92 protein-coding genes, 1 pseudogene and 2 riboswitches (1 of these 95 running past the window's edge) are annotated in these 115,343 nt (G+C 71.4%); of the genes and pseudogenes, 44 read left to right on the top strand and 49 right to left on the bottom strand.

Annotation, left to right across the window (positions count from 1 at the left end):
• From ACIP89_RS34530 to ACIP89_RS34510, 5 genes are all read right to left on the bottom strand, one after another.
• Positions 1-3,028, bottom strand: partial view of a NaeI family type II restriction endonuclease gene (locus ACIP89_RS34530; protein WP_402118310.1) — the 5' portion only. The gene continues 1,661 nt to the left of window position 1, outside the view; only the first 3,028 of its 4,689 coding nucleotides appear in the window; its start codon is at positions 3,026-3,028; its stop codon lies beyond the left edge, outside the window.
• Positions 3,021-3,950, bottom strand: coding sequence for an AAA family ATPase (locus ACIP89_RS34525; protein WP_401928909.1), 930 nt, complete (start codon positions 3,948-3,950; stop codon positions 3,021-3,023). The genes ACIP89_RS34530 and ACIP89_RS34525 overlap by 8 nt, the downstream gene beginning before the upstream one ends.
• Positions 3,947-6,028, bottom strand: a complete 2,082-nt coding sequence (locus tag ACIP89_RS34520) for a hypothetical protein (protein WP_402118309.1) — start codon at positions 6,026-6,028, stop codon at positions 3,947-3,949. Before ACIP89_RS34520 ends, ACIP89_RS34525 begins: the two co-directional genes overlap by 4 nt.
• On the bottom strand, positions 6,025-6,984 hold the full coding sequence (locus ACIP89_RS34515; RefSeq protein WP_402118307.1) for an alpha/beta hydrolase: 960 nt from the start codon (positions 6,982-6,984) through the stop codon (positions 6,025-6,027). Before ACIP89_RS34515 ends, ACIP89_RS34520 begins: the two co-directional genes overlap by 4 nt.
• A gap of 126 nt (positions 6,985-7,110) precedes the next feature.
• On the bottom strand, positions 7,111-7,527 hold the full coding sequence (locus ACIP89_RS34510) for a Fur family transcriptional regulator (protein ID WP_402118306.1): 417 nt from the start codon (positions 7,525-7,527) through the stop codon (positions 7,111-7,113).
• A 394-nt stretch (positions 7,528-7,921) separates the two neighbouring features.
• On the opposite strand from ACIP89_RS34510, the gene katG reads away from it, so the two are divergent.
• Complete coding sequence (gene katG, locus ACIP89_RS34505) at positions 7,922-10,150, top strand: catalase/peroxidase HPI (RefSeq protein WP_401928917.1); 2,229 nt, start codon at positions 7,922-7,924, stop codon at positions 10,148-10,150.
• A 64-nt stretch (positions 10,151-10,214) separates the two neighbouring features.
• Here the strand turns inward: katG and ACIP89_RS34500 are convergent, their stop codons facing one another.
• The 4 genes from ACIP89_RS34500 to ACIP89_RS34485 form a co-directional block, all read right to left on the bottom strand.
• The gene (locus tag ACIP89_RS34500) at positions 10,215-13,496 is read right to left on the bottom strand and encodes a GH92 family glycosyl hydrolase (protein WP_402118320.1); all 3,282 of its coding nucleotides are present in this window, start codon (positions 13,494-13,496) and stop codon (positions 10,215-10,217) included.
• A 281-nt stretch (positions 13,497-13,777) separates the two neighbouring features.
• A complete protein-coding gene (locus tag ACIP89_RS34495; RefSeq protein WP_401928919.1) occupies positions 13,778-14,233 on the bottom strand; it encodes a tellurite resistance TerB family protein in 456 nt (151 codons plus the stop codon).
• A gap of 77 nt (positions 14,234-14,310) precedes the next feature.
• Positions 14,311-14,892 (bottom strand): TerD family protein, encoded by a 582-nt coding sequence (locus tag ACIP89_RS34490; protein ID WP_401928921.1) that lies wholly within the window; start codon positions 14,890-14,892, stop codon positions 14,311-14,313.
• A gap of 49 nt (positions 14,893-14,941) precedes the next feature.
• Positions 14,942-15,517: a TerD family protein gene (locus tag ACIP89_RS34485; RefSeq protein WP_402118304.1), complete on the bottom strand. Its 576-nt coding sequence runs from the start codon at positions 15,515-15,517 to the stop codon at positions 14,942-14,944.
• A gap of 265 nt (positions 15,518-15,782) precedes the next feature.
• On the opposite strand from ACIP89_RS34485, the gene ACIP89_RS34480 reads away from it, so the two are divergent.
• On the top strand, positions 15,783-16,205 hold the full coding sequence (locus ACIP89_RS34480; protein WP_401932717.1) for a BlaI/MecI/CopY family transcriptional regulator: 423 nt from the start codon (positions 15,783-15,785) through the stop codon (positions 16,203-16,205).
• A gap of 3 nt (positions 16,206-16,208) precedes the next feature.
• On the top strand, positions 16,209-17,141 hold the full coding sequence (locus ACIP89_RS34475; protein ID WP_401928927.1) for a M56 family metallopeptidase: 933 nt from the start codon (positions 16,209-16,211) through the stop codon (positions 17,139-17,141).
• Positions 17,142-17,165: 24 nt separating this feature from the next.
• Here the strand turns inward: ACIP89_RS34475 and ACIP89_RS34470 are convergent, their stop codons facing one another.
• The 4 genes from ACIP89_RS34470 to ACIP89_RS34455 form a co-directional block, all read right to left on the bottom strand.
• Positions 17,166-17,309, bottom strand: coding sequence for a hypothetical protein (locus tag ACIP89_RS34470; protein WP_402118302.1), 144 nt, complete (start codon positions 17,307-17,309; stop codon positions 17,166-17,168).
• A complete protein-coding gene (locus ACIP89_RS34465; protein WP_402118300.1) occupies positions 17,306-17,539 on the bottom strand; it encodes a hypothetical protein in 234 nt (77 codons plus the stop codon). The genes ACIP89_RS34470 and ACIP89_RS34465 overlap by 4 nt, the downstream gene beginning before the upstream one ends.
• Positions 17,540-17,628: 89 nt before the next feature.
• Entirely contained in the window at positions 17,629-19,839 is a 2,211-nt protein-coding gene (locus ACIP89_RS34460) for a HelD family protein (protein ID WP_402118319.1), read from the bottom strand.
• Between the two features lie 226 nt (positions 19,840-20,065).
• Positions 20,066-20,641 carry a CGNR zinc finger domain-containing protein gene (locus ACIP89_RS34455; protein WP_402118299.1) on the bottom strand — a complete coding sequence of 192 codons (576 nt, stop codon included), beginning with the start codon at positions 20,639-20,641 and terminating at the stop codon, positions 20,066-20,068.
• A gap of 103 nt (positions 20,642-20,744) precedes the next feature.
• On the opposite strand from ACIP89_RS34455, the gene ACIP89_RS34450 reads away from it, so the two are divergent.
• A complete protein-coding gene (locus tag ACIP89_RS34450) occupies positions 20,745-21,917 on the top strand; it encodes an epoxide hydrolase family protein (RefSeq protein ID WP_402118298.1) in 1,173 nt (390 codons plus the stop codon).
• Between the two features lie 46 nt (positions 21,918-21,963).
• Here ACIP89_RS34450 and ACIP89_RS34445 read toward each other — a convergent pair whose 3' ends face one another.
• Positions 21,964-22,992, bottom strand: coding sequence for an LLM class flavin-dependent oxidoreductase (locus ACIP89_RS34445; RefSeq protein ID WP_401932706.1), 1,029 nt, complete (start codon positions 22,990-22,992; stop codon positions 21,964-21,966).
• 85 nt (positions 22,993-23,077) lie between these two features.
• On the opposite strand from ACIP89_RS34445, the gene ACIP89_RS34440 reads away from it, so the two are divergent.
• Both ACIP89_RS34440 and ACIP89_RS34435 read left to right on the top strand, forming a co-directional pair.
• A complete protein-coding gene (locus tag ACIP89_RS34440; protein WP_402118296.1) occupies positions 23,078-23,848 on the top strand; it encodes a helix-turn-helix domain-containing protein in 771 nt (256 codons plus the stop codon).
• A gap of 111 nt (positions 23,849-23,959) precedes the next feature.
• The gene (locus ACIP89_RS34435) at positions 23,960-24,517 is read left to right on the top strand and encodes an FABP family protein (RefSeq protein ID WP_401932700.1); all 558 of its coding nucleotides are present in this window, start codon (positions 23,960-23,962) and stop codon (positions 24,515-24,517) included.
• A 65-nt stretch (positions 24,518-24,582) separates the two neighbouring features.
• Here ACIP89_RS34435 and ACIP89_RS34430 read toward each other — a convergent pair whose 3' ends face one another.
• Positions 24,583-25,398, bottom strand: coding sequence for an alpha/beta fold hydrolase (locus ACIP89_RS34430; RefSeq protein ID WP_402118317.1), 816 nt, complete (start codon positions 25,396-25,398; stop codon positions 24,583-24,585).
• A gap of 458 nt (positions 25,399-25,856) precedes the next feature.
• Positions 25,857-26,043, top strand: a riboswitch (cyclic di-AMP (ydaO/yuaA leader).
• Between the two features lie 5 nt (positions 26,044-26,048).
• On the opposite strand from ACIP89_RS34430, the gene ACIP89_RS34425 reads away from it, so the two are divergent.
• The 3 genes from ACIP89_RS34425 to ACIP89_RS34415 all read left to right on the top strand — a co-directional run bounded on the left by ACIP89_RS34425 (position 26,049) and on the right by ACIP89_RS34415 (position 28,978).
• Positions 26,049-26,954 (top strand): transglycosylase SLT domain-containing protein, encoded by a 906-nt coding sequence (locus ACIP89_RS34425; RefSeq protein ID WP_402118294.1) that lies wholly within the window; start codon positions 26,049-26,051, stop codon positions 26,952-26,954.
• A 468-nt stretch (positions 26,955-27,422) separates the two neighbouring features.
• Positions 27,423-28,502: a dihydrodipicolinate reductase gene (locus ACIP89_RS34420; RefSeq protein ID WP_402118293.1), complete on the top strand. Its 1,080-nt coding sequence runs from the start codon at positions 27,423-27,425 to the stop codon at positions 28,500-28,502.
• Positions 28,499-28,978, top strand: a complete 480-nt coding sequence (locus ACIP89_RS34415; protein WP_401928943.1) for a carboxymuconolactone decarboxylase family protein — start codon at positions 28,499-28,501, stop codon at positions 28,976-28,978. Before ACIP89_RS34420 ends, ACIP89_RS34415 begins: the two co-directional genes overlap by 4 nt.
• Before the next feature lie 107 nt (positions 28,979-29,085).
• On the opposite strand, the gene ACIP89_RS34410 is transcribed toward ACIP89_RS34415, so the two are convergent.
• A complete protein-coding gene (locus tag ACIP89_RS34410; protein WP_401928945.1) occupies positions 29,086-30,729 on the bottom strand; it encodes a GMC oxidoreductase in 1,644 nt (547 codons plus the stop codon).
• Between the two features lie 192 nt (positions 30,730-30,921).
• Between ACIP89_RS34410 and ACIP89_RS34405 the strand changes: the two genes are divergently transcribed.
• Complete coding sequence (locus tag ACIP89_RS34405; protein ID WP_401928947.1) at positions 30,922-31,110, top strand: antitoxin; 189 nt, start codon at positions 30,922-30,924, stop codon at positions 31,108-31,110.
• A gap of 158 nt (positions 31,111-31,268) precedes the next feature.
• Here the strand turns inward: ACIP89_RS34405 and ACIP89_RS34400 are convergent, their stop codons facing one another.
• Positions 31,269-31,439, bottom strand: coding sequence for a hypothetical protein (locus tag ACIP89_RS34400; protein WP_199884421.1), 171 nt, complete (start codon positions 31,437-31,439; stop codon positions 31,269-31,271).
• Between the two features lie 153 nt (positions 31,440-31,592).
• Here ACIP89_RS34400 and ACIP89_RS34395 point away from each other — a divergent pair, with 153 nt between their 5' ends.
• Positions 31,593-34,148 carry a SpoIIE family protein phosphatase gene (locus tag ACIP89_RS34395; protein ID WP_402118291.1) on the top strand — a complete coding sequence of 852 codons (2,556 nt, stop codon included), beginning with the start codon at positions 31,593-31,595 and terminating at the stop codon, positions 34,146-34,148.
• Positions 34,149-34,155: 7 nt separating this feature from the next.
• On the opposite strand, the gene ACIP89_RS34390 is transcribed toward ACIP89_RS34395, so the two are convergent.
• A complete protein-coding gene (locus ACIP89_RS34390; RefSeq protein ID WP_402118290.1) occupies positions 34,156-34,509 on the bottom strand; it encodes a hypothetical protein in 354 nt (117 codons plus the stop codon).
• A 252-nt stretch (positions 34,510-34,761) separates the two neighbouring features.
• Between ACIP89_RS34390 and ACIP89_RS34385 the strand changes: the two genes are divergently transcribed.
• Positions 34,762-35,568: a GNAT family N-acetyltransferase gene (locus tag ACIP89_RS34385; protein WP_402118288.1), complete on the top strand. Its 807-nt coding sequence runs from the start codon at positions 34,762-34,764 to the stop codon at positions 35,566-35,568.
• A gap of 7 nt (positions 35,569-35,575) precedes the next feature.
• On the opposite strand, the gene ACIP89_RS34380 is transcribed toward ACIP89_RS34385, so the two are convergent.
• Together ACIP89_RS34380 and ACIP89_RS34375 are read right to left on the bottom strand one after the other, a co-directional pair.
• Entirely contained in the window at positions 35,576-36,898 is a 1,323-nt protein-coding gene (locus ACIP89_RS34380) for a geranylgeranyl reductase family protein (RefSeq protein ID WP_401928953.1), read from the bottom strand.
• A gap of 411 nt (positions 36,899-37,309) precedes the next feature.
• A complete protein-coding gene (locus ACIP89_RS34375) occupies positions 37,310-37,798 on the bottom strand; it encodes a potassium channel family protein (RefSeq protein ID WP_402118286.1) in 489 nt (162 codons plus the stop codon).
• Positions 37,799-38,151: 353 nt separating this feature from the next.
• On the opposite strand from ACIP89_RS34375, the gene ACIP89_RS34370 reads away from it, so the two are divergent.
• Positions 38,152-40,761, top strand: coding sequence for a SpoIIE family protein phosphatase (locus tag ACIP89_RS34370; protein WP_402118284.1), 2,610 nt, complete (start codon positions 38,152-38,154; stop codon positions 40,759-40,761).
• A gap of 81 nt (positions 40,762-40,842) precedes the next feature.
• Here ACIP89_RS34370 and ACIP89_RS34365 read toward each other — a convergent pair whose 3' ends face one another.
• Positions 40,843-43,026: a discoidin domain-containing protein gene (locus tag ACIP89_RS34365; RefSeq protein ID WP_402118283.1), complete on the bottom strand. Its 2,184-nt coding sequence runs from the start codon at positions 43,024-43,026 to the stop codon at positions 40,843-40,845.
• A gap of 473 nt (positions 43,027-43,499) precedes the next feature.
• On the opposite strand from ACIP89_RS34365, the gene ACIP89_RS34360 reads away from it, so the two are divergent.
• Positions 43,500-44,945 carry a helix-turn-helix domain-containing protein gene (locus tag ACIP89_RS34360; RefSeq protein ID WP_401928961.1) on the top strand — a complete coding sequence of 482 codons (1,446 nt, stop codon included), beginning with the start codon at positions 43,500-43,502 and terminating at the stop codon, positions 44,943-44,945.
• A gap of 131 nt (positions 44,946-45,076) precedes the next feature.
• Here the strand turns inward: ACIP89_RS34360 and ACIP89_RS34355 are convergent, their stop codons facing one another.
• Positions 45,077-48,559 (bottom strand): M28 family peptidase, encoded by a 3,483-nt coding sequence (locus ACIP89_RS34355; protein WP_402118315.1) that lies wholly within the window; start codon positions 48,557-48,559, stop codon positions 45,077-45,079.
• A 488-nt stretch (positions 48,560-49,047) separates the two neighbouring features.
• Between ACIP89_RS34355 and ACIP89_RS34350 the strand changes: the two genes are divergently transcribed.
• The gene (locus ACIP89_RS34350; RefSeq protein ID WP_401932672.1) at positions 49,048-49,962 is read left to right on the top strand and encodes an aldo/keto reductase; all 915 of its coding nucleotides are present in this window, start codon (positions 49,048-49,050) and stop codon (positions 49,960-49,962) included.
• A 72-nt stretch (positions 49,963-50,034) separates the two neighbouring features.
• Positions 50,035-51,027, top strand: coding sequence for an aldo/keto reductase (locus ACIP89_RS34345; RefSeq protein ID WP_402118282.1), 993 nt, complete (start codon positions 50,035-50,037; stop codon positions 51,025-51,027).
• Positions 51,028-51,036: 9 nt separating this feature from the next.
• On the opposite strand, the gene ACIP89_RS34340 is transcribed toward ACIP89_RS34345, so the two are convergent.
• The 5 genes from ACIP89_RS34340 to metE all read right to left on the bottom strand — a co-directional run bounded on the left by ACIP89_RS34340 (position 51,037) and on the right by metE (position 57,296).
• Positions 51,037-52,215: a serine/threonine-protein kinase gene (locus ACIP89_RS34340; RefSeq protein ID WP_402118281.1), complete on the bottom strand. Its 1,179-nt coding sequence runs from the start codon at positions 52,213-52,215 to the stop codon at positions 51,037-51,039.
• A gap of 202 nt (positions 52,216-52,417) precedes the next feature.
• Positions 52,418-53,104 (bottom strand): HAD family hydrolase, encoded by a 687-nt coding sequence (locus tag ACIP89_RS34335; protein WP_402118279.1) that lies wholly within the window; start codon positions 53,102-53,104, stop codon positions 52,418-52,420.
• A gap of 24 nt (positions 53,105-53,128) precedes the next feature.
• Positions 53,129-53,614, bottom strand: coding sequence for an Lrp/AsnC family transcriptional regulator (locus tag ACIP89_RS34330; protein ID WP_401928971.1), 486 nt, complete (start codon positions 53,612-53,614; stop codon positions 53,129-53,131).
• A 137-nt stretch (positions 53,615-53,751) separates the two neighbouring features.
• On the bottom strand, positions 53,752-54,342 hold the full coding sequence (locus tag ACIP89_RS34325) for a lytic polysaccharide monooxygenase (protein ID WP_389213483.1): 591 nt from the start codon (positions 54,340-54,342) through the stop codon (positions 53,752-53,754).
• A gap of 635 nt (positions 54,343-54,977) precedes the next feature.
• Positions 54,978-57,296 (bottom strand): 5-methyltetrahydropteroyltriglutamate--homocysteine S-methyltransferase, encoded by a 2,319-nt coding sequence (gene metE / locus ACIP89_RS34320; protein WP_402118277.1) that lies wholly within the window; start codon positions 57,294-57,296, stop codon positions 54,978-54,980.
• A 163-nt stretch (positions 57,297-57,459) separates the two neighbouring features.
• Positions 57,460-57,659: riboswitch (cobalamin riboswitch) on the bottom strand.
• Positions 57,660-57,988: 329 nt separating this feature from the next.
• Here metE and ACIP89_RS34315 point away from each other — a divergent pair.
• Positions 57,989-59,500: an FUSC family protein gene (locus tag ACIP89_RS34315; protein WP_402118276.1), complete on the top strand. Its 1,512-nt coding sequence runs from the start codon at positions 57,989-57,991 to the stop codon at positions 59,498-59,500.
• A 105-nt stretch (positions 59,501-59,605) separates the two neighbouring features.
• Entirely contained in the window at positions 59,606-60,676 is a 1,071-nt protein-coding gene (locus ACIP89_RS34310) for a lactonase family protein (protein ID WP_402118274.1), read from the top strand.
• A gap of 85 nt (positions 60,677-60,761) precedes the next feature.
• On the opposite strand, the gene ACIP89_RS34305 is transcribed toward ACIP89_RS34310, so the two are convergent.
• The 5 genes from ACIP89_RS34305 to ACIP89_RS34285 all read right to left on the bottom strand — a co-directional run bounded on the left by ACIP89_RS34305 (position 60,762) and on the right by ACIP89_RS34285 (position 65,868).
• Positions 60,762-61,685, bottom strand: a complete 924-nt coding sequence (locus ACIP89_RS34305) for a sirohydrochlorin chelatase (protein WP_401928979.1) — start codon at positions 61,683-61,685, stop codon at positions 60,762-60,764.
• 95 nt (positions 61,686-61,780) lie between these two features.
• Positions 61,781-62,845 carry an N-acetylglucosamine kinase gene (locus ACIP89_RS34300; RefSeq protein WP_402118273.1) on the bottom strand — a complete coding sequence of 355 codons (1,065 nt, stop codon included), beginning with the start codon at positions 62,843-62,845 and terminating at the stop codon, positions 61,781-61,783.
• Positions 62,842-63,519: a uracil-DNA glycosylase gene (locus ACIP89_RS34295; RefSeq protein ID WP_401932655.1), complete on the bottom strand. Its 678-nt coding sequence runs from the start codon at positions 63,517-63,519 to the stop codon at positions 62,842-62,844. The genes ACIP89_RS34300 and ACIP89_RS34295 overlap by 4 nt, the downstream gene beginning before the upstream one ends.
• Positions 63,520-63,553: 34 nt before the next feature.
• The gene (locus tag ACIP89_RS34290; RefSeq protein WP_402118271.1) at positions 63,554-64,642 is read right to left on the bottom strand and encodes a WD40/YVTN/BNR-like repeat-containing protein; all 1,089 of its coding nucleotides are present in this window, start codon (positions 64,640-64,642) and stop codon (positions 63,554-63,556) included.
• Between the two features lie 167 nt (positions 64,643-64,809).
• The gene (locus ACIP89_RS34285) at positions 64,810-65,868 is read right to left on the bottom strand and encodes a LacI family DNA-binding transcriptional regulator (protein ID WP_401928987.1); all 1,059 of its coding nucleotides are present in this window, start codon (positions 65,866-65,868) and stop codon (positions 64,810-64,812) included.
• A gap of 214 nt (positions 65,869-66,082) precedes the next feature.
• On the opposite strand from ACIP89_RS34285, the gene ACIP89_RS34280 reads away from it, so the two are divergent.
• The 4 genes from ACIP89_RS34280 to ACIP89_RS34265 are packed head-to-tail and all read left to right on the top strand — an operon-like array spanning position 66,083 to position 71,618.
• A complete protein-coding gene (locus ACIP89_RS34280) occupies positions 66,083-67,330 on the top strand; it encodes an extracellular solute-binding protein (protein WP_401929038.1) in 1,248 nt (415 codons plus the stop codon).
• Positions 67,331-67,332: 2 nt separating this feature from the next.
• A complete protein-coding gene (locus ACIP89_RS34275) occupies positions 67,333-68,259 on the top strand; it encodes a carbohydrate ABC transporter permease (protein WP_402118269.1) in 927 nt (308 codons plus the stop codon).
• Between the two features lie 4 nt (positions 68,260-68,263).
• A complete protein-coding gene (locus tag ACIP89_RS34270) occupies positions 68,264-69,157 on the top strand; it encodes a carbohydrate ABC transporter permease (RefSeq protein WP_401928991.1) in 894 nt (297 codons plus the stop codon).
• A gap of 52 nt (positions 69,158-69,209) precedes the next feature.
• The gene (locus tag ACIP89_RS34265; protein WP_402118268.1) at positions 69,210-71,618 is read left to right on the top strand and encodes a glycoside hydrolase family 3 N-terminal domain-containing protein; all 2,409 of its coding nucleotides are present in this window, start codon (positions 69,210-69,212) and stop codon (positions 71,616-71,618) included.
• A gap of 396 nt (positions 71,619-72,014) precedes the next feature.
• On the opposite strand, the gene ACIP89_RS34260 is transcribed toward ACIP89_RS34265, so the two are convergent.
• Positions 72,015-72,419, bottom strand: coding sequence for a hypothetical protein (locus tag ACIP89_RS34260; RefSeq protein ID WP_402118266.1), 405 nt, complete (start codon positions 72,417-72,419; stop codon positions 72,015-72,017).
• 72 nt (positions 72,420-72,491) lie between these two features.
• Here ACIP89_RS34260 and ACIP89_RS34255 point away from each other — a divergent pair, with 72 nt between their 5' ends.
• From ACIP89_RS34255 to ACIP89_RS34230, 6 genes are all read left to right on the top strand, one after another.
• Positions 72,492-72,875, top strand: coding sequence for a hypothetical protein (locus ACIP89_RS34255; protein ID WP_402118265.1), 384 nt, complete (start codon positions 72,492-72,494; stop codon positions 72,873-72,875).
• An 83-nt stretch (positions 72,876-72,958) separates the two neighbouring features.
• A complete protein-coding gene (locus tag ACIP89_RS34250) occupies positions 72,959-73,231 on the top strand; it encodes a DUF1876 domain-containing protein (RefSeq protein WP_401928999.1) in 273 nt (90 codons plus the stop codon).
• 132 nt (positions 73,232-73,363) lie between these two features.
• Positions 73,364-74,461: an NADH:flavin oxidoreductase/NADH oxidase gene (locus ACIP89_RS34245; RefSeq protein ID WP_402118264.1), complete on the top strand. Its 1,098-nt coding sequence runs from the start codon at positions 73,364-73,366 to the stop codon at positions 74,459-74,461.
• 248 nt (positions 74,462-74,709) lie between these two features.
• Positions 74,710-77,148: a GH92 family glycosyl hydrolase gene (locus ACIP89_RS34240; protein WP_402118262.1), complete on the top strand. Its 2,439-nt coding sequence runs from the start codon at positions 74,710-74,712 to the stop codon at positions 77,146-77,148.
• Between the two features lie 197 nt (positions 77,149-77,345).
• On the top strand, positions 77,346-80,639 hold the full coding sequence (locus ACIP89_RS34235; RefSeq protein ID WP_402118260.1) for a LamG-like jellyroll fold domain-containing protein: 3,294 nt from the start codon (positions 77,346-77,348) through the stop codon (positions 80,637-80,639).
• 100 nt (positions 80,640-80,739) lie between these two features.
• Positions 80,740-81,252: a GNAT family N-acetyltransferase gene (locus ACIP89_RS34230; RefSeq protein WP_402118259.1), complete on the top strand. Its 513-nt coding sequence runs from the start codon at positions 80,740-80,742 to the stop codon at positions 81,250-81,252.
• A 93-nt stretch (positions 81,253-81,345) separates the two neighbouring features.
• On the opposite strand, the gene ACIP89_RS34225 is transcribed toward ACIP89_RS34230, so the two are convergent.
• Positions 81,346-83,616 carry an AbfB domain-containing protein gene (locus ACIP89_RS34225; RefSeq protein ID WP_402118314.1) on the bottom strand — a complete coding sequence of 757 codons (2,271 nt, stop codon included), beginning with the start codon at positions 83,614-83,616 and terminating at the stop codon, positions 81,346-81,348.
• Between the two features lie 174 nt (positions 83,617-83,790).
• On the bottom strand, positions 83,791-86,097 hold the full coding sequence (locus ACIP89_RS34220) for a beta-L-arabinofuranosidase domain-containing protein (protein WP_402118257.1): 2,307 nt from the start codon (positions 86,095-86,097) through the stop codon (positions 83,791-83,793).
• A 533-nt stretch (positions 86,098-86,630) separates the two neighbouring features.
• Here ACIP89_RS34220 and ACIP89_RS34215 point away from each other — a divergent pair.
• The 6 genes from ACIP89_RS34215 (at position 86,631) to ACIP89_RS34190 (ending at position 93,886) form a co-directional block, all read left to right on the top strand.
• Positions 86,631-87,716: an ABC transporter substrate-binding protein gene (locus ACIP89_RS34215; protein ID WP_402118255.1), complete on the top strand. Its 1,086-nt coding sequence runs from the start codon at positions 86,631-86,633 to the stop codon at positions 87,714-87,716.
• Between the two features lie 190 nt (positions 87,717-87,906).
• A complete protein-coding gene (locus ACIP89_RS34210) occupies positions 87,907-89,640 on the top strand; it encodes a sugar ABC transporter ATP-binding protein (protein ID WP_402118254.1) in 1,734 nt (577 codons plus the stop codon).
• Positions 89,637-90,611, top strand: coding sequence for an ABC transporter permease (locus tag ACIP89_RS34205; protein WP_402118252.1), 975 nt, complete (start codon positions 89,637-89,639; stop codon positions 90,609-90,611). The genes ACIP89_RS34210 and ACIP89_RS34205 overlap by 4 nt, the downstream gene beginning before the upstream one ends.
• Entirely contained in the window at positions 90,608-91,669 is a 1,062-nt protein-coding gene (locus ACIP89_RS34200; RefSeq protein ID WP_401932620.1) for an ABC transporter permease, read from the top strand. Before ACIP89_RS34205 ends, ACIP89_RS34200 begins: the two co-directional genes overlap by 4 nt.
• Positions 91,670-91,766: 97 nt before the next feature.
• Entirely contained in the window at positions 91,767-92,780 is a 1,014-nt protein-coding gene (locus ACIP89_RS34195; protein ID WP_401932617.1) for a LacI family DNA-binding transcriptional regulator, read from the top strand.
• Between the two features lie 38 nt (positions 92,781-92,818).
• On the top strand, positions 92,819-93,886 hold the full coding sequence (locus tag ACIP89_RS34190; RefSeq protein WP_402118250.1) for an aldose epimerase family protein: 1,068 nt from the start codon (positions 92,819-92,821) through the stop codon (positions 93,884-93,886).
• Between the two features lie 65 nt (positions 93,887-93,951).
• On the opposite strand, the gene ACIP89_RS34185 is transcribed toward ACIP89_RS34190, so the two are convergent.
• On the bottom strand, positions 93,952-96,972 hold the full coding sequence (locus tag ACIP89_RS34185; protein ID WP_402118249.1) for a carbohydrate binding domain-containing protein: 3,021 nt from the start codon (positions 96,970-96,972) through the stop codon (positions 93,952-93,954).
• A 365-nt stretch (positions 96,973-97,337) separates the two neighbouring features.
• On the opposite strand from ACIP89_RS34185, the gene ACIP89_RS34180 reads away from it, so the two are divergent.
• On the top strand, positions 97,338-97,733 hold the full coding sequence (locus ACIP89_RS34180; protein WP_401933792.1) for a hypothetical protein: 396 nt from the start codon (positions 97,338-97,340) through the stop codon (positions 97,731-97,733).
• Between the two features lie 37 nt (positions 97,734-97,770).
• Here ACIP89_RS34180 and ACIP89_RS34175 read toward each other — a convergent pair whose 3' ends face one another.
• Complete coding sequence (locus tag ACIP89_RS34175; protein WP_401932606.1) at positions 97,771-98,730, bottom strand: SDR family NAD(P)-dependent oxidoreductase; 960 nt, start codon at positions 98,728-98,730, stop codon at positions 97,771-97,773.
• A gap of 131 nt (positions 98,731-98,861) precedes the next feature.
• Between ACIP89_RS34175 and ACIP89_RS34170 the strand changes: the two genes are divergently transcribed.
• Positions 98,862-99,230 carry an ArsR/SmtB family transcription factor gene (locus ACIP89_RS34170; RefSeq protein WP_401932603.1) on the top strand — a complete coding sequence of 123 codons (369 nt, stop codon included), beginning with the start codon at positions 98,862-98,864 and terminating at the stop codon, positions 99,228-99,230.
• A gap of 34 nt (positions 99,231-99,264) precedes the next feature.
• Here the strand turns inward: ACIP89_RS34170 and ACIP89_RS34165 are convergent, their stop codons facing one another.
• Together ACIP89_RS34165 and ACIP89_RS34160 are read right to left on the bottom strand one after the other, a co-directional pair.
• A complete protein-coding gene (locus tag ACIP89_RS34165) occupies positions 99,265-100,638 on the bottom strand; it encodes an FAD-dependent oxidoreductase (RefSeq protein ID WP_401932600.1) in 1,374 nt (457 codons plus the stop codon).
• Positions 100,639-100,722: 84 nt separating this feature from the next.
• Positions 100,723-101,394 (bottom strand): DUF305 domain-containing protein, encoded by a 672-nt coding sequence (locus ACIP89_RS34160; RefSeq protein WP_401933801.1) that lies wholly within the window; start codon positions 101,392-101,394, stop codon positions 100,723-100,725.
• A 175-nt stretch (positions 101,395-101,569) separates the two neighbouring features.
• On the opposite strand from ACIP89_RS34160, the gene ACIP89_RS34155 reads away from it, so the two are divergent.
• Positions 101,570-103,060 carry an LVIVD repeat-containing protein gene (locus tag ACIP89_RS34155; protein ID WP_401933804.1) on the top strand — a complete coding sequence of 497 codons (1,491 nt, stop codon included), beginning with the start codon at positions 101,570-101,572 and terminating at the stop codon, positions 103,058-103,060.
• Positions 103,061-103,186: 126 nt separating this feature from the next.
• Here the strand turns inward: ACIP89_RS34155 and ACIP89_RS34150 are convergent, their stop codons facing one another.
• The 7 genes from ACIP89_RS34150 to ACIP89_RS34120 all read right to left on the bottom strand — a co-directional run bounded on the left by ACIP89_RS34150 (position 103,187) and on the right by ACIP89_RS34120 (position 107,717).
• On the bottom strand, positions 103,187-103,411 hold the full coding sequence (locus ACIP89_RS34150) for a hypothetical protein (protein WP_311307251.1): 225 nt from the start codon (positions 103,409-103,411) through the stop codon (positions 103,187-103,189).
• 112 nt (positions 103,412-103,523) lie between these two features.
• Positions 103,524-103,703, bottom strand: a complete 180-nt coding sequence (locus ACIP89_RS34145) for a hypothetical protein (protein ID WP_073736034.1) — start codon at positions 103,701-103,703, stop codon at positions 103,524-103,526.
• 70 nt (positions 103,704-103,773) lie between these two features.
• A complete protein-coding gene (locus ACIP89_RS34140) occupies positions 103,774-104,475 on the bottom strand; it encodes an HAD family hydrolase (protein WP_401933807.1) in 702 nt (233 codons plus the stop codon).
• Positions 104,476-104,522: 47 nt separating this feature from the next.
• Positions 104,523-105,218 (bottom strand): phosphatase PAP2 family protein, encoded by a 696-nt coding sequence (locus ACIP89_RS34135; RefSeq protein ID WP_402118247.1) that lies wholly within the window; start codon positions 105,216-105,218, stop codon positions 104,523-104,525.
• Between the two features lie 356 nt (positions 105,219-105,574).
• The gene (locus ACIP89_RS34130; RefSeq protein ID WP_402118246.1) at positions 105,575-106,510 is read right to left on the bottom strand and encodes a M56 family metallopeptidase; all 936 of its coding nucleotides are present in this window, start codon (positions 106,508-106,510) and stop codon (positions 105,575-105,577) included.
• Between the two features lie 87 nt (positions 106,511-106,597).
• Positions 106,598-107,188, bottom strand: a complete 591-nt coding sequence (locus ACIP89_RS34125) for a DUF5134 domain-containing protein (RefSeq protein WP_401932581.1) — start codon at positions 107,186-107,188, stop codon at positions 106,598-106,600.
• A 142-nt stretch (positions 107,189-107,330) separates the two neighbouring features.
• Entirely contained in the window at positions 107,331-107,717 is a 387-nt protein-coding gene (locus tag ACIP89_RS34120; RefSeq protein ID WP_402118244.1) for a VOC family protein, read from the bottom strand.
• 75 nt (positions 107,718-107,792) lie between these two features.
• On the opposite strand from ACIP89_RS34120, the gene ACIP89_RS34115 reads away from it, so the two are divergent.
• Entirely contained in the window at positions 107,793-108,350 is a 558-nt protein-coding gene (locus ACIP89_RS34115) for a GNAT family N-acetyltransferase (RefSeq protein ID WP_401932575.1), read from the top strand.
• Between the two features lie 7 nt (positions 108,351-108,357).
• Here the strand turns inward: ACIP89_RS34115 and ACIP89_RS34110 are convergent, their stop codons facing one another.
• Positions 108,358-109,041: a glycerophosphodiester phosphodiesterase gene (locus ACIP89_RS34110; RefSeq protein WP_401932572.1), complete on the bottom strand. Its 684-nt coding sequence runs from the start codon at positions 109,039-109,041 to the stop codon at positions 108,358-108,360.
• A 92-nt stretch (positions 109,042-109,133) separates the two neighbouring features.
• Positions 109,134-109,259 carry a hypothetical protein gene (locus tag ACIP89_RS34105; protein ID WP_401932569.1) on the bottom strand — a complete coding sequence of 42 codons (126 nt, stop codon included), beginning with the start codon at positions 109,257-109,259 and terminating at the stop codon, positions 109,134-109,136.
• Between the two features lie 326 nt (positions 109,260-109,585).
• Here ACIP89_RS34105 and ACIP89_RS34100 point away from each other — a divergent pair, with 326 nt between their 5' ends.
• From ACIP89_RS34100 to ACIP89_RS34090, 3 genes are read left to right on the top strand one after another with little or no spacing between them, the layout of a single operon-like run.
• Positions 109,586-110,983: a DUF6421 family protein gene (locus ACIP89_RS34100; protein ID WP_402118242.1), complete on the top strand. Its 1,398-nt coding sequence runs from the start codon at positions 109,586-109,588 to the stop codon at positions 110,981-110,983.
• A 26-nt stretch (positions 110,984-111,009) separates the two neighbouring features.
• Complete coding sequence (locus ACIP89_RS34095) at positions 111,010-111,777, top strand: SDR family NAD(P)-dependent oxidoreductase (RefSeq protein WP_328698292.1); 768 nt, start codon at positions 111,010-111,012, stop codon at positions 111,775-111,777.
• Positions 111,756-112,835: a threonine aldolase family protein gene (locus ACIP89_RS34090; RefSeq protein ID WP_401932563.1), complete on the top strand. Its 1,080-nt coding sequence runs from the start codon at positions 111,756-111,758 to the stop codon at positions 112,833-112,835. The genes ACIP89_RS34095 and ACIP89_RS34090 overlap by 22 nt, the downstream gene beginning before the upstream one ends.
• 235 nt (positions 112,836-113,070) lie before the next feature.
• Here the strand turns inward: ACIP89_RS34090 and ACIP89_RS34085 are convergent, their stop codons facing one another.
• Positions 113,071-113,793: a lysophospholipid acyltransferase family protein gene (locus ACIP89_RS34085; protein WP_401932560.1), complete on the bottom strand. Its 723-nt coding sequence runs from the start codon at positions 113,791-113,793 to the stop codon at positions 113,071-113,073.
• Positions 113,794-114,011: 218 nt separating this feature from the next.
• On the opposite strand from ACIP89_RS34085, the gene ACIP89_RS34080 reads away from it, so the two are divergent.
• The 3 genes and pseudogenes from ACIP89_RS34080 to ACIP89_RS34070 form a co-directional block, all read left to right on the top strand.
• Positions 114,012-114,338 (top strand): TlpA family protein disulfide reductase, encoded by a 327-nt coding sequence (locus ACIP89_RS34080; RefSeq protein WP_401933827.1) that lies wholly within the window; start codon positions 114,012-114,014, stop codon positions 114,336-114,338.
• 214 nt (positions 114,339-114,552) lie between these two features.
• Positions 114,553-115,059 (top strand): flavin reductase family protein, encoded by a 507-nt coding sequence (locus ACIP89_RS34075; RefSeq protein WP_402118312.1) that lies wholly within the window; start codon positions 114,553-114,555, stop codon positions 115,057-115,059.
• 201 nt (positions 115,060-115,260) lie between these two features.
• Positions 115,261-115,343 (top strand): annotated as a pseudogene (locus tag ACIP89_RS34070) (electron transfer flavoprotein subunit beta); the annotation flags it as partial.

Here is a 115,343-nt window from a genome sequence, read left to right as displayed (position 1 = left end):
AGGTCCTGCCCGCACGGCTGAACCGGTGTGCCGACAGCTGGCTCCAGGCGAGCGCCAGCTGGGCCCAGCCGTGGCTCACCTGGTCCTGTGCCGCGTGCGCCGCGCCGGACACCCGGTCGGCAGCCCTTTCGAACGCCGTCCGGTGGCGTGGTGAGTCGGTGACGTCGCGCAGGATCACCAACAGTCCGGCCCGGGTCCTGAGGGCCACGTCCTCGGTGCTGTCGCCCGGTGTGAGCAGGGCGAAGAGATGCGGGTGCCGGGACACGTAGCTTCCCGGGGAGTGCGGCTCCTCCGGTCGCCCGCGCCTGACGCCCGGTCGCTGCCCCGCGTCCGGTCCGCGAACGACATGATCGGGGAAGGGGTCCTCGGGGTGCTCCCGAGCGTAGGCGGCCACGACGATGCGGGCGTGGTGGGCGACCAGCCGCTCCAGTGCCACGCGCCACTGGGCGGGGGGGATGCCGCGCAGCGCCCGTGCCCGTGCGAAACCCCGCACGGCGTCGTGCAGGTGGTGGAGGCCGTCGGGAGAGACCTCCAGCAGCCCGGCGCGCACCAGATCGTCGGTGACCGCGAAGGACGCGACTTCGCCGGTCCCCAGCAGCACGCTGATCTCCTCGGGCGCCAGCCGTGCGCGCGGATGCAGTGCCAGCAGGAGCAGTCCCCTGAGCGTTGCGGGCGCCAGCGCGGTCAGCCGGATGTCCAGGACGGTGTGCAGATCCCAGCCGGCCACGCGCCGCGGAGCGGCGGGGCGCACGGCTCGCAGCAGGGTCAACGCGTCGCCGTCCGTGGCGGCCCACTGAGCGACCACCTTGACGGCCAGCGGCCACGCGTCGCCCATGTAGTAGGGCTCCGACCGGTTGAGGCCGTCCCCGGACGGCGCGACCCGGCGCGTCAGCGCGCGCACGCTCGCCTCGTCCAGGGGCTCCAACCGGACGACCGAGCCGAAGACCTCGCCCGCGTCCCCGGTGGCCAGGACCGCGCAGCCGGAGCCGGCCGGGAACAGCTTGGACGCGGAGTCCTTGGAGGGGTTGTCGAGGACGATCAGGACACGGCGGCCGACCAGGGTGGAGCGGTACAGCTCCGCCATGTCGGCCGCCCCGGCCGGAATGGACTCCGCGGGCACGCCGAGAGCCCGCAGGAAGCCGTAGAGGACCGACGAGATGTCGGCCGAGTGGAGGTCCGCGTACAGCAGGCCGTCCTCGAACTGGTCCTTCACTCGCCCTGCCACGAAGAGCATCAGGGCGGTGGCTCCCGCGCCGTGGACGCCGCGCGGGGCGGTGATGCACACCGTAGGGGTACCGGAGGCGGTGACGAGACGGCTGACGGTGGCGACTGCGGCCTGGCGGCCCGTGAAGTAGTCGGTCTGCTCGGGCAGCTGATCTGGCACCGGCCGTCGCCGGGTCCGCCCGGTCGAGGACACCGATGAGGCGAGGCCCAGCAGTTCCAGCGTACGCAGTGACGCCTGCGCGAACGGCCGCAGCTCCGCCGGGAGTTCCACAACGTCGGGGAGCCCCCGGCCGCCGTCGGGCCCGACGGCGGCGACCGCGGGCAGCCCGCCCCGGCCGCCTCCCCGCGCGGCGACGAACCGGCTCAGGGCCCGCTGCAGCCGCCACACATCGCGTTCCGCCAGGTGCTGCCGCAGCAGCGGCTGCACCTGGGGCGGTACCACGAGTTCCACGGCGCCGCCGATCCGCGTCTCCAGGGTGAACAGGCTGCTTGTCAGCAGTTCGGCGAGGTCCGCCGTGGCCGCCTCCGGTACGAGCTCCTGACTGATCAGGTGCAACAGCGGAAGGCTCAGGCGGTCGAACGCACTGGACAGCACAGCCAGGCGGGCGGACGGCGGCGCCGCCGTCCGCAGGAAGTTCTCCGTACGTTCCTCCGGGCTCCTGGGCGGCTGCCGCGGGGAGCGGCCGTCCGCCTGGACGCGGCCGCCGGGTGGGACCAGTACCGCGCCGCACCCGTCCGGCGCCGCGCGCATCACCGTGCGCGACCAGCGGCCCAGGGAATGGGGCGACAGCGACAGGACGGGAAGGGGCAGCCAGCCGCCACTGCCCGCCCCCTCGGGCGGCGGCAGCAAGGGCGGCCGCTCGAAGGACAGCCGGGCGTTGGGGGCGCCGGGAGCGCCCGGTGAGACACGGGCCGCCGGGAGATCGAGGCCGGTTCTGCGCCACAGCGTGGCGGGCAGCGGACTGAGCAGCGCCACCGGTGTCGTGGCCGACCACGCGCGCAACTGCTTCCACACCTGCGGGCCGCGCCAGGCCTCGGCGGTGAAGTCGGACACGGCCACCACCAGACGGCGGCCGTCCGGTGAGCGGAGCCTGCCGGGCGCCGTCGGCCGCCCCTGGCGGTCGCGGAGTTCCATTTCCGCCCCGGCGGTGAAGGTCAGGTCCTGGACCTGGAGCGTACGGAACGCGCCCAGGCGGTCCAGTACGGTGGCGAACGCGTCGGCCGTCTCCTCCCACACCTGCATCGAGGGGGACCGGTCCACGACCAGGACCAGATCGAACCACCGCTCCGGGGCCGCGCTGAAGGCCGGGATCAGCTCCCCGCTGCGCGCGTACGACCGCACCGTCGCGTCGACGTCCACCTCCTGGCGCCGGCCGGTACGCCACTGCCGCTTCCACGGGCGCAGCGCACGCGAGACCTCAAGGGCGCGCGGCAGCTGCCCGCCGCGCGAGGCGGTCACCGCGTCGCCCGGCACACGGGTACCCGATCCGGGCAGTCTCTCGTGCACGGCCCGTCCGGCCCCGCGGTCCCGCCCGGCCGGCGGGGCGTCCGTGGACGGCTCCGCGGGCAACGGGTCCCCGACCCCGGGACGGCTCTCCCCGCCGCGCTCCGGCGCGGTGCCGGTGCCGCCCTCCGTCGCCGTCGCGGCGGCCATCCGGGCCGCCAGCCACAGCGCCTCCGCGACGGCGGTGGCGTCCAGTTCCGGAACGGCGGCATGCAGGGCCGCGACGGCCCCGGCCAGCGCCGGCCCCGCGCCGGGGCCCGGCGCATCCGCCGTCGGCGCGGTGGGCGGGGGCTCAGACACGGGACAGCTCCCGGAGGATCAGTTCCACGACCTCCCGCTCGTCCGCCCCGTCGGGAGCCCCCGCCCCGGTCAGCACGTACACCGCGTTGAGCAGTTGATCCACGGCCAGGCTCTCGTTCGCCGCGAGCCGTTCGACGAAGCCGTTGATCAGCGCGTCCACCGGTCCGGACCGGTCCGGACCGATCTCCAGGTGCGCCTCGACCACCTGCCGGAGCGATTCGGCCGTAGGCATCGGCATCGTGTAACGCACACAGCGGCGGAGGAAGGCGGCCGGGAAGTCCCGCTCCCCGTTGCTCGTCATCACGATGAACGGGAAGCTGTCGCACTCCACCCGGCCCTTGGCCACCGGATGGCGCGCGTCGCCGCCCCACTCACGCACCCGCACGACCTCCTCCTGGTAGCGCGCGAGCTCGGGTACCTCGAACTCCCCGCGCTCCAGCACGTCGAGCAGGTCGCTCGGCAGGTCGAGATCGCTCTTGTCGATCTCGTCGATGAGCAGCGCTCGCGGGTGCCGGGCCGGCAACAGCGCGGTTCCCAACGGGCCCAGCCGCAGGAACGGAGCGATATCGTCCCCGCCGCCCGCCCCTTCGAGGCGCTGTGCGTGGATACGGCCCAGCGCGTCGTAGCGGTACAGCGCGTCGGCGAGGGTACTGCGGGAGGTGATGTGCCAGCGCAGCACGTCGCCCAGCTTCAGCTCGGCCGCCACCTGTTCGATCACCGTCGACTTTCCCGAACCCGCCGTGCCGGTCACCAGCAGTGGCCTGCGCAGGGTCAGCGCGGCGTTGACCGCCGTGACCAGACCCGCCGGCGGCTGGAACTGCCGGTCCAGGGGCGCGCGGGGGAAGCTCCGCCAGGGCGGCGGAGCGCCGAGGTCCACGTCCCGCGGCCGGCCGTCGCCGACGTAGAAGGGCTGCCAGGTCATACGGTGTTCTCCCCATCCGTCGAGCACGTTCCGAACCAGTCGCAGAAGTCCAGCCACTCCGTGTCGTGCCACACGGACCGCAGCCGGGCGAGCGGAAAGCGGCCCTCCGCCGCTCCCTCCTCGGTGCCGCGCCCCCGCCAGCTGTCGCGGTAGGCGGCGCTGAACTCGCCGGGCAGCCGGTGCCAGTAACGGTTCACGCTGGTGCGGGAGTCGGGCGGCAGATCGTCCTTGTCCTTCGGCCAGAGCACGATCGGAGCGTAGGCCAGCAGACTCGGCATGACCTGGTCGAGGCGCTCGGGCCGGTGCCCGAGGGCCACGGCCCGGTCGTACACGCCGTTCCGCAGTCGCTCGTTGAGCTCCGCCGGCCTGTTGGTCTCGTCGCGGCCGAGCCAGTCCACCGGCGCCCGGGTATCCGGCTCCGACCGCATCGTCGCAAGGCGGTCGCGGGCGTGGTCGTTGATCCAGTACAGGTGATCGGGCGGGCACAGCCGCTCGCTCCAGCGCAGCACGACGTCGTGCCGCACGCCCAGCCGGATCCCCAGATCCGCTTCCTCGGGGCTCCACTGGGTGAGCAGCGCCGATGACGCGGCCACCTCCACCCGTCGGAGCGCCGCCCCGACCCGCCTGGCCTCGGCGGAAGCCCACTTCAGCACTCCCACGAGCTGCCGCTCGACCCCGGCCCGGCTGGGAGCGCAGCCGAATTCGCGGTGTGCGATCACGGTCCCGCGGTCCAGCAGCCAGGCGACCAGGGTCTCGGGCCATTCGTCGGCCAGGGCCGCGTGCAGGCTCACGACCAGGCGCAGGCGGGAGGAGGTGTCGTGTTCCTCCAGCGCGGCGAAGGCGTCGTTGAGCTCCACGACCGCACCGCACGTCCTCGCCCATGCCGTCAGCGCGTCGCAGTGCGGGTCCAGGCCGTCCTCGTCGGCGAGCGAGGCCACGAAGGCGGCGAGCGGAGCCGTCCGGCTGCCGCCGGTACGCGGTGCCCGCAGTCTGAGCAACTCGACGCAGTCGCGGAGCAGATCGCTGCCGTTCGATCCGGGCAGCGGGACCGAGGTGCCGCCCGCCGTCCAGGCGGCCCGCCGGATGCGCTCGGAGGTCAGGGGGGCGCCCGGCCAGGAACGGAGCAGTTCCGCGGTCCGCAGCCCGTCCAGCAGACCGTCGACGACACGCAGGGCGACCGCCACATCAGCGGGGCCGTCCGTACACCCGGGAGGGGCCGCGCGCAGTGCCTCCCGCAGTTTTTCGAGGCCGGACACGCTGTGTACGGAAGCCGGCGGCCACCCCTCGCCGAAGGGCTCCAGCGCCCACTCCAGATCCTCCTCACCCGCCGGCCCCAGGAGGGGCCCGCCGCCCTGTGCGTGCCGGACGTTGCGCACGAGCCAGCGGGGTCTGCCGTAGGGGTCGCCGTCCATGTGCACCAGCCGCGCACCGGTGTCCGCGGCCTCGTTCACCGCGTCGAGGACGGCCTCGGCCGACAGGTACTCGCCCGCGCCCGCGACACCCGCACCGAACACGCGCAACAGCCCGCGAGTGAAGTCCAGCCCGAACGCGGGCTCCGTGACCCCCACCGACATGAGCAGGGTCAGCCTCGTCGCGCCCCCGCGGATACCCGTCCCCAGCGCGGCGATGTCGGGCACGGCCGCGCCGGCGTGGCAGGTGTCCACCAGGGCTATGACCTCTTCGACCCCGTGGGTGTCCAGTGCCTGGGAGAGCAGGTCACCGACGTTGACCACCGTGGTCGGCATGTCCCGCCGGGAGTCGCCCGCCATCAGGAACAGCTTCGGCACCTCGCCCGGCAGCGTCCCGTGCCCGATGAAGGCCAGGACGAGTACGGCGCCCGCCTCTCCGGCGCGGCGCGCCGCGTCACGTACCGCCTCCTCGATCCGTGCCTGTCCCACCGACGGGCCGGACAGGATCGAGGTCACGCCGGCCGGTGCGTCCGCGCAGCCACCGGTCCAGGGATCCAGCAGCGCGGTGTGCAGGGAGCCCGCGAGGTCCTCCAGACCCGTGAGCATCCCGAGATCCGCGCACTGGGGCGCGATCACCAGCAGGTGCCGGGGCGGGAACCGGACGGTCATCGGAGGGCGGCTGCCTCAAGCGCCTCGACGACGGGACCGGCCACGCCGGGCTGGGACAGGTACTTGACCGCGGGGTGTGCCCACGCGCCGTCCGAGTCGACGCGCCGGCTCACCGGGGCCACCGCCGCGTCGTTCATGGCGATGTGCTTCTCCAGCGCGGGCTGCCCTACGACGAAGTCGTCGCGGTCCCAGAAGTTCAGCCAGGCACCGACGCTCTCGGGTACCCGCAGGGGGTGCGGCCGCATCCGGGGCCGCACAGCCGTACGCATCCCGATCGGGGAGCCCAGCGTGACGAACAACGGCACCGGCCCCGGGTGGTCGTGGAGCGTCTCGAACGAGACAACGGTGCCCAGCGAGTGCGCGATGACGACAGTGGGGCCCACCGGGTCGAGCTCTGCGGCGACCCGCTCGCGGATCCTCCGGTCGATGCCCGGCACCGTTCCGGACGCCCCCTCTCGGTCCAGGTACGTCCTGACCTGGCCGAGGTGGTGCACCATCATGGCGGCGCTCGCCCAGCTGCCCGCCCTGCGCAGGCCGGGCAGCGCCATGAGGGTGTTCGCCGCGTTGAGTACCAGGCGGCCGACGTTGCCGAGGCCCTGCTGCTCCCCCTCGGGGGCGAGCTGGGTCCGGGCCCGCCGCAGCACCCGCGCCTCGTGTTCGTCCGCAGGGCCGGCCAGCCGTTCGTCGACCGCTTCGAGCAGCAGTTCGCGCAGCGCCTCCGGGCCGGCCTCCACCGTGCTCCTGCCTGCTCCGCCCTGCATCCGGCCATCCATGAACAGATCGCCGTAGTGGGCGAACCGCACGTCGGCGGCCGAACCGTCCAGCAGCCCCGGAACCACGCGGGAGTGGCCGGCCGCTCCGGCGCCTTCGGCCAGCGCGCGCAGCAGGCCCTCCAATTCGGCGGTGGCGTCGCGGGGGCCGCCGACTCCGTGTACGAACACCAGGCGCGGCCGCATCCATCCCCCTGAAGTCCCCGGTGCCTTGTCCGGGAACGCCCTGTCCGGACGAGGTATCCGGACAGGGCCGACAGTATCAACAGGGGGTCGTTCGGGCCGGGTCGCGGGAGGATCCGGCGGAACGGTTCACCCGCCGGCGCAGTCGGGGCACAGCCCCCGGTACGTCACCTCGACCTCGGAGACGGTGAAGCCGAACCGTTCGGAGGCCGGCAGCCCGGCCAGCGGGTCGGCGTCGGGATGGACGTCCCGGATGGTGCCGCACGCGGAGCACACCAGGTGCTGGTGCGGGTGGTGGGCGTTCGGGTCGTAGCGCCTGGCCCGGCCGTCGGTGCCCACCTCGATCACCTCACCGAGCGCCACCAGCTCGCCGAGGGTGTTGTAGACGGTGGCGCGGGAGATCTCCGGCAGCCGGGCCACGGCGCGCACGAGCACCTCGTCGGCCGTGAAGTGGACGTGCTCGCCCGCGAGGACCTCTGCGACCACCCGGCGCTGTGCGGTCATGCGCCAGCCGCGTTCACGGAGTCGTTCCAGCAGGTCACCCATGCCCACCAGCCTAACTGTGCGTTGTCCGGCGAATGATTCGCGCAGACCCTTCTGTCGTATTGACTTGGACTAGGTCCATCGTAGGATCGGTTCCGGCTGACAGCCAAGGGTCAGGTCAACAGCAGGGGAAAGTGCGTGGCTTCAGGAGACGGGTGCGTGCACGCCGGCATCCGGACTGGGACTGCCTCCACCGAGAGGCGATCGCCTTCGGGGCGCCGGTACGGGCGCGCCGCCGCGGTCGCCCCGCGAGCCCGTCACGGCCGGTGCCACCGCGTTCGGCGCCAGCACACCCGGATCCGTCGCCACCCCCGGTTCCACCACCCTCAGCACCACCTTGAGTCCCGCCACGCTCAGTTCCGAAGCAATGTGATCCGCCCCGTCCGGAAGGATTTCCATGACTGAGAACCACGACGCGATCGTCACCGACCCGAAGACCGAGGAGGTCTCCGGCTGCCCGGTCGCGCACGGTCGCGCGCCGCACCCGACCCAGGGCGGCGGAAACCGCCAGTGGTGGCCGGAGCGGCTCAACCTGAAGATCCTCGCCAAGAACCCCGCCGTGGCGAACCCGCTCGGTGAGGACTTCGACTACGCCGAGGCCTTCAAGAGCCTCGACCTCCCGGCCGTGAAGCGGGACATCGCCGAGGTGCTCACCACCTCGCAGGACTGGTGGCCCGCCGACTTCGGCAACTACGGCCCCTTCATGATCCGGATGGCCTGGCACAGCGCCGGCACCTACCGGATCAGCGACGGACGCGGCGGCGCCGGAGCCGGCCAGCAGCGGTTCGCCCCGCTCAACAGCTGGCCGGACAACGCCAGCCTCGACAAGGCCCGCCGGCTGCTGTGGCCGGTCAAGAAGAAGTACGGCAAGAACCTCTCCTGGGCCGACCTCATCGTGCTCACCGGGAACGTCGCGCTGGAGTCGATGGGCCTCAGGACCTTCGGCTTCGGCGGCGGCCGCGCGGACGTGTGGGAGCCCGACGAGGACGTCTACTGGGGCCCCGAGACCACCTGGCTCGGTGACGAGCGCTACACCGGCGACCGTGAGCTGGAGAACCCCCTCGGCGCGGTCCAGATGGGCCTCATCTACGTCAACCCCGAAGGCCCGAACGGCACCCCGGACCCGATCGCCGCGGCCCGCGACATCCGGGAGACCTTCCGCCGGATGGCGATGAACGACGAGGAGACGGTCGCCCTGATCGCGGGCGGTCACACCTTCGGCAAGACCCACGGCGCGGGCCCGGCGGACAGCGTCGGACCCGACCCGGAGGCCGCCCCGCTCGAACAGCAGGGCCTCGGCTGGCGGAGCACGTACGGCACCGGCAAGGGCGCCGACGCGATCACCAGCGGGCTGGAGGGCATCTGGACGGACACCCCGACCACCTGGGACAACAGCTTCTTCAACATCCTGTTCGGTTACGAGTGGGAGCTGTTCAAGAGCCCGGCCGGCGCCCACCAGTGGCGGCCGAAGGACGGCGGCGGCGCGGGTACCGTCCCCGACGCGTTCGACGCCTCGAAGACCCACGCGCCGACCATGCTGACGACCGACCTCTCGCTCCGGTTCGACCCGGCGTACGAGGAGATCTCGCGGCGCTTCCACCAGAACCCCGACCAGTTCGCCGACGCCTTCGCCCGCGCCTGGTTCAAGCTCACCCACCGCGACATGGGCCCGGTCGTGCGCTACCTCGGCCCGGAGGTCCCGGCGGAGACGCTGGTGTGGCAGGACCCGCTCCCCGCCAGGACGTACGAGACCGTGGACGCCTCGGACGTCGCCTCGCTCAAGGCGCAGATCCTCGATTCCGGCCTGAAGGTGTCGGAGCTCGTCTCCGCCGCGTGGGCGGCGGCCTCCTCCTTCCGCGGCAGCGACAAGCGCGGCGGCGCCAATGGTGCGCGCATCCGTCTGGAGCCGCAGAGCGGCTGGGCGGTCAACGAGCCGGACCAGCTGGCGTTGGTGCTTCGTCTTCTGGAGAGCGTCCAGGAGACCTTCAACTCCGCGCAGTCGGGCGGCAAGCAGGTCTCGCTCGCCGACCTCATCGTGATCGCGGGTGCCGCAGGCGTCGAGAAGGCGGCCAAGGACGCCGGCTTCGACATCCAGGTGCCCGTCACCCCGGGCCGCGTCGACGCCTCGCAGGAGCAGACCGACGTGGAGTCCTTCGTCGAGCTGGAGCCGGCCGCCGACGGGTTCCGCAACTACCTCGGCAAGGGCAACCGGCTTCCGGCCGAGTACCTGCTGCTCGACCGGGCGAACCTGCTCACCCTGACCGCCCCCGAGCTGACGGTCCTCGTCGGCGGGCTGCGGGTGCTCGGCGCGAACCACCAGCAGTCCTCGCTCGGTGTCCTCACCGAGACCCCCGGCGTGCTGACCAACGACTTCTTCGTCAACCTGCTCGACCTGGGGACGACGTGGAAGCCGACGTCAGAGGACGCCACCACCTTCGAGGGCCGCGACGCCACCGGTGCGGTGAAGTGGACCGGCAGCCGCGCCGACCTCGTCTTCGGGTCGAACTCGGAGCTGCGCGCGGTCGCGGAGGTCTACGCGAGCGACGACGCGAAGGAGAAGTTCGTGAAGGACTTCGTCGCCGCGTGGGACAAGGTCATGAACCTGGACCGGTTCGACCTCGTCTGATCACGGGAACGGGCCGCTGCGGCAAGGCAACCCCTTGCCGCAGCGGCCCGTTCCGTCGGATGCGTCAGGCCGTGGCCACCGCGAAGACGTGGATCACTCCGCCCTCCGTGGCGGACGGCAGGGTCACGCTCGCGAGCTGCTTGCCCGACTGGAGCGCGATCGGGGCGGTGGCGAAGACCTCGGTGCCCACCGGGTCCGTACCGCCGCCCTGGACGTCGCGGTACTCGGTGTGCACCGCGACGGTGTTGCCGAACGACGGCTTCTGCGCGCCGCCGCCCAGCGTCCAGTCGCTGAAGCCGATCTCCGCCCGCTGCGTGGTGCCGTCGGAGTAGGTCAGCGTCGCCTGCCCGGAGGCCGAGCCCTCGGCCGCGCTGCCCAGCAGGCTGAGCTTCGTGTCACCGGAGGCCGAGGGGACGTTCAGCACCTGCGGTTCGGTACCGGCCACCTCGATGTTGTCCGGCTCGCCGGCGGCCACCTTCGGCCAGCCGAAGTCGAAGCCGCCGGACGAGACCGTTCCGCCCGGTTCCGCGCCCCCCGCGGCGAGCGCCTTGGCCGAGTAGCTCCAGCCCTCACCGTCGAAGTTGGCCTGCGGGTTGTCGTCGTCGGCGGAGACGGCCGTGCTGTTGCGGTTCCACAGCATGCTGTTCTTCTCGGCCACGGTCACGGAGGCCGAGGTCTTCGGCAGCTCCTCACCCGTGGACGACTTCAGCGTCACCGGGACCGTGTAGTGCCCCTCGGCCGTCTCCGCGGCGGCCGAGACCTTGAGCGCCGCGCTCGCCGAACCGCGTGCCGGGACGGTGAAGTCGCCCTCCGCCGGAGTCACCGTGACACCGGCCGGAGCCTTCGCCGCCCAGTGGACCGTGGTGGCCTTCGTCGCGATGCTCCGCACCTTGACGGTGGTCTCCGCGCTGCCGGAGCCCGGCTCGATCTTCAGCTGCTCCGGAGTGGCGCCGGTGAAGTACTTCAGGCCGCCGCCGGGGAAGGACGGCGGGACGTCGGACTTGGCCGCGCCCCAGGAGGTGTCCGGCGTGGAGCCGAGGGTGTAGTCGAGCCTGCCGCCGTGCGTGACGAGCGAGGCGGGCACCCACGGCTTCGTGGAGGTGCGGCCGTCGACCTTCAGACCGTGGATGTAGGAGTTGCCCGCGGAGGCGGCTGGGGCGTCGACCGTGATCGTCTTTCCGTGCCCGGTGTGCACCACGGCGTGCGGGAACAGCGGCGCGGTCAGGGTCAGATCGGCCCGGCTGGGGTTCTGCGGGTACATGCCGAGCGCCGAGAAGACGTACCAGGACGACATCGTCCCCGCGTCGTCGTTGCCGGGGATCCCGCCCGGGGTGTCGGTCCAGAGCTGGTCGACCTCCGCGCGGACCGTCTCCTGCGTCTTGTACGGGGCGCCCAGGTAGTCGTACAGGTAGGGGGCGTTGATGTCCGGTTCGTTGGTCGCGTCGTAGCGCGTGTCGTCCTTCGCGGAGAAGTCGAACTTGCCGTCCGGCGTGCGGAAGAAGGCGTCCAGCCGCTTCACCGCCTGGTCGTCACCGCCCATCGCGCCGGCGAGGCCCGCCACGTCCGAGTACACCATCCAGGTGTAGCGCGCACTGGAACCCTCGACGAAACCGCTGCCGGTGCCGGGCGTGAAGGTGCCGGCCCAGGTGCCGTCGGCTTTCCGGTCGCGGATGTAGCCGCCCTGCGGGGTGGCGTTGGCGTCGAAGACGTTCGTCCAGTTCCCCGAGCGGTCCAGGAACCTCTTCGCGTCGGCGGTCCGGCCGGTCCGGCGGGACAGCTCGGAGAGTCCGTAGTCGGCCGCCGCGTCCTCCAGCGTCTCGGCCGCGCCGCCCCAGCAGTGGCAGTTGTCCGCCGGTACGTACCCGAGCTCCAGGTACTTGTCGAGCGCCGGCCGCTGCCCCACGCACTCGACGTTGCAGCCGGAGCTGTCCGAGTCGTTCGCCGTGGGCACCGTCGCGGCCTTGACCAGCGATTTCAGCGCGCCCTTGACGTCGAAGTCATGGCCGCCGAAGGCGTAGATCCCGGCGAGAGCCGCGTCCGAGGGATCGCCCGACATCACACTCGTCTTGCCGTTCTCCAGCAGCCAGCGGTCCCACTCGCCGCCGCGCTGGCCCGCGTAGTTGTAGAGGGACTGCGCGTAGTCGCTGCCCGCCTTCGGGTTGAGCAGCGTCATGAGCTGTACCTGTGCGCGGTACTGGTCCCAGCCGGAGAAGGTGCCGTACTGGGCCCGCTGGCCCTTGGCGAGCCGGTGCGGCTTGCGGTCGGCGCCGAGGTAGCGGCCGTCCACGTCGCTGGTGAGGGTGGGCTCCAGCATGGAGTGGTAGAGCGCGGTGTAGAAGGTGGAGCGCTGGGCGTCGGTGCCGCCGCCCACCTCGACCGACTTCAGCGTCCTGTTCCAGGCGTCGGCCGCCCGGTGCCGGACGGAGTCGAAGCTCTCGTGGGGGCCGTTCTCCGCACGGAGGTTGGCCTCGGCGTTCCGCGGGCTGACGTAGGAGACGGCGACCTTGGCCCCGGCCTGTGTCGTGCCGTCGGCGAAGGTGACGTACGCGCCGGAGCCCTTGCCCTCCACGGCGTTGCCGGACGAGCTGTACCCCGTACCGCCGGATGCCTCGGTGGAGCCGGGCTGGACCGTGCCGTCGTTCCAGGTGCCGGTCTTCGCGAACGCCTTGTCGAAGTGGGCGGTGAAGTAGAGCGTGTAGAGGTCCTTGCGGTTGTTCGCGCTCTGCGGGCCGCAGAAGTTGCCCGCGGTGACGGAGCCCGTCACGGTCCGGGCCGCCTTGTCGATCTTCACGGTGGCGCCGGTGCTGCCGCTCTCCGAGTTCGACGTGCGGAAGAGCACGCTCGCGGGCTTGTCCGCCGGGAAGCCGAACTTCCCGGAGCCGGTCCGGGCGGTGGTCGTGAGCGCCGCGGACGCGCCGCTCGCCAGGCCGACCTCGTAGTAGCCGGGAGTGGCGGTCTCGTCGGCGTGCGAGAAGGCGCTGGCGTACTTGGCGTCGGTGGTGTCCGCGCTGGGCGAGGAGTCGACGTCACCCACGTACGGCATGATCGGGATGTCGCCGTTGGCACCCGAGCATCCGACGCCGTTGAGGTGGGTGAGGCTGAAGCCGCGGATCTTCGTCGCGTCGTACTGGTAGCCGCCGGGAGCGGGGGTCGAGACCTGCTTGCCCTTCGAGTTCTGCGGGCTCCAGGCCAGCATGCCGAACGGCTGCACCGCGCCCGGATAGGTGTTGCCGGCGTTCGACGTGCCGATCAGCGGATCGACGTACGAGACGGGGTTCTTGACGGTGCTGTGGGGGGAGGCCGCCGAGGCGGGGGAGGCCGTGGCGGCCAGCCCCAGCGCGGCCATGGCGGTGACGGCGACGGAACTGATGACTCTGAGCCCGGCGTGGGTCCGGTGGTTGTGCGTGTCTGACACCGTTCCTGCCCTTCGTGTATGACGAACGGTCAACGCGGCGGGAGCGGGTACGCCGTGACCACTCCGCGACGGCGTCGCACCCGACAACGTTGTCAACGACGTGAGGATGCTCCTCCTGCCGCTCCGGGGTGTCAAGGAAAGGCGTGGCGGAATGACGGAGGGCGTGCCGCTCGCGAAAGAGCGGCACGCCCCTGGGCCCGGTGTCCGGTGGACTACAGGTCGAACTCGGCCGGCGCGATACCGGCCGCGAAGCAGGCATCGCGGACCACGGCGCGCTCGGTGGCGTCGAAGTTGCCGTCGGCGCCGCCGATGACGATGCCGATCTGGATGACCGCGCGGGCCTCGGTGGGCTTCTTGCCGACCTTGCCGACAGTCTGGAGGAGGCTGACCTTCCCGAAGTCGAAGTCCGAGATCAGCTGCTGGCAGTAGTCGTTGAACCGGCGCTGCAGATCCTCCGCGGGGAAGTTCCGCAGTACTTCGTTCCCCGCGATCAGGGCGGCCACCCGCTGCCGCTCCGCGGGGTCGACGGAGCCGTCGGCCGCGGCCACGAGGGCGCACATGGCCATGCTCGCGTCGCGGAAGGCCCCGCTCTTCAGGTCGTTCTTCTTGGCGTTGAGCTGCGTCTGCATCGTCGACGCCGATTCCTTGACGCGGTCCCACAGTGCCATTCGAAATACTCCAGGGTCGGTCGAAGTGGTGAGTGCCGGCAGGTGTGCGCGAAGGTGCGCCTTCCGGCGGGAGGCTGCTACAGGTGCGCGGCGACGGCCGGCATCAGGTCCTGGAAGGTGCGCCCCTGCGCGGCGGTGCCGATGGCGGTCATCTGCCATCCGCTTCCGGACCGCTGGACCTTGGCCATGATCTGGGCGGTGTGGCGACCGCCGCCGGTCAGGGTGTAGCGCGCCAGTTCCTGCCCGGTGGTCTCGTCGACCAGCCGGCAGAAGGCGTTGTCGACCTCCTCGAAGGTCTGGCCGGTGAACGAGTTCACGGTGAAGACGATCTGGTCGACGTGGGCCGGGACGCGCTGCAGGTCGACGACGATCGACTCGTCGTCACCGCCCTCGCCCGCGCCGCCGACCCGGTTGTCGCCGTTGTGCCGGACCGAGCCGTCGTCGCTGGTCAGGTGCTGGAAGAAGACGACGTCCTGCGGGGTCGTGCCCGCGAAGAGGACGGCGGAGGCGTCGAGGTCGATCTCACGGGCGGCCAGCCGGGCGAGGAACCCTCTGCGCGGCGCGGACTTCCAGCCCAGACCCATGCGTACGACGGTGAGTTCACCGCCGCCCGTCTTGGTGAGGCTGATCTGCTGGCCCTTGGTCAGGTTGACGGTCATGGCTCCACTCTCGGCAGGGGGCGGCGGTTCGACGGTGACCCGGAGCGGGTCAGAGGCTGACGCCGAAGTCGGCGACGATCCCGCTGAGCCCAGCGGCATAGCCCTGTCCGACGGCGCGGAACTTCCACTCGTCGCCGTTGCGGTACAGCTCACCGAAGACCATGGCGGTCTCCGTGGAGGCGTCCTCGCTCAGGTCGTAGCGGGCGATCTCGGCCCCATCCGCCTGGTTGACCACGCGGATGTAGGCGTTGCGGACCTGGCCGAAGCTCTGGCCGCGTCCCTCCGCGTCATGGATCGAGACGGGGAACACGATCTTCGCGACGTCGGCCGGTACGCCCGCGAGGTCGACCTTGACGATCTCGTCGTCGCCCTCGCCCTCGCCGGTGAGGTTGTCACCGGTGTGCTCGACCGAACCGTCGGGGCTCTTCAGGTTGTTGTAGAAGACGAACTGCTCGTTCGAAGGGACCTTCCCGGACTCGTCGCACAGCAGGGCGCTGGCGTCCAGGTCGTAATCCGTGCCGGTGGTCGTACGGACGTCCCAGCCGAGACCGACGAGGACCGCGGTCAGTCCGGGGGCCTCCTTGGTCAGCGAGACGTTCCCGCCCTTGGCGAGGCTCACACCCATGGCTTTTCTCCCTCTACACGTAGTTCAGCGTTCAGCGGTCTGCGAACCGCGCACCGTCGCGACCCCGCGTGATCGCGCGGTCGCCGAGTGCGGCACCTGAAATCTACAGCACTGTAGAGTTCGTACGCGGGGCGCGGCGCAAAGCGTGTGCGAAGCGCGGTGCGGGGCTCCGCCGGGCACACGGGACGGCTGCGCGGCTGGGTAGTATGCCCCGGCGTCCGGCAGTGAACGAGAGGCCGGGCAGTCGTGCGAAAGGGGCCGCGTCGTGGGCGCAGAGAAGGACGGCCGGCCGCAGGAGCCGAGGGCCCGCAGGCGTGGCCAGGGCGAGCTGGAGACCCAGGTGCTGACCGTGCTGGGCGGAGCGAGTGAACCCGTCACCGCGGCGTGGGTGCAGGAGCGCCTCGACGGCGGACTGTCGTACAGCACGGTCATCACCATCCTGACCCGGCTGCTCGACAAGCAGGCGGTCACCCGTACGGGTGCGGGGCGACCCGTGCTGTGGCAGTCGACCGCGAACGGGGCCGGTCTCACCGCGTTCCGCATGCGCCGGCTCCTGGACCAGCGGGACGACCGGGACGCGGTGCTGTCCAGCTTCGTCTCCGCGCTGTCGCCGGACGACGAGGAACTGCTGCGGTCGCTGCTCGGCGAGAGCGGCTCCGGCCCGGCCGCGGACGAGTCGGAGAGTTGACCCATGGGTGTCTTCGTCTGTCTGCCCCTGGTCCTGCCCCTCACCGCGCTGCCCATCGCGCGCCTGGCCGAGCAGCACCTGCACCCGCGAAGCGCCGCCCGTCTGCTCGCGACCATCGCCGTGATCCTGGCGTCGTGCAGCACTGTCTGCCTCGGTCTCCTGGCGGTGGTCGGCACGGCCCAGCTGCCCGGCAACCCGCTCCCCGACGGCTGGTCCGACGACGAGGTCAGGAAGGCCGTTCCGCACGACAGGTTCGTCGGCAAGACGGCGATCGCCGCGCTCGTGGCGGTGGCCGCCGGCTGCGCGTCCGTCGTATGGCGCCATTACCGTTTCCGGTCCCGGGCGCACCGCACGCTCGCTGGGCTGCCGACGACGGGCGAGGTCGCCGTACTGCCCGACGGTGTGCCGTACGCCTACGCGCTGCCGGGCTCGCCCGGCCGGATCATGGTCTCCTCCGCGATGCTCGACTGCCTGACGGAGGCCGAGCGGCGGGCGCTCCTCGCCCATGAACGGGCCCACCTCGCCGGCCGGCACCACCGGCTCCTGCTCGCCGTTCAACTGGCCGGCTGCGCGAACCCGCTGCTGCGGCCGCTGCGCGCGGCCATCACGTACAGCACGGAGCGCTGGGCCGACGAGGAGGCCGCGGTCAGCACCGGGGACCGGCGGCTCACCGCCCGTACGGTCGGCAAGGCGGCGATCATCTCGCACCGGGCCGCCACCGAGACCGTCGCGGCCTTCGCCTCGGCCGGCCCCGTCCCCCGGCGGGTCGCCGCGCTGCTGGGGCCGGTACCGCCGGAGCAGGGCTGGCCACCGGTTCACACCCCGACCGGGATCGCCGCGTCCGTCGCCGCGGTGGGTACGGCCCTGTCCACGCTGTCCTCGTTGAACGCGGCTTTCGCGCTGTTCGTCGCGCTCGAAGCGGCGACGCCGCTGTAGGACCCGGCCGGGCGGACCGGTGGTTCACAAAATCCGGCGCATCTGCACCGCCAAGGAGCCGGCCGCCAGTGACCGGCTGAACCGGGTGTTCCACCGCGCCCTCTCCCGGAAGAGGACCAGCAGCCCGGTGCACAGGGCGACGCGGAGCAGGCTGTCGAACGCGATCACAGCAGCGAGGCCCCGTTCGCGCCGCCCGCCCCGAAGAACAACGAGGCGTCGGCACCCACCGCGAACAGCAGGACGGCACCGGCGAGCCCGATCCACAGCCAGGTCCAGCCGGTCCGTGCGGGGAGCCGACCGAGCCGGTCGCCGCGGCGGGCGGGTATCCCGAGGACGAAGAAGGCGGCGTACCGCGGCACCCGGGCCGGCTCGACCTGAAGGAAGTCGAGGAACGGCACCCGGGTGTCGAGCGGATACCGCGGCCGGACGGCGTGCGCCGCCGGCCGAGCGCGCCGGGCCCCGGGCCCGGCGCACCACCCGGACGCCGTCAGCGCAGCGACTCGGGCAGCTTCTCCCGGTGGATGACGCCCAGTCGCTGTGTGGCACGGGTCAGCGCCACGTACAGATCGCTGGTCCCGTACCGGGCCGGCTCCACGACCAGTACATGGTCGAATTCCAGCCCCTTGGCCTGCCTGGGGTCGAGCAGGACCACCGGACGGGTCAGATCGGGCTCCGCGCCGGCCGTGACCCCGTCGAGCGGGGCCGCGATCTCCGCGTGGAGCGCCGCCGGTGCGATCACCGCGAGGCGTCCCTCCTCGGGCGTCAGCTCCGAGACCGCCCGCGCCACCGCGCCCGCCAGGTCGTCCCCGGCGTCCCGGATCCACGGCACCTCGCCGGTGGACCGCACAGAGCCCGGCGGCTCGAAGGAGGGGTCCTCCGCCCGCACCACCCGGGCGGCCAGCTCCATGATCTCGGCGGGCGTACGGTAGTTGACCTTGAGCGCGGTGTGCTCGAAGCGGTCACCCACGTACGGCTCCAGGATCTTCTCCCACGAGCCGACGCCCGCCTCCTCCGAGGTCTGCGCGGGGTCGCCGACCAGGGTCATCGCGCGGGTCGGCGAACGGCGCATCAGCAGCCGCCACGCCATCGGCGACAGCTCCTGCGCCTCGTCGACGATGATGTGCCCGAACGCCCAGGTCCGGTCGGCGGCGGCGCGCTCCGCCGCGCTGCGGTGATCGGTCTCCTCCTGCCGCTCCGCCATCCGTTCGGCGTCGATGATGTCGTGCGCGGCGAGCGTCTCGGACTCCTCGTCCTCGAACTCGTACGACTCCGAGCCCCGCGACAGCTCCAGGACGCCCTGCGCGTAAGCGATCCGTTCCTGGCGCTCGGCCTCGGCGGCGGCCCGCTCGGCGCTGTCGTCGACCCCCAGGAGTTCCGCCACCTCGTCCAGCAGCGGGACGTCGGCGGGGGTCCAGGTACCTTCGCCCGGCGCACGCCGGATGGCCTCGGCGTCCTCGTCCGGTACGTATGAGGGCTCGGCCAGATAGCCGGTGAGGAACCCTTCCGGGGTGAGGGGCGGCCACAGTTCGTCGACCGCGGCGTGCACCTCCTTGCTGAGGGCGACGTTCCTGCCGAGCTGGGCGACGTCGTCGGGGCCCAGGAAGTTGGGCCCGCCGTGCGGGTCGGCGCCGATGAGCTCGGTGAGCTGCGAGGTGAGGGCGTCGATGATCCGGAAGGCGAAGTGCGGGCGGGCCAGGTTGTGGGGCAGCCGGGTGTCGCGGGCCGCCTGCCGGGCCTCGTAGGCGATCTCCCAGTCCAGGACGAGGTCGCCGTCGTCGTGCCGGATGACCATCGGGGCGCCGGGCTCCGGCAGCTGCTGCCGGTCCCGGACGGCGAGGGCGAGTGCCTCCGCCATCGCCGCACTGCCCTTGACGGCCGCGGCGCGGCCGGTGTCGGTGCCGTCGGCGTGGACCCCGGGGAAGAGCTCGGCCTGGGTGGCGAGCAGGACGCCGGTCTCGCCGAGCGCGGGCAGCACCTCGCCGATGTAGCGCAGGAAGGCCGGGTTCGGGCCCACGATCAGGACGGCGCGCTTGGCGAGCAGCTCGCGGTGCTCGTACAGCAGATAGGCCGCTCGGTGCAGCGCCACCGCTGTCTTGCCGGTGCCGGGGCCGCCCTCGACGACGAGGACGCCGCGGTGCGGGGCACGGATGATGCGGTCCTGCTCGGCCTGGATGGTCCGCACGATGTCGCCCATGCGGCCGGTGCGGGCGGAGTTCACGGCCGCGAGCAGCACGGCGTCGCCGCTCGGGTCCTCGAAGCCGGTGCGCTCCCGGTCCCCGACGTCGAGGATCTCGTCGTGCAGCTCGGTGACGGTGCGGCCCTGGGTGGTGATGTGCCTGCGCCGGCGCAGCCCCATGGTGGTGTGACCGGTGGCGAGATAGAAGGGGCGGGCCACCGGCGCGCGCCAGTCGATCAGCAGAGGCGTGTGCGCGGTGTCGTCCTCGCGGATGCCGATGCGCCCGATGTGGTGGGCCGCGCCGCCGGCGAGGTCGATGCGGCCGAAACACAGCGACCCGTCCACGGAGTTCAGGGCGGCCAGCAGACCCGAGCGTTCGGCGACGAGCACGTCGCGCTCGTGACGCGCCTGCAGCCCGGTACCGACCGGGGTCATTGCGTCCCGGACGTGCTGGGCGGCGACTCCGCGCAGTGCGTCGACACGGTCGTAGAGCCGGTCGATGAACTCCTGCTCCCCCTGCAATTCGGAGCTTTCCCGAGTTGACAAAATGGCTCCCTGCCGGATATGGTCTTGCTTAGTGGTCCCCGGTGAGGGGCCTTTTCTGTGGGCACACAGAAACACTCAATATACCTGGGAAAATCCCCGGTCCGCAATTGCGGACCGGGGATTTTTCGACTGTGCTCATCGACGGCATGAACCCCGATGCCCACCGGGTCGGGCCGAGGTGCCCACGCGGCCGAGGCGGCGATCACTCCGCCGAACCGGCGCTCCTGCGCTGGTTGGCGTTGAAGCGTGCTTTCTTCTGGCGATTCCCGCACGTGTTCATGTCGCACCATTTGCGGGTGCGGCTCCGGCTGGTGTCGAAGAAGGCGGCCCGGCAGGTGGACGATGCGCACAGGGCCAGCCTTCCGTCCCGTTCGCCCGCGATGATGCTGATCGCGTCGGCGGCGATCACGCCGAGGGCGTCTTCCACGCGGGAACCCGGGCCGAGCCGCCACCGCCGCCCGCCCTCCGGTGTCAGGACGGCCGCGGCCCGGCCCCGGGCGCTGCGGTCATTGATGACGTGGACGGCGGACGCGGGAAGGGCGTCCCCGGTGGCGGCCGCTGTCGCGGCGGCGTGGATCGACTCCCTCAGCTCCCGGGCGAGGTCGAGCTGGGTGGTGGTGCAGGAGTCCACGGCGAGGCCGTTCACCGCCAGCCAGTCGACGAGCCGGTGCGGCGCGGGAATGCGCTCCACAGGGTTGCCGTGACGCTCCGACAGGGTCCCCGTGAAGCTGGTCGCCAGCACGCTGCCGAGGCGGAAGTCGGGGAAGCCAGCTTGCATGGAACCACCTTAGCCGGTTGCAGGCCGGTACCCAGGCATAGTAGAACCGCCTTAGACGGTTCGCGATGGTGCGCGACCGGTTCCGCGATGGCCTGGAGGTCCCATGCCCCGTCCGAACAGCGACGTGCGAGCGTTTGAAGCCCACGCAACAGACGCCGACCTCGACGATCTTCGCGCGAGACTGGCCGCGGCGCGGCTGCCGGAGGCCGAGACGGTCCTCGGGGCCCCGCCCGGCCCGCACCGATGGGAACAGGGCGTTCCGCTCGCCGACCTCGTCGAGGTCGTGAACTACTGGCGCACCGGCTACAACTGGCGGTCGTTCGAGGAGCGTCTCGACCGGATCGGCCAGTTCCGCACGACCATCGACGATCTGGGAATCCACTTCCTGCACCGCCGGTCCGCGCGTGCGGATGCCACTCCGCTGCTCCTGACGCACGGCTGGCCGGACAGCATCGTCCGGTTCATCGATGTAGTGGAGGAGCTGGCGGATCCGGAGGACCCGGCCGCGCCGGCCTTCCACGTCGTGGTCCCGTCGCTGCCGGGCTTCGGCTACAGCGACAGGCCGGCCACCACCGGCTGGGGCACCGAGAAGATCGCGGCCGCATGGGTGGAACTGATGGGAAGGCTCGGCTACCGCAGGTTCGCGGCCCACGGCGGCGACTGGGGAGGCAATATCACCACGGTCCTCGGCGGCAGGTTCCCGGCGCACGTTCTCGGCATCCACACCACATTCGCCGAGGCGCCGCCCGGGTTGACCACGGACGGACTGACGGCGACCGAGCGGAAATGGGCCGAGGAGACCGCCGATTTCTGGCGCCACCGCGCGGCGTACGCGAAGCAGCAGGCGACCCGGCCGCAGACCATCGGCTATTCACTCGTCGATTCACCGGTCGGGCTTCTCGCCTGGATTCTCGACAAGTTCGCGGAGTGGTCGGATACCGAAGACAGCCCGTTCGAGAAGATTTCCATCGACCGCGTTCTTGACGACGTCACCCTTTACTGGCTGACGCGGACCGGTGCCTCGGCTGCCCGTATCTACTACGAAAGCCACAACTCGCTGGACCCCGGACTTCGGGTCGACGTCCCGTCAGCACTCACCATGTATCCCCGCGACGTCGAGAAGTGCCCGCGCCCCTGGGCGGAGCAGAGGTACCGGCAGATCGTCCGGTGGGCGGAGCCGGAAAGCGGGGGACATTTCCCGTCGCTGGAGGTTCCCGGGTATTTCGTCAGGGATCTGCGAGAGGGCCTCGCGGCCGTGCTGGCGGCACATCGGTGAACGCGGCCGGCTTGACCGGGCCCGAGCGCCGCCCCGGCGAACGCGCCTACGGCAGGGTCTCTGCCTGCCGGACTTCCGTCCGGCGGAGTGACCCGCGAGCGAAGGGGCCTTCCGAGGCGGAGGCGTGATCCGCTGCCGCCCGGATGGCGGGGATCAGGTCCGCGAACCGTTCGAGCTGGTCGCGCTGGGAGTGCGGGTCCAGGGCGCAGAGGCGGGCGACGATGTGCCGAGCACCGGCGTCGATGTACTGTCCCAGGCGATCGAGCACCTGGTCGGCGGAGCCGGTGACGACTGCCTGGATCTTTTCCAGCTCCTCCAGTGGCATGCCGTAGATGGCGCGCGCGTAGTCCTCCAGTGCCCGACGGCCGCTCTCGATGTCGTCGTCGATCCTTACCGAGACGAAGAGCGCGGGGGCGATGTCCTCGGTCTCGCGTCCCGCGCCGGCCGCAGCTTCGCGGACTTCGCGGAGGCCTGACGCGTAGTCAGCGGGGTGGGGCGGGTAGGGAAGCCATCCGTCGTACATCCGGCCGGTGCGGGCCAGCGCCGCGGGGGTCGCGCCGCCGAGCCAGATGGGCGGGCCGCCGGGCCGGGCCGGCCGGGTCGTGGGCGGGATGTCGTCGAACCGGAGGATCTCTCCGTGGAAGGAGTCGGCGCCGTCCCACAGGGCCCGCCACAGTGCGACCGTCTCGTCCAGGCGGGCGAAGCGCCTTTCCCACGGCAGCTCGGACAGGGCGTAGAGGGGCCGCCCCAGTCGGCCGGGGAAGCCCGCGCCCACGGTCACGGTGAGCCGGCCACCGGACAGCAGGTCGACCGACGCGAGTGCCTGAGCGGCCTGGACCGGCCGGCGGAGGAACGGCATCAGTGCGGCGGTGCCCAGCGTCACGGTCCCGGTCACCGGGGCGAGCGCGGCAAGCATCGTCAGCGTCTCGACGCGCGGGCTGAGCAGGGAGTCGTTGGCGAAGAGCGAGGAGAACCCCAAGCGTTCGGCATCGCGGCCGAAGGCGATCAGTTCGCGAGGGTCGCCGGCAGGGCCCCACTGGGCGGTTCCGGTCGGAAGCAGTACACCGATGTCCATGCCGGCAATGCTCACGGCCAATGCGAGTGGCGACAATTCCCCGCAGGGAATGGCCCGGACCCTTCGGTGCCGTTACAAAAGGACCGTGGACTTCCCCCGTGCGCTTCGTGAACGTCGTACCCGCCGTCGTATCAGCCAGCTCGATCTGGCGCTGCGAGCGGGCACCACCCAGCGCCACCTCAGCTTCATCGAATCCGGCAGGTCCATCCCGGGCCGCAACATCGTCGTGCGCCTGGCCGAGTCGCTGGAACTGCCGCTCCGGGAGCGGAACGAGCTGCTGCTGGCCGCCGGGTACGCGCCCGCCTACCCGGAGAGCTCACTGGACGATCCGGTGCTGGCCCCCGTGCGCACGGCGATCGGCCACATCCTCCGCGGGCATCTGCCGTATCCGGCGCTGGTCGTGGACCGGGCCGGTGACCTGATCGCCGCGAACACCGCATTCGACCTGATCACCGAAGGCGCGGCTGCCGAGCTGGTGGGTCCGGGCACGAATGTCTACCGCCTGGCGCTGCATCCCGACGGACTGGCTCCCCGCATCCTCAACCTCGCGGAGTGGGCGCGCCACATCCTGGTGCGTCTCGGCCATCTGGAGGAGTTGCGGGCCGAGCTCACCGGGTACGTTCCCGAACCGGCGCCGTCCGCTGGGCAACTCGGATTCGCCGTGCCGCTCCGCCTGCGGTCCTCGTACGGTGAGCTTCGCCTGATGACGACGGTGACCACCTTCGCCACCGCTGTCGACGTGACGCTTGCCGAACTGAAGCTGGAGGCGTTCCTGCCGGCCGATCCGGCGACAGCCGAGGCCCTCTCAGCAGCCGCCGGGGGCAACGGAGGTGCGATGGCCAAGCCCAGCAGCTGATCCGGTCCGCCCCGGGGACGGCGCGACGTCCCGGCCCGGCACCGGATCGACGGGAGAGCCCTTAGGCTGCCAACCGTCACCGGCACCGTCCCCGATCCAGGAGCGCGCACGATGTTCGACCCCGCCCAGCGGCACCCGTACCCCGACGCGTTCCGGCCGGACGCAGCGCCTGCCCCGCACGCTCTGCTCGCACCGCTGAGCGGGTTCCTGGGCACCTGGGCCGGGCGGGGCAGTGGTGAGTACCCGACGCTCGCCGAGGAGTTCCGGTACGCGCAGCAGGTGACCTTCAGTCACGACGGGCGCCCCTTCCTCCATTACGAGGCGCGCGCCTGGCTGCTCGACGCGGACGGCGCCCCGCTGCGGCCGTCCGCACGGGAGAGCGGCTGGTGGCGGATGCAGGCGGACGGGCGGGTGGAGGCGCTGATCACTCAGCCCACCGGTGTCGCGGAGATCCTGACGGGCCGTGCGGCCGACGGCGCGGCCGACCTCGCCACCCATCAGGTCGCTCTCGCGCCCACCGCCAAGGAGGTCAGCGCCACCCGCCGCCGCTACACCCTGACGGATGACGGCACGCTCGACTTCGTCCACGACCTCGCGGCGGTCGGCCAGCCGCTCCAGCACCACCTTTCGGCGCGGCTCCGGCGCGAGGGCGGCAGCAGGCCGCACTGATACCGCGCTGATCCGCGCACCGTGACGGGGCGCCGGCTGCCGTCCCGTCCGACGGCGCCCGCGCTTCAGACTCCGGACAGCACCGCCCGCAGCCGGGCCGCGAACGCCCGCGGATGCGTGGTGTTGCCGTTGTGTCCGCCGGGAAAGGGGACGACCTCCCGGCCGGTCAGTTCGGCGAGGCTCCGCGCGCACTGGCCGACGAAAACGGATGGCGCCGTGGTGCTGCCGCTCGCGGGCACGATGCGTACGGGCGTCGCCCGCAGCGCTTCCCGGTCGAGCTCGGCTTCGATGACCGCGGTGAAGTCGCGCTCGATGAAGAAGCCGAAGTTGGCCACACGGCGCGGGGTGAGCGGCATCGGGGTGAGCCCCGGTTCGGTCTCCTGGCGCGTCGGGTCGATGCCGAGGACCCGGGCGATCTCGGGGAAGGCCGCTGCCAGACCGCCGTCACGGTGGACGTCCTGAAGGCGCGCCAGCTCGGCGGCGTGCCGCTCGCGCTGTCCGGCGGGCAGCAGGGACGGCGTGACCGGGTCGTGCGCCACGAGCAGCCCGAGCTGCTCGGGGTGGGCGAGCGCCAGGTGCAGCCCGATGGCGGCGCCCATGCTGCACCCGAGCATCAGGGCGGGTTCATCGGTCAGTTCGGCCAGCAGCCGGTGCACGTCGTCGGCGTGCTGGGCCATGGTGATGCGCTGCCCGGGGTCGTCGAGCGTGCTGCGGGAGAGGCCCCGCCGGTCGTAGGTGACCACGGTGCAGCGGTCCACGAGCAGGTCGACCAGGTCGGTGCTGCGGTCGGCGTCGCCCTCACCGCTCTGGGAGACGAGCAGCAGGGGGCCTGAGCCGCGGACTTCGTAGTGGAGCGTGGCGCCATCGGTGTCGAGGAACATCGGGCTCTCCCGGTCGCAGGGGTGGGCGGCGCCATGAGCACCGGCCGGGTACCACGCAAGGTAGTGCATCTATTTAGATGTATCAATAGAGATGCGCCTAGGTGGTGTCGAGCCTCGGGTGTCGTGGTCACCCGGCCGTCGGCTGCCGAGCTTGAGGGAATGTCCCTATTGGGTAGTTAGTCGCGTATCCCACCAATGATTCACTGACGACCTTTTTCCGTGGTCCAAGGCTCATGGATTTTGAGCAAATCACCCCTTTTCGGGCTCAGTGGTCAGCATCACCTTCCCGGCCCGTGACGCGGCGCAGCCGGCCTCGGTTCCCTTTCGCGCCAAGAAAGTTGACTTCCCCCGCAGGGTCTGGGGCCGGGCATTTCTTTTAATTGATCTTGCGAATCAATTTGGATCAAGAATTCCGGGCTTGTTTCGTCCGGCGTTTTTCGCTTACGGTCACCGTCAATCCGGATGGAACGCCGAATCCTGCCGCCGTCCGGGAACCCGACCCACTCACGTACGGCAGGAGCGGGGGACCCAGGTTTGCCGCCGTTCCGGAATCCGGAGCGGCTAGGGGTTAAGTCGCCATCACGCGCGGCCGGACATCTCCAGTCCGAACCCGACAGCTCACCTCGCAGGCGGCGGAGAGGAAATGCGCCATGCCCATCACGGGTAAGTACCGTCGTTTCAAGTCCACCTCCCTGACCCGCGGTTTCATCGCCGTGAGCACGGGCGGAGTCGTTCTCGCGCTCCCCCTGATCGGGGCCGGATCGGCTTCTGCCGCACCGGCACACCCGGCCGTCGCGGAAAAGTCGGTGTCCTCGACCCCCTTTGCTGCCAAGGGAATTGCGGCCCGCCAGGCGGAGTCCACCGTCTATTCCGTGGTCTCCGGTGATTCGCTTTCCAAGATCGCCCGAGGGCATTCCCTCAGCGGTGGCTGGGAGCGGCTCTACCAGGACAACCGGAGTGCGGTCGGCGGAAACCCCGACCTGATTCACCCGGGCCTCAAGCTGACCATCGGCGCCAAGTCCGTTGCCGTAGCCCCGAAGGCGGCTCCCACCGCCGAATCGAAGGCGAAGCCCGCGGCCGAGGCTGACCCCGCGACCGACGCCGCGCAGTCGTCCGACCGGTCCGAGGGGACCGACCGGGCCGACCGCTCCCAGCGGACGGTCACGCCCGTCGCGGAGAAGACCACCGCCACCGAGACCGCGGCCACCGCTCCCGCGCAGGCCGCCACGGTGTACACCAACGACCTCGACGGCTGGATCAAGGAGTCGCTCGCCGTGATGGCCCAGAACGGCATCCCCGGCAGCTACGACGGCATCTACCGCAACGTGATCCGCGAGTCCTCCGGCAACCCGCAGATCGTGAACAACTGGGACTCGAACGCCGCCGCCGGCACTCCCTCCAAGGGCCTCCTCCAGGTGATCCAGCCCACCTTCGAGGCCTACCACGTGGCCGGTACGTCGACGGACATCCTCGACCCCGTCGCCAACATCACCGCCGCGTGCAACTACGCCGCGGCCACCTACGGCTCCATCGACAACGTCTTCGGCGCCTACTGACATACCCCGGCCCCGCCTTCTGGAGGGGCCGGGCGCAGGGGTGGGAGGGAGCCATGAGGCTCCCTCCCACCCCTTTCGCGTGCCGTACGTGCCGTGCGGCTGACAACAGGCGGTCGAATCGCGCCTTTCGCGTGCCGTACGTGCCGTGCGGCTGACAACAGGCGGTCGAATCGCGTCGTCCCCGGGGTGTCACCGCCACCGCCTCGTGGACGTACGGACGGGGTCACTGCCACCGGCTCGCGGACGTACGGACGGGGGTCACTGCCACCCGGCTCGTGGACGTACGGACGGGGTCACTGCCACCGGCTCGTGGACGTACGGACGGGGTCACCGCCACCCGCCTCGTGGACGTACGCCGACGGATCGCCCGGCGGCCCGGCAGCTTCCTCCGGGTCCGCTCCGGCCGCCTCACAACAGGGTGCGCGATGGCACTATGAACCTTTCATCCCGCGCGCTACCCTCCGCCGCATGATTTCCACGGTGGTCTGGGGAACCGGCAATGTCGGCCGCGCGGCCATCCGCGCCGTCGAGGCCCATCCGGCCCTGCAACTGGCGCACGTGCTTGTTCACGATCCGGGCAAGGTGGGCCGCGACGCGGGCGACCTCGCCGGGACCGGCCGCGATCTGGGCGTCGCGGCGACCGACGACATCGACGCGGTGCTGGCCACCGCTCCCGGCGCGGTGGTGTACGCGGCCTCCGGGGACATCCGCCCCGACGAGGCGCTCGCCGACATCACCAGGGCGGTCCGCACCGGGGTGGTGGTCGTCACCCCCGCCCTGTACGCCCTCTACGACCAGCGGGGCGCCCCGCCGGAGCTGCGCGACCCGGTCCTGGCCGCTGTCGCGGACGGCGGCGGCTCCCTGTTCGTCTCCGGCGTCGACCCCGGCTGGGGCAACGACGTGCTGCCCCTGCTGATCAGCGGACTCGGCAGCACGGTCGACGCGATCCGCTGCCAGGAGATCTTCGACTACTCCACCTACGACCAGCCCGACGCGGTCCGCGACCTGATCGGCATGGGACACCCCATGGAGTACGAGCCGCTGATGCTGGCGGCCTCCGTCCCGACGATGGTGTGGGGCGGCCAGCTGCGGCTGATGGCCAGGGCCCTGGGCGTGGAGCTCGACGACATCCGCGAGACCATGGCCAGGCGGCCGCTGGAGACGACGGTCACCACCCGGACCATGGGCGAGTTCGCGGCGGGCACCCAGGGCGCGGTGCGGTTCGAGGTGCAGGGCATCGTCGAGGGCGAGCCCCGCATCGTCATCGAGCACATCACCCGCATCCACCCGTCCTGCGCCCCGGACTGGCCGTCGCCGCCCGACGGCGCCGGTGCCCACCGCGTGATCATCGAGGGCCGTCCGCGCATCGAGGTCACCGTCGAGGCCACCGACGAGGACGAGAACCGCTCGGCGGGCGGCAACGCCACCGCGGTCGGCCGGCTGGTGAACGCCATCGACTGGCTGGTGGAGGCGGAACCCGGACTCTACGACGCACTCGACGTCCCCCTGCGCCCCGCAGCCGGCAGACTCGGAAGGAAGCAGCCATGATCATCGACATCCCCGAGGGCCAGGAGCCGATCGGATACGTATGGGGCGACATGGTCCCCGGAATCGGGATGGCCGCCGCGAACTTCTCGCTCTCGGTGTACGAGCACACCTCACTGGGCCTGCGGGAGTTCGAGGCCGCCCGGCTGCGGATCGCCCAGATCAACGGGTGCCTGTTCTGCCTGGACTGGCGCACCGAACGGGACGGAGAGAAGGTCGAGGAGGAGTTCGCCGACGCGGTGAACGAATGGCGCACCACGGGGGTCTTCGACGACCGGACCCGGCTGGCCGCCGAGTACGCGGAGCGGTACGCCCTGGACCACCACGGTCTGGACGAGGAGTTCTGGACCCGGATGACCGCGCACTACAGCCAGCGCGAGATCGTCGAGCTGAGCATGAGCATCGGCTCCTGGCTGGCGTTCGGCCGGCTCAACCACGTACTGGGTCTCGACGCCGTGTGCGTGCTGCCCGGCCACTGAGCCGCACGGCGCCCCGGGCTCGTCCGCTGTGCCCCGAGCCCGGGGCGTACCCAGGAGGAGACCCGTCCCGTCATCTCCTCCTGGCCCGACTGCCGCGTCGGCCGGTCTCACAGATCGGTGGCGATGATCTTCTCGATGTTCCGTTCGGCGAGCGCCGTGATGGTGACGAACGGATTGACGCTGGTGTTGCCGGGGATCAGCGCGCCGTCGATCACGTACAGTCCCGAATACCCGTGCAGGCGGCCGTAGTTGTCGGTGGCCCGGTCCAGCACCGCACCCCCGAGGGGGTGATAGGTGAGGTGGTCGCCCCAGATCTTGTAGACACCGAAGAGGTCCGTCCGGTAGATCGTCCCCTCCTTCGCGTTGATCTTGTCGAAGATCGTCTTGGCCATGTCGATGGACGGCTGCTTCCACGCGGTCTGCCAGTTCAGGTCGACCTTGCCCGTCGCGGGGTTCCAGGAGAACTGGGCCCGGTTCGGGTTCTTCGTGATCGACAGGTAGAACGAGGCGAACGTCTCGATCCCGGTCGGCAACGGCGCGACCTCGGCGAACGCGCCGCCGCCGGCCCAGTTGTCGATGCCTCCGCAGGGGATGCTCGACTGGACCGCGCCGGTCGGGTCCCACAGGTGGTTGGCGCGGCCGCACATCACGTTGCCGTTGTCGCCCCAGCCCTTGCCGATCTCGTCGTTGAGGGCGGGCAGTTTGCCGGTCGCCTTCAGCTCGGTCAGCAGCTTGCTCGTGCCGACGCTGCCGGCCGCGAAGAACACCTTGTCCGCGGTCACCGTCTTGGTGGCCTCGGTGCTTCCGTCGGTGCGCAGTTGGTCGATGACGACGGTGTAGCCGCCGGCCGACGCCGGGGAGACCGAAGTCACCTTGTGCAGGGGTGAGATGGTGACGTTCCCGGTCGCCATGACCTGGGCGAGGTAGGTCTTCTGCAGCGACTTCTTGCCGTAGTTGTTGCCGTAGAGGATCTCACCCGCCAGTGCCGACTTGGGTACGGTGCCGGCCGCCTCCTGCTCCATGTAGTCCCAGTCGTACACGTCGGGTACGAAGACGAACGGGAAGCCTGAGCGCTGGGCCTGCTTGCGGCCGACCCGGGCGTACTTGTAGCAGTCGACGCTGTCGAACCAGGCCGGGTCCACGGTGCCGACGCCCAGGCCGGAGTTGGCGCGCGGGTAGTAGGTGGAGTACATCTCGTCGGCGTTGACCGTGGGGAGGACGGCGCCGAAGTTCTCCCGCTTCGGAGTGACGGCCATGCCCCCGTTGACCAGCGAGCCGCCGCCGACGCCGCGCCCCTGGTAGACGGTGATTCCGCTGAAGTCCTCTGCGTCCAGGATTCCGGTGTAGCGGGGGATCGACCTGTCGATGGGGAAGCCGAGGAAGTTGCTGAGTGGCTGCTTGGTCTTGGTGCGCAGCCAGTACGAGCGGCCGTCGGGGCTCGTCGTGTTGGCGAAGATCTTGCCGTCGGAGCCGGGGGTGTCCCAGGACATGCCCATCTCGACCATGTGCACTTTGATGCCCGCGCGGGCGAGCCGCAGGGCGGCCACGGAGCCGCCGTACCCGGTGCCGATCACCAGGACCGGAACGTGCTCCCCGCTGCCGATCACCGTGGCTCGGGCGCGGCTCGCCGCCTGGGCGACGGTGGCGTGTCCGGAGAGGGCCGCAGCCCCCACTATGAAACTTGTTCTAGCGATGAATCTGCGACGCGAGACACCGCTCGATCCCTTGTCGGGTAAGCTTGAGTCCGTCATGTGACGTTCCTCACTCTCGATCGAATGGGAACGAGTTCTACTGTCGCTCGCGCAAGAAGTCACTACATACCTGCGAGTAATTTCTCTGAGGTTCGGCAGTCCGTCGGCCGCCCCCGGCCCGCCGCCCCGGGGTGCGGCACCCGGGCCCCGCGTGGATGCTGGGAGTGTCAGCGTTCCATGAGGAGGACAGTCATGAGCATGCTCGACAAGATCAAGGACCTGATGAAGGGGCACCCGGACCAGGCCCGCCAGGGAGTCGAGAAGGGTGGCGACTTCGTCGACAAGAAGACGGGTGGCAAGTACAGCGGCCAGGTCGACTCCGCCCAGCAGAAGCTCAATGACCAGATCGGTGACAAGCGGCCGCCCGCCGACGGCCGGTAGAGCGCCCCGGAGGTCCCGACAGCCCTCGCGCGGTCGCGACGGAGCGGCGGTCGCCGTCAACGGCGACCGCCGCTCCGCTCGTTCGTGGCCGACCTCTTTCGTGGGCGGCTTCGGTGGGTCATGGCTCCGTCCGGACCTTGCTCCGGCGGTGGCGGAGGTCAGTTGTGGCCGAACTTCCGCTCACGCCTGTGCGAGACCTGCTCGGAGATCGCCTTCACCCCTTCGGGTGCGGGTGCGGTGCTCGTCTGTTCCTTGGGCTCCGCGGTCGCGGAGTGCTCATGGCCGCCGCTCCGGGCGCCACGGTTGTGCCGGCTCTGCTTCTTGCCCATGATCGTGCCTCCTGTGCGGATGTCGGACGATGGGCCGCCTTGCGGACTCGCATACAAGTGTAAATGGTGCATTTACCTGCATAGCGTGCATCTCTGTCCTGGGGTGCCCCGTCTGACGTGCGGAGCACGGCCGCGGGGGAGCATGCTGGGTGGGTGACCTGGTACGGCGCGGCCCGGGGTGCTCCGCTCAGCGAGGACGCCGGTGTGCCCGGGAGCCTGAAGGACGGCCGGGCGCCGGACGAACTGTCCCTGGTGCTCGCCCAGGCCGTGGTGAACGGGGTCGAGGCAGCGGGCGGACAGGCGGGCGGGGCCTTTCTCCGCTCCCGTACACCGGGACTGCTGCGGCTGGCGGTACTGGCGGGGCTGCCCGGACCCCTCTTCCGCCCCTGGTGGCGGATGCATGTGAACCGCCCGTTCCCGGTGGCCGACGCGTTCCGCAGGGGCCAGGCCGTGCACCTCGCCGACCCCGAGGAGGCCATGCGCCGCTACCCGCAGCTGATGGCGGGCCTGCCGTTCCCGTTCAGCTCCCTGTACGTGCCAGTCAGCTGCGGCGGCGAACCGGTCGGAGTCCTGACGGTCCTGCGTCCGGCGACACCCGGAAAGCCGGTGGGAACCGCCGAACGGAGCAGGCTCGGCACGGTCGCCGAAGAGCTGGGCACCGCGCTGACGGAGCTGGCGTACACCGGTACGGAACCGCGATGGGACGAGGAACCGCTCCCCGTCCAGCTGCCCGCGGGCAGCTCGCCGCCCGTGAGGATCGGCCGCTTCGACTGGGACCTGGCCAGTGGCGCCGTCGGCGCCGACGCCGAACTGTGCGCGATCCTCGGCACCGAGCCCGCCGAGTTCCCGGGCACGATCGACGCGCTGGCCGCCCGACTGGCTCCGGAGGACGTCTACGGACTGTGGGCCCTGGCCCGCCAGGCGGCGGGGTCGGGCGGCCCCGTCGTACGCAGGATGCGGCTGCGCGGCCCCGACGGCCGCTCGCATCTGCTGGAGGTCTCGGGCCGCCGCGACGGCGCGCCCGGGGCCGGTGCGGCGAGCCATCTGACCGGTTTCCTGGTGGACCTCGGCATCGGCCCGGTCGTTCCCGAGGCGGCCGACCGGCTGCCCCGGGGAATCTTCTCGCTGGACCGCTTCGGCCGGATCACCTACCTCAACGACCAGGCCGAGCAGATCCTCGGCCACGCCAGGTCCGAGCTGGTCGGACGGGTGCTCTGGGAAGTCCTTCCGTGGTTCGCCAACCCCGCGTACGAGGACCACTACCGGTCCGCCATGATCTCCGACGATCCGGTCCACTTCCTCGCCCGCCGCACCCCGCCCCCCTGGCTCGCGATCTCCCTCTACCCCGGCCACGAAGGGCTGACGGCCGTACTCACCCCCACCGAGGAACCCTCCTACGCGCCGGGCTCCGTGGCCTCGCCGGGGCTGGGCCTCGGTTCCCCGGCCGACCGCTCCGCCGCGCTCTACCGGCCGGTCGCGCTGGCCATCGCGCTGACCGAGGCCGTCACCGCCCGGCAGGTGTCCGCCGTGGTGACCGAGGAACTGCTGCCCGCGTTCGGCGGCAGGCAGCTCGCGATCTACCTGCTCAAGGAGGGCCGCCTCTACCTGGAATGGGAGACCGGGTTCCCCAAGGGCTTCCTCGACGGGTTCGACGGAGTCGGCCTGGACGCCCGCATCCCCGGTGTGGAAACGCTGACCTCCGGCCGCCCGATCTTCTTCGAGTCCATGCAGCACCTGGGCGCCGCCTACCCCGGCATCCCGATGGACGCGGACGTCGGCGCCCGCGCGTTCCTGCCGCTGATCGCCTCCGGACAGCACGTCGGCTCCTGCATCCTCGGCTTCGACCAGCCGCGCGGCTTCAGCCCGGAGGAGCGCACGATCCTGACCGCGCTGGCCGGTCTCATCGCCCAGGCACTGCAACGGGCCCAGCGGTACGACACCGAGGCCGCCCTCGCCCGCGGACTGCAGGACGTCCTGCTGCCGCACCGGCTGCCCGTCGTTGACCACGTCGCCACCGCCGGCCGCTACCTCGCGGGCACCCAGGGCATGGAGGTCGGCGGTGACTGGTACGACGTCATCGAGACGGGCGAGCGGGTGGCCCTGGTCATCGGGGACGTCCAGGGACACGGCGTCGCGGCGGCCGCCACCATGGGGCAACTGCGCAGCGCCGTACGGGCCTTCGCGCTCAGCGGACACGATCCGCAGGAGGTGGTGAGCGGCACCAACCGGCTCCTCATCGACCTCGACCCGGGTCAGTTCGCCAGCTGCTGCTACATCGTCCTGGACCCGGCCACCGGTATCGCGCGGGCCGTGCGCGCCGGGCATCCGCAGCCCGTGCTGCGCCACCCGGACGGCACGGCCGAAGTGCTGGACCTGTCGGGCGGGATCGTGCTCGGTGTCGCGCCCGACGCCGTCTACCCCGTCAGCGAACTGCGTCTTGCCACGGGCGCGATGCTCGCCCTGTACACCGACGGGATGGTCGAGCAGTCCGGAACGGACATCGACGTGGGCATCGAACGGCTGCGCCGCACCATCGCCGATTTCGGCCCGGCCCCGCTGACCGACACGGCGGACCATGTGATCGCACGGGCCAGACAGGCCCCGGACCGGCCCGACGACATCGCCCTGCTGCTCGCCGGCCGCTGGGAGGAGACGGACGACCCGAACGGCACGGACGGCGATGCGAACGGGACGGCCCGGATCCCGTGAGCGCGGCTCAGGCGCGGCCGGTGACCGGCCGCCTGTCCGGCACCGCCGCCCCGGACGCGGCGTCGTCTCTCTCGGCCCTGGCCCGCGGCGGCGTCGGGCCCGGCCGGTCCGGGACGGGGCCTGCCCGCAGCAGCCCCGCGGCGAAGACCACGACGGCCGCGGCGGCCGGCCACCAGAAGGTGCCGCGGTACGAGCCGGCGGTGGGAGCCGCGTGCGCGCCGCCGTCCTGGAGGGGCAGCGCGACGACCGCGATGCCGGGCCAGGCCCCGATCTGGCTGAGGACGAACACCGCGCCGGTGGTGCCCGCCACCGACCCGCCCGGCACCGTCCGGTGGACCGATCCCGTCGTGGGCGCGCCCACCGGGCCCATGCCGGGGCCGGCGGCGAACTGCGCCGCGGCCGGCGCGATCCGGGAGGCGCCCGGACCGGACCGGGCGAAGACCGGGGCGCCCGCCCCGATGGGCAGGACCCCGAAACCCGGCGCAGGCCGCGGAGGCTGTCGGCGCGGGCATCGATACCTTCCTGCGCGCTTCTCGGCACGGCGACCCCGCCCGTGCTGACCGAACGGCGAAACCCGTAGTCCCGAACCCCTTCAGCAGGCAGGATGGGGCCGGTGAACAATCCTCCAGCCGTCCCGACCGGCGCTTCGACCGACGAACTGCGCACCGCGTACGACGCCCAGCTACGCGGAGTCACCCCACCCGGCGGCTCGGCCCGGATCGAGACGGACGGACCGCTGACCCGCGTCGTCGGCTGGCACCGCGGCTTCGTCACGGGCCCGCGGGACCTGGGCGTGGACGGGCCGGCCCTCGACGAACTCATAGCGCGGCAGCGTGATTTCTACGCCGCCCGCGGCGAGGCGGTCGAGTGGAAGACCCGCGCCCACGATCTCCCCGCCGACCTGGGCGACCGCCTCACGGCAGCCGGATTCACCGCGGAGGACAGTGAGACGGTGCTCATCGGGCAGTCCGCCGTCCTCGCCGCCGATCCCGTGCTGCCCGACGGCGTCGTCCTCCGGCGCGTCACCGCCAGGGCCGACCTCGAACGGATCGCCGCCATGGAGAGCGCCGTCTGGGGCGAGGACTGGAGCTGGCTCGCGGACGACCTGGCCGCCCGCATCGAGAACGCCCCGGAGAACACCGTCGTCCTCGTCGCGGAGGCGGGCACCGAAATCGTCTGCGCGGCCTGGCTGGTGTTCAAGGACGGGGTCGACTTCGGCGGCCTCTGGGGCGGCTCCACGCTCAGGAAGTGGCGCGGACGCGGGATCTACCGCGCCCTGGTGGCCCGGCGCGCGCAGCTCGCCGCCGCCCGCGGAGTCCCCTACCTCTACGTGGACGCCTCCGCCGACAGCGCGCCGATCCTCACCCGGCTGGGCCTGCACGCGGTCACCACGACGACCCCCTACGTCTGGTCTCCCTGAGGCGCGCTCAGCGCCGGCGGGTCTTCGGGGCGGGAACGAGGCGTACCGCGGTGTTGAGGACATGGTCGATCACATCGCGCGAGGGGTTGTCCGTCAGATTGCTGAGCAGCCTGGCCAGCGTGTTGAGCAGGAACGGCGAGCCCATCACGTACCGGTTCAGGACGGGCTGGAACCCCGACCGGCTGAAGACGAGATCGGCGGCCGTGTTGCCCAGCCGGTAGTAACGCCCCCAGCGCCGGTTCATCTCCGCCGGGTAGTGGTGCAGCGCCCGCTCCCGCCGGGGGCCCGCGGGCATCGCCAGGGCCAGTGCGGCGCTCTCGGCGGCGACCTCCCCGGCCTCCAGGGCCTGGCCGATGCCCTCGCCGTTCCACGGGCTGATCATGCCTCCGGAGTCGCCGACCAGGAGGAGGCCCCGGGTGTAGAGCGGATGACGGTTGAGGCCCAGCGGCAGCGCCGCGCTGCGCACGGGCCCCTCGGCGTTCTCCTCGCGGAGCCCCCACTCGGGCGGTGTACGGGCCAGCCACTGGTCCAGGGTCGCCCGCAGATCGGGCTTGCCGTGCCGGCGGTGGGGGATCGCGCCGAGTCCCACGTTGACGCGCCCGTCGCCCATCGGGAAGATCCAGCCGTACCCCGGCAGGAAACGGTCGCTCCTGGGGAAGCGGAGGTCGGCCCAGAGCTCCAGGTACTCCTCCCGGGAGCGCTCGGGGCTGCGGTAGTAGCGGCGGGCCGCCGTGGCGATCTGGCGCCTGGTGTCCCGTTCCAGGCCCATCGCGAGAGCCAGCCGGGCGGAGGCCCCGTCGGCGGCGATGACGACCGGCGCCCGGTGCACCACCGGGTCCGCCTTCCCGGACACCGCGCTCACCCCGGTGATCCGCCCGGCCCGGTCGGTCACCGGCTCCGTCACCTTCACGCCGGTGCGCAGCCGGGCACCGGCGGCGACGGCGTGGCGGGCCAGGATGTCGTCGAAGTCGTGGCGGCTGCGGGTGAGGCCGAAATCCGGGTAGCCGCCCAGCGCGGGCCAGTCGATCCGCACCTGCCGGTCCCCGGTCACCCAGCGCATCCCGCGCGACCGCGTCCAGCCCGGTGCCTCGATGTCGACGCCCATCCGGATGAGCTGGTGCACGGCGCGCGGCGTGAGGCCGTCCCCGCACACCTTCTCCCGGGGGAAGCCGGACTTCTCCAGGAGCAGCACATCCACGCCCGCGCGGGCGAGATGGAAGGCGGCGGACGAACCGGCCGGACCCGCCCCCACCACGATCACCTGCGCCTCCTCCGGCCCGCCGGGGGACTGTTCGTCGGGCGGGGACTGGTCTGCGCGCGCTTCCCGCATCGGGAACCCTTTCCTGGGGCGGCCGGAGCCACCCGGGGAGGCGGCCCTGTACACCCACATCCTGCCGGTTCGCGCCGCTCGGCGGCAGGGTGATCACGCGTGCGAGGCGTGCGGGCTTCCGGTTCGTCCGCAGCGACGCGCCCCGGGGCCGCACGGTGTGCGGCCCCGGGGCGGGCAGGCGGACGGACAAGCGGTGAAGGGACGGGAGACGGACGCTGACGGGTCAGTACGGCAGCGGACGCCCGGACGGCGTACGCAGATCGAGCGGCGGCGGCCGCGACGGAAGCTGGGGACGTCTGACAACCCTGATGCGGCCCACTGCCACCTCCTGTCGGTCACCCGACCTATGCCCTGCGGTACGCCGTTCACACCCCGCGGGGCCGGTGATCGCGTTCCGTGACCGGGCCCCGCCTACCCCCGCGGGCCGTGGCCCGCGTCGGCGAGCAGCCGCTCGATCCGGTCGAAGCGCTCGTGCAGCAGCTGGGCGGTCTCCTCCCGGGCGTGACGCGCGGTCTGCTCCGCCGCTGCGGTGAGCCGGTGCCGACGCCTCTGCTCGTGCCCCACGAACCAGGTGGCGAGAGCCGCCGTGACCATCCCGTAGGTGGTGATGCCCACGCCCATCACCACGACAGCGACGATCCGGCCCCACAGGGTCACCGGGTAGAAGTCGCCGTACCCCACGGTCGTCGCCGTCTCCGCCGACCACCACAGCGCCCGGGGATAGCTGGTGATGGTCGCGGCGTGCCCGGCGTGCTGTTCCGCCGCGAGCACCGCCCAGGAGCCGGCGAGCACGGTCAGCGCGAGGACCACCGTCGCCCAGCCCACCGCCTTCAGATGGAGTGAACGGCCTTCCCGGCCGAGCAGCAGCTCGACCGCCTTGGTCAGGAACACAGGCACCATTTCGGGATCATGCCCGGCCCCCGCCGCCGCCCGCCGACGGGCGCGCGCCGGCGGGAGCCGGCGTCACCCGTTCGGAACGTCCTGCCGGACCGGCAGAGGATGCCGGGCCCGCACGACGGACCACGCTCCGCATTCCGACCCCGGCATTTCGTGTTAAACCTGGAGACGTGGGTGGTTCTGCTCGGTTCCGGGCGTGGTTTCACCGCTCCGCCCGGCGGCCGCATCGGGACGATGCCGGACGCTCGGGCGGTGAGGGGCGTGCGTCCTTCGAACCGGAGGTGAAAGGGCTCTCGGCCGGCCGCAGGGTGCGCGCTCTCCTCAGCGCTCGCACCGTTGCCGGGCAGGTCTTCTTCATGACCCTGGTGATCGTGCTGCTGCTCGTGGCGGCCGCGGTCTTCTCACTGGTGCTCCAGGGCAGACGCGACAGCGCGCACGAGGCCGCCGCCCGTTCGATGAGCGTGGCGCAGTCCTTCGCCAACGCACCCGGAACCGCCGCGGCGCTGGACAGCAAGGACCCCACCGCCGTACTGCAACCGCTCGCGGAGAGAGTCCGGGAGCGCACCGGCGTGGAGTCCATCGTGGTGGCCGGGACCAATGGCATCCGCTACACCCACCCCGACCGCGAACGGATCGGCAAGCACATCATCGGCCCGTACAAGGAAGCCCTGGACGGTCGCGCCTTCACCCGGACCTTCACCACGAGCCGCGGCCCCTCCGTCGTCTCGCTTGCGCCCGTCCTGCGGCCCGACGGCACGGTCGCCGGGCTGGTGTCCGTGAGCATCACGGTCAAGACCGTGAACGCGGTGGCCGAACCGAGCCCCCCGTTCGCCATCGGCACCGCGCTGGGCGCGCTGGTCCTCACGGCGGGCGCCGCCGCCCTGGTGAGCCGCAGGCTGCGCCGCCAGACACACGGCCTCGGCCCGACCGAGATGACTCGGATGTACGAGCACCACGACGCGGTGTTGCACTCGGTCCGCGAGGGCGTCCTCATCATCGGCGCCGACCACCGGCTGCTGCTCGCCAACGACGAGGCCAAAAGACTCCTCGGACTGCCCGCCGACGCGGAGGGGTGCGCCGTGACCGAGCTGGGGCTGGAGCCGCGTACCGCCGAACTGCTGGCCTCCGGCAAGGTCGCCACCGACGAGGTACGGCCGGCCGGGAACCGCCTCCTGGCCATCAACCTCCGTCCCACCGCCGAACGCGGCGGGCCCCCGGGCGTCGTGGCGACCCTGCGGGACACCACGGAGCTGCGGGTCGTCACGGGCAGGGCGGAGACCGTGCGGGAGCGTCTGACGCTGCTGTACCGCGCGGGCGCACGGATCGGCACCACCCTGGACGTCGCCACGACCGCACGGGAACTCGCGGAGGTCTCCGCCCCCGGATTCGCCGACTGCGCGACGGTCGACCTCGCGGACGCGGTGCTGCGCGGAGAGGAACCGGAGCCACCCTCCGGCGAGGTGATAAACGTACGCCGCACCGCCGCCTCCGGGGCCGGGACCGACCACCCCCTCTACCCGCTCGGCCGGGTCATCGGGTTCGTGCCCACCGGCCCCGAAGGCATCGGCAGCAGCAGCGGCCACACCTGGATGGTCCCCGACCTGTCCGCGTCCGAGCAGTGGCGCCGGACCGACCCGAAACAGTCCGCGAGAATCCTGGAGTACGGGTTCCACTCACTGCTCTCTGTGCCGCTGCACGCGCGCGGTGTCATCCTCGGCATGGCGAACTTCTGGCGCGCGGAGAACGAGGAGCCCTTCGACGCCGAGGACCTGTCCTTCGCGGAGGAGCTGGTGGCCCGCGCCGCCGTCAGCGTCGACAACGCCCGGCGCTACACCCGCGAGCACGAGATGGCCGTGACCCTGCAGCGCAGCCTGCTGCCGCGCGGCGTGCCCGAGCAGAACGCCCTGGACGTCGCCTTCCGCTACCTGCCGGCGCAGGCCGGGGTGGGCGGGGACTGGTTCGACGTGATCCCGCTGTCCGGCGCACGGGTCGCCCTCGTGGTGGGCGACGTCGTCGGGCACGGCCTGCACGCCGCGGCCACCATGGGCCGGCTGCGCACCACGGTGCACAACTTCTCCACCCTGGACCTGCCGCCCGACGAACTCCTCGGCCACCTCGACGAACTCGTCGTCCGGATCGATCAGGACGAGCAGACCGACGACAGCGTCGCCGTCACCGGGGCCACCTGTCTCTACGCGATCTACGACGCGGTGACCGGGCGCTGCTCGGTGGCTCGGGCCGGCCATCCGGGACCCGCTCTCGTGCTGCCCGACGGCACCGTCGAGTTCCCCGAGATCCCGGCGGGTCTGCCCCTCGGGATCGGCGGGATGCCCTTCGAGACGGTCGAGCTGGAGGTGCCGGAGGGAAGCCGGCTGGTCATGTACACGGACGGCCTGATCGAGCGGCGGGACCGGGACATCGACGACGGCCTTGAGGAGCTGCGCCAGACCCTGGCCGACCGCGACCGGACCCCGGAGGAGACCTGTGACGACGTGCTGGAGGCCCTGCTGCCCACCCGGCCGGGCGACGACGTCGCCCTGCTGGTGGCCCGCACCCGCACCATGGACCCGGCCCGGCGCGTGCAGTGGGAAGTGGCCCCCGATGCCTCGGCCGTCTCGGGTGTCCGCAAGGAGGCCACCCGGTGGCTCAGCGACCAGGGGCTCGACGAGGAGGGGTTCGTCACCGAGCTGATCCTCAGCGAGCTGGTGACCAACGCCATCCGCTACGGCTCCGAGCCCATCACCGTACGGCTGCTGTACGACCGCGCGCTGATCTGCGAGGTGGCGGACTGCAGCAGCACCTCGCCGCATCTGCGCTATGCCGCGACCACCGACGAGGGCGGGCGGGGCCTCTTCCTGGTCGCCCAGTTCGCGGAGCGCTGGGGTACCCGGTACACCGCGCGCGGCAAGGTGATCTGGTCCGAGCAGACGCTCGGTGAGCCGGAGCCGCCACCCGAGTCCGGATAGGGGCCCGCACCGAATAGAGGCGGTGCGGGGTCCGGCAGCGGCTGCCGGACCCCGCACCCTTCGTTCACCTCATGAGCGGTGTCACGGGAAGGACACCACGTTGGACGGGACGGTCGACGTCCCCGACGTGGGCGCACCGGTGTTGTTGATGACATGTTCGTACTGGCCCTGGCCGCCGAGCGAGACGACGAGCAGGTCGTGGAACTTCACTCCGGCCTTCACCGGGGCCTCGAAGCCGTGGCCCTGGATGATCGTCGGGTCCACGTTGTAGTAGCAGTAGCTGCCCAGGCCCCACCCTTCGTGGGTGTTGACGGAGTCGTCGACCTTGTAGGCCGCGAACCCCTTGGTGTTGCCGTTCTGGACGGCCGCCTGGTTGGGGGCGTCGTACGACTTCTCGTTCTGGAAGAAGATCGTCTTGCCCCGCTCGCCGGACCAGCGCACGTCGTACTTGTTGAAGTGCTCGACGAACAGCCCGGTCGCCAGCACGTCGTCACCGTTGACCTGGAGGCCGTAGTCGGACCGGTTGGTCTCCCAGCCGACCCCGTCCCCGTGGTCGGCACGCCACAGCCAGGTGTGGTCGACGATGGTGTCGTCGTTGTTGATCACCATGGCGGTGGTGGCCTTGCCGGCCCCCGCGCCGCCGACCCGGACGAACACGTCCTGGACGGTGGTCGGGTTCGCCGAGTGGTCGGCGGAGGCGCCGTCGGGGCCGACCTGGACCAGGACCTGGGAGTTCTGCGGACCGGCGTCGACGAGCAGACCGGCGAGCTTCACCCCGTCCACGTCACCGACCTTGATCGCGGTGACCCCGTTGTCCGGGATGATCGTGGCGAGGCCGAGGCCCAGGACGACCGTGTTGGCGCGGTCGATGTTGATGGTCTGGTTCACGTGGTAGATGCCGGGCGTGAACAGCAGGTGCAGGCCCTGCTGCACGGCCGCGTTGATGGTGGCGGCGGAGGCCCCGGGCTTGACCACGTAGAACTGGCTCAGCGGGATGGACTCGCCCTGCGGCGTCCCGTTCCACGAGACACCGCGTGCGTTGGTGCGCTTGGCGGGGACGAAGACCTTGTAGTCGTTGCCGTCCAGGTAGAGGAACGGCTTCTCACGCGAGACGGGGGTGGTGCCGAGCGTGGTGTACGGGGGGTTGGGGAAGCTCTGGGCGGGGGCGCCCTCGACGCCGGAGAACGTCATGTTCCAGACGCCGTTGCCCCAGCTGCCGATCGAGCTGTCCCGGGTGTACCACTGCTGCTGCGAGTACGGGCCCACCTGGCCGTCGATCTTGCTGTCGGCGATGTACCCGCCGCTCGCCCAGCCGTAGCCGTTCGGCGCGAGGTTGAGCCCGCCCTTGACGTGCATCCGGCGGAACGGGGCGGCCTGCGAGACGGCCCAGCGGTCGGTGCCGCTGACCGGGTTGAGCGCCAGGTTCTCCGCCGAACGCCAGAAGTTCTGGGTGGCGTTGCCGTTGAACCAGCCCGCGTCGACGGTCACGTCACCGTTGAATGTGGTGTCGTCCGGCTTGAGACCGAGACCGGCGATCGAGGTGTAGAACCCGATCTGCGCGTTGAGGTTGTTGTACGTGCCCGGCTTGAACATCAGCGCGTAGCGGCCGTCACCGAACTGCGCCGACTCCTGCTTCTTGAAGATCTCGTCGACCTTGGCCTGGATGTTGGGCGTCGAGGGGTCGAAGACCAGCACGTTGGGACCGAGGTCGCCGCCGCCGGGAATCTGCGGGCCGCCCCCGCCGCCGGTGGTGCCGAAGACCTGGAACTCCCAGAGCGAGTAGCCGTACTGGGTGGCTCGCGTGGTGCCCGTCAGCCTGACGTAGCGCGCGGTGCCGGAGACGTTCAGCGTCTCGTTCCCGCCGGGGCCGGTGGTGGTGGAGTAGGCGGTGCTCCAGGTGCTGTTGTTCGTGGAGAACTCGATCTTGTAGCTCTTCGCGTAGGCGGTTTCCCACTTCAGCGCGATCTGGCTGACCGAGGCGGAGGAGCCCAGGTCGACCTCGATCCACTGGGGGTCGGAGGCGGCGCTCGACCAGCGGGTGCCGTTGTCGCCGTCCACCGCGGAGGTGGCGGGCGTGCCGTAGTTCTCCTGGCTGGAGGCGGTCACCGTCTTGCCCTGCGAGAGCAGCGTGGGCGCCGCGCTCGCCGGGGACGAGGGGACGAAGGCCAGCAGCGAGACGACGAGACCGGCGACGGCGGTCAGTACGCCGGTACGTCTTCTTCTGGTCGAGGCCACGGGTCTGTGGAACACGGGGGGTGCGTACATGGGTGAGTCTCCTGAGTCGCGGTACGGGTGCACGACACGAAGTCGGAGAGCGCTCTCTCCGGCCGATGGGGATACTTCTCCCTCCGTTCCCTACGCGTCAATAGGTGTGCAACACCCGGTTGTTCGGCGGGCGTTGAGAACAAGAGTTGACGACGGGAATCTCACGGTTGACCCGGTTACGCACGCCTTCGCGGTCAACTGGCCATGGATCCGGAACGGCGTCGATTCAGGGGATGATGGTGTGTACACATGGAGTGACCGGTCTGATGCGCGCCGTTGCCACCGCAACGGCGCGCTGCCCGAAGGTACCCGCAGCGGGTCGGAGGATCTGCGCACCGGAGGCCACCGCGCCTGTTACCGGACATCTTGCCGACGCCCTGGGGACAGCGGGCGTGGGTGCTCGCTATCCTCCGGGACATGAGCCGTGAGCATGACACGCGCGGCGCCCTTGACCAGGCGCGATGGTGTTTCCGGTGACCGGCGACATGGGCCCCGCGCCGTCCGGGCCCGGTGCCGCCGAGGCGTGGAGATCCTTCGGGGTCCGGCTGCGCCAGTGGCGCCGGCGGGCCGGGCTGACACAGGTTCAGGTCGGCGTCCGGGTCGGCTACGACCACACCGCCATCAGCAAACTCGAACACGGCAGCCGCCGGACGCCACCGCCGCTGGCCCGCAGGCTGGACGACCTGCTGATGGCGGGCGGTGACCTGCTGGCCGCCTGCGAGGCGGCCGAGGCGCTGGAGGCCGTGCGGTCCTCGGGCGAGGCGTCCGGCGGCCCGCCCGCCGCCCCCGCGCGCCGAGGTCCGCTGCCCGGAGAGCCCGCGGGCGGGGCGCTCCTCGCGATGCTGCCGCCGGGCGCGGCGCTGCCCGCCCGCCTTCCGGCGTACGGACTCGCCTGCCCGGTGCACGGCCGGGACGGCTGCGCCGTGCCCGCGCTGGCCGATGTCGTCGAACTGCACGCCGTCTTCTGCGCCCTGGGCCCGGAATCCTCGTCCCACCCCGCGCTGGACGACGAGACCATGCACGCGCTGACCGCCCTGCTGGCCGTCTGCCTGCGCGCCGACGAGGAGCGCGGCTGGCCGGGAGCGACCGCGGTCGTCGAGCGCACCCTGCACGCCATGCTCCGCTGGATGGCGCTGCCCGCCGCCCCCTACCAGCGCCAACTCGCCCCGCTGGCAGCCGAGTACGCCCAGTCGGCCGGCTGTCTGCGGCTGCTGTGGGGCCGCAACGGCACCGCGATGGCCTGGCTCGACCGCTCGCTGCTCTGGTCGGCCATGGCCGGTCATGTGGGGACCGAGGTCGCCGCCCTGAGCGATATGAGTACCCTGGCCCGGCTGGAGGGGGACGGCCCGTCGGCGCTGGCGTACGGCGGGGCGATCCGGCAGGCCGCGGCGGGCCGGGCCTGGGCGGGGGCGATGAGCGATCTGTACCAGGCACGCGGGCACGCGGTCCGGGGGGACGCCGCGCAGACCCTGGGACACATCGACCGTGCCTGGTCCCAGCTGGACCGGGTGGGGGAGCGGGACGAGTCGGAGGCGCCCTGGCTCTCGGTGGCCTCGGTGCGGCTGCGGGTGGAGTCGGGCGCCGCCGGAGCGCTGCGCGATCTCGCGGCGGCCACCGGGGACCGCCGGTTCGCGCTGCGCGCGGTCGGGGCGGCCGGCACCGCGCTCGGACTGCTGCCGGCCGGAATGCTCTCGGCCCGGATGCTGTTCCTGGCCCGGCTGGCGGACGCCCATGCCTGCGCGGGCGACCTGTCGGCGGCGCAGGCCGTGGCCGGCCCGGTGCTCGACACCACGGAGGTGACCCCGTCGACCCTCCTCGGCCAGGAACTGCGCGGACTGCACGGCAGGCTGGCGGCCCGTGGCGCCGGCCGGCCCGAGACCGAGGACTTCGTCCGCAGACTGGCCGCGGTGATCCGCTGAATCACGGGGGCGTCGAGGTCGGGGTGATCCGCTGAACCACCGGGGCGTCGAGGCCGCTGTGACCCGTCGAAACGCCGGGGGCGGGGCGTGTCGCCACGTCCCGCCCCCGCCCCCGTCGCAGTGATCCCGGATCAGCTCACGTCGAGCGCGACATCGTCCAGGACGAAGCTGGTCTGGAGGTAGGCGTCCTCCTTACTGGTGAACCCCAGCGTGACCGTCTGCCCCGCGGCGGAGCCGACGTCGAAGCTCTGCTGGACGTACCCACCGCCCGCGTCGGCGTTCGAGTACGTGGCCAGCGTCCGGGTCCCCAGCTTGACGGTGAACGTGTCGTAGGCCGTCGCGTCACCCGCCGACTCGGCGGTGTCGGTGCGCAAGAAGAACGACAGCCTGTACGTCGAGCAGCCCGCCGGAACGGTCAGTGACTGCGAGGCGCTGTCGGTGTGCGTGCTGCCCCAGCCGCCGAACCAGGCCTGGTAGGAGCCGGTGTGCGCCGGCTTCTCCGAGGTCCGGTTGTTGATGACCCCGTCCGTCTGGGTCCACGGGGACGTGCCGTCCTCGAAGCCGCCGTTGGTGACGACCTGCCGGGCCTGGCAGTTGCCGCCGCCACCGACGACCAGCGAGTAGGTGGTGGTGTGGGTGGCGGTGCCCGTCGCGGTCACCGTGAGCGTGTAGGTGCCCGCGGTGGTCTGGGCCCCCGCGGAGACGGTCATCGTCGAGGACGATCCCGACTGCACGGTCGCCGGGGCGAAGGAGACGGTGACCCCGCTCGGTGCGCCCGAGGCCGTCAGGCGGACGCTCTGTCCGGAGCCGCTGGTGGTGGCCGTGGACACGGTCGCGGTTGCCGAGGCGCCCGGCTGGACGTTGCCGGACACCGGGTTCACCGAGACGGAGAAGTCGTCGGCCGGTGCGGTGGTGCCGACTGCCGTCTTCCACACCGTGTAGGCGACACCGTCGGCGCTGCGGTCGAGAGCGGTCGCGTTGATGTTGCTGGTCGTGTCGCACGACTGGTGGTAGCACGGATCGTACGAACGCCCGGCCGTTCCGCCCCACTTGGCGGCCTGGGCCGAGGTCTTCGTGTCACTCGCGCCGGTCGCGTAGCCCGAGGTGGCGATGCCGCCCTGCTGGAAGGAGTAGTCGTCGGAGCGTCCCTGACCCTCCACGTTCTCCTCCGGAGCGAGGCCGAGCGAGGTCCAGTACTCCTTCATCGGGGCCGAGGCCGCCGAGTTGAGGTTGTTGATGAAGTAGCCGCCGTTGGTGGAGGCGACCATGTCGAAGTTGTAGTACGCGCTGATGGCGGCGCGCTGGGCGGAGGTCAGCTGCCCGACGTAGTACTGGGAGCCCTGCAGGCCCTGTTCCTCGCCGTTCCACCAGGCGAAGCGGACGTGCTTGGTCATCGTCGGGTTCTGCTGGGCGAGCGCGAGGGCGTTCTCCAGCAGGGTCGCCGAGCCGGAGCCGTTGTCATTGATGCCGGGCCCGGCACTGACGCCGTCCAGGTGGGCGCCGAACATCACGGTCCGGTCCGCCGGACCGCCCGGCCAGTCCGCGATGAGGTTCTTGCCCGCGTAGGTGCAGCTGCCGCAGGCCTGCTCGCTGACGGTGTAACCGGCCGCCTGGAGCTTGCCCTTCACATAGGCGAGCGAGGCGGTGTAACCGGCGCTGCCGGCCCGGCGGTTGCCGCCGTTCTGCGAGGCGATGGTGCTGAACTGCGACAGGTGCGACTGCACATTGGCGACGCTGATGTCGGGAGGCGTGGCGCCCGGCGTGCCACCGCCGTCACTGACGGTCAGGGTGTACTGCGCGGTGTGGCTCTGGGTGCCGGTTCCCTTCACGGTGAGCGTGTAGGTCCCGGGGGCCGCGGCCGCCGTCGTCGAGACGGTCATCGCGGAGGTCGCGCCCGACTGAACGGCGGACGGGCTGAAGGAGACGGAGACCCCGCTCGGCTGACCGGTCGCGGACAGGTTCACCGTCTGCGCGCTGCCGGAGCTGACGGTCGTCCTGACCGTGGCCGTCACGGAGCTGCCGGGCTTCACCGAGCCGGTGGCCGGGTCCAGTGACATCGAGAAGTCGTTGTTGCCGCTCGGGGTGCAGGCCGGGTCACCGCTCTGGGCGGGCACGCTGACGGCGTCCCAGGCGGCCTTCGTCCGGTTGAACAGCACGCAGGTGGCGTCGAGGGTCTTGGCCGAGGTGAGCGTGGCCGTGCGGTAGCGCTTGTACGTCATGCCGCTGGTCTTGAGCAGCATGCCGCCGTAGAAGACCTTTCCGGCGCTCTGGATGCCCACGCCGGTGACCGAGGAGCTGTTGCACGTCGGGCTGGACGGCTTGCCGCCCCCCGGGCTCGACCCCTCGGCCAGCAGGTAGAACCAGTGGTTGAGCGGACCGGCCGCCGCGTGCTCCTCGGTGTTGGGTATGGAGGAGCTGTAGCAGTTCGGGTCACCGATCTGCCCCGGGTTGTACATGATCCGGATCGGCCCGTTGCCCACGAGGTTGATCTTCTCGCCGACGGTGTAGTCCGGGTCGTCGTACGGGGCCGGCTCATTGGTGTACGCCTCGGTGAGCGCGCCCATGATGTCGCCGGTCGCCTCGCCGAGACCGGACTCGTTGTTGGCGCCGCCCGGCGTGTACTGGTCGATGCCGTGGCCGAACTCGTGGCCCACGACGTCCATGGCGCCGATCCACTGGTTGGCGTTGTTGTGGCCGATGGAGACGGTGGAGCCGTCCCAGTAGGCGTTCACGTCGTTCAGCCCGACCTTGACGGGCCAGCTGCGGCCGTTGCCGTCGTGGCCGTTGCGCCCCAGCCAGTCGCGCAGCATGTCCCACTCGTGCTGGGCCGCCCACATGACGTCGACGCAGCCGGTCTCCTTGCTGGTGGCGTTGCCGGTGCCCCAGGAGTCGGAGGACTTGGTGAAGACGCCGCCCGTGCTGTAGTCGGCGCAGCTGAGTCCCGGCCTGCCGGGGTCACGGAGCGAGTAACTTCCACCTGAGGAGGTGGTGTTGATGGACAGCGGGGAGGGCCCGTTCCACTGGCTGTTGCCGGTGCCGGCCTTGACGTCGTCGTAGCTGTCGAGCACCGCGCCGGTGCCCGCGTCGACGAACACGTGCAGATGGCTGGGCGCCTTAGCGGTCCGGCCGGTCAGCACCGTCTCCCAGGCCAGCCGGGACTTCCCGCCGGTGGCCCGTACGACCAGCCGGTGGCTGTCCACCCGCTCCACGGACTTCAGCTTCTTGCGCGCGGCGGTCTCGGCCCTCGCGGCGGAGACGGTCGCGGTGGTCGGTACGTTGATCCGCCGGGAGACCGCCGACCGGGCGGCGCGGACCCGCCCCTTGGAGTCGGCCACCACGACGGCGTCCCCGCCCACCACCGGGAGTCCGCGGTAGCTGCGCTGGTAGGCGATCGAGTAGAGCCCGTTGACCCAGGGGGTCACGTTCTGTCGCTCGTAGCGTTCCTCCGGACCCTTCGCCAGGGCGTCGAGGCCACTGGCGGCCGCCCGGTCGGCGGCCGACACGGCGGCCGCGAGAGGGGTGGGCGCGGGCGGGGTCGGTTCCGCGGAAGCTGACTGGCCATTGGTGGCGACCAGCATCGCGGCGAGGACGGCCAGGGTTGTCCCGGCCGTCATCGGTCTGCGTTTCATCGAGGCTCCTCGGTTCGTGGGGACCTCGGTCACGGGCGGCGGCGTGGGGAGACGCCCCTCCCGTGCGGCTGCCGTCGGCCGTCCGCCCAGGTGGTGTCCGTGATCGAGCGACCGAACACTCACACGTGGCCCTCGGCGGGTCAACGAACCAGGGGCGCTGTGAAGGGAGTTGGCAAGTCTGGTCAAGTCCGTCCGGTGGGATCGCACAGCGTTCGCACCGGGCGGTGGTGAGGTCGGCGCGTTCACCAGGAGGCCCGCGAGAGATCGACGGCGTGGCGGAATCCGGGCGCCGGAGGAACGCGAGGGGAGTGGACAGGTCTGCGGCGAGGGGTTTAGTATGCACCCGCACTCAATGATCTTGCCGAGGAAATATCCATCGCGACCCTATCACCTCTCTGTTAATTGCGCAAGCTCTCCTGACGTACCGTCATTTGGCCGGCTCCGGCCCGCCGCCAACGAGGAAGACGACAGACATGACTACGGGAACCGTCACCGCAGCGGACGCCGGCACCTGGCAGCTGGGCGATCTGACCGTCAACCGGATGGGATTCGGCGCGATGCGCCTGACCCAGAACGGCGCCGCGCTCACCACCGCCCGCACCCCGCACGACCGGGACCGGGCCGTCGCCGTGCTCCGCCGTGCGGTTGACCTCGGTGTGAACCACATCGACACGGCGGCCTTCTACTTCTCACCGATGAGCTCGGCCAACGAGCTGATCAACCGGGCGCTGGGTCCCTACCCGGACGAGCTGGTCATCGCCACCAAGGTCGGCCCCGGCCGTGGCCCGTCCGGCGACTGGCTGGACTGGGCCCGGCCGCAGGACCTGCGCGGCCAGGTCGAGGAGAACCTCCGCCAGCTAGGCCGCGACCACCTCGACGTGGTGAACCTCCGCATGAACGGGCCCGCTTCCATCGCGGACAGGTTCGGCGCGCTGGCCGAGCTGCGGGAGCAGGGGCTGATCCGCCACCTGGGACTCTCCAACGTAGGGGCGGACCAGATCGCCGAGGCACTGCCCATCGCACCGGTCGTCTGCGTCCAGAACCGGTACGGCATAGCCACCCGCCGAGCGGACTCCGACGACGTGCTGCGGATCTGCGGGGAGCGGGGCATCGCTTTCGTGCCGTTCTACGCCATCGCCGGTGAGGGCCGGGAAGCCGGTGCGGCCGCCGCCGCGGAGAGCGAGGCGGTGTCGGCCGTCGCCAGGGCCCACGGCGCCTCGCCCGCCCAGGTCCGGCTGGCCTGGACCCTCCAGCGCGGCCCCCACGTACTGGCCATCCCGGGCACCGGCAATCCGGACCACCTGACGGAGAACGTCGCGGCGGCCGCCCTGCGGCTCACCGGGGACGAACTGCGGCTCCTCACCGAACTCGGTCAGCACACCGGCTGAGCCCGCACCCTCGGCGGGCCCGGGTGAACCGGGCCCGCCGGAGCCCCGGGGAGCGGCCCGCAGCGACGTAGCATGATCCTCATGGAGCAGCGCGAACTGGGCAGGACCGGACGGGACGTATCGGTCGTCGGGCAGGGCACATGGCAGCTCGGCGGGGACTGGGGCGAGGTGCGGGAGGAGGATGCCTTCGGTGTGCTCGACGCGGCCGTCGAGTCAGGAGTCACCTTCTTCGACACCGCGGACGTGTACGGGGACGGCCGCAGCGAACAGCTCATCGGCCGCTATCTGAAGGAGCGTCCGGACGCGCGGGTCTTCGTCGCGACGAAGATGGGCCGGCGCGTCGAGCAGCTGCCGGAGAACTACGTCCTGGACAACTTCCGCGCCTGGAACGACCGCTCGCGGTCCAACCTGGGCGTCGACACGCTGGACCTGGTGCAGCTGCACTGCCCGCCGACCGCCGTCTACTCCTCGGACGAGGTCTACGACGCCCTCGACACGCTGGTCGCCGAGGAGCGGATCGCCGCCTACGGGGTGAGTGTCGAGACCTGCGCAGAGGCGCTGACGGCCATCGCCCGCCCCGGCGTCGCGAGCGTCCAGATCATCCTCAACCCGTTCCGCCTCAAGCCGCTGGACGAGGTGCTGCCGGCCGCGCGTGCCGCCGGTGTCGGCATCGTGGCGCGGGTGCCGCTCGCCTCGGGGCTGCTCTCCGGAAAGTACACCGAGGACACCGTCTTCGGCCCGGACGACCACCGCACGTACAACCGGCACGGAGAGGCGTTCGACCAGGGCGAGACCTTCTCCGGAATCGACTACGCGACCGGGATCGCCGCCGCGGCAGAGTTCGCCGGGCTCGCTCCCCAGGGGGCGACGCCGGCGCAGACCGCACTGCGCTGGATCATCCAGCAGCCGGGCGTCACCAGCGTGATCCCCGGCGCGCGTTCGGTGGAACAGGCCCGCGCCAACGCCTCGGCGGCGGCGCTGGAGCCGCTGGCGGACGAGACGCTCGACGCGGTACGTGACCTCTACGACCGCAGGATCCGCGCGGCGGTACACAGCCGCTGGTAGCGGACGCGACTACCGGCCCTCGTCATCGGGGTCCGGTGACGGCGCACCGCTCGTCGAGGTGACCTCGTCCGGGGTGGTGGCCGAGCTGGAATCGGGGGAGAAGAGACTCATCCCCAGATACACGGCGGCGAGAAAGGCGACCGTGCCCGCGATCGCACTCGCCACCCTCGGACGGCGCCTTATCGCCTCGCGGGTGCTGCGCCGAGGGGTACTCCTCGACCGGCTTGCCGCGCGCCGCCCGTGGCCGCCGGCCGCCTGCGGCAGCCGGTAGACCGTCGGAGCGCCGGAGTCCTCGCCGGACGCGGTGCCGGGCCCGGCCTTGGCCGGGGACCGGTGCGGTGCGGGGGAGGGCGGTGCGGCCGCCGACGGGTAGGGCGCGGCCGGCGCGTGCGGTGGAGCGGGCCGGTACATCGGCAGCGGCTCCGCCTGTCCCCGCCAGGCCTCGCCGCCGAACCAGTCGGCCACCTGCTGGGCCGTCGGCCGGTCCTCGGGCTGCTTCGCGAGCAGTCCGAGCAGGTACGAGTCGAAGGCGGCGGACATCTCGACCCCGCGCTGCCGCAGCGGCACGGGAGGCGTGTCCACGTGCTGGTAGAGGGTGGCGGTCGGGGTGTCGGAACGGAACGGCGGCTGACCGAGAAGCAGCTGGTAGATCACACAGCCGAGGGAGTACATGTCGGAGGCGGCGTCGGCCGTGCGGCCCAGCGCCCGCTCCGGCGCGAGGTAGAGGCTCGTGCCGACGATGTGACCGGTGGTGGTGAGCGCGGCGGACGGATCGTCGACGAACTGGGCGATGCCGAAGTCGCCGATCTTGACGGAACCCTCCGCGTCCAGCATCAGGTTTCCGGGCTTGATGTCGCGGTGGACGATGCCCTGCCGGTGGGCCGCGGCCAGCCCGGCGGCGGCCTGACCGGCGATGCGGGCGACCTGTTCCGGGTCCAGCCGTTCCTGGGACAGCAGCAGATCGGCGAGGCTCCTGCCCTCGACCAGCTCCATCACGAGGAAGAGCCGGTCCTCCCAGGACCCGAAGTCGAACACCGCCACCAGATGCGGATGGCTCAGCCGGGCAGCGGTCTGGGCCTCCAGCCGGAAACGCGCGGTGGCCGACTCGTCGGCGTGCTCCCCCAGCAGCAGCTTCACGGCGACGGATCTACCGAGGACCTCGTCCGCGGCCCGCCAGACCTCACCCATCCCGCCACGACCGATAGCGGATATCAATCGGTACCGACCAGCAACCAGCACCTGCGCACACCTATCCAGAGTTTGGGCCGAGGACCGCTTCGACTACCGCGGCTGCGACCTCATCTGTATCCGACGGGGTGGGGGGCACGCAGCATGATCAGGATATCCGGCGGAGGGCGGCCGGACGACCGCCGGGCGGTATCGGCACGGATCAGGCGAACAACCACGCGCAGGCGGCCTGTGCGCTGAACTCGCCCTGACCGCCTGGGAAAAGCAGATCCGCCGCCACGAACAACGGATCACCGGCGGCCGCCCGGAGATAGGGGACCGCGATGCAGCGCATGCCCGCCGCGCGGGCCGCCGCGACGCCCGGCGCGGCATCCTCCACCACCACACAGCCGGCCGGCGGGACGCCGAGACGGCGCGCCGCCTCCAGGAAGACGTCCGGCGCAGGCTTTCCGCGCGCCACCTCCTCCGCGGAGACGTACTCGGTGAGGAACGCGTCGAGACCGGTGGCCTTCAGCACGGCCGCTATCGCGGCCGTCGGCGAACCCGAGGCCACCGCCATGGCGACACCGCGCCCGTGCAGCGTCTCCACGAAACTCCGCATCTCGGGGAACGCCTCGGTCGAGGTGCGCGCCAGCTCCAGATAGATGGCGTCCTGACCCGCCACCAGCTCGTCCACGGAGGCCGCGATGCCGTACTCGGTCCGCAGCTCGGCCAGCGCCTCGCGGTTGCTGATACCGAGGAAGCGGGCGTTCTGCTCCCAGCTGAAGTCCGGTACGCCGTACCGCTCCAGCAGCAGCCGCGCCGACTCGTAGGCGTTCGGCTCACTGTCGACGAGCGTGCCGTCCAGGTCGAAGAGGACCGAAGGGGGCTGTGTGCGTGGTGAGTTCATGGCGGCCATGCTCTCAGCCGCTGATCATCCCGGGTCCCCCGCGGCCGTCCGGCCCACCGATTCCACCAGGGGCAGCAGCCGGTGCGGAACCCGCTCCCGCAGGGCCACCTCTGTGCGGGTCCTGACCACGCCCGGCAGCTGGATGAGCTGCTGGATCACATCCTCCAGATGTCCGTTGTCCCGGGCCACCACCCGGGTCAGCAGGTCGCCGCCGCCCGTGGTGGAGAAGGCCTCGACGATCTCCGGCACGGCGGCGAGCGCCTCGCCCACATCGTCGAGGTGCCCCTGCGTCACCTCCAGATGGACGAAGGCGAGCACCGGGTGGCCGAGGGCGGCGGGGGAGAGGACCGGGCCGCTGCCGGTGATCACGCCGTCGCGTTCCAGCCGGTCGATGCGGGCCTGGAGGGTCCCCCGGGCGATGGAGAGAATCCGGGCGTACTCCCGCACGCTGGTGTGCGGCTGCTCGATGAGCAGCCGCAGGATGCGGGTGTCGAGCGCGTCCACCGCCATGGTCCGCCGGCCTCTCGCTGGTACGTCTGCTGGGCCAGTGACTGTACCAATGGCACACCGGCGAGCCTGTACGGCGGGCCGCCGCCCCGTGCGTCCGGCCGGTGGCCGGGTGGCTCGGAGCGGCGGCTGGGGCGGTGTCAGAACTGCACGTCGGAGCAGGCGTAGAAGGCGTTACCGGTGTCGGAGATCGTCCAGACGCCGAGGATCAGCTGCTTGCCGGACTTCTGCGGGAGTACGCCCGAGTGGGTCACGGTCGAGCCGGGCAGCTTGCCGCCGAAGGGGACGGTGAGGAACGGCTGCGGTTCCAGGTCGGCCCGGGTGAGCGGCTTGGACGGGTCGTAGCCGTCCTTGGTGATGTAGTACCGGAAGTCGGTCGTGGCGTGCCGGGCCTCGATCCGCCAGTTGAACGTGTAGTTCTGCCCCGCGGTGACCTTGGTGGCGGGCCAGGCGCCGCCTCTCGGGTCGTCGAGCTCGGAGAACCGGCCGATGCCGCCCGAGCAGATGTGGCCGTCGGCCGGTCCACGGGTGGGGAAGCCCTTGGGACCCTCGACGCTCGGGGGCTCCCACTGGATCTGCCCGCAGTGCTTGACGGTGCCGATGCCGCAGAGCTGCTGACGGCTGATGGGGGAGTCGGTGTAGCCGTGGCTCTGGGCGCTGCCGGAGGTGGCGAACAGCGCCGCACCGGCCAGGCCGAGCCCGGCCAGTAAGGAAGTGATCTTTCTGCGCATACGTAGCTCCTGGAGATGTGGGGTGATGTCCGGAGAGTTCTGCGGTCTAGACCAAGGGTGAGCGTAGTCATGTCAACTCCCCCTGTCCATACCGTCCGAGAGCCTCTGCCGGGCCCCGCGGACGCGCGTACACGCCGCTCCCGGAGGGCGCGCCCAACTCGTGCCTCCCCACCGGTCCGGATCCCCGGGCTGCCGGGCGGAGGGGAGGGGTGCCCCGGTCCCGCCCGTCCGGCAGCCGCCCGTCAGGGGCGGAACGACACCGTCTGGGCCGCGTCCGCGTGCCGCGGTGCGGTCGAGACCGGACCGCGGCCGTCGATGTCCAGGGCCAGCCCGCTGTGCCGGCTGACCAGGCGCTACTCACCCGTGGCCTGTGAAGCGCCGCCCGCGGCGGGGGAGTTCACGGCCTTCTGGAGATCCCACCGGGAGGTGGCCGGCACCTTGTGCCAGCGTCAAGGGGGTGGACGGGCGTTCCTCGGCCATGGCCGCGGTCGTCGTCGCGCCGGAGCCCGAACTGCTGGAGCCCGAACCCGGCGGACCTCCGACGCGACCGCTTCCAGGCCCCGGTCCGCCTCACGCGGACCGGCGGACCCGGACGCCCGCCCGTAACCTGCGGCAGCCGCCCGAGCCCTTCGCGATCAGGAGGCGGGCAGCTCGCCGCGGACGGTGCGGGCCGCGGCGACCAGGTTCTCCAGCGACGCCCTGGTCTCGGGCCAGCCGCGGGTCTTCAGACCGCAGTCCGGGTTGACCCACAGCCGTTCGGCGGGGATGGCCTCAAGTCCCTTGCGGAGCAGGGCCGCGGCCTCGTCCGCGCCGGGCACGCGCGGTGAGTGGATGTCGTACACGCCGGGACCCGCCTCGCGCGGGTAGCCGTGCGCGGCGAGTTCGCGGGCGACCTGCATGTGCGAGCGGGCGGCCTCCAGGCTGATGACGTCGGCGTCGAGGTCGTCGATGGCCTGGACGATGTCACCGAACTCCGCGTAGCACATGTGGGTGTGGATCTGGGTGTCCGGCCGTACGCCGCTGGTGGTGAGGCGGAACGACCCGGTGGCCCAGTCCAGGTACCCGGCGCGGTCCGCCGCGCGCAGGGGGAGTGTCTCGCGCAGGGCGGGCTCGTCGACCTGGATGACCGAAGTGCCCGCGTTCTCCAGGTCGTCGACCTCGTCGCGCAGGGCGAGGGCGACCTGGCGCGCGGTCTCGCCGAGCGGCTGGTCGTCGCGGACGAAGGACCAGGCCAGCATGGTCACCGGGCCGGTCAGCATGCCCTTGACCGGGCGTCCGGTGAGCGACTGGGCGTACGAGGTCCAGCGCACCGTCATGGGTTCGGGGCGGGAGATGTCGCCCGCGAGGACCGGCGGGCGGACGTAGCGCGTGCCGTAGGACTGGACCCAGCCGTGCTGGGTGGCGAGGTAGCCGGTGAGCTGCTCGGCGAAGTACTGCACCATGTCGTTGCGTTCGGGCTCGCCGTGCACCAGAACGTCGATGCCGGTCTTCTCCTGGAAGGCGATGACCTCACCGATCTCGGCCTTGACGCGCTCCTCGTAGCCGGCCGTGCCGATCCGTCCCGCGCGCAGATCGGCGCGGGCCGCGCGCAGCTCGCCCGTCTGCGGGAAGGAGCCGATGGTGGTCGTCGGGAGCAGCGGCAGCCCGAGGTGGGCGCGCTGGGCGGCGGCACGCTCGGGGTACGGCTGGGAGCGACGGCCGTCGGCGTCCGTGATGGCCGCGGTCCTGGCCCGGACGGCGGGGTCGCGGGTGATCGGGGAGTTGGCACGGGACGCGAGGTCGGCGCGGTTGGCGGCGATCTCGGCGGTGATCGTGCCGGTGCCCCGGGCCAGCCCCTTCGCGAGCGTGACGATCTCTGCGGTCTTCTGCCCGGCGAAGGCGAGCCAGCGCAGGATCTGCGGGTCGATGTCCCGCTCCGGCGCCGTGTCGAGCGGTACGTGCAGCAGGGAGCAGGACGCCGCTACATCGACCCGGTCGGCGAGGCCGAGAAGGGTGGCGAGGGTGGCGAGGGACTTCTCGTAGTCGTTGATCCAGATGTTGCGGCCGTCGACGACACCCGCGACGAGGCGTTTGCCGGGAAGCCCGCCGACGGCGGCGAGGTCTTGGAGGTTCGCGGCGGCGGCATCGGTGAAGTCCAGTGCCAGGCCCTCGACCGGGGCCTTCGCCAGGACGGGGAGCGCCTCGCCGAGCCGGTCGAAGTAGGAGGCGACGAGCAGCTTGGGCCGGTCGGCGAGGCCGCCGAGCTCGCGGTAGGTGCGGGCGGCGGCGTTCAACTCGGCCGGGATGCGGTCCTGGACCAGGGCGGGTTCATCGATCTGCACCCACTCCGCGCCCGCGGCACGCAGATCGGCGAGCACCTCCGCGTACACCGGCAGCAGCCGGTCCAGCAGGGTGAGCGGCTCGAAGCCGGCCGCCACCCCGGGGGCGGGCTTGGCCAGCAGGAGGTAGGTGACCGGGCCGACGAGCACCGGCCGGGCGGTGTGGCCGAGTGCGAGGGCCTCCCTGAGCTCGGTGACCTGCTTGGTGGAGTCGGCACTGAAGCCGGTGTCGGGGCCGAGCTCGGGGACGAGGTAGTGGTAGTTGGTGTCGAACCACTTGGTCATCTCCAGCGGCGCCACGTCCTGGGTGCCGCGAGCCATCGCGAAGTACCCGTCGAGCGGGTCGGCGGCGACGGCTTCGCGGTGCCGCTGGGGGACCGCGCCGACCATGACGCTGGTGTCCAGGACGTGGTCGTAGTACGAGAAGTCGCCGGTCGGCACCTCATGGACGCCGGCATCCGCCAGCTGCTTCCAGTTGGACCGGCGCAGTTCTGCCGCCGTCCCCCGGAGGGCGCCGGCGGTGACGCGGCCCTTCCAGTACCCCTCGATGGCCTTCTTCAGTTCCCGGTTCGGGCCCTGGCGGGGGTAGCCGTACACGGTGGCTCGTGCTGCCGCGGCTGCGGGCTTGGGTGTCACGGAAATCTCCTTCGCGAGATGACTCCTGAACATCCCGGAGACGGGACACGGGCGCGAAGGGATGACGAACCGGACGGATATCGCACACGCCGCGGCGCGGATTCTCCGTCTGGTACGCACGCCGACCCGCCCACGAGGTCACCGGGACAACCGCATGCGAGTGGGTCGCGTGCGGGCAACGGGCAGGTCTTCGGACTCGTGGGCACGCCTGCCAGGGGCAGACTCCTACTGGCCGTCGCTTCCCGGACCCGATCGGGTCCAGTGCGTATGACGGCGGTCGTTCCCACTTACCGCTGCGGGGCAGTCCCGGATTCACACCGGGTTCCCTCTTGCGACGCGCCTGCCTGGCGGACAGGGGCGAACCAGCTGCACCGGCCAGCCTAGGGGGTGGACCGTCCCCGAGGCACCGCTGTTCACATTCCGGGATGTGGAAGGGGGCCAAGACCATGCCGCGAGGTGTCGCAGTTCTCCTGCCGGGCGGACTGGTCCTCAGGCTGGTCCGTTGGCTCTGCCGTGGCCGGGCAAGGTGCGGCATTCATGGGCCAATGGTCCATGGAGTCGGGTCTGAGTTGAACCAATAGTCCCCAAGGTGTTGAGATGGGGCTGTCAATGGCGCTGCGGGTCCCTCGGGGACCTCTGTGGCGCCTTTCTCATGTCTGCGCTGGTGTCATGCGCGAAAGGGGCGGGGCGACTTGTTGAAGAGGGCGTTCGTCGCACACGATCCCGGACGGATCCGGCTGCGGTTCGCGTCCCGGGCCGTGCTCGGCATCGGGCTCGCCGTCGCGCTGTGCGGGGCGGCCGGGCACTCGCTGGTGGCGGCCATCACGGGGGGTCTGGCCGCGCTGCTCGCCCTGTTCACGGTGACCGACCCGACGGTGCGAGGGCAGGCTACGACGACCGCGCTGCTCCCCGTCGTCGGCCTCCCGGTGCTCACGCTCGCCGCGGTGCTGCACGATGTGCCCGTCGCCCGGGACCTGGCGTTCCTCGCCGTCGTGGGGGCGGGGGTGTACGCGCGGCGCTGGGGGCCGCGCGGCCACTCGCTGGGCGTATTCGCCTTCATGGCCTACTTCTCCGCCCAGTTCCTGCACACCGTGCCCGGCCAGCTGCCCGAGTTGTACGCGGCCGTGCTGCTGTCGCTCCTCGCGTCGTCGCTGGTGCGGTTCGGGGTCTGGTGCTACGAGCGCCGGATCACGGTGCCCGTGGCGGTCGGCCTCCCCGCGGGAGCGGCGGGGCTGCGGCGGATCACGACCCGGCAGGCCGTACAGGCGACCCTGGGCGCGGGATTCGCGCTCGCGGTGGGGCAACTGCTCTCGGATCAGCGCTGGTACTGGGCGGTCGGCGCCACCTGGTGGGTGTTCGTGGCCACGACCTCGCGCGGCGAGACCGTCGTGCGCGGTTTCAGGCGTTTCCTGGGGACCGTGCTCGGCATCGGGCTGGGCTTCGCCGTGGCCGTGCCGCTGCACCACGAGCCGGTCGTGGCCGCCGCCGTCGTGGCGGTGGGCGTGTTCGGGATCTTCTACACCGCCGCTGTCTCCTACACCTGGATGATGCTGGCCGTCACCGTGATGGCGAGCATGCTGTACGGGCTGCTCGGCGTGCTCGACGCGGGACTGCTCGTCCTCCGCGTCACCGAGACGGGGGCCGGTGCGCTCGGTGCCGTACTCGCGGTGCTCTTCGTGCTGCCGGTGACCACGCATTCGGTGACCGAGGCCTGGGTGGAGCGGGCGCTGCGATGCGTGCACACCTGCACGGCGGAGGCCGCTGCCCGGCTCGCGGGAAGCGAGGACGCCGACCCGCCCCGGCACGTCGCCGAGCTGGAGGCGATCCTCGGCCGGGTGCGGCTGTCACTGGCGCCCCTGGTGCATCCGCTCAGCCCGATGAGGGCCCGAAAGGCGCGGGCGCGGCAGGTGCTCGCACTGCTCGACGACTGCGCGCGCGAGGTGCGCGGACTGGCCTCCGTCGCCGCCGACCCGGAGGCCTCGCACGACGCCCGGCTCGCCGCCGCCTGCTGGCGCGTGGAGACCGCGGTGGAAGCTCTGACGGCTCCCGAACGGCCGGCCCGCACCCCGCTCGCCGCAGGACGCCCGGCGCACGCCCCGGAGACGGAACCCGCCCTCGCCCATCTGCACGGCCTGGAGCGCGCGCTGGCCGAACTGGCCGCGCCGCTGCACAGCCCGCCGGGGGCCCCGCTCGCCGCGGCCTGACACCGCACCCTTTGGTCCAGACCACAAGGCCGCACTGCTACCGTCGCCGCGGAAGATCGCGACGGTCCCCACTGTCGCGCTCAGTCGGCGGAGAAAGGCAGTGCGGTGGACAGCAGCAACGGTGCCGGACGGGCATTCATCGGGTCCTTCACCTCGGCGGGCGGGCGGGGCATCACCGTCGCCGCCGTGGACCGGGAGACCGGGGCGCTCACCGTCCTCGGCACGACGGATTCCGTGCCCGACCCCTCCTACCTGGTACTGGGCCGGGGCGGGGGCCCCGACGGCGCGGTCCTGTACGCGGTCAGCGAGACCGAACCCGGAGCGGCCGCGGCACTCGACGTCACCCAGGACGTACCCCGGCCGATAGGCGCTCTCCGGGCAGTGGACGGGGACAGCCCCACCCACCTCGCCCTCGCGGGAGGCCGGCTGCTGACCGCCAACTACGGCTCCGGCAGCGTCACCGTGCTGCCGGTGATCGCCGACGGCTCACTCGGGGCCCCCGACAGTGTGCTCCAGCACGAGGGGAGCGGGCCGGACACCGCCCGCCAGGAGGGCCCGCACGCCCACCAGGTGCTCCCCGACCCCTCGGGGAACTGGGTGCTCAGCGTCGACCTCGGAACCGATTCGGTACGGATCTGCGCGCTGGACCCGGAGACCGGATCGCTGCGCCCGCACGGGGAGACGGCGCTGCGGCCGGGTACCGGGCCGCGCCATCTGGCCTTCCACCCCGACGGCGCTCACGCCTATGTGCTGAACGAGCTCGAACCCACGGTCACCGTGTGCCGTTGGGACGCCGCCGCCGGGGTCCTCGAACCGGTCGACGAGACGCCCGTACTGCCCGCGGAGGCGACCGGGCACGCCGCCGGGGCGAGCTACGCGTCCGAGGTCGTCGTCTCGCACGACGGCCGGTTCCTCTGGGCGGCCAACCGCGGGCACGACAGCATCGCGGTGCTCGGCCTCGACGCCACCGGTGGGAAGGCGTCCCTGGTCACCACGGTGAGCTGCGGCGGCCACTGGCCGCGCGACCTCGCGCTCGACCCCACCGGACGGCGGCTGTACGCGGCCAACGAGCGGTCCGGGAACGTCGCCTGGTTCGCCGTGGACCCGGAGACCGGCATCCCGGTCCAGGAGGGCTCGCTGGCCGTCCCTGCGGCCTCCTGCGTGATCTTCGCCTGACGGGTACGGGTACGCGCGCGTGGCGGTGAGCCGGCCGGCTCACCGCCACGCGCCCGTCAGAAGGCGGAACGCACCCCGGAACGGATCAGAGGGCCTGGGCCCCCTGCGCCACCGGGGCGGCGATGCCGAGCGCCGTGGTGTACATCGACATCACCAGCTTGCCGATCGCCGGATAGGCGCCGAGCGGCTCGGCCGCCGCGCAGCCCGCGTCCTTGACGGCGGAGTCCAGCAGCCCCTCGGCCACCTCGGGCCCCACCAGGTACGGCGCGACCGCCAGCTGGAGCGAGCCGGAGTCCCTCAGCTGCCCGGCGATCGACGCGACGGAACCCTCGACGTCGAGCGCGGCGGCCATCACGGGCACCGCGAGCCGCGCGGCCAGCAGCATGCCGGTGATCCCGGCCGCCTGCACGGCCTCCTCGCCGCCGACCGTGGCCAGCACGATTCCGTCGGCGGCCGTGGCCACCGTGAACAGCCGCGCCCGGTCGGCGCGGGCGAGTCCGGCCTCCGAGAGGCGTACGTGCAGCGCCTCGGCGAGCAGCGGGTGCGGGCCGAGCACGTCGGTCAGCTCGGCCGGGGCCTGGCTGTCCGTGATCGCTTGGCGTATCCGCTGAACGAGGGCGCTGTCCGGTCCCGCGAGCAGCGGCACCACGACGGCGGCCGGCCCCTCGGGCGGAGCGGCCTCGCGGCCGGCGGCCGTGGCCTGCTCGAAGCGTGCGGTGCGCTCGGCGGCGCAGTGGGCCAGGGCGGAGACAAGTGACGGGTACTCGGCATCGTCGCCGTCGAGGTAACCGATCACGGCGTTCAGACCGGGCAGCTCGGAGCGGGCAATGCTGATCACCTCTTCGGCCAGACCGCGGCTGGCCGAAGAGGGGGTACCGGGAACGGCGAGAACGAGCGCGGCAGCGCCCTCAGGTGCGACCACGGGCTCCGGGCGGCGGTGCCGTCCGGACTGGCGAGGTCGCGGCATTCGTACAGGCAGGCCGGAAGCGGGCCCAGTGGGGGTGCTCATGGCGCCGCATGCTACTGGTTTTGGGTACCCCGCTGCGCGGGGAGGGTCCGGTCGAGCGTTGTCTGTCCGTATTTATCCGTTGAGCGGCTTACCGGTCAACTGCCCTGCTCTGTCACCCCTGCGGGGGTCTGTTGGTCCAATCCGGACAACGGAATGCTGAGCAGTGTCGGATGACGCGGCAGGAGCAGACCGCCGGTGGCCAGGGCACGCGCGATGCGCAGGGAGCCGATCAGGGGATCACCCGAACCGGGGACCGCCCGCGCGTGCGGCAGCAGCCGGGCCAGCTCCTCGCGCAGCGGTACGAGCAACGGCTCGCCCATCCGGAACAGGCCACCCGTCAGCGCCACTTCGCATCCCCCGTCGTCCGCACCGGCCGCCGGGCACACGGCGGCGACCGCCTCCGCGATATGTCCGGCGGCGTCGCGGAGAATGCCCTCGGCCACCGGATCGTGCGCGGCGCAGCCCGCCACCTCTGGCGCGAACGAGGCCAGCACCGCGGGCCGGTCGGTACGCGGATAGAGCAGGCCGGGGAGTCCGGGCGCCGGGCCGAACACCGCCTCCAGCCGGCCGAGCAGTGCCCGGGAGCCGCCGCGCCGCCCGTCGTGGGCGCGCATCGCCGCGTCGAGACCGGCCCGGCCGATCCAGGCACCGCCGCCGCTGTCACCCAGCAGATGACCCCAGCCGTCGGCCCGCCGCCACCGTGTCAGATCCGTGCCCAGGGCGATCAGGCCGGTACCGGCCGCGACCACGGCGCCGGGGCGCTGTCCGACCGCGCCGGCGTACGCGGTCACGGCGTCGGCGGCGAGCGCAAGCCGGCGCACCCCGAGCGCGTCCGTCAGGGCGGCGGGCAGTTCGGCCCGCAGCCGGTCCCCGAGGGTGCCCATACCGGCCGCGCCGATCGCCGCGGCCGCGACGCGGCTGCCGCCGCCGTGCCGCGAAAGCAGTTCCCGGACGGTGGGCAGCAGTTGTTCCAGCAGGTGGGCGGCGTCGATGCCGGAGGGTCCGGTCCGCACCGGTTCGGCACACGCCGCCGTGTCCAGGGGGGCGTCCGAGCCCACGGTGCCCAGAGCCACCCGCAGCCCGGAGCCACCCGAGTCCACGCCGAGCACGTACTCCCCGGCGGGACCCGGCCGTCCGGCACTGGCGGGCGAGATCGTCACGGCAGTCGCCAGTTCACCGGTGCGGCGCCCTGGCGCTCCAGCAGCTCGTTGGTCCGGCTGAACGGGCGTGAACCGAAGAACCCGCGGTCCGCCGACATGGGGGAGGGATGCGAGGACTCGATCGCCGGGAAATTCCCCAGCGAGGGGCGCAGATTGCGGGCGTCGCGCCCCCACAGGACGGACACCAGCGGGGTGCCGCGTGCGACCAGCGCCGAGATCGCCTGCTGGGTCACCTCCTCCCAGCCCTTGCCGCGATGCGCGGCGGGCCGGCGGGGCGCCGTGGTCAGCGCCCTGTTGAGCAGCAGGACCCCCTGCTCGGCCCATGGCGTCAGATCACCGTTGGAGGGACGCGGAAGTCCCAGGTCCGAGTGGAGCTCCCGGAAGATGTTCTCCAGGCTGCCGGGCACCGGCTGGACGTCGGGTGCGACGGAGAAGCTCAGCCCCACCGCGTGCCCCGGTGTCGGGTAGGGGTCCTGACCGACGATCAGGACCCGGACTTGCTCGAAGGGTTGCTGGAACGCCCGCAGGACGTTCGCGCCCGAGGGGAGATAGGTACGCCCCGCGGCGATCTCGCCGCGCAGGAATTCGCCCATCGCCGCGACGCGTTCGGCCACGGGCTCAAGGGCCCGTGCCCAGCCGGGCTCGATGATTTCGTTCAGAGGTCGTGCTGCCACGGGCGGCACTCTACTGCTGATACGACGGTATGGATCAACCGCCGGTGGCCGCCGCCCGCACGCACAGGACATCGGGCAGGTGGGAGATGAGCGGCTGCCAGCTGTCGCCGTCGTCCGCGCTCGCGTACACCTCGCCGTTGCGGTTGCCGAGGTAGACCCCCGCCGGATCGGCGTCGTCCGTGCAGAGCGCGTCACGCAGCACCGTGCCGTAGTGGGCCCCCTCCGGGAGCCCTGCGGACAGCGGCTCCCAGCTGTCGCCGGCGTCGCGGGTCCGGAAGACCCGGCAGCGGTGCTCCGCCGGTACCCGGTCGGCGTCGGCGTTGATCGGGAAGACGTACGCCGTGTCCGCCCGGTGCGGGTGCGCGGCCACGGCGAAGCCGAAGTCGGAGGGCAGCCCCCCGCCGATGTCCGTCCAGTTGCTCCCGGCGTCGTCGCTGCGGAACACCCCCCAGTGGTTCTGCAGGTAGAGCCGGTCGGGGTCGACCGCGTCCCGGCTGACCTTGTGGACGCACTGGCCGAACTCCGGGTGCGGGTCCGGCAGGAAGACGGCCGACACCCCCTTGTTGGCCGGGGTCCAGCTCTCGCCGCCGTCCGCGGTCCTGAACACCCCGGCGGTGGAGACCGCGACCGTCACCGATCGGGCGTCCCGCTCGTCGGTCAGGACCGTGTGCAGCCCCTCGCCGCCCCCGCCCGGCACCCATTTCGAACGCGTCGGATGCTCCCAGAGCGGGCGGATCAGCTCGAACGACTCGCCGCTGTCCCGCGACCGGAACAGCGCGGCCGGCTCGGTGCCCGCGTACACGACGTCGGGCGCCTCCGGGCCGGCCGGCTGCAGCTGCCAGACCCGCTCCAGCGACGTCCCGGTGAACTCCGGGAACTTCACGGCCGGGTGCTTGGGCTCGACCCAGCTGGCACCCAGGTCGTCGGAGTGGAAGACGGACGGGCCCCAGTGCGCGCTGTCGCCGCCGACCAGCAGCCGGGGGACCTTTCCACGGGTGTCGATGGCGACCGAGTAGATCGACTGCGCGTTGAAATGCGGGCCGTCGAACTTCCACGCACCGCCGTGCCGGCGGCCGATGAAGAGTCCTTTGCGGGTACCCACGGTGAGCAGAACATCGGTCATGACCCGAACCTCCCGAAACGCCGTTGTGCCGGATACCGGCCAGTCTGCACCCGGTCACTGACAGCGGCGCGCAGGACAGCCCGGGACACCGCCGCTTCCGCGGTGCTGCCAGGTCCGGTGGGGTGCGCGGGGCCCGGCGAGGCCCCCGACCGGTGACGGCCGCCGGGTCAGCGGCGGGGCGGGGCCGTGCTGCTGCGCACCACCAGACTGGTGGCCAGGTCGACCCGGGTGGTCGCGGGCTGCCGGCCCCTGCCCAGGTCCAGGACCAGCCGGGCGGCGGTCTCGGCCATCTCTATGAGCGGCTGGCGCACCGTGGTCAGCGGCGGGCCGATCCACCGGGTGAGCGGGAGGTCGTCGAAGCCGACGACGCTGAGGTCCTCCGGGATGCGCAGGCCCAGCTCCCGCGCCGCCTCGTACACGCCGAGCGCCTGGAGGTCGTTGCCGGCGAAGACCGCCGTCGGCCGGTCCGCCGGGCGCAGCAGCTCAAGGCCCGCGGTGTAGCCCGCCTCGTGCTGGAACTCGCCCTCGCGGACCAGGGCGGGATCGATCGGCAGGCCCGCGGTCTCCAGGGCGGCGCGGTAGCCGTCCACCCGGGCCCGGCTGCACATCATCCGGGACGGGCCGCTGATGACCCCGATCCGCCGGTGCCCGAGCGCGGTGAGGTGACGCGTGGCGGCCAGGCCGCCCTGCCAGTTCGTCGTCCCGACCGAGGGAACGTCGTCGCCGGGATCGCCCGCCGGGTCGACGACCGCGTAGGGGATGCTGCGGCTGGTCAGCTGGGCGCGCTGGGCGGCGGTGAGGTCCGAGAGCACCAGGATCACCCCGACGGGCCGCCTGGCCAGCACCCCGTCCACCCAGGTCTGTCCCGGGGTGAGCCGGCCCGCGCTCTCGGAGAGGACCAGGCTCAGCCCCTCCTCCCTGGCGACGTTCTCCACCCCGCGCACGACCTCCATGGCCCAGGCGCTGTCCAGCTCGTGGAAGACCAGGTCGATCAGCCGGGACTGGGTCGTGGAGCCGCGTCTGCGGCGGTAGCCGTGCAGCAGCAGCAGCTCCTCCACTCTGGTGCGGGTGCCCGGGGCGACATCGGCTCGCCCGTTGAGCACCTTCGAAACTGTCGGAGCCGAGACTCCGGCCGCTCGGGCGATCTCCGCCAACGTGGCGGTGCCTTCCGACGGTTCGCCGGCCGGCGCGTTCTCCTGATGTGACTGGACGTTTGCGGGGCTCATAAAGGGATCGTAGCTTCCCGCCGCACCGCCCGATGCCTGGGCCGGGCGCGGGTAAATCGCGCTTCTCGACCCCTTGACGCACCCGAAACCCGACCGTACGGTTCCGGCAACATTCGGAAGTCACACCGAAACATTCGACAGAGGTGCGGTCATGCGGTCGGGTATTTTCACTCAGGGCACACGTACGGCGAGATGGACCGCGGCCGGCGCCGCCATGGTCATGGCCGGCCTGCTGGCGGGCTGCGGCTCCGACGGCGGCAGCGGGGGCGGCGGAAAGACCCTCACCGCCTACGTCTACGGGGACGACGCCGTGAAGATCCAGGAAGCGGCGGTGAAGGAGTTCAACAAGACCTCCGACGTCAAGGTCAAGCTCGTCCCCGTACCCGGCACCGACTACGTCAACAAGCTCCGCAGCGCCATGGGCTCGCCGAGCGCCCCCGACATCTTCTACAACTGGGGCGGCGGCTCCATCAAGCCGTACGTGGACGCCAAGCAGGTCGTCGACCTCACCTCGACGATCAAGGGCGACCCCACCCTCAAGGACGGCTTCCTCCCGTCGATCCTCGCCGCCGGCAGCCTCGACGGGAAGATGTACGGCGTCCCGATGCGCGGCATGCAGCCCGTGATGCTCTTCTACAACAAGACCCTCTTCGCGCAGAACAAGCTCCAGCCCCCCAGGACCTGGGAGGACATGCAGAAGGCCATCACCGTCTTCAAGGGCAGGGGCATCACGCCGTTCGCCCTCGGCGGCTCCGACAAATGGCCCGAGCTGATGTGGATGGAGTACCTCCTCGACCGGATCGGCGGCCCCGAGGTCTTCCGGAAGATCCAGGACGGCGACAGCTCCGGCTGGGGCGACCCCGCAGTCCTCAAGTCGGCCCGGACCGTCAGGGAACTCGTCGACGGCGGCGCGTTCGGCAAGAACTTCAACTCCGTCGACTACGGCAACGGCGGCGCCCCCACCCTGCTCAACAAGGGCAAGGCCGCCATGCACCTGATGGGCTCGTGGGAGTACTCGACGCAGCTCGGCAAGGCGCCCGCGTTCGCCAGGAAGGACCTCGGTTGGACCGCCTTCCCGACCGTGGCCGGCGGCGTCGGCGACCCGGCCGACGTGGTCGGCAACCCCACCAACTACTGGTCCGTCAACACCAGGACCAAGCACAAGGACGCGGCCGTCGCGTTCCTGAAGACCATGGCCGCCAAGTCCTACAGCAAGGCCCTGGTCGACAACGGCGACATCCCGACCACGTCGGACGCCGCCTCGACACTGGACTCCTCGCCCAACCCGCGGTTCGCGCACGACCAGTACTCGATGGTCCAGAAGGCACCGAGCTTCACGCTCTCCTGGGACCAGGCGCTGGAGTCGCAGATCGCCACCCCGCTGCTCACCGAGATCAGCAAGCTGTTCGCCGGCAAGTCCACGCCCGAGCAGTTCGTCGCCGCGATGAAGGCCGTCAAGTAACGATGTCCCAGCTCTCTCCGTACACCAAGGTGCGTGGAGGAAAGGCGGCCGCCGGCGACGTCGGCCGCCCCTCGGTCGCCTGGGCCCTTCCCGGGATCGTCTTCTTCGCCCTCTTCGCGATCGTCCCGCTGGCGATCGCCGTCTACCTGTCCTTCTGCCACTGGGACGGGCTGAACTCCCCGACGCCGGTCGGCACGGACAACTGGACCCGGCTGCTCAAGGACCCCGAATTCCGCCAGGCCGCCTGGCTGAGCCTGCTGCTCACCACCGTCAGCTGGGCCTTCCAGACCCCGGTGGCGCTCCTGCTGGGTGTCTGGGCGGCGGGCAGGCAGCGCAGCCGGACCTTCCTCTCCGCCGTCTTCTTCATCCCGCTGCTGCTCTCCACCACGGCCATCGCGATGCTCTTCCACGCGCTGCTCGACCCGAACTTCGGTGTCATCGAGCAGATCGGCCCCTGGTTCGGCATCGACCCCAACATCATGGGCTCTTCCACCGGCGCACTGCTCACCGTGGCCTTCGTCGGCGGCTGGCAGTTCATGCCGTTCCACACCCTGATCTACCAGGGCGGCGCCCGGCAGATCCCGGAGGTCCTCTACCAGGCGGCCGCCATCGACGGCGCCGGAATGCTGCGGCAGTTCTTCCACATCACCCTGCCGCAGCTGCGCAACACCATCACGACCTCGTCGGTCCTGATGATCGTGGGCTCGCTGACGTACTTCGACACCGTCCTGATCATGACCAAGGGCGGTCCGGGCACGGACACCACGATCCTGCCCTACCTGATGTACCGCACCGGCTTCCAGACCTACGACCTCGGTTACGCCGCGGCCATCGCCACGGCCCTGGTGGTCGTCGCCACCGGCCTGTCACTGATCCTGGTGCGCTTCAGCGGCTTCGGCTCCATGCGTTCGACGCGGGAAGGTATGTGACGTCATGTCAGTCGACACCCGTCGTGCGGCGCCGCCCACGACACCCGCGCTCCGGGCCCCGAGCACCACCGCCCGCCGGCGCCGGAGACGGGGGAATCCGCTGGCCGGCCTCGGTTCGCTGGTCTGGCTCGTCATCGTCGTCGTCCCGCTGTACACGCTGGTCTCCTCCTCGCTGATGCACCAGGACGAGGCGCTCAGCGGCGATCCGCTGGCGTTCCCGTCCCACCCCACGCTGGAGAACTACAACAGCGTGCTGCACAGCGGATTCCTCACCCTGCTGGGCAACACCGCGATCGTGGCCGCCGCCACGGTGGCCATCGTGCTGGTGCTCTCGGTGCCCGTCGCCTATGTCGCGGTACGCACCCGCAGCCGGCTCTCCTCGCTGGCCTTCCGGACGTTCCTGCTCGGCGTGGCCATCCCGGCGCAGGCCGTGATCGTGCCGCTGTACCTGCTGATCGGCAAGATGGGCCTGTACGACACGCTGCCCGCGATCATCCTGCCGACCGCGGCCTTCGCGATGCCGGTGGCGGTCCTCGTCCTGAGCGGCACCATGCGCGACGTCTCCGAGGAGATGTACGAGGCGATGGCGCTCGACGGCGCCACCCCGCTGCGGATGCTGTGGCAGCTCGCCATCCCGATGTCCAAGGCCGGCATCAGCACGGTGGCGATCTTCTCGGCGCTACAGGCCTGGAACGGATTCCTCTTCCCGCTGATCCTCACCCAGTCGGAGGAGAAGCGTGTCCTGACGCTCGGTCTCTTCAACTTCATGTCCCAGTTCGGAGTGAACATCCCCGCCGTGCTGGCGGCGATCGTGCTCTCCGTGGTGCCGATCTTCGCCGTGTACCTCGTGGCGCGCAGGGCGCTGGTCAACGGACTGATGGGGGTGGGCGGCAAATAACGCACCCACGCCGCCCCGCACCACCGCACTCATGAGAGGAACCCCTGCCCCCATGGCAATCCCCGCTGTCCCGCACGCCCGCAGCACCGAGGCGGCCCCCGAGACCGACGGCCCCTGGCGCGACCCCTCGCTCACCCCGCGGGAACGGGTGGCCGACCTGGTCCCCCGGATGACCCTTGAGGAGAAGGCCGCCCAGCTGTACGGAGTCTGGGTGGGCGCCGACGCCGACGGCGACGGGGTCGCACCGCACCAGAACGACATGGTCGACCCGGTCGACTGGGACGACCTCACCACCCGGGGCCTGGGCCAGCTCACCCGGCCCTTCGGCACCGCACCCGTCGACCCCGGGCTCGGCGCGCTCGCCCTGGCCCGCGCCCAGCGCCGGATCGCCGGGGCCGGACGCTTCGGCATCCCGGCGCTCGCCCACGAGGAGTGCCTGGCCGGTTTCACGGCCTGGGGCGCCACCGCCTACCCCGTGCCGCTGTCCTGGGGGGCTTCCTGGAACCCGGAACTGGTCACCGAGATGGCCCACCGGATCGGCCGGGACATGCGCTCCGTCGGCGTCCACCAGGGCCTGGCCCCCGTCCTGGACGTGGCGCGCGACCTGCGCTGGGGCCGCGTCGAGGAGACCATCGGCGAGGACCCCTACCTCGTCGGGACCATCGGCACCGCGTACGTACGCGGTCTGGAGTCCGCCGGCATCGTCGCCACCCTCAAGCACTTCGCCGGGTACGCGGCATCGGCGGGCGCCCGCAACCTCGCGCCGGTCCGGTCCGGGGCCCGCGAGATGGCGGACGTGACCCTGCCGCCCTTCGAGATGGCGCTGCGCGAGGGCGGTGCCCGCTCGGTGATGTCCTCCTACGCCGAGGTCGACGGAGTGCCCTCGGCGGCCGATCCGGCCCTGCTCACCGAACTGCTCCGGGACACCTGGGGGTTCACCGGTACCGTCGTCGCCGACTACTTCGGCATCGGCTTCCTGGAGACCCTGCACAAGGTCGCCGCCGACCGCGCGGACGCGGCCCGGCTCGCCCTGGGCGCCGGCGTAGACGTGGAACTGCCCACCGTCCGCAGTTACGGGGACGTCCTCGTCGCCGCCGTACGCGACGGAACCGTGGCCGAGGAACTCGTCGACCGGGCCCTGTACCGCGTGCTGATGCAGAAGTGCGAACTCGGCCTGCTCGACCCCGGCTGGTCGCCACTGCCCGTCGCCCTGCGGGACACCGAACCCGAGCGCGCCGGGGGCGCCGTCGACCTCGACCCGCCGGAGAACCGGGCACTGGCCCGCGAACTCGCCGAGCAGGCCTGTGTGCTGCTCGCCAACCCCGACGCCGTACTGCCGCTGCCCGGCACCGGCCGGATCGCGGTCGTCGGACCGCGCGCCGACGACCCGCTGGCCATGCTCGGCTGCTACTCGTTCCCCAGCCACGTCGGCGTCTCGCACCCCGAGGCGGAGACGGGCATCGAGGTGCCGACCGTGCTGGAGTCGCTGCGCGGTGAACTCCCGGGAGCGGACGTCGGATTCGCGGCCGGCTGCGAGGTGGACGGTACGGACACCTCCGCGATCGCGGAGGCCGTCCGGCTGGCCGGGGACGCCGATGTCTGTGTCGCCGTGCTCGGCGACCGGGCCGGCCTCTTCGGCCGGGGCACCTCCGGGGAGGGCTGCGACGCGGCGGACCTCTCGCTGCCCGGCGTGCAGGGCGAGCTGCTGGACGCCCTGCTGGCCACCGGCACCCCGGTGATCCTGGTGCTGCTGACCGGCCGCCCGTACGCGCTGGGGCGGTGGGCGGACCGGACGGCCGCCGTCGTGCAGTCCTTCTTCCCCGGCGAGGAGGGCGGTCCGGCGCTGGCCGGGGTGCTCTCCGGCCGGGTCAACCCGTCCGGCCGGCTCCCGGTGGGCGTACCGAGGGGTCCGGGCGGTCAGCCGTGGACGTACCTGCAGCCGCCGCTCGGGCTGGCGAGCGGGGTCAGCAATCTGGACCCGACACCGCTCCACCCCTTCGGGCACGGCATGTCGTACACCTCCTTCGACTGGGAACAGGCCGGTCCGGTCCCGGCGGAGATCCCCACCGACGGCTCGGCCGGCATCGAACTCACGGTCCGCAACACCGGTGACCGCGAGGGCGCCGAAGTGGTGCAGTTGTACGTCCACGACCCGGTCGCCCAGACGACCCGCCCCGATGCGCGGCTGATCGGCTACGCGCGGGTGCCGCTCGCCGCCGGTGCGGCGGCCAGGGTCCGGTTCCGGTTCCACGCCGACCTGGTGTCGTTCACCGGCATCGGCGGCCGCCGGATCGTCGAACCCGGCGAGCTCGAACTGCGGCTCGCCGCTTCCAGCGCCGCCACCGACGTCCGCCGGACGGTACGGCTGCGGCTGACCGGGCCCGAACGGACCGTCGACCACCGGCGGCGGCTCGTCTGCGAGACCTCCGTCGAACCGGTGACGGAGCCGGCCGCGCGCTGACCGGCCGGTGAGCCTCCCCGCAGGACGTGCGGGGAGGCTCACGAAACTTTCGACATGTCGCCGCAGATCACAGCAGCGCTGTTGTATGGGCGCTGTGACATCTTCGGATCCCACGGCGCTGCCCGACCCCTGGCACTCCCCGCACGGGCTTCTGGCGGCGATGGACGCCGGGGCCGGGCGGGTCCACGTGGAGCGGGGCGTCAAGGGAGTGCGGCCGCGGCCGACGAACGCCACCTGCCGCGGCGGAGCCGGCCGGCCCCCGGTGTCGCCGACGCGGCGGCGGCCCGCTGGTCGGTCCCCAGCCCTGAGCCGGTGAGGGGCCGTCGGCGTCCCGCGCACCGCTGACGGCGCCTCACCGGCACATCCGGTACGCACAGCAAGTCGCGAGGACCGGGTTCATGCTTCGTCGCGGTGGGTGAGGTGGCCGTGATCGAGCCGCCAGAGGTGACGATGGGGAGCCGATTTCCAGGTCTCGTCGGCGCCGACCGCCTCTGTGATCCACGCGTGGAGCCGCGGGAGGGCACGCGCCCGTAGAACCGCGCGGATGGCAGCACGTTCAGCGGCATCGACCGGGTGGACGTCTATGCCGAAGCCGACCGTGCCCGGGTGCGTGCCGCGGCCGTAGTTGCGGGGGGTCGGAGCGATCCATTCCGCTCCGAGCACGATGGTCCCGCTGTCATGTCCGGTGAGAAACCGCAGGTCCGTCACCCGGGTCATGAAGTCGCCGAGACACTCGTTGATGTCGGTGGTGGTCAGTGGCCAGGCGAGGTGCCGGGGGAGTCTTCGGTTTCGTGCGGACATGGCAAGCAGAATGGCAGAAGGACACTGCCGGCCTCACAGTATTTCTGTCCGGTCAAGGGAGAAGGAGAGCGGATGAAGAGCGTGAACGAGGACAGCGGTGCGCCCGCCGGCGACCTTGAGGTGACCCCCGTCGGCGCGGGCGTGGAGATCAGGCTCGGCACACCGGCCGGAGAGCTCTCGCTGATCTGCACCCCGGAGCGGGCCCGCGAACTGGCTTCCGCCCTCGGCCGCGCGGCGGAGGAGGCCGACAGCGTGCGCACGGCCGACCCCGTCACGGTCAGGGCGGACGAACTGCGCCGTGGAGACGTGCGGGACGGCGACCGCGCGATGACGGTGGACGGGGTCAGGACCGACGGGGCCACCGTCCATGTCACCTGGAAGTCCGGCGCCGGACGCGGCTGGAACCAGCTCTACGACGCGGACGCCCGCATCACCCTGCGCCGGCGCGGGCGGTAGGCGCCACGGTCGCCCTTCCCCCGCCGCGCACCGGACGGGGAAGGGGCGCACCCTGGAGGGAGAACCCCCGGAGGTGAGCACCCATGACGCAGACCGCTGTCGGATGGCACATCGAGCTGGAATTCGAGGAGGACTCCCACCGCACCCGCGCCGCCGCTCTGGTGCGGCTCTCGGACGGGAGCGAGGTACGGGCCCACGGCTATGCCAGCCGGCACCCCTCGGACTCCGTCCAGCCCCGGGTCGGCGAGGAGATCGCGGGTGCCCGTGCGCTCAACGAGCTGGCGATGAAGCTGCTGACCAAAGCCCACGACGAGATCGACGAGGAGTCCGGCCGCACGTCCTACCCGCTGACCTGAGGGGGCGGCCCCGAGGCGGCCGCCGGAGCGCGTTCCCACTCTTGTACGAGACTCGTCGTAATTTGACGGACGTCGTAGTACGGGATGTATCGTACTAGCGATCCTTCCGTACCCGGCGAAACGGAGTCCGTCGTGAGTGCCCTGTTCGAGCCCGTCACCCTGAGGTCGCTGGTCGTGCCCAACCGGGTGTGGATGGCCCCGATGTGCCAGTACTGCGCCGAATCGACGGGTCCCGGGGCGGGCGTACCCACCGACTGGCACTTCGCCCATCTCGCGGCCCGTGCCGCCGGCGGCACCGGGCTCATCCTCACCGAGGCGACGGCCGTCAGCCCCGAAGGCCGGATCAGCCCGGCCGACCTCGGCATCTGGAACGACACCCAGGCCGCGGCCTTCCGCCGGATCACCGACTTCGTCAGGGCGCGGGGCTCCGCGGTGGGGATCCAGCTGGCCCATGCCGGGCGCAAGGCGTCGACCGCCGCCCCGTGGACCGGCGGCGGACCCGTCGGGCCCGAGGTGCACGGCTGGACGCCCGTCGCGCCCAGCCCACTGCCGTTCGACACCGGCTATCCCGTGCCCCACGAGCTCACCGTCGAGGAGATCCAGGGCGTCGTCGCGGACTTCCGCGAGGCCGCGCGCCGCTCCCTCGACGCGGGCTTCCAGGTCGTCGAGGTGCACGGCGCGCACGGCTACCTCATCGGGCAGTTCCTCTCCCCGCACAGCAACCGGCGCACCGACGAGTACGGCGGCGGCTACGAGAACCGGGTCCGCCTCGCCCTCCAGGTCGTCGACGCCGTGCGGGAGGTGTGGCCCGAGGACCTGCCCGTCTTCTTCCGCGTCTCCGCGACGGACTGGCTCACCGAGAACGCCGACGACGAGCGCGAGGGCTGGACCGCGGACGAGACCGTGCGGCTCGCCGCCGAGCTGCGGGACCACGGGGTCGACCTGCTGGACGTCTCCACCGGCGGCAACGCCCCCCGCGCCCGCATCGAGGCCGGGCCCGGCTACCAGGTCCCCTTCGCCGAACGCGTGAAGTGGGAGACGGGCCTGCCCGTCGCGGCCGTGGGCCTGATCACCGAACCGCAGCAGGCCGAGAAGATCCTCACCGAGGACCGGGCGGACGCCGTGCTGCTGGGCCGTGAACTCCTGCGCAACCCGTCGTGGGCGCAGCACGCGGCGCGTGAACTGTGCGGCACGGTAACCGTTCCCGAGCAGTACGCGTACGCGATCTGACCGCCTTCCGGCCGCCGTCCGCCCTCCGCGCACACCCCGTCCCGGCTCTCCCGGGAAGTGCGCGGAGGGCGGACGCGTGCGTGTCGCGACACGGCAGCCGTTCACCGGGCATTCATCAGGGATGACAGCTGGGGCATTCCCTCCCGTGCCGGAGGGATCTACGCTCGGCCGCGAATCGATCACCGTGGTCCCCAGCCCGACCCGGGGCGGAGACAACGTTGTCCGAACTCCCTGGAAGGTACCGCGACATGCCCACCAGACCGTTGCCCGCGGCCCGGCGCCTCGCCGCGCGAACAGCCGCCGTGCTCGTCACCGGCGCACTCGCCGCCGCAGCGCTGCCCGCGGCAGCAGAAGCCGCAGCCCCCGCCACCCGCCCCACCGCCTACGTCGACCCGCTCATCGGAAGCGCGAACGGCGGCAACACCTTTCCCGGCGCCACCCTCCCGAACGGCATGATCGCCTGGTCACCCACGAGCACCAAGGGCGACCAGACGGGCACCGGCGCCGCGAACGGGTACCAGTACGACACCACCCGGCTGCGCGGACTGAGCCTCACCCACGTCAACGGCGCCGGGTGCGACCCGGGAGCGGCCGGCGACATCCCGATCATGCCGTTCGTCGGGGACGTCACCTCCTCGCCGTCGGCCGACACCAAGGACGCCGTCTACGCCGCGGACTTCTCGCACGACGACGAACGTGCGGTCCCGGGCCGCTACACCGTCGGCCTGGACTCCGGTGCCGGGGCCGACCTCGCCGTGAGCCGACGGGCCGGCGTGGGCGACTTCTCCTTCCCGGCCGGGAAACCTGCCAATCTCCTCTTCCGGGTCTCGAACTCGCTCAACGGCAGCGAGGACGCCCAGGTCGACATCGACACCGCGCACCGCAAGGTCACCGGCTCCGTCCTCACCGGCGCGTTCTGCGGGCGACGGGCCAACGGCGGTACCAACAACCGCAAGAGCTACTACCGGCTCTACTTCAGCGCCTCCTTCGACCGCGCCTTCTCCACCACCGGCACCTGGAAGGACAGCACGCTCGCGCCGGGCTCGACCTCCGGCGGCGGAGGCGAGGGCTACGCCACCGGAGCGGACCGGGCCGGCCGCGGTTCCGGCGGCTGGGTCGGCTTCGACACCGCCTCCGACAACGATGTCCACATGCGGATCGGCATCTCCTACGTCAGCCTGTCCGGCGCCGAGGCCAACCTCCGCGACGAGATCGCCCCGCACGCGGGCGTGGACGACGTGGCGGCCGCCGCGAGCCGGAGCTGGGACAGGGAGCTGAACTCCGTACGCACCGGCGGCGGCACCGAGGCGCAGCGCACCACCTTCTACACCGCGCTGTACCACTCCCTGATGCAGCCCAACATCATCAGCGACACCGACGGCCGCTACCCGGGCATGGACGGGAAGGCGCACCGGATCGAGCGCGGGCAGGGGGCGCAGTACAGCAACTTCTCCGGCTGGGACCAGTACCGGGCGCAGATACAGCTGCTCGCCCTGCTGAAACCGGAGATCGCCGGGGACTTCGCCCAGTCGCTGTACAACTTCGCCCGGCAGAACGGCGGCGTGTGGGACCGCTGGGTGCACATCAACGGCGCCACCCACGTCATGACCGGTGATCCGACGGCGGCCACCCTCGCCACGTTCTACGCCATGGGGGTGCGGAACTTCGACTACGAGGGCGCCTACGAGTCACTGGCCCGCCAGGCGACCGTCCCCGTCGACGACGGCCTCTCGGACGCCGGCTGCCCGGGTCAGTGCACCGGCCAGCGGCCCAACCTCGCGCAGTACCTGGAGTCCCACTACGCGCCGCAGGACGTCTGCCACTGCTGGGGCGGAGCCGCCGAGACCCTGGAGGACGCGGTCGCCGACGACGCGCTCGGCCGCTGGGCCGCGCTGCTCGGCCGGGACGAGGAGGCCGAGTCGTTCAAGGAGCGTGGCGGCTGGTGGCGCAACGTGTTCAACGCCGGGGCCGGCGACGGGTCCGGCACCAGCGGTTACATCCAGGCCCGCGACCTCGACGGCTCCTGGGTCTCCCCGTTCAGCCCGGGTAGCGACCTCGGCTTCGCACAGGGCACCAGCGCCACGTACACCTGGATGGTTCCGCAGGACGTCCAGGGGCTGGCGGCGGCGATGGGCGGCAGGGACGTCGCGGCGCGGCGCCTCGACGGCTTCTTCCACAAGGCGGACGGCTCCTGGTCGGTCAAGGGCGGCGACTCCGTGCGCTACGACCCGACCAACGAGCCCGGCATCCACGCCCCCTGGCTCTACAACGCCCTCGGTCAGCCGTGGAAGACCCAGGCGACCGTCCGCGAGATCCTGAACACGGTCTACGGGACGGGCCCGCGAGGCCTGCCCGGCAATGACGACCTGGGGACGATGTCCGCCTGGTACGTCTTCTCCGCGCTGGGGCTGTACCCGCAGTCGCCGGGCAGCGGCTCGCTGCTGCTGGGCGCACCACTGTTCCCGAAAGCGGTGATCGACCGGCCGCGCGGCCGGGACATCACCCTCACCGCCCCGGCCGCCGGCGCCGCACACGCGTACATCGACGCGGTGACGGTCAACGGCAGGCGCAGCGACCGTTCCTGGACGGACGCCGGCCTGCTCGCCAGGGGCGGCACGCTGGCCTTCAGGCTCGCCGCTGAGCCCAACACCACCTGGGCGACGGCTACTTCGGGGCTGCCGCGCTAGCAGGGCGGTGACCCGGTGCCGGATCGCCGTGAACGGGGCGCGGCGATCCGGCGCGGGAGGCGCGGGCCAGTTTTCTATCGTTGAAAATTCCCTCTGCATGACTGTTGTTTTGCGTTTGGTGCTGTGGCTGAATGTTCGATTGTGTGCTGTGCCTCACAGGTTCGAGGCACTTCTAGCTCTCTCGACAGGACGACGCCTTGAGACGACAAATGCCCCGCCCCCGCGCTCTGTTCCGAACGGCGGCCTGTGCCGCCGCGCTGCTGATCCCCGTCGGGGCCACCCTGGTCCCGGCCGCCCCCGCCGCAGCCGCCGGCGCCGCCTCCGCGACCACGTTCAAGGCCGGTGACCCGGCCACCGAGGTCCACGGGCTGAAGGGCGAGTACTTCAGCATGTCCGCGCCCGGCGCGCGGGACTTCGCCAAGCTCGGCGGGGTCGCCCTCGACCCGCAGATCAACTTCCCCGGCCTCACCGGCACGTTCGAGTCCACCACCGGACAGACCGAGAACACCACCGCCCGCTGGACGGGTGGCATCACGGCCCCGGCGGACGGTGACTACACCTTCGCCGCGAGCGGCGACAACGGCTTCCGGCTCTACATCGACGGCAAGGTGGTCATCGACCACTGGGAGCCGGACTGGGACAACGAGCAGACCAGCGAGCCGATCGCGCTCAGGGCCGGTGAGACGCACGCGTTCAAGCTGGAGATGTTCCAGGACACCGGCGGCGCCAACATGTTCCTGCGCTGGTCCAGCGCGAAGCTCGCCAAGCAGGTCGTCCCGGAGTCCGCTTTCACCCCGCCGGCCGACTTCGAGGTCTACCCGGTCGGGCTGAGCGTCGCGAGCGGCGGGCAGAAGCTTCAGGCGACCTTCGACGACAAGGTCGGCGGCTTCTCCCGGGTGAAGGACCACCTCAAGGTCGAGGCGGACACCTCACCGGTCCCGGTGAAGTCCGTCGCCCGCGCGTCCGGCAACTCCAAGGCGCTGACCGTCACCCTGGCCGCGCCCGTCCAGAAGGGCCAGCAGGTCCGCGTCGCGTACGACGGGAAGGGCGGCCTCACGGCAGGCGGCGAGGCGGTCCCCGAGATCAGCCGCACCGCGAAGAACCTCTCCGCCCACCGCCTCACCACGACCTGGGGCGACAAGCTCGACCGCGAGCACCCGCTGCCCGAGTATCCCAGGCCGCAGCAGGTCCGCGACGACTGGAAGAACCTCAACGGCCCGTGGGAGTTCGCCGCGGCCAAGGCCGGTGAGAAGCCCGTCTTCGGCAAGAAGCTCGGTGAGCGCATCACCGTGCCGTTCCCCGTCGAGTCGCAGCTCTCCGGCCTTGAGCGCCACGAAGACCACATGTTCTACCGCAAGCTCGTCACGGTGCCGGAGAACTGGTCCGTGAAGAGCGGCAAGGGCAGGAGCGGCAAGGGCAGCACCGCCAACCGGCTGAAGCTCAACTTCGGTGCCGTCGACTACCGGGCCACCGTCTGGGTCAACGGCAAGCAGGTCGCCGAGCACACCGGCGGCTACACGTCCTTCACCGCGGACATCACCGACGCGGTCAAGGGCAGCGGTCCGCAGGAGATCGTCGTCGCGGTCACCGACACCACCGGTGACGACCAGCCGAAGGGCAAGCAGTCCCGCGACCCCGGCGGCATCGTCTACACGCCGTCCTCCGGCATCTGGCAGACCGTCTGGATGGAGCCGGTGGCCCCCGCCTCCATCGACTCCCTGACGACCACGCCCGACATCGACAAGGGCACCCTGGCCCTGAAGGCCAACTCCGCACAGGCCTCGGCCGGTGCGCGGATCACCGCCGTCGCCCGGGACAGGAAGGGCAAGGTCGTCGGCACGGTCTCCGGACCGGCCAACCGCGCGCTGAGCCTGCCCGTGAAGAAGCAGCACCTCTGGACCCCGGACGACCCGTACCTGTACGACCTCCAGGTCAGCCTCACCGACGGCCGCTCCAAGGACATCGTCGACAGCTACTTCGGGATGCGCTCCCTCGGCATCCAGAAGGTCGGCGGCTACCAGAAGCTGGTGCTCAACGGGAAGCCGTTCTACTCCCTCGCCATGCTGGACCAGGGCTTCTGGCCCGACGGTCTGTACACCCAGCCGAGCGACGCCGCCCTCACCTTCGACCTGAAGGCGCAGAAGGAGCTCGGCTTCAACGCGGTGCGCAAGCACATCAAGGTGGAGTCGGCCCGCTGGTACTACCACGCGGACCGGCTCGGACTGCTGGTCTGGCAGGACTTCGTCTCCTCCGACATCACCGGTGAGAAGGGGCAGCAGGCCTTCCTCTCGCAGGGCAGGCAGATGATGGAGCAGCTGCACAACTCGCCCTCGATCGGCGGCTGGATCGTCTTCAACGAGGGCTGGGGCGAATGGGACCGGACCGAGACCGGCCGGATCGCCGAGGCGGTCAAGGCCGCCGACCCCTCCCGTGTCGTCAACGCGCACAGCGGGGTCAACTGCTGCTCGTCCAAGGGTGACTCGGGCAAGGGCGACATCATCGACCACCACGACTACCTGAACAACGAGGCACCCTTCCCGGACGACCGGGCGGCCATGGACGGCGAGCACGGCGGATTCACCCTCCGTACCGCAGGCCACATGTGGCCGGGTGCCCCCGCGGCGATCTACAGCGGGGTCGCGGACAAGGACGCCCTGACGGCCAAGTACGTCGACAACACCCGGACGTACTACCTCGCCGCCGCCGGAGCCGAACTGTCCGGCTCGGTGTACACCCAGGTCAGCGACCTGGAGAACGAACTGAACGGTCTCTACACCTACGACCGGCGCGAGATCAAGGTCGACCCGGAGAAGGTCCGCCGGATCAACCAGCAGGTCATCGCGGCCGGTGCGAACGCCGGCCACCGCGACGAGGTGAAGGGCGGCGCCGCCTGGAACCTCGACGAGGGCAACGGCACCAAGGCCGCCGACCAGGGCCCCAACCGCCTCCCGCTCACCCTCTCCGCCGGCACCGCCTGGACGCCCGGCGTCCGGGGCTCGGCGCTGAAGTTCAACGGTGCGGGCCAGTACGCCCAGACGACGGGCCCTGCCGTCGACACCACCGGGGACTACACCGTTTCCGCCTGGGCCTCGCTCGACGCGCTGCCGGGCAACTACGCGACGGCGGTCAGCCAGGACGGGCGCCGCACGGAGAATCCGTTCTATCTCCAGTACGGACAGGGCGCGTTCGCCTTCAGCACCCCGGGCGGCAAGCGCGCGCGGGCGGAGCTGACGCCGGAGACCGGCAGGTGGTACCACCTGGTGGGCGTGCGTGACGGCGACGAGCTGAAGCTGTACGTCGACGGCAGCCTCAAGGCCACCGCCCAGGCAGGCCCCGCCGACGCGAGCACCGGCCCGCTCTCGGTGGGCCGCGGGCAGTACGCCGGCGAGAAGGGCGACTTCTGGAACGGTTCCATCGACCAGGTCAGGGTGTACGACAAGGCCCTGACCGCGGAAGAGGTGAGCGCGCTGCACGACACCGACCAGCCGTAGCGCCCGGCCGAGCCGCCGCCCGCCGTCGTACCCGTGCGACGGCGGGCAGCGGCCTGCCCCGGCAGCCGGTCCGGTCCGGGCGCCGTGTGAGGATCGGGGGATGGACGATCCGGAGATCCGCCGCCGCCGCGACGACGACCTGAAGGCCTGCGTCGAGGCCCTGGCCACGGTGTACGAGGTGGACCGCTACCCGGCCCGGTGGCCGGACGACCCGGCGGGCTGGCTGATCCCCGAAGGGCTGCTCTGCGCTTGGGCGGCCTGGGACGCCGGCTGCGTCCTGGGACATGTCGCGCTGACCCGGACCGGCCACGCCATGGCGGCGGAGGCCGGGCTCCCGCCGGACGAACTGGCCACGTTGTCAAGGCTGTTCGCCACGGCGTCGGCCCGGCGGGGCGGGGTGGCGACCGCGCTGCTCGCGACCGCGGTGGCCGCCGCGACCGCCGACGGTCTGCGGCCGGTACTGGAGGTGGAGGACGGCGGAGCCGCCGCCGTGCGGCTCTACGAGCGGGCGGGCTGGCGGCTCGTCTCCAGCCGGGAGGGCGACTGGACGACGGCCGACGGCCGGACCGCGCTGCTGCACACGTACATCGCACCGGCCGGTACGGCGCGGTAGCGCACCCGCAGAGGACGGACCGACGGCCCGGACGCGACGCGCATGCGTCACGGCCGGGCCGTCGGTGGGCTGCGGACACGCCCCAGGGGCAGGTCAGGGAGCCCAGGGCGCTTCGACCGCCCAGGTGGTGTCCTCGGTGAACGTGGCGGGGTTGTCCCAGGCGTGGGTGCCGCCCGGGGTGGCCAGCCACACCTCCGAGTCGATGTGACGCAGGTAGCTGCCCGGCAGATTGGCGCTGGACAGCCGCACCCCGCCGCTGCCGGCGACCGCGCACCAGGTGGCGTCGGCCTCGAACAGGGCCGATCCGTCGTCGGCGTCCCGCCGGACCCGGAAGTTCTGGTGCCGGAGGTACTCGCCGGGATAGTTGCGGGACTCCAGCGAGTAGCAGTTGCTGTTGCCGAGGCCGGTGACGATCTTCCAGGTGGCGTCGTATCTGAGCACGGCGTCGCTTCCCGCGCCGACGACCGAGGTGAAGGCGAGCGCGTTCTGGTGGCGCAGGTACTTGTCGGTGTAGCCGGGGGTGGTGACGCGCAGCGACTTGTACTGCCCGGTGGGCAGGGTCACCGGGGGAGCGGGGTGCCGTGAGGCCTCGATGAGGGCCTGGTTGGCGGCCCTCACCCGTGCGGTGTCCACCTTGACGACCTGACGGTCGTAGGTGAGCAGCCCGTTGGCCTCGTTCTCCACATCGGTGATCTCGGTGTAGACCGAGGCGGAGAGGCCTGCGGGCAGCTGGCCGACGCGGATGCTGTCGAGCAGTCCGGTGAACCGGTTGTTCAGCGCGGAGACGCTCGACTGGTCCTCGTAGCTGAAGCCGCCGCCGGGGAACCACTCGTGTCCCGGGACCTTGTATCCGAGGCCGCCGAACTCACCGAGGACCGCGGCTCTCGTCGCGGTCGGGGCGGTGTTGCCGGGGCCGACGTAGATGTGGTTGTCGACCACGTCGCCGTTGCCGCCGTCCACCGATCCGCAGCAGTTGACGCCGCTCATGTTGTTCACCAGCCGGGACGGGTCGTACGCCTTGACCTCGTTGGCGATCCTGGCCTGGTCGTACTGGCCCCAGCCCTCGTTCTGGTCCACCCACATCACCAGCGAGGGCGAGCTGCGGTGCTGGTCGATGACGGCGTGGAACTCGGACTCCCACTGGGTGCGGGCCGCCGGGCCGGGGCTCTTTCCGGTGTCCATGGCGGGCATGTCCTGCCAGACCAGCAGACCCAGCCTGTCCGCCCAGTAGAACCAGCGCTGCGGTTCGACCTTGATGTGCTTGCGGACCATGTTGAATCCTAGGTCCTTGTGGGCCTGGAGGTCCGACTTCAGGGCGGCGTCGGTCGGCGCGGTGTAGATGCCGTCCGGCCAGTAGCCCTGGTCCAGGGTGCCGGTCTGGAAGACGAACTTCCCGTTGAGGACCGGGCGCAGCACGCCGTCGGCCTTCGCCACGGCGATCGACCGCATACCCGTGTAGCTGCCGGCCGAGTCGGTGACGGCCGATCCGTCGAGCAGCTCCGCCTTCACGTCGTACAGGAACGGGTCCTCCGGGGTCCACAGACGCGCGTTCGGCACCGCTACGGAGATCTCGGAGCCGACGGTCCCGGTGGCCGTGCCGACCACGGTCCCGCCGCTGGAGACGGTGACCCGGGCGCCGCGTCCGGACGCGGACGCGCCCTGCACCTTCACCCGCAGGGTGCTGTCGCCCAGGTTGGGGGTCATGTCCAGGCGGGTGATGTGCGCGGCGGCGACGGGTTCCAGCCAGACGGTCTGCCAGATGCCGGAGGCCGCGGTGTAGAAGATCCCGCCGCCCTCGTGCGGCTGCACGTCGTTGACGCGCTGTTTGCCGACGGCCTGCCCGCCGGTCTGGGTCGGGTCGTACACGGAGACCACGACCGTGTTCGTGCCGCCGTTGAGCTGCGGGGTGATGTCGTATGCGAACGAGTCGTAGCCGCCCTTGTGGGCGCCGACCTGGGTGCCGTTGACCCAGACCGTGGTCTGCCAGTCGGAGGCGCCGAAGTTCAGCTCGACCCGGCGGCCGTTCCAGTCGGACGGCACGGTGAAGGTGCGCCTGTACCAGAGCTTGTCGTTCTCGGTGATCTTCCGCTGGATGCCGGACAGCGCGGACTCCGCGACGAACGGCACCCGGATCTGACCGGTGAACGACGCGGGCTGCCCGGCGTCGCGGCCGGTCACCGCGAAGTCCCAGATGCCGTTGAGGTTGGCCCAGTCGGGCCGGGTGAGCTGCGGGCGCGGGTACTCGGGCAGCGGCTTGTCCACGGGGACCTGGTTCGTCCAGGGCGTGGTCATGGGGGCCGGCTTGGGCGTCCAGGACGCCGCGCCGGCCGGTGCCGTGGCGCTACCCACCAGGGCGGTGGCCACCAGTGCCAGCAGCCCGGTGGTGGCGATCGTCCGTCTCCACCAGGGCCTGTGGCCGGGAACACGTAAGCGGCTCATGGGTTCCGTCTCCTTCGTCGGGTCCAGCTCCGTCATGGGGGCGCTCCCCGCGCCGGGCGGCGCGGGGAGCGGTACGGGGGGCGCGTGGAAGCGCTGCGGTCAGACGAGCTGCCAGAGGTGGTCGTCGGTGCCTGTGTCACCCAACTGGACGACGTGGGCGCTGTCGGCGGTGGACATGTTGTCGACGCCGAGGACTTTCCCGGAGTTGCGGTTGCGGACGCGGTACCAGCCGTCGCCCTCGGGAACGAGCTGCCAGAGGTGGTCGTCGGTGCCGTTGTCGTCGTACTGGACGACGTGGGCGCTGTCGGCGGTGGACATGTTGTCGACGCCCAGCACCTTCCCGGAGTGCCGGTTGCGGACGCGGTACCAGCCGTTGGTGAGCCAGGGCGTCCCGTCCGGACCGGCGGTCGGGAACGAGGTGATACGCAGCCGCGCCGCGCCCATGGGGACGAGAGTGACCTCCTCCACCGGCTCGGTGCTGCGGGCGGGACTGTCCTGGAGCGGAGTGACGACATGTTCGCCGTCCGCGGTCCACTCCGGGATCCGGCGGGCCCGCGCGGTCATCGTCAGCGGGGTGCCGTCCAGTGTGAAGGGGTTGTCGTCCCCGACGTGGCGCGCGGCGTGGTGGCGCAGCGAGGCGGCCGGTTCCCGTCCGTCCAGGACGAGCCCGTAGTTCCACGGGCCGGTGGCGTGCACCTCGTACTCCGGGAACCGGTCGGTGCCGCCGGTGCGGCGGTAATCCTCACCGATCCGCAGCGAGTACGTGAGCGGGCCCCGGTCGACGCTGACGGAGCGGTGGTTGCGCTCCCAGGTGCGGACGGTGGTCGTCTGCGGGAAGCGCAGGGTCACCCGGTCGCCGTCGGCCCAGGTGCGTTCGACGCGGGTGAAGGCGGGACCGGCCGGGGCGTCGACCCGGCGCCCGTTCACCTTGATCTCCGGCGCGTCGCACCAGGCGGGCACCCGCAGCACCAGCGGGAAGCGCAGCGGCCCCGGTGCCTTCAGGGTGAGGGTGACCGAGTCCGTGAACGGGTAGCCGGTCTCCTCCGTGAAGGTGACCTCCGTGCCGCCGGCGACCTTCGCGGTGACCTCGCAGGCGGCGTACATCGCGGCGGCGAGACCCCCGTCGGGGGTGGCGAGCCAGAGCTCCTCGGTGAAGTACGGCCAGGCCATGCCGTAGTTGTGCGGGCAGCAGCGGTACTGGTCGACGCCGGGCAGGAACGCCTGCATGGCGAAGCCGTTCTGGAACTGCCGGTCCCTCTTGGGGACGTTGTCCAGGTCCACGCTGTTGGCGCTGGTGACGTAGTGGACCGCCTTGCCCGAGGGGTCGAGCGAGGCGGGCAGCGAGTTGAAGGCCAGCTCCTCGCAGCGGTCGGCCCACAGCGGATCGCCGGTGATCCGGGTGAGCAGCTGGTGGCTGGCCATGAACTCGACGATCCCGCAGGTCTCGAAGCCCTGCCGGGGGTCGCCGTGCCCCGGGCGGGCGTTCTCGTCCCCGGCGAACCCGCCACCGGGGAACTGCCCGTACTGGTCCATGGCCTTGCCGTACGTCCCGTACGTGTTCCGGGTGTCCTGGGCAGAGCCGCTGCGCAGCGCGTACTGGGCGGGCTCGCGGAAGCCCTGTGCGATGTTCACGTTGTGCGGGTTGACCAGGTTGTCGCCCCAGTCGGCGCCGTTCGCGTGGATCTTGTCGGCGAGGTCGAGGAGGAAGGTGTCGCCGGTGCGGTTGAAGAGCCAGAACACGCTGTCCAGCCCGTCACCCCAGCGCAGCGCGATCCAGCTGGTGTTGAAGGCGCCCGGCCCCTGGGCGTTCATGTAGCGGAAGAACCTGCTGAGGAACGGGATGATCCGGGTGTCTCCGGTGTACTCCTGCCAGGAGCGCAGCGCCTGGAGCAGCGGCAGGAAGGGCCAGAAGTCCGGGCCGCCGTTCAACGACGTACGCAGCGACTTCGGGCCGAAGAAGCCGTCGGACTGCTGGGTGGTGAGAATCGCGTCGAACCAGCGGCGCACCGCCGCCAGCGCCGTGGCGTCGCCCGTGACGATCGCGAGGTCGGTGTAGCCGCGCAGCCAGTACGGGACCTCCTCCCAGCCGCCCAGTTCGGGGCGGACCCAGCCGGTGGCGGCGAAGTCGAGGAAGTGCGAGAACTCCTCGTACCGGCCGCAGAGACCGTCCAGCTGGAGTGTGAGCTGTCCGGCCAGCCAGCCGCGTGCGGTGACCCGGCCCGGCGGGAGTCTCAGGAACGCCGTCGGATGCAGTGGCGCGGCGTTGGGGGAGTAGTGACCGCCATGGGCCGGTTTCCCCCGGTGCTCGGCCGCGGTCGCGGTGGTGGCCCAGCGGCCGTTCGCCGCCGTGGCGGCGGCGGCCGTGGCCAGCGCGCCTGCCATGAGTTGTCTGCGGTTCAGGGGCATGGAGGGGTCTCCCTGCTCTCTGCCGGCCGGGCGGGGCTCCGGCTCGGGGAAGGCACATGACACGTGTGGGGCAGTCATGCCGCGGCGGACCGGGGGAGCCGGAGCGCGTGCATGGCGAGAAGCGCCGTCGCGGCCGGAAGGGCTGCGCGGCCCGGTGCTTGCAACGTTGGAAACTTGGCTACCGGCGGTATGACAGCACGGGCCTCGTGCGGCTGTCCAGGGTTGCGGCAGTAACCGGCGCCCGGTGGCCGCCATTTCGCCCCGGCCGGCTCCGACACATTTTGGAAACGCATCGACAACGCTCTTGCCGCCCGTGCCGCACCGCCTATATAACGTTGTAAACCGAGCCGCCGAGAGGCCGCGCAGGCTCTCACGACCGCAGTTCGTGCAGTTGGGGCCCACCCCCCGCGAAGCACTGGCGGGGGTCGTGAGGAATGCAGTGACATCAGCCGCCGCGCGGCCGATGCGTCGTCCAGCCATGCCCGACCGCACACCCGCCGGTGTGCCGTCAACCCGCCAAGGAGCTCCCGCGCATGATGATCCAGCGCCGAACCCGTACCCTCGCCGTGGCCTGCCTCCTCGCCGCCACCGCCACGCTGGCCGCCTCCGGCTGCTCCAAGTCGGAGGGCTCGGACAACGCGAGCGCTGACAGCAGCCAGGGCGCCCAGGAGGCCAAGTCCCCCGAGTCCTCCTCCGGTTCCGGCTGCTCGCTGCAGAGCTACGGGGCGCCCAAGCTGGACCTGAAGAACGCGGTCGTCGGCTTCTCGCAGTCGGAGAAGGAGGCCAACCCGTTCCGGATCGCCGAGACCAAGTCCATCAAGGACGAGGCGGCGAAGGTCGGCGTCAAGAAGCTGCTCACCACCAACGCGCAGTCGCAGCTGTCCAAGCAGATCAGCGACATCCAGGACATGCTGTCGCAGGGTGCCCAGTTCCTCATCGTCGCCCCGCTCAACTCCGACGGCCTGGAGCCGGCGCTGAAGGCCGCCGCCGCCAAGAAGGTCCCGGTCCTCACCATCGACCGCAAGCTCAACTCCACGGCGTGCAAGGACTACGTGTCCTTCCTCGGCTCCGACTTCGTCGAGCAGGGCAAGCGCGCGGCCGACGCGATGATCAAGACGACCGGCGGCAAGGGCAAGGTCGCCATCCTGCTCGGCACGTCGGGCAACAACACGACCACCGACCGCACCAAGGGCTTCGTCGACCAGCTCAAGGCCAAGGCGCCCGGCCTGGAGATCGTCGCCCAGCAGACCGGCGAGTTCGCCCGCGACAAGGGCCAGCAGGTCATGGAGCAGCTCATCCAGTCCAAGCCCGACATCACCGCCGTCTACGCGGAGAACGACGAGATGGGACTGGGCGCGCTCACCGCGCTGAAGGCCGCCGGCAAGAAGCCCGGCAAGGACGTCAAGATCGTCTCCGTCGACGGCACCCGCAACGCCGTCCAGGCCCTGGTCAACGGCGAGTACAACGCCGTCATCGAGTCGAACCCGCGCTTCGGCCCGCTGGCCTTCTCGACCGCCCAGAAGTTCTACGGCGGCGAGTCGATCCCGGAGAACGTCATCATCTCCGACCGCGCCTACGACGAGTCCAACGCCAAGGCCTCGCTCGGCGGCGCGTTCTGACCGTCACCGGCCCCACCTGCCCGTAGTACCCGCGGGGAGTCCGCAGGGCCGGGGCCGGACGCGTACCGATCCCTACGCGTCTCGCCCGCCCCGCACCACCCCCGACGTCGCACCGCCGCCGTGACGCTCCCACCCGTCACGGCGGCCACCGGGCCCACACCCTTGGAAGAGCGGAAGGCCAAGACCAGCCATGGCACCACCCGAAGCAGTACCGCAGCCGCCGGAACCGGCCGCCGGCACGGAGGGGCCGACCACGTCCGGCGCCCCCGTGAAGGAGGCGACCGCGCCCGACGCCCTCGTGAAGGAGGCCACCGGCACGAAGGCCGTCACCGGCCCGGAGAGCGCCACCGGCGCGCAGGACGGTTCAGCCCCGGCCGTTCTTGAGGCGCGCTCGGTGAGCAAGCGATTCCCGGGCGTCGTCGCCCTGGACGGCGTCTCCTTCTCCCTGCGCGCCGGGGAGACCCACGCGCTGGTGGGGGAGAACGGCGCCGGCAAGTCCACCCTGATCAAGGTGCTGACCGGGGTGTACCAGCCCGACGGGGGCGAGCTGCGGCTGGCCGGGGAACAGGTCGCCTTCGCCCGCCCGTTCGAGGCGCAGCAGGCCGGCATCTCCACGATCTACCAGGAGGTGAACCTCGTCCCGCTGATGAGCGTGGCGCGCAACATCTTCCTCGGGCGAGAGCCGAAGAACCGTTTCGGCCTGATCGACTTCTCCCGGATGAACCGCGAGACCAGCGAGCTGCTCGACGGCTTCGGCGTCCGCGTCGACCCCAAGCGGCCGTTGCACACCCTGGGCATCGGCACCCAGCAGATGGTCGCGCTGGCCCGCGCCGTCTCGGTCAACGCCCAGGTCGTCATCATGGACGAACCCACCTCCTCACTGGAGCCGCGCGAGGTCGAGACCCTCTTCCGGGTCATCGAGGACCTGCGCGCACGCGGGATCGCGGTGCTCTACGTCAGCCACCGCATGGACGAGCTCTACCGGATCTGCGACCGCGTCACCGTGCTCCGCGACGGCCGCCACATCCACACCGGCGACCTGGCGGACCTCGACCGCATGCAGCTCGTCTCGATGATGCTCGGCCGCGACATGGCCGAGGTCCGCCGCTCCGGCGTCACCAGCTTCGGCGCCGAGGGCCACGACGCCTCGCGCACCCCGGTGCTCACCGCAGCCGGCCTCTCCCGCAACCACCAACTCCACGACATATCGATGTCGTTGTACGCCGGCGAGGTGCTCGGCCTCGGCGGACTCCTCGGCTCGGGCCGCAGCGAGACCGCCAAGGCCCTGGCCGGTGCGCTGAACCTCGACTCCGGTGAGATCGGGATCGGCGGGCGCACCCTGCGCAGGCTCAGCTCCGCCGGTGCCATCCGCGCCGGCATCAGCCTGCTCCCCGAGGACCGCAAGGCCGAGGGCATCGTCCCCGGACTCTCGGTGCGCGAGAACATCGTGCTGGCCGCGATGCCGCGCCTCTCCCGCGCGGGCGTCGTCTCCCGTGCCAGGCAGGACCGCATCGTCGAGATCTTCATGAAGCGGCTGCGGATCAAGGCGGCGAGCCCCGAACAGAAGGTCGGCGAGCTCTCCGGCGGCAACCAGCAGAAGGTACTGCTCGCCCGCTGGCTCTGCCTGGAACCCAAGGTGCTGCTGCTCGACGAGCCCACCCGCGGCATCGACATCGGCGCCAAGGCCGAAGTCCAGAGCCTCATCGACGACCTCGCCCGCGAGGGTCTCGCCGTTCTGCTCATCTCCTCCGACATCGAGGAACTCATCGAGGGCGCCGACCGCATCGTCGTCCTGCGCGGCGGCGCGGTCGCGGGCGAACTGGCGGGCGACGAGGTGGCCGAGAGCCGGCTGCTCGAAGTGCTCGCCGACCACTCACCGGCGCCCGCAGGGCAGGCCCCGGCCGCTCAGGAGGACCCCCGATGACCCAGGCCGCACTCTCCACCCCCGCCGCCCGCCCGTGGGCGCGGCTGCGCGATCCCGCCTGGTACCAGGAGTACGGGGTGTACCTCGCCGTCGCGGTGGTGCTCCTCTTCAACGCCCTGTTCACCGAGCACTTCATGACCGCGGACAACCTCCGCACCCAGCTCGTCCAGGTCGCGCCCATCGTCATCGTCGCCCTGGGCATGGCCCTGGTGATCGGCACCGAGGGCGTGGACCTCTCGGTCGGCTCGACGATGGCGGTGGCCGCGGCCCTCCTGCCGCTCTACCTCGGCTACGGACTGGTGCCCGCCCTGGTCATGGCACTGCTCGCCGGTGCGCTCGTCGGGGCGGTCAACGGCACGCTGGTCTCTCTCGTCGGACTCCAGCCGATCGTCGCCACCCTCGCCCTGTTCGTCGGCGGCCGGGGACTGGCCCTGGTCATCGCGGACGGCCAGCTCAAGCAGATCGCCAACCCCGACCTGCTCTCGCTCGGCACCGGCTCCCTCCTCGGCATCCCGCTCGTCGTGCTCATCGCCGCGGTCCTCGCCGTCGCCGTCGCCTTCCTCGTCACCCGCACCACCTTCGGCCGGCAGATCGTCGCCATCGGCGGCAACCGCTCCGCGGCCTCGCTCGCCGGTCTGCCCGTCCGCCGCGTACTGATCGGGGTGTACGTGCTCTGCGGGGTGCTGGCCGCACTGGCCGGCATCCTCGCCACCGCCAGGCTCACCGCCAGCGACCCCTCCTCGCTCGGCACCCTCATGGAGCTCTCCGCCATCACGGCCGTCGTGGTCGGCGGCACCCCGCTCAACGGCGGTTCCGTCCGGGTGCTCGGCACGGTCGCGGGCGCCCTGCTGATGCAGCTGCTGCGCGCCACCCTCGTCAAGCACGACCTGCCCGACTCCACCGCACAGATCGCCCAGGCGGCCATCATCATCGCCGCCGTCTACGTCGCCCGGGAGCGTCGGTCCCGATGAACGAAACCTCACCCGCACCGGTGGCCCAGGCCCCCGCACCGCGCATGACCCCCGCAGCGGCGGACGGCGGCGCTCCCCGCCCCGTGACCGGCGCACCGCCCCCGCTCGGGCAGCGGCTCGCCGAGCTCCTCCAGCGCCAGGGCGTGCTCGCGGTCCTGCTCACGGTCGTGATCGTCGCGTCGTTCATCTACCCGACGTTCGCCACCCTGGACAACGCCCGGGGCGTGACCGTCCAGGCGTCGTTCCTGGCGGTGGTCGCCCTCGGTATGACCATGGTCATCATCACCGGCGGCATCGACCTGTCCGTCGGATCGGTCTTCGCGCTGGGCGGCGTCCTCGCCGCCTGGGCCTCCCAATGGGGCTTCCTGGCCGCACTGCTCGTACCGCTCGTGGCCTGCGGCGCCGTCGGACTGCTCAACGGCTTCCTGGTCGCCCGCGCCGGAATGGCCCCCTTCATCGTCACCCTCGCCACCTTGCTGGGGGCCCGCGGCATCCTCCTCGCCATCACCGACGAGGGCGCCACCACCTACCTGATCCCCAAGGGCTCCGCCTTCGCCGAGCTCGGGCAGGGGAGCGTCTGGGGCTTCGGCTACCCGATCCTGATCGCCCTGGTGCTCTTCGGCGTCGGCGGTCTCCTGCTCCAGCGCACCTCGTTCGGGCAGACCCTCTTCGCGGTCGGCGGCAGCAGTGACGCGGCCACCCTGATGGGCCTGCCCGTGGCCCGTACCAAGATGCTGGTCTACACGCTCAGCGGACTGCTCGCCGGACTCGCCGGCGCGCTCAACGCGGCCAGGCTGTCCTCCGGGGTCACCATCGTCGGCGTGGGCATGGAGCTCGACGCGATCTCCGCCGTCGTCATCGGCGGCACGCTCCTGATCGGCGGCGCCGGATCGATCAGCGGAACGCTCTGGGGCGTACTGCTGCTCGCCGTCATCCAGAACCTGATCAACCAGATCGGCTCGCTGAACTCCTCGTACCAGTCGGTGGTCAGCGGAGGGTTCCTTATCGTTGTCGTCGTGGCCCAGCGCTATCTGGCGCGCAGCCGCAGAACCACTTGAACCTGTGCCGGGGCGGGGGCCCCGGCACAGGCCGAGCCGAACCGGCGGAGCCGGGCCACCGCGCTTCAACGCGCGTCAAGTCGATTCAGGGAGTGCCGTGGGCGTCAGCCTCAAGGACGTTGCGCAACGGGCGGGCGTATCCATCAAGACCGTGTCGAACGTGGTGAACAACTACCAGCACGTCACACCGAAGATGCGCGCCAAGGTGCAGCAGGCCATCGACGAGCTCGGCTACCGGCCGAACCTCACCGCACGGCATCTGCGCAAGGGCCGTACGGGCATCATCGCCCTCGCCGTCCCCGAGTTCGGCAACCCGTACTTCGGGGAGCTGGCCGGGGAGGTCGTCGACGCGGCCGCCCGGCACGACTACACCGTGCTGGTCGACCACACGGGCGGGCTGCGGGAGAAGGAACTCCTGGTCAGCCAGGGATTCCGGTCCCACGTGATCGACGGTCTCATCCTCAGCCCCATCCACCTGGAGACCGAGGACCTGATGGCGCGGGCCGAGACGGCCCCACTGGTACTGCTGGGCGAGCGCGAGTACGAGGCGCCCTACGACCACATCGCCATCGACAACGTCGCGGCCTCCCGCGAGGCCGTACGCCACCTCATCGACCAGGGCAACCGGCGGATCGCCTTCCTCGGCTCACGCACCGGCCGCGAACGGCAGCCGGCCCACCTCCGGCTGCGCGGCTGGCGGGAGGAGCTCGCCGCCGAGGGCATCACCCCCGACGAGTCACTGGTCGTGGTCACCGACGGCTACGGCCGCGAGGACGGGGCCACCGGAATGGCCGCGCTCCTGGACCGGGGGGAGCAGCCCGACGCCGTGTTCGCGTACAACGACCTCATCGCCATCGGGGCGATGCGCACCCTCTCCGAACGCGGTCTGCGCGTCCCGGAGGACGTCGCCGTCGTCGGGTTCGACGACATCGAGGAGAGCCTCTACGGAGCCACCACGCTGACCACGGTCGCCCCGGACAAAAAGGCCATCGCCCGGCTCGCCGTCGACAGCCTCGTGGAACGGCTCTCCGGCGACGCGTCGCCCGCCCCCCGGCGCCCCCGGCCCGGCTACCGGCTCATCGTCCGGGAGTCCACCGCCCCCCGGCCGTAGTACCCGTCCCGGCCGTCCGCCCCTCGCAAGGACCTCTGATGCCTCGCCCCACCGTGAACCGCAAACCGTTCGGCGCCCATGGCACCACGGACGTCGATGTCTGGACGCTCGACTCCGGAAACGGAGTCCGCGCCGAGATCCTCACCTACGGCGGCATCCTGCACCGTCTCACCGTGCCGGACACCGGAGGAGCCTCCGCGTCGGTCGTCCGGTCGCTGGCGGGCCTGGCCGACTACACCGGCGGCAACCCGTTCTTCGGCGCCCTCATCGGCCGCTTCGCCAACCGCATCGCGCACGGCCGCTTCACCCTCGACGGGGCGGCCCACCAGGTCCCCGCCACCGACCGGGGACACGCGCTGCACGGCGGACCCGAGGGCTTCCACACCCGCGTCTGGCAGGCCGCGGGTGAGGCCACCGACACGACCGCGACGCTGCGGCTCACCCTGCGCAGCCCCGACGGCGACATGGGGTTCCCCGGCACGCTGGACGTCACCGTCACCTACACCCTCGGCACGGCGGGCACCCTCGCCCTCGACTACACGGCGACCACGGACCGCCCCACCGTCGTCAACCTCACCAACCACGCCTACTTCGACCTCGCAGCCAAGGGCGACATCCTCGGCCACACCCTCCAGGTGGACGCCGACAGCTATCTCCCCGTCGACGAGGACGGCATCCCCGAGGGCCCGGCCGCGCCGGTGCACGCCACCCCGTTCGACCTCACCACCCCCCGCACTGTCGGGGACCGGATCACCCTCCCCGGTGAACAGCTGCGCCGGGCGGGCGGCTTCGACCACTGCTGGATTCTCCGGGCGCCCGGTACGGGCCTGCGCCGGGCCGCCCGCCTCACCGCCCCGGACGCCGGGCGGATCATGGAGGTGTGGACCACCGAACCCGGCATCCAGGTCTACACCGCCAACCAGCTCGACGGCACCCTCGCCGCCCTCGGCGGCGGCCGCCACGACCGCCACAGCGCAGTCTGCCTGGAGACCCAGCACCTGCCCGACTCACCCAACCGGCCGGACCACCCCGGCACCGTGCTGCGCCCGGACGAGGTCTTCCGCAGCCGCACCGAGTTCAGGTTCCCGCACCTCGCCGCCGGTTAGCCCGTGGCACGGCCCGGCCCGCGGATGCCGTACCCTCCGCGGGCCGGGCCCCTGGCGCGCCCGCGCTACTTCAGATACGGACCCGCTGAACCGACCTTCCCCGGAGCGGCGTTGCTGCCGCCGAGGTCCAGGACGTAGACCCGCAAGTTGCCCTTGCCCGGGGCCGCCACGCTCATCCTCCCGTCCGCCACCGTCTTCGTGTCCCCGGTGACGGCGTCCCGGTACGTGCCGTTGGGGATGCCGCTGTACGTGGCCGCGCCGGTGACCGTCACCAGGGCGAAGCTGTCCACCCCGCTCGCCGCGTCGGTGTAGCGCCGCTTGTACGCCATCGAGCCGGTGATGCCCTCGGTGGAGTACTGGCCCATCTGCAGGGCCGGCACCGCGCGGCGGATCTCGTTGAGCCGCTGCACGTGCTTCACCAGCGGCTTGCCCAGTGTGTTCGCGACCTCGCCGGTGGCCGACGAGACCTGGCCGAAGTCCGCCGCCTCGACCGTCCCTGCGAGGTGGTCGCCGTAGTAGGCGCGGCCGGTGGTCGCCAGCGGACAGCTGGGACCGCAGTCGATCTTCTTGCCGGCCTGGAACTCGATCTCCGATCCGTAGTACAGGGTCGGGATGCCGCGGAACGTCCACATCAGGGCCATGTTCTCGGCCCAGGCGTCCGTACCGCCCGCATAGCGCTCACTGCTCTTGTTGGGGCCGTAGTCGTGACTGTCCACGTAGACGACGTTGTACGTGGCGTCGTTGTAACTGTCGTCCGAGTCCTTGCCGTTGTTGTACGCGTTGTTGGCGTCACCGAAGTTCATGTGCATCCGCATGTCGATGACGTTCATGCCGGAGAACTCACTGTGGTCGGGCGCGTGGTAGGCGTTCCCGTCCAGGAAGGCGTTGCTGGACACCGGCTGCGCCCCGGTGCCGAGCTTCTCCTCGTAGTCGTACATCTCCAGTGCGGCCCTGGTGTCGTCGGCGTCGTACTCCTTGCGCTCCTTCCAGGTGTAGAACTGCGCGGAGTGGTTGACCGAGCCCCGGTTCCACTTGTCGTTGACGAACGCGCCCACCTCTCCGAACACGAAGAAGTTCTTCGCCGCCTGCGCGCCGAACCGCTGGGTGACGCGCTCCTGGATCGCCGGCAGGAAGCGGCGGTTCCACGTGGTGCGCGGGATGTGCACGGCGGTGTCGACGCGGAATCCGTCCACGCCCATGTCGATGTACTTGTCGTACGCCCCGATCAGGTAGTTCTGGACGGGGGCCGACTCGGTGTTGAAGTCGGCCAGGTCCTCGTGCAGCCAGCAGGAGCGCGAGTCCTCGCCCTCCCAGTTCCCCAGCCAGCAGTTGTGGTAGTAGGTTTTCGGGAACATTCCGGAAGTCGGACTGGGCCACTGGCAGTTGTAGATCCTGTAGCCCTCGGCCGAGGTGGATCCGGTGGGCTTGCCCCAGTTGAGGCAGGTGTTGCCCGAGGGTTCCGCGGTGGACCACAGGTCTCCGTTGTAGTACGACTTCCCGGACTTCGTCTCGACGCTCACTCCGTCGTACTCGAAACCCTCGCTCTTCTCGTCGTAGTACCAGCTCCACTGGCCGTCCCGGACGCCGTAGACGGTCGGGGTGTACAGGCCCTTGGCGCCCCAGCGCGAGGAGTGGTTGTAGACGACGTCCTGGTAGATCTTCATGCCCTTGGCGTGCGCGGCGTTGATCAGGTCCTGGTACGAGGCGCCCGCCGATTCGAGGCGGCCGTCGACCTTGTAGAAGTCGTAGCCGTGATAGCCGTGGTAGTCGTAGTCGGACCGGTTCAGCACCACCGGAGTGATCCAGATCGCGGAGAACCCGAGCCCCTTGACGTAGTCGAGCTTGTTGACCAGCCCCTTGAAGTCCCCCCGGAACATGGGGTCGTTATTGGCCGCGTTCCCGGACTTCACGTCCTGGCTGCCGCCTCTGTTGTTGCTCGCGTCCCCGTCGTCGAAGCGGGCGGTCAGAACGAAGTAGATCGGGTCCTTGCGCGGGTCCGTTCCCAGCGGTTTGCCGGGGGCCGGAGCCGCCGGTCTGGTCCCCGTGGTCGCCTTGGCGGCGGCCGAGGCCGCCGAGGTGTTGCCCGCCGCGTCGACCGCCCTGACGGTGTAGCTGTACTCCGTCCTCTCCTCCAGACCCGCATCGGGGAAGACGGTCGAGCCGACATCGCTCACCCTGGTGCCCTTGCTGCCGCCGACGCGGGTGACCTGGTATCTCGTCACTCCCCGGTTGTCACTGGACGGTTCCCAGGTGAGGACGACCGAGACCCCGTCGGCGTCGGCCTTCACCGAGGTGGGGACGGTGGGTGCCTCGGTGTCCGCCGGTTCGGCGACGCACGGGTCGGGGGCGTCCTTGGTGACCTTCCGGTCCTTGACGGTGGAGACACCCGCGGGGACGCGGTAGTCGCTGCCGTTGTTGTTGTCCCAGACCCCGTTGCCGTTGTTGAACGCGGCCTGCATCTCCGTCGCGGTGCCGAGGTCGACGGACCGCTTCACCCAGCCGGTGCAGGCCGGCTCCATGCCGACGCCCGGCACGGCGGTCCAGGAGCCGCCCGTGGGCCGGTAGTGCAGGTTGGTGGTGCTCCAGCCGACGGTCGTGGTCGAGTAGTACACCGTCGCGTTGTTGCCCGTACCCGGCGAGGGGTCCGGGCCGGTCCCTGTTCCGGCGCACGGGTCGCTGTGCGCCACCACTCCGTCCTTGACGGTGATGGCGCCGGTCCCCAGCGCGTAGTTCTTACCGGAGTTGTTGTCCCAGACCCCCGATCCGTTGGTGAAGGTGGCGGCCAGCCCCGTTGAACCGCCCAGCGGAACGGTCTTCTTGACCCAGTCCGTGCACGCGGCTTCCATGCGCACGCCGGGCACGGCCGTCCAGGAGCCGCCGTCGGGCGCGTAGTGAAGGTTGTACGCGGCCCAGTCACGGGTCTTGGTGTAGTAGAAGACCGTCGCCGTGTTCTCGGCGGCCGCCACGGGTACGGCTGACGAGGCGTCCGCCGGGTCCGGTACAGCGGTGAGCAGACTCAGCAGCCCGGCCGCGGCCGCCGCCGCTACCAGGAGGCGTCTGAGCCGTGGATGGGGGGAGTGTCTCATTCGTCTCTCCAGGGGAGTGCGACGGCCACCGGGGCCGCCGCGGCCGACAGCGGGGTGTTCATCGAGCACCCGCGGGTCCCGCCGGAGAACCCGGACGCGCCTCGGGGTTCGGGCGAGCGGTGCATCCGACAGCAAGGGCTGTCTGAATGTTGCAGCAATCTTTTGCGGTCAGGAAGTTACCTGGACATGACAGGCGCGTAAAGGGCTGCGGCGCGGCCCTTCGTGCGGGCCCGCGGTTCACGACGGCGCGGCAGATCCGGGAGGAAAGCCGTCGGGCGGCTGGCACGCACGCACATCGCGGGCCCGTACGAGGGCTTTATCGGCAGAGACGTCCCCTGGCGAATGCCGTCCGGGAGGATGGCCGCGTGTTGGTCAGAACAGAGGCAGTGCCGCAGTCCCCTTCGCCCGCGGTGGTCCGCGTGCACTGCGCGGTGGGAACCGCCGTGGTGCACTGGCGCGGCGCTCCGGGCGGGCCGGACGCCGAACACCACGTCGAGTGGACCGTCGACGAGGACATCACCTGGGCCGCCAACACGCGGCCTGCGGCCGCTCCCACGCCGAGGCTGTCGCAGGACGCCGGCCGCGTCGTCTTCCGCGGCCGCCTCAGCCTCACCGAGGACAGCGTGGCCGTCCTGGACATGGGCGGCGCGCTGATCCTGTTCGACCTCGCCGGTCCGCGGCCCCCGGACGGCGCCGACGGGTCATGGATCGAGGTTCACGTCGGCCGGGACCGCGTCAGCGTCTGGCCGTACCTGCCCTGACCCGCCGTCACCGGCCGCGGATCACTCGCGCTCTCCGTCAGAACGCGTCCAGCCCGGTGAGTCCGGCGGAGAGCTCCCAGAGCCGGGACGCCGCGTCGGGGTCGGTGGCCCAGGGCTTGACCCCGCCGACGAGCATGTCCTCTGTGGCAGCCGGTTCCGCGATGTCGCAGTCCTGGCAGTAGACGCCCCCGTGTCCTTCCAGCAGCGGTGACGTCGCCGCCCATACAGCCGTCGCCGCGCCTTGCTCCGGGGACTTGAAACCCGCCGCCGGCCTCCCGTCCGGGGTCACCCAGCCCTGCGCGAGCCACTCCTCGCGCGGGATATGACGCTGCAAGGGGGTGAGGATGCTGCCGGGGTGCACCGAGAAGGCCCGCAGGCCCAGGCCGGAGCCGAGGCTGTCGAGCTGCCGGGCGAAGAGGGCGTTGGCCGTCTTGGACTGGGCGTAGGCCAGCCAGCGGTCGTACCCGGTGCGGAAGTGGATGTCGTCCCAGCGGATGCCGGACAGGAAGTGACCGGACGAGGCCACGGACACCACCCGCGAACCCCCGGAGGCAGCGGCCAGGGCCGGCCGGAGGCGGTGGACGAGCGCGAAGTGGCCGAGGTGGTTGACCGCGAAGTGCGCCTCCCAGCCGGGGCCGGTACGTGTCTCGGGGCAGGCCATCACCCCTGCGCCGTTGATGAGGATGCCCAGGGGGCGGCCGGTGTCCAGGAAACGTTCCCCGAAGGTCCGGATGCTCTCCGGATCCGCCAGGTCGAGTGCGTGCACCTCCGTCCCGGGGATGCCGTGCAGAGCGCGTTCTGCGGTCGCGGGCCGGCGGGCGGGGACGACGACGTGTGCTCCCGCGCGGGCGAGAGCGCGGGTGGCCGCCAGCCCGAGGCCGGAGTACCCGCCGGTGACCAGGGCGGTCGTGCCTCTCAGGTCGATCCCGGCGAGGACGTCGTCGGCCGTGCTGCGGGCACCGAATCCGGTGCCGATCCTGCGCTGCTTCGTGATCATTCTCCGACGCTAGGAGTTGGACCGCACTCCAGGTCAAGGCAGGTGGCCGCCGTCCTTCGTGAGACCGGCCTCAAGATACGACAGATCTCGTATTATGGGAGCCCCGGACGAAGCGACGATGTGGAGCCACCGTGACCCCTGCCAGTGCCACAGTGCCTGCCGCCGGCGCGCGCACGCTGGCCCACCCGGCGCGTGAGGACATCAGGATCGAGGCGGTGCTGCACGCCCTCTCGGACCCGGTGCGGCTGTGCGTGGTGCGTGAACTGGCCGCCGCCGATGAGGAACTCACCTGTTCCCGGTTCGACCTTCCGGTGACCAAGTCGACCACCACCCACCACTTCCGGGTGCTGCGCGAGAGCGGCGTCGTCCAGCAGATCTACCGGGGCACCGCCAAGATGAACGGGCTGCGCCGGGCGGACCTGGAGGCGCTGTTCCCCGGACTGCTGGACCGGGTGCTGGAAGCGGCGAACCGGCAGGCGGACCGGCTGGGCGAGGGCTGAGCGCCCGCGCCACCGCCGTGCGTGCCCCCGCGCGTCACGTGGGGCCGTCGCCCCGCGCCGCGTCCAGCAGCCCAGGCCAGTCCGGGATCTTCACCGGCCCCCGGCCGAGCGACCGCCCCAGGGCCGCCTCCGCCCGCTCGATCGACAGCCAGCCGTCCCACTCCACCGGCCGCAGCCCGTACGCCCGCAGCGCGGCCACCGGATCCGGGGCCCAGCGGCGTCCGGCGAGCAGCGGGGCGTCCTCGGCCAGCGAGGCGACCGTCTCCTTGGCACACGAACGGTTCGACCCGATCACCCCGGTCGGGCCCCGCTTGATCCACCCCGCGACGTACTCCCCGGGCGAGGGGGCCCCGTCCCGCAGTACCCGTCCGGCCAGGTGGGGCACCGTCCCGCGCACCGGGTCGAAGGGCAGGCCGGGCAGCGGCAGCCCCCGGTAGCCGACTGCCCGCAGCACCAGCTGGGCCTCGATCTCCTCGAACGTACCGCTGTCACGCACACCGCCGCCGCCGTCCGGTTCCGTACGGGCGAAGCGCACGCCCGCCACCCGGCCCCGGCGTTCGAGCAGCTCGACGGGGCGGAGGTAGAACCGCAGCCCGATGGTCCGGGGCGGTGGCGGCCCGGCGGCCGGGGCGTCCGTGGCCCAGCCGCGCAGCACGTCGAGGTTCCGGCGCACCATCGCGGGGAGCGGCGGCGAGCCCGGTTCCGTACCGGCGTACGCCGGGTCCCGGACGAGCTCGGCCGGGTCCACGACGATCCGGGCCCCGGGGAGCCCGCCGAGTTCCCGGAGCTCCTTGGTGGTGAACCGGGCCTGGGAGGGTCCCCGCCTGCCGGCCAGGTGGATCGCGCGCACCCGGCTGCCGGCCAGGGCGCCGAGCGCGTGCTCCGGCACGTCGGTCGGCCGGAGCTCCGCCGCGCCCCGTGCGAGGATCCGCGCCACGTCGACGGCGACGTTGCCGACCCCGATCACCACGGCCGAACGGGCCTGGAGCGCGAAACGGCGGGCGGCGGCATCGGGGTGCGCGCTGTACCAGGAGACGAAGTCGGTCGCGGAGTGGCTGCCGGGCAGCTCCTCCCCGGGGACGGCCAGCGGGCGGTCCGCGGCGGCCCCGACGCAGTAGACCACCGCCTGGTACAGCTGTCCGAGCTGGTGGGGCGCCACCCCGTCCCCGCCCACCGGGACATTGCCGACGAACGTGACCCGGTCGTGTTCCAGGACGGCCCGCAGGCTCTGCTGGAGCGACTTGATCTTCTCGTGGTCGGGGGCGACGCCGTAGCGCACCAGGCCGTACGGGCAGGGCAGCCGGTCCAGGACGTGCACCCGTACACCGGGCAGCAGCGGGTGGTTCACCAGGGCCTGGGCGGCGTAGATCCCGCTGGGGCCGGAGCCGACGACGGCGATGCGTTGCACGGCGCACCTCTTCCCGGAGGGTGTCTCCAGCATCGCACCGGCGGACCCGGCGGGGGAGAGGCGCGCGGGGTGTTCCGCGTTCTGTCAGGAGGACAGGGCCCGCATCCGGCTGATCTCGGCGGTCTGCTGGGCGACGACGTCGTCGGCCATCTCCTCGACCTGGATGTTGTTTCCCTCCGAGAGCGCCTCTGTCGCCATGGCGACCGCACCCTGGTGATGGGTGATCATGAGCTTGAGGAACAGCCGGTCGAAGGCCCTGCCCTTCGCGGCCCGGAGCTGGTCGAGCTGGGCGTCGGTGGCCATGCCGGGCATGGTGCCGTGGTCGTGGCCGTCGGCCTGCTCCGTCCGGCCGTTGCGGCTGAGCCAGCCCTTCATCGCGCCGATCTCCGGCTGCTGGGCCGCGGTGATGCGTTCGGCGACCCGCTTGACGGCGGCCGAGCCGGAGCGGGCGGGGACCAGCCGGGTCAGCACCAGCGCCTGGGCGTGGTGCTCGATCATCATCCGGACGTAGCGGACGTCCGCCGAGTTGGGGGTATCCACGCCGGCGGCGGCCTTCGCGGCCTGGGAGGCGGAGAGCGTACGCGCGGGCTCCCCCGGCTTTCCGGGCGCCACGACCGAACCGCCCCCGGCCGCCCGGCCCTTGGAGCCGTTGTCGCCGCCTCCTCCGTCGCAGCCGGCCGAGGTGAGCACGACGGCGGTCACGGTGACGGCGAGTGCGAGTCCGCGGAACCGGCGGACCTGACGACGAACCAACAAAGCGGCCTCCGTTGATATATGGCTGGTTGCGCTCTGTACTAGCACGTCAACGCACAGGTGTGCTCAGAAACTTTCATTACGTTCCTGTTGCCACCTGTTGGGATGTCCATGGCAAGGACGATACTGCCGGAGTCCGTGAACCGGTCAACCACATTCGGATCCATGGGAGGACGCAGTGACCCCGTTGCACACCACCCCGGTGCGGCGCAGACGTCTGGGCGTGGCGGCAGCCGCCGCCGGGCTCTTCGCCACCCTGCTGATGGCCGGACCCGCGGCCGCCACCCCCGACCCGGGAGACGCGGCCGCGACCCCGGCCGAGGTCTCCACGAGTCAGGAGGCGGAGGCGACTGCCGCGATCAGGAGCGGTGAGATACCCGGCGTGGACGAGATCATCCACAGCCGCAACATCACCCATCTCGCCAACGTCCCCAAGGACGCGCTCAAGGGGCTGAATACGGACCTGGCCTTCCAGGGCAAGTACGCCTTCGCCGGGAACTACGACGGCTTCAGGATCTTCGACATCAGCAACCCGAAGTCTCCGAAGACGGTCGCCCAGGTGCTGTGCCCGGGATCGCAGAACGACATCTCCGTCTCCGGGAACCTGCTCTTCCTGTCGACGGACTCCTCGCGCAGCGACAACTCCTGTGCGAGCACCACCCAGCCCGCCACGGAGAAGTCCTCCTGGGAGGGCATGAAGGTCTTCGACATCAGCGACAAGCGCAATCCGAAGTACGTCGCCGCCGTCGAGACCGCCTGCGGATCGCACACCCACACCATCGTCCCCGAGCGCAAGAACGTGTACGTGTACGTCTCCTCGTACTCGCCGAGCGAGACGTTCCCCGACTGCCAGCCGCCGCACGACGGCATCTCCATCATCAAGGTGCCGCGCCAGGCACCGGAGAAGTCCCGCATCGTGAACTTCCCGGTGCTCTTCCCGGACGGCGGGAACCCCGGCGCGCCCGCCAACCCGGGCGTGTCCAAGACCACCGGCTGCCACGACATCACCGTGCTGCCCTCCAAGGACCTGGCCGCCGGCGCGTGCATGGGCGACGGGCTGCTGTTCTCCATCAAGGACCCGGAGAACCCGCGGATCATCGACCGGGTGCAGGACAACGTGAACTTCGCCTTCTGGCACTCGGCGACGTTCAACCAGCGCGCCGACAAGGTCGTCTTCACCGATGAGCTGGGCGGCGGTGGCGCCGCCACCTGCAACAAGGAGATCGGTCCCAAGCGCGGGGCCGACGGCATCTACGACATCGTCGGCAGGGGCGACCACCGCAAGCTGGTCTTCCGCAGCTACTTCAAGATCGACCGCCCGCAGGCCGACACCGAGGTCTGTGTCGCACACAACGGGTCGATCATCCCGGTCAAGGGCCGCGACCTGATGGTCCAGGCTTGGTACCAGGGCGGAGTCTCCATCTGGGACTTCACCGACTCGTCGAAGCCGAAGGAGATCGGCTACTTCGAGCGCGGTCCGGTCACCCTGGACGAGGTCACCACGGCCGGGCCGTGGTCGGCGTACTACTACAACGGCTACATCTACTCCAACGACATCGACAAGGGCTTCGACGTCCTGAGGATCGACGACCGGCGCACCGATCCGGCCAAGCGGGTGCGGACGGACGAGCTCAACGTCCAGACGCAGCCGGACTACTTCGACCGCTGAGCCGGCGGCCGGTCCGCCGCCGTAGCGGGCCGGTCCGCGCGTCACCGCCACCGGGTTCCGCCGGGTGCCTCACCCGGCGGGACCCGGTGGTTCCGGCGACGCCGGGGATCGGCGGAACCGGACGCCTCAGGCAGCCTCGTACCGGTGCGCCCGGCCGCCCCGCCACTCGACCCACTCGGGGCTGTCCAGAATCCGCTCGGGGTCGTCGAGCCCCGCGCCCTCCAGGAAAACGATCACATCGTGGTCGGAGTGCGCGAGGCCGAGTATCTGGACCCGCCCGCCGCGCTGCACGGTGACGCGTCGCCCGCCTGAGGGGGACGGGCGGAAGATCACGATCGGGGGAGGTGTCATGCCTCCAGGGTGCGACGCGCCGGAGGCCGCCGCACCGTGAACCGGAAACCCGGCGCAGGGGGCGCATCAGGGGGCGCGCGGAGGGCGGAAGAGGGTGCCCGGCGGTCGAGGCTCAGGCCGCGGACCGGTTGCCGCCGCCGGTGGCCGCGGCCCACTCGACCAGCAGCCGCTGGTACTCCTCCTCGTCCTCCGGCGACAGGCGTCCGCCCGAGCGCTGCCACAGCCGGCGAATGTCTTCATTCACCACTGCGGCGGAACGCACGGAGCCGGACGGGCACGGAGTCGGGGACATACCTACCAGGCTAAGGCCCCGATGTGACAATCAGACCCATTGGGCGCAAGGGACATCTCTCACATGTTCCTCAGGCAACCCCGGGCGCCAAACCGAGCTCCAGCAGTCCGTGCGGCCGCTCGGCCAGCGGAGTGTGCTCCACGAACCGCACCTCGCAGCCCACCGCGGCTGCTCCGGCGTCCGCGTGCCGGTCGTCTCCGACCATCACCACATCCGCCGGATCCTGTCCGAGAAGTGTGCAGGCGGTATGGAAGAGCTGTGCGTCCGGCTTCTGGACGCCGTGCTCGAAGGACAGCGCATACGCGTCCACGAAGGCGTCCAGACCGTGCGCCCGGAAGACCGGCCGCAGGTCCCAGCCGATGTTGCTCACCACGCCGATCCGGACGCCGGACGCGGCCAGCGCGCCCAGCACCTCGGCCGCGTCCGGATACGGACACCAGGCCTCCGGGGTCCGGTGCCGCTCGTACAGCGCGTCGTACAGCCCGGGATCCGGCAGCGCGACCTGACGGGCGAGCCCGGTGTACGCGGCCCGGTGCCGGTCCACGCTCTCGTCTCGGGTGGCCCAGAGCCGCGCCAGGTCTTCCGGCACCCGCTGCGGAGCGGGCCCGCCCGGCAGCGCGCCGACGGCCTCCAGCTCCCGCACGTAGCGCTCGAAGGCGGCCTCGTCCACGCTCACCTCCCGCTCGGCGAGGGCGGCGGCGAGCCAGGACCGGACGGACTCGATCCGGAACAGCGTCCCGGAGAAGTCGAAGAGCACACCCTTGATCGGCATGGCCCCGATCCTTGCCGATGCGCCGGAGGGGCCGCAAGGATGCCTGTTCAGACGTCGCGCGACGGCCGTTCACGGGCCTCGTGCCGTTCGAATCCCATCACCGTGAACGCGGCCAGCGCGGCCCCCAGCAGCCACCCGCCCAGCACGTCGGTGGGCCAGTGCACACCCAGGTAGAGCCGGGTGACCCCGACCCCGAGCACCGAGACCCATGCCGCCGCCAGGGCCACCCGCCACACCCGGGGGCCGGCGCCGTGCCGGCGCAGCAGCCACAGCAGCAGCCCGCAGCTCACCGTGGCGGTCATCGCGTGTCCGGAGGGGAACGCCGCGTAGTGGGCGGAGTCCACCGGGTCGGGCCACTGGGGCCGCTCCCGGTCCACCGCCGCCTTGATCCCCTGCTGCAGCAGGCTGGAGAACACGCTGCTCGCGGCAACCCAGACCGCGAGCAACCGGGCGCCTCGCCACCACAGGGCCACCACGGCGACGGCGATCAGCGCGCGCATCGTCCAGGGGTCCCAGAGCCAGTCCGTCAGCACCCGGTTGACGTGCACGAGACCGGGCTCCGTCACCGCCCGCCGGTGGAGGGCGGTGACGACCGTACGGTCCAGGCTCATCAGCGGGGACCACCGCGCGGCCACCAGGACCAGCAGTGCCAGGGAGAGGGCCGCACAGGCCGTTCCGGTCCGCAGGGCCCGCCGTGAGGTGCGGATGCGGTCCGGACGGGGGAGCGGCGGGGAGGAGAGCATGGGGGAATCCTCTCCGACGCGAGACGTACCGGGCCATTCGCGGCGCCTGGCCCTGAGCGTGTCCCGGACCATTCGCGATGCTCCGGCCCTGAGCGTGCCCCGGTCCTGGGCGTGCCCCGGTCCTGGGCGTGCTCCGAACCACTCGCGACGCCCCGGTCCTGCGGGTGTCCCGGACCATTCGCGTTACCTCGGGCCTGAGGGTGCCCCGGTCCTGGGCGTGCCCCGCTGCTGAGCGTGTTCCGAACCATTCGCGACGCCCAGGTCCTGGGCGTGTTCCGGGCCCGAGCGTGTGTTCCCTGCCCAGGGCGCGTGTCCCGGCTCCGGGGGGTGTCCCGCTCGCGGGCGCGGTGTGTCCGCTATCCCAGCGCGCTGATCGCCGGAACGAGCGCGACCAGCAGGGGAATCGCCGGGACGAGCGCGGCCGCCGCGGTGAGCCGCAGCCGACGGCCCGCGGTGAGCCGCCCGGCGGGGGCCAGCAGCCGGTCGACCCGGAGCGGCACCTGCGCGTCCGGTGTCGGGGCCGGGCCGAACACGCCCCGGTCCTCGTTGAGTTCGACCAGCGCCAGGGCGGTCGTCAGCCGGCCGAAGCGGCGCGACGCCACATCGTCGGCGGCCAGTTCGACGAGCCGGTGCATCTCACCGCGGAACGCCGCGAACACCGGGACCTGGGGAAAGCCGGACGCCAGCGCCGCGGAGCAGTTCAGCAGCCAGTCGTGGCGCGCCTTCGCGTGGCCCTGCTCATGGGCGAGCACCGCATCGAGCTGACGGCCCTTCAGCCGTCCCAGCGCCGCGGTGGTGATGACCAGTTGGGGCGGCGCACCGGGCAGCCACCAGGCGTCGGGGCGCTCCCCCTCCAGCACCACCAGCCGTTCGGCGCCGGGCTCCTCGCCGGGCATCAGCGGTGAGCGCACCAGGAGTTCGGCGCGCCGCTGCCCGCGTCGCAGCCGCGCCCGGCGGATCTCGCGGGTCAGCATCGCGGCCGTCCACACCCCGCCCAGTGCCAGCAGCACGGCCATCACGGCCGACCAGGGCCCGTACGCCGCGAGGGCGTACGCCTCGACCACGGCGTGCGGCGCGGGCGCGAAGACATGGCCGCGTACCGCCTGCCAGGCCGCGGCGGCGCTGAACGTCATGGACAGGGCGAAGGACAGCAGCACGCCGGCCACCACGCACTGCCACACCCACAGCGCCACCACGGGCTCGCGCTCCGGCCACTCGGCCCGCGCCATCAGCCGCGGGGTCACGACGGCGGCCAGTGCACCGAGCAGCAGCAGCGCGAAGGAGACCAACATGGGCGTCACCCTATGAGGGGCACGGCGCACACGGGTATGGCTGCGCTCGGCAAGTGACGTACGCCACGGTTTGCCGGGCTCCCCGTCTCACAGGGTGAGCAGCATCGCGAACATGGATATCCCCATGGTCAGACGGCAGGCCAGGGCCAGCTCCGGCCTGGCCGCCCAGCCCTCCGGTGCCGGTCCTCCGGTCACCACCCCGCCACCGGTCGCCGTCGCGGCGACCGGGATCAACCGGGCGCCCGAACGCAGCACATAGACGGCGTAGTAGACGAGGAGCAGCCCCGTCAGCAGCGGGACGCCTCCGGCCGCGGCCATGGTGTGCGATCCGTGCCCGCCGTGGACCGCCGTCCCCGGACCCGCCATGGCGAGGGCCATGTAGACCATCGCGGAAGAGCCGACCAGATGGTGGAGATGGTGACCGCTGCGGCGGGAGAACCAGAGGGCGCGCAAGGCGGCGGCACCGAACAGTGCCGCGTATACGGCCCACGCCCACGCGGGCGGGGCGAGGACGGCGGCGGGCACCGCCATGGCGGCCATGCCGAAGCCCATCAGCGCCTCGGCGCGCGCCGTTCTGCGCTCCTCGCCGGTCCCGGCGCGGGTACGCAGCAGGCAGTACGCGCCCGTCAGCGCGCACATCGCCATCAGCAGCCAGCCGGACATCGCCGGTCCATGCACAGCAGACCTCCCCCGGGCGAACGACATCGCCGTCGCCTAGTCGATGCCCGGAGGCGGACGCCTGTACGCGGCGCACTGGAGCACTGGGGGAGCGCGCGGTGGTGGTGTACTGCGGACGCGTCGGTGCGAGCGGTCTGGCGCGTCAGGGCCTGAACCGCAGCGGATGGTCCTCCGGCACCTCGACGACGGCGATCCGGACCCCGTCCGGATCGGAGATCCACATCTCGTCGAGCCCCCAGGGCTCACGCCTCGGTGCCCGCAGCACCTCGATACCCCGGGCCGACAGCTCCTCGTACGCCGCCCGCACGTCGGCCACCTGGAGCCACAGCAGCAGCCCGGGAGCCGGTGGCGTGTCGCCCCGGCCGGACACCTCCAGGAAGCCGCCGCCCAGGAAGTAGACCGTCCCCCGCTCGGGACCGGTACCGAACTCCCGGTAGACGGGCAGGCCGAGTGACTCCCCGTAGAAGACCCGTGACCGTTCGGGATCCGTGGGGCGCAACAGAATCCGGCTGCTCAGCACATGAACCATGCTCCGGAGCGTAGGCCGGTACCGGAGAGCTACGCTGCTGCGGCACGGCCACACGGAGAATCGGAGAGACCCTTCATGGACACCGCACCGCCCCGGGACTCGGGAGAGCTGACCTTCCGCGACGCGACCGACGCGGATGTGCCCGCACTCGTGGAGCTCATCCAGGCCGCGTACCGAGGTGACTCCAGCCGCGCGGGCTGGACCACGGAGGCGGACATCCTGAAGGGGCAGCGGACCGACCCGCAGGGGGTCCGCGCGGTGGTGGAGGACCCCCGCAGCAGGCTGCTCGTGGTGGAGCGCGACGGCGCGCCGGTCGCCTGCTGCCAGCTGGAGCACCGCGGAGAGGCCGCCTACTTCGGGATGTTCGCGGTCCGCCCCTCGCTCCAGGGCGGCGGCCTCGGCAAGGTGATCATCGCCGAGGCCGAGCGCACCGTCAGGGAGAGCTGGGGGGTGCGGGAGATGCAGATGACCGTGATATCGGTCCGGGAGGACCTGATCGCCTGGTACGAGCGCCGCGGCTACCGCCGTACGGGAAGGATGAGCCCCTTCCCGTACGGCGATGAGCGCTTCGGTATCCCGCAGCGCGACGATCTCGCCTTCGAACTGCTGGTCAAGGAACTGCCGGCCGGCTGACCAGCGGCTACGCGGTGAAGCGGCCCGCCCGGCGGATCTCCGGGAAGTCGGTCGTCGCGCCGTCGAGCCCGAGCCCCCGCGCGAGCCGCAGATGGTCCTGGGTGTTGACCACCCAGCCGACCACGGTCAGCCCCTCGGCGTGCGCCTTCTCGACCAGTTCCAGGGTGATGCGCCGGACGTTGAGCACCAGCCGGGTGGCGCCCACCGCCTTGGCGCGGTCCACCACGTCCTTGCCCCAGCGGCTGGCCACGAGCGCCGTCCGCACCCCCGGCACCAACTGTGCGATCTCGGCGATGGCCTCGTCGTGGAACGAGATCACCTCGACCCGGTCGACGAGTCGGCGCCGCCGCATCACCTCGGCCAGTGTGCGGGCGGCGGCCACGTCCTTGATCTCCGCCTGCATAGCGGACCCCACCGCGTCGAGCACCTCCTCGAAGACGGGAATCCGTTCGCCCAGGCCGGCGTCGAGTTCGCGCAGCTCGGCCAGGGTCTTCTCGGCGATCGCGCCCTTGCCGTCGGTCGTCCGGTCCACGTCGGCGTCGTGCATGACGGCGAGAGCGCCGTCCTTGCTCAGGTGAAGGTCCAGTTCGATGAGGTCCATCCCGGCCTGCTCGGCGTGGACGAAGGAACGCAGGGTGTTCTCCGGTTCGACACCCATCACACCGCGGTGACCGATGGTGAGAAAAGACAAGGCACTCTCGCTTCCGATTTCGACGGCGTCTCCCCGTGTTCTGCTCCTACCCACTACCCGCACGGCACTGTCGCATGACCGCGCTCCGGCCCTCAGCGCCCCGTCGAGGCGAGCGGGGCGGCCGGGCGGGGGAGCGGGGCGCCGTGCCCGTGGATATCGGCTGCGCCGAGCAGGAACCCGGTGATGACCGCGGCGACCAGGACGGCACGGATGCTCATGCGGCGGTTCTCCGGAGGGGTACGGGAAGAGCTGACGCCGTCCGTCCTATCGGCCGGGCCGCTCGCTCCGCGACTCGGGTCACTCATGCGTGGGCGCGTCCCGCACGGGGTTGCCGGGCAGGCGTACGACCGCGACGGGGGCCCGGCTCCGCCGGACCGCCCTCGTGGCCACCGGCGGAAGGAAGAGACCGTCACACTGTCATGGGACAGGAAAAAAAGCGGTGACCATGCGGTCGGACAGGATAATTTCAAGGTCTCCACTTGTCTCGGGGAACCGCAGACGGATACGGTTACTTGACGCGAGGTTCTCCCGTGGAGGAAGTGTTATGACGGAAATTCTTGTGCAAGACGTAGCAGCCGACGGCATAACTGCCGCCCAGCGGGTGATCGATCACCCGGCCTGGCCTGCGCTCAAGAATGCCGTGGAGGAGATCCGTCCCTGGCAGTCGAAGGACGGATCCATCGACTTCGGGGCCGAGGGCGCGCCCTCCCCTGTCGCCGCCGGCGCGGCCCTGGAGCGGGTGACCGCCGCTGTCGAACAGCTCTCCCCGCTGCTTCCGCACGACGCCGCGTACCACCGGGCCCTCGTCGCGGACCTGCGCCGCTGGGCGTCCGAAGGCTTCGGCATCCCCGACTTCCTCGACTCGCTGCTCGCCTTCCAGCCTGCCAAGGAGCGCGCCGACGGCCTGCAGCACCTGGTCGTCTTCGCTATGTACACGCAGAACGGCAACCCCGACCGCAACCTCGAAGCGGTCGTGCTCCGGATGGTCTGGCCCGAGTGGCTCGCGGACCTGGAGGCGACCCGCTACGACAACCCGCTGTTCTGCGGAATCACCTTCGAGGACTTCACCGCCGGCTACGACACCAACTCCGCGGTGCTCTTCCCGGAGACGATCGCGGTGCGTGAGGCCCCCGAGCGCTTCAGCTGGGGCGGCATCTTCTGCGACCGTGAGGCCGCCCGTTTCCGCCGGGTCACCGAGGCGTCCGTCGATCTCCTCGGCGTCGAGCTGCCCGACGACATCCGCGAGATGGTGAGCGACCAGCGGCGCTGCGAGCAGGCCTTCGTGCTCTGGGACATGGTCCACGACCGCACCCACAGCCACGGTGACCTGCCCTTCGACCCGTTCATGATCAAGCAGCGCCAGCCGTTCTGGATGTACGGCCTCGAAGAGCTGCGCTGCGACCTCACCGCCTTCCGGGAAGCCGTGAAGCTGGAGGCCGACGGCTTCGGCCAGGGCCGCGACGTGCAGTACGCCGTGCTGTTCGACCGGATGTTCCGCTTCCCGGTCACCGGCGAGCGCGTCCGCAACTACGACGGTCTCGGCGGTCAGCTCCTCTTCGCGTACCTCCACAAGCACGACGTCGTGCGCTGGACCGACAACACCCTGAAGATCGACTGGGAGCTGGCTCCGCAGATCACCAACCAGCTCTGCGGCGAGATCGAGAAGCTCTACCGCGACGGCATCGACCGCCCCAAGCTCGTCCACTGGTTCGCCGCGTACGACCTGGTCGCGAGCTATCTGGCGCCGCACCCCGGCTCCCGCTGGGCCAAGGGCCCCGACGCCCTGGACCTCTCCCAGCCGCCCCGCAAACTCGTCGACGACGTGCTTCCGGACGAGTTTCCCCTGAGCATGTTCTATGAGGCGCTCTCCAAGAAGCTGAAGAACGTGATCGCCTCGACCAAGGGCATCACCGCCGCGGACGCCGGGCAGGCGGCCGCGTGAGCACACGGAGCGAGGAGGCGGTGGCCATGAACGGAAACGGCAAGGGCAGCGGGAGCGGTGCGCTCGAAGGGGCTGTGGTCGCCGTGGCGGGAGCGGCGGGCCCGGCCGGCCGGGCCACGCTGCTCCGGCTCGCCGAGGCGGGAGCGGTCGTCGTCGCCTCCGACGCGAACGCCACCCGCCTCGCAGAGGCCGTCGACGCGGCCCGCTACGCCCACGGCGGCGCCACGGTCACCGGCGACACCGTGGATCTGCTCGACCTGGGAGCGGCCCGGGAGTGGGCGGACCGGACGGAGAAGGAGTTCGGCCGGATCGACGGCCTGGTCCACCTGGTGGGCGGCTGGCGCGGCAGCTCGACCTTCGCGGACACCGACCTCGCCGACTGGACGCTGCTGGAGAAGCTGCTGATCCGCACCGTCCAGAGCACCTCGCTCGCGTTCCAGGAGGGCCTCCAGCGCAGCGACCGCGGCCGCTACCTGCTGATCAGCGCGGCCGGCGCCAGCAACCCCACCGCGGGCAACGCCGCGTACGCCGCCTCGAAGGCCGCGGCCGAGGCCTGGACCCTCGCGCTCGCGGACGCCTTCCGCAAGGCGGGGGGCGAGGACGGCACGCGCAGCGCGGCTGCGATCCTGGTCGTGAAGGCACTGGTGCACGACGCGATGCGCGCCGAGCGCCCGAATGCGAAGTTCGCGGGCTTCACCGACGTCAAGGAACTGGCCGATGCCATCGCCGGCGTCTGGGACCGGCCCGCCCCGGAAGTGAACGGAAAGCGCCTGTGGCTGACCCCGCAACCGTAAGGACCGACGCGCGTCGTCATCACGACCCGCGGGTACGCGGCTTCGCCAGTGACAACTACGCGGGCACCCATCCGGAGATCCTCGCGGCCCTCGCCCTCGCCAACGGCGGCCACCAGATCGCCTACGGCGAGGACGACTACACCGGACACCTCCAGCGCGTCATGCACAGCCACTTCGGCCCCACCGCCGAAGCCTTTCCGGTGTTCAACGGAACCGGCGCCAACGTGGTGTCGCTCCAGGCGATGACCGACCGCTGGGGTGCGGTCATCTGCGCCGAGTCCGCGCACATCAACGTGGACGAGGGCGGTGCGCCGGAACGGGTCGGTGGCCTCAAGCTGCTCACGGTGCCGACCGAGGACGGCAAGCTGACGCCCGAGCTCATCGACCGCGAGGCGTACGGCTGGGACGACGAGCACCGCGCCATGCCGCAGGTCGTCTCGATCACCCAGAACACCGAGCTCGGCACGGTCTACACGCCCGGTGAAATCCGCGCCATCTGCGAGCACGCCCACGGGCACGGCATGAAGGTCCATCTCGACGGGGCGCGGATAGCCAATGCTGCGGCTTCCCTGGACGTGCCGATGCGCACCTTCACCAACGCCGTCGGCGTCGATGTGCTCTCTTTCGGCGGCACCAAGAACGGCGCCCTCTTCGGTGAGGCGGTCGTGGTCCTGAATCCGGACGCGGTCCGCGCCATGAAGCATCTGCGCAAGCTCTCGATGCAGCTCGCCTCCAAGATGCGCTTCGTCTCGGTACAGCTGGAGGCGCTGCTGGCCGGAGACCTCTGGCTGCGCAATGCCCGGCACGCCAACGCGATGGCCCAGCGGCTGGCCGAGGGGGTCCGCGCGGTGGGCGGCGTGGAGATCCTCTACCCGGTCCAGGCCAACGCCGTCTTTGCCCGGCTGCCGCACGCGGTGAGCGAGCGGCTCCAGAAGCGGTTTCGCTTCTACTTCTGGGACGAGAAGGCCGGGGACGTGCGCTGGATGTGCGCCTTCGACACCACGGAGGACGATGTCGACGCCTTCGTCCTCGCGCTGAAGGAAGAGCTGGCGGCCTAGCCGATACCGCGTTGCTGTGCGGCCGACCCGGGAGTGACTGACTCCTGGTCGGCCGCACAGTCGCGCTCAGCGGCGGTGGAACTGATTCAGCGGGCCCCGGGGACCGGTGCACGGGTTGACCGCGCCGCGGCCGCCCGGTCTGAAGCGCACACGTCCGGTGTCGCGCTGGACCCGCGGGACCGGTGCACGGGCACAGCTGAAACGTCACTCCGGTGAAACGTCACTCCGGCCCGCGTCAGCCCCGCTCGCGGACCTCGGCGGGTGTCGGGGCCGTGCCGCCCAGGTGCGCGGGCACCCACCAGGTGTCGTTCGCGTCCCTCGGGCGCACCGGGTAGGCGCGCTGAGCGGCTTCGAGCAGTTCCTGCACACGCTCCCGCAGCCGGCGGGTGATCGCGCCCGCGTACTGGTCGGTGGGGGCCTCCACCGGCTCGCCGACGCGGATCGTGACGGGGATGTGGCTCCGCCTGAAGTTGCGCGGGCGGCCCTTGGTCCACAGCCGCTGCGTTCCCCAGAGCGCCATCGGGATCAGCGGCACCCCGGCCTCCTGGGCCAGCCGTGCGGCACCCGACTTGAAGTTCTTCAGCGTGAAGGACTCCGAGATCGTCGCCTCCGGGAACACGCCCACGATCTCGCCGGAGCGCAGCGAGGCGAGGGCGTGCGCATAGGCGTCCTCGCCCTGCTTGCGGTCGACGGGAATGTGCTTCATGCCGCGCATCAGTGGTCCGGAGACCTTGTGCCGGAACACCGATTCCTTCGCCATGAAGCGGACGAGCCGCTTCTGCGGCAGCGTCGTGAGCCCCGTGAAGATGAAGTCCAGATAGCTGATGTGGTTGCTGACCAGAACCGCGCCACCAGTCTTCGGGATGTGCTCCGAACCCTGGGTGTCGATCTTCAGGTCGAGCGCCTTGAAAAACGTACGAGCGGCGCCGATGACCGGCCGATAGACGAGTTCTGCCATCTGGGGGAGACCCTTCTTCAGCGCCTGGGGAGGGTTCTCCCGGCGGAAGTTACGCAGCCGTAGGTTTTCGGCATTGGGCCGATCGTGCCCCATGCGCGTCGCGGTGGCCAGTCTCGGCGGGCGCGGGGCGCGAGATTCTCGTCACGTGGAACGGCCGGGAATGTCCCGGCGGCCGGCGGTGCTGTCTCTTTGGGCAGAGCTCTGGCAGGAGGCCGAAGGTGGACGGGCAGGTACGGGTGGACAGACTGGATATCGCCCAACTCGGCGTGGAACTGGGGGAGCGGGCGACGCTCGTGCAGTTCTCCAGCGCCTTCTGCCAGCCCTGCCGGGCCACCCGTCGCACGCTCGCCGAGGTGGCCGCCATGGTCGAAGGCGTCACCCACGTGGAGATCGACGCCGAGGCGCATCTCACTCTGGTGCGCGAGCTCGGCATCAGCGCGACCCCGACCGTTCTGGTGCTCGACGCCGCCGGCCGGATCGTCGAACGGGCCGCCGGACAGCCGCGCACCGTCGATGTCGTGGCCGCACTGGGACGGGCGATATGACGGACCGTGACACATCTCCCACCTTGCGGGACGGTCTTGACCGCAGCCACCAGTCATCGTCAGTCTGACGCTATGCCGCCAGTACTCCTTCTCCACGGCCGGGTCCACGTCGATCTCGCCCGCTGCGCGAGCGCGCGCTGTCCGGATGCCTGAGCATCCACGGCCCCGTACCCCCGACGCGCAGAAGGACGACACCTCCATGACGGCATCGCCCATTACGGCATCACCCGGACTCGGCACCGCGCAGACGGCATCCCCGGACCTCCTGCGCTCCGTCTTCCGGCAGCACGCCGCCGGAGTCGCCGTGATCACCGCCGCCGGTGACTGGCCGGTCGGCTTCACGGCGACCTCCCTCAACTCCGTGGCCGCAGAGCCCCCGCTCATCTCCTTCGGTGTGGGCACCTCCTCCTCCAGCTGGCCGGTCGTCGCGGAGGCGGAGCACATCGGGGTCCACATACTCGGCGAGCATCAGCGGGAACTGGCCGCCACCTTCGCGCGCAGCGGCGCCGACAGGTTCGGCCCGTCCACCTATTGGCGCAGTGGCCCGGAAGGCGTCCCGCTGCTGGACGGCGTGCTCGCATGGCTGGTCTGCCGGGTCGTGGCGCGGATTCCCGCGGGGGACCACCGGATCGTGATCGCCCAGGCGGTGGTCGGGGATCCGGCCGGGTCCGGGCGCCCGCTGGTCTACCACCAGGGCCGGTTCACCGCTCTGCGAGACTGAGAACGCCTTGGTGGCACGGGGCGGGGCGGCGTTGGGCAGATCACAGTTCAGAGCGCTTGCCTACGGGGCAGGTACTGGGTGTACTGGCGAGTAATATTACGGTCGGAGCGTCGGTCGCACCGACCGGAAATCGCCCCATCAGGCGCCTATGCTGCGTGCAACAAGGCAGCCCGGAAATGACGATGCAGTAGGAGAGCCGGCGTGAGCTTGAGGATCGTTGTCTGTGTGAAGTACGTGCCCGACGCGACCGGTGACCGGCATTTCGCCGATGACCTGACGTTGGA

Origin of the sequence: Streptomyces sp. NPDC088730 (assembly GCF_044751215.1) — a bacterium.
Lineage (GTDB): Bacteria > Actinomycetota > Actinomycetes > Streptomycetales > Streptomycetaceae > Streptomyces.
Note: the sequence above shows the minus strand (reverse complement) of the source record. Positions and strands in the feature narration are given on the sequence as shown.

Coding starts and splice junctions, on each gene's coding strand:
- ACIP89_RS34525 (WP_401928909.1), bottom strand. CDS start 3,950: ATGACCTGGCAGCCCTTCTACGTCGGCGACGGCCGGCCGCGGGACGTG.
- ACIP89_RS34520 (WP_402118309.1), bottom strand. CDS start 6,028: ATGACCGTCCGGTTCCCGCCCCGGCACCTGCTGGTGATCGCGCCCCAG.
- ACIP89_RS34515 (WP_402118307.1), bottom strand. CDS start 6,984: ATGCGGCCGCGCCTGGTGTTCGTACACGGAGTCGGCGGCCCCCGCGAC.
- ACIP89_RS34510 (WP_402118306.1), bottom strand. CDS start 7,527: ATGGGTGACCTGCTGGAACGACTCCGTGAACGCGGCTGGCGCATGACC.
- katG (WP_401928917.1), top strand. CDS start 7,922: ATGACTGAGAACCACGACGCGATCGTCACCGACCCGAAGACCGAGGAG.
- ACIP89_RS34500 (WP_402118320.1), bottom strand. CDS start 13,496: ATGGCCGCGCTGGGGCTGGCCGCCACGGCCTCCCCCGCCTCGGCGGCC.
- ACIP89_RS34495 (WP_401928919.1), bottom strand. CDS start 14,233: ATGGCACTGTGGGACCGCGTCAAGGAATCGGCGTCGACGATGCAGACG.
- ACIP89_RS34490 (WP_401928921.1), bottom strand. CDS start 14,892: ATGACCGTCAACCTGACCAAGGGCCAGCAGATCAGCCTCACCAAGACG.
- ACIP89_RS34485 (WP_402118304.1), bottom strand. CDS start 15,517: ATGGGTGTGAGCCTCGCCAAGGGCGGGAACGTCTCGCTGACCAAGGAG.
- ACIP89_RS34475 (WP_401928927.1), top strand. CDS start 16,209: ATGGGTGTCTTCGTCTGTCTGCCCCTGGTCCTGCCCCTCACCGCGCTG.
- ACIP89_RS34455 (WP_402118299.1), bottom strand. CDS start 20,641: ATGCAAGCTGGCTTCCCCGACTTCCGCCTCGGCAGCGTGCTGGCGACC.
- ACIP89_RS34450 (WP_402118298.1), top strand. CDS start 20,745: ATGCCCCGTCCGAACAGCGACGTGCGAGCGTTTGAAGCCCACGCAACA.
- ACIP89_RS34445 (WP_401932706.1), bottom strand. CDS start 22,992: ATGGACATCGGTGTACTGCTTCCGACCGGAACCGCCCAGTGGGGCCCT.
- ACIP89_RS34435 (WP_401932700.1), top strand. CDS start 23,960: ATGTTCGACCCCGCCCAGCGGCACCCGTACCCCGACGCGTTCCGGCCG.
- ACIP89_RS34430 (WP_402118317.1), bottom strand. CDS start 25,398: ATGTTCCTCGACACCGATGGCGCCACGCTCCACTACGAAGTCCGCGGC.
- ACIP89_RS34425 (WP_402118294.1), top strand. CDS start 26,049: ATGCCCATCACGGGTAAGTACCGTCGTTTCAAGTCCACCTCCCTGACC.
- ACIP89_RS34420 (WP_402118293.1), top strand. CDS start 27,423: ATGATTTCCACGGTGGTCTGGGGAACCGGCAATGTCGGCCGCGCGGCC.
- ACIP89_RS34415 (WP_401928943.1), top strand. CDS start 28,499: ATGATCATCGACATCCCCGAGGGCCAGGAGCCGATCGGATACGTATGG.
- ACIP89_RS34410 (WP_401928945.1), bottom strand. CDS start 30,729: ATGACGGACTCAAGCTTACCCGACAAGGGATCGAGCGGTGTCTCGCGT.
- ACIP89_RS34405 (WP_401928947.1), top strand. CDS start 30,922: ATGAGCATGCTCGACAAGATCAAGGACCTGATGAAGGGGCACCCGGAC.
- ACIP89_RS34400 (WP_199884421.1), bottom strand. CDS start 31,439: ATGGGCAAGAAGCAGAGCCGGCACAACCGTGGCGCCCGGAGCGGCGGC.
- ACIP89_RS34380 (WP_401928953.1), bottom strand. CDS start 36,898: ATGCGGGAAGCGCGCGCAGACCAGTCCCCGCCCGACGAACAGTCCCCC.
- ACIP89_RS34375 (WP_402118286.1), bottom strand. CDS start 37,798: ATGGTGCCTGTGTTCCTGACCAAGGCGGTCGAGCTGCTGCTCGGCCGG.
- ACIP89_RS34370 (WP_402118284.1), top strand. CDS start 38,152: ATGACCCTGGTGATCGTGCTGCTGCTCGTGGCGGCCGCGGTCTTCTCA.
- ACIP89_RS34365 (WP_402118283.1), bottom strand. CDS start 43,026: ATGTACGCACCCCCCGTGTTCCACAGACCCGTGGCCTCGACCAGAAGA.
- ACIP89_RS34355 (WP_402118315.1), bottom strand. CDS start 48,559: ATGACGGCCGGGACAACCCTGGCCGTCCTCGCCGCGATGCTGGTCGCC.
- ACIP89_RS34350 (WP_401932672.1), top strand. CDS start 49,048: ATGACTACGGGAACCGTCACCGCAGCGGACGCCGGCACCTGGCAGCTG.
- ACIP89_RS34345 (WP_402118282.1), top strand. CDS start 50,035: ATGATCCTCATGGAGCAGCGCGAACTGGGCAGGACCGGACGGGACGTA.
- ACIP89_RS34340 (WP_402118281.1), bottom strand. CDS start 52,215: ATGGGTGAGGTCTGGCGGGCCGCGGACGAGGTCCTCGGTAGATCCGTC.
- ACIP89_RS34335 (WP_402118279.1), bottom strand. CDS start 53,104: ATGAACTCACCACGCACACAGCCCCCTTCGGTCCTCTTCGACCTGGAC.
- ACIP89_RS34330 (WP_401928971.1), bottom strand. CDS start 53,614: ATGGCGGTGGACGCGCTCGACACCCGCATCCTGCGGCTGCTCATCGAG.
- ACIP89_RS34325 (WP_389213483.1), bottom strand. CDS start 54,342: ATGCGCAGAAAGATCACTTCCTTACTGGCCGGGCTCGGCCTGGCCGGT.
- ACIP89_RS34305 (WP_401928979.1), bottom strand. CDS start 61,685: ATGAGCACCCCCACTGGGCCCGCTTCCGGCCTGCCTGTACGAATGCCG.
- ACIP89_RS34290 (WP_402118271.1), bottom strand. CDS start 64,642: ATGACCGATGTTCTGCTCACCGTGGGTACCCGCAAAGGACTCTTCATC.
- ACIP89_RS34285 (WP_401928987.1), bottom strand. CDS start 65,868: ATGAGCCCCGCAAACGTCCAGTCACATCAGGAGAACGCGCCGGCCGGC.
- ACIP89_RS34280 (WP_401929038.1), top strand. CDS start 66,083: ATGGTCATGGCCGGCCTGCTGGCGGGCTGCGGCTCCGACGGCGGCAGC.
- ACIP89_RS34275 (WP_402118269.1), top strand. CDS start 67,333: ATGTCCCAGCTCTCTCCGTACACCAAGGTGCGTGGAGGAAAGGCGGCC.
- ACIP89_RS34270 (WP_401928991.1), top strand. CDS start 68,264: ATGTCAGTCGACACCCGTCGTGCGGCGCCGCCCACGACACCCGCGCTC.
- ACIP89_RS34265 (WP_402118268.1), top strand. CDS start 69,210: ATGGCAATCCCCGCTGTCCCGCACGCCCGCAGCACCGAGGCGGCCCCC.
- ACIP89_RS34260 (WP_402118266.1), bottom strand. CDS start 72,419: ATGTCCGCACGAAACCGAAGACTCCCCCGGCACCTCGCCTGGCCACTG.
- ACIP89_RS34255 (WP_402118265.1), top strand. CDS start 72,492: ATGAAGAGCGTGAACGAGGACAGCGGTGCGCCCGCCGGCGACCTTGAG.
- ACIP89_RS34250 (WP_401928999.1), top strand. CDS start 72,959: ATGACGCAGACCGCTGTCGGATGGCACATCGAGCTGGAATTCGAGGAG.
- ACIP89_RS34240 (WP_402118262.1), top strand. CDS start 74,710: ATGCCCACCAGACCGTTGCCCGCGGCCCGGCGCCTCGCCGCGCGAACA.
- ACIP89_RS34230 (WP_402118259.1), top strand. CDS start 80,740: ATGGACGATCCGGAGATCCGCCGCCGCCGCGACGACGACCTGAAGGCC.
- ACIP89_RS34220 (WP_402118257.1), bottom strand. CDS start 86,097: ATGCCCCTGAACCGCAGACAACTCATGGCAGGCGCGCTGGCCACGGCC.
- ACIP89_RS34215 (WP_402118255.1), top strand. CDS start 86,631: ATGATGATCCAGCGCCGAACCCGTACCCTCGCCGTGGCCTGCCTCCTC.
- ACIP89_RS34210 (WP_402118254.1), top strand. CDS start 87,907: ATGGCACCACCCGAAGCAGTACCGCAGCCGCCGGAACCGGCCGCCGGC.
- ACIP89_RS34205 (WP_402118252.1), top strand. CDS start 89,637: ATGACCCAGGCCGCACTCTCCACCCCCGCCGCCCGCCCGTGGGCGCGG.
- ACIP89_RS34200 (WP_401932620.1), top strand. CDS start 90,608: ATGAACGAAACCTCACCCGCACCGGTGGCCCAGGCCCCCGCACCGCGC.
- ACIP89_RS34190 (WP_402118250.1), top strand. CDS start 92,819: ATGCCTCGCCCCACCGTGAACCGCAAACCGTTCGGCGCCCATGGCACC.
- ACIP89_RS34185 (WP_402118249.1), bottom strand. CDS start 96,972: ATGAGACACTCCCCCCATCCACGGCTCAGACGCCTCCTGGTAGCGGCG.
- ACIP89_RS34175 (WP_401932606.1), bottom strand. CDS start 98,730: ATGATCACGAAGCAGCGCAGGATCGGCACCGGATTCGGTGCCCGCAGC.
- ACIP89_RS34150 (WP_311307251.1), bottom strand. CDS start 103,411: ATGACACCTCCCCCGATCGTGATCTTCCGCCCGTCCCCCTCAGGCGGG.
- ACIP89_RS34145 (WP_073736034.1), bottom strand. CDS start 103,703: ATGTCCCCGACTCCGTGCCCGTCCGGCTCCGTGCGTTCCGCCGCAGTG.
- ACIP89_RS34140 (WP_401933807.1), bottom strand. CDS start 104,475: ATGCCGATCAAGGGTGTGCTCTTCGACTTCTCCGGGACGCTGTTCCGG.
- ACIP89_RS34135 (WP_402118247.1), bottom strand. CDS start 105,218: ATGCTCTCCTCCCCGCCGCTCCCCCGTCCGGACCGCATCCGCACCTCA.
- ACIP89_RS34130 (WP_402118246.1), bottom strand. CDS start 106,510: ATGTTGGTCTCCTTCGCGCTGCTGCTGCTCGGTGCACTGGCCGCCGTC.
- ACIP89_RS34120 (WP_402118244.1), bottom strand. CDS start 107,717: ATGGTTCATGTGCTGAGCAGCCGGATTCTGTTGCGCCCCACGGATCCC.
- ACIP89_RS34115 (WP_401932575.1), top strand. CDS start 107,793: ATGGACACCGCACCGCCCCGGGACTCGGGAGAGCTGACCTTCCGCGAC.
- ACIP89_RS34105 (WP_401932569.1), bottom strand. CDS start 109,259: ATGAGCATCCGTGCCGTCCTGGTCGCCGCGGTCATCACCGGGTTCCTG.
- ACIP89_RS34100 (WP_402118242.1), top strand. CDS start 109,586: ATGACGGAAATTCTTGTGCAAGACGTAGCAGCCGACGGCATAACTGCC.
- ACIP89_RS34095 (WP_328698292.1), top strand. CDS start 111,010: ATGAACGGAAACGGCAAGGGCAGCGGGAGCGGTGCGCTCGAAGGGGCT.
- ACIP89_RS34085 (WP_401932560.1), bottom strand. CDS start 113,793: ATGGCAGAACTCGTCTATCGGCCGGTCATCGGCGCCGCTCGTACGTTT.